Raw genomic sequence first — 112877 nt, forward strand, 5'->3', positions numbered from 1 at the left:
GCCCACACGGCCCTCGTCGCCGTGGGGGGGCTTGTCGCCACCCGCTGCGGCGCACGCGCCCGGGCGGCCCCCGCGGCGGCCCCCCCCCCCCGGGCCCAGTGTGTCCCGCCCAGGCCGCCCATCTACAACCCCCCACAAACCTCCACCCCCCCCCCCGGCCGGGCGCCCCGCATCTTCAGCGGGCCGCCACTGCTCCGTACGGGTCCCTGCGCGCCACCAGGGGTTTGGAACCGCCTCCGCCCCGCTCGGGAAGCGAGAACGCCCGCTCAGACGCGGTCGACGAGGTCCGCGATCGAGTCGACGATCTTCGACGGCCGGTACGGGTAGCGCTCGATCTCCTCCGGGGTGGTCAGCCCGGTCAGTACGAGGAAGGTCTGCATCCCCGCCTCCAGACCGGCCAGCACGTCGGTGTCCATGCGGTCGCCGATCATCGCGCTGGACTCCGAGTGCGCGCCGATGGCGTTCAGACCGGTCCGCATCATCAGCGGGTTGGGCTTGCCCGCGAAGTACGGCTGCTTGCCGGTGGCCTTGGTGATCAGCGCGGCGACCGCTCCGGTGGCCGGCAGCGGGCCCTCGGTGGAGGGGCCGGTCTCGTCCGGGTTGGTCGCGATGAACCGGGCGCCGCCCTTGATCAGCCGGACCGCCTTGGTCATGGCCTCGAAGGAGTACGTACGGGTCTCCCCGAGGACCACGTAGTCGGGTTCGTGGTCGGTCAGGACGTACCCGATGTCGTGCAGCGCGGTGGTCAGACCCGCCTCGCCGATGACGTACGCCGTGCCGCCGGGCCGCTGGTCGTCCAGGAACTTCGCGGTGGCGAGGGCGGAGGTCCAGATGTTCTCGACCGGCACGTCCAGGCCCATGCGGTTGAGCCGGGCGTGCAGGTCGCGCGCGGTGTAGATGGAGTTGTTCGTCAGGACCAGGAACGGCTTCCCCGACTCCCGCAGCTTCTTGATGAAGGCGTCGGCGCCGGGGATGGGCACACCTTCGTGGATGAGGACACCGTCCATGTCGGTGAGCCACGAATCGATCGGCTTGCGCTCTGACATGTGCTGGGTCTCCTGCCGTCCTGGCGTACGTACGCACTCGATCCGGGGGCGCCGGAACGACACTGTGCCGACGCCCTCAGCCTAGTCAGGACCTCGCGGTGCCGGTCCGGTCAGACCGGTTTCACCGACACTCCGTCGATCACCCAGTACCAGTTGTTGCCGCCCGTGTAGCGGAAGCGCACGCGCGCGGTCGTGGCACCGGCAGGGACCTGGAGGGTCAGCTTCTCCACACGGGAGGACGTGTCGGCGGTGTACGTCTTCACGCCGACGGGCGCGGCACCGTCGTAGGAGACGAGCACCTCGCCCTTCTGCGGGGACTCCTGGCGGTAGTAGGTGGTGTAGGTGAGGGTGGCGGCGGCGCCGCCGGTGACCGGGTACGCGGGGCTGACGAGCGTGGAGTCGAAGGTGCCCGAGAACGCCTTGTCCTGCCACTCGTCGCCGTCGGCGACCGCGAACACGTTGCGCGCGCGGACGTTGCTCTCACGGTTCTGGTCGGCCTGCGCCTTCGTCCAGAACTCGTCCGTGGTGAAGGACCAGCCGCGCCACTCGGTGACCCCGCCCGTGCCCATCGCGGAGTTGTCGACCGACCAGCCGCTCGGCGGAGTGTGCGTGAAGCCGATCACCGAGGCACCGATGCCGGTCTCGTCGACGCGGGTGGCGAGCTGCGGGCGCAGTGTGTCGAAGTCGTCCGGGACGGGCTGCTGCACGGGCCGCCCGTCGAGACCCCAGGCCGGGTCGATCGCGACGCCCAGGTGGGCGAGGGCGGAGGCGGCGACGTCGGGCATCTTGACGTCGTGACGCACCGAACCGGCGGACAGGGCCGAGCCGGTCGCGATCATGAAGGTCTGCCGCTCGGGTGTGCTGGAGCCGCCGTGGCCGCCCGCGTCGGTGTGCCCGTGGTCGGCGGTGATCATGATCAGCCAGTCCTCGGAGGCGTACGTGGCGCGGGCCCTGACCGCGGCGACCATCTGACCGACCTGGGTGTCGACGCCGTGGATGGCGTCCAGGTACTGCCGGCTCGCGGCGCCGTAACTGTGGCCCGCGTGGTCGACGTTGTCGAGCTGCACGAACACCGCGTCCGGGTCGGCGTCGCGCAACCGGGCCACCGCTCGCGAGGTGGTGCCGGTGTCGTACTCGGCGCTCGGGGTGGACACACGGGTGTCCACCGTGGAGGAGAAGACCGTGTCGGTCAGGGGTGCCCAGGAGGAGACCGCGTACGTCGACAGCGACGGCCGGGCGGTCTCGATCCGGGTGAGGAAGTCCGGGTACTGCGCGAACTTCTGGCCGGTGAAGGTGTTGTCCTTGACGTTGTGCTTGTCGGGCCAGACACCGGTGATGATCGTGGACCAGCCGGGGCCGGAGAGGGTGGGCGCGAACGGGTTGGCGTAGATGCTGCTGGGCGCGGTGACTCCCGCGGCCATCAGGGCGTCGAGGTTGGGGGCGTCGGCGTCCTTGACGCGGTCGAGCAGGGTGCCGTCGAGGCCGATGACGAGGACCTTGGGGGTCTTGGCGGCGGCTCGGGCGACGGAGGCGAGGGGGCCGGCGGCCAGGGCCAGACCGGCCGCGGAGGCGAGCAGGGAGCGACGGGACATGCGTGACGACACGTGATCCTCCGGAAGGGGGACGAGGGTGTGGAGCACGGACGGACAGCGAGGGTGGCGCGGTGGGGCACGGCGATGCCCCCGGCGGTTCCAGGGGCATCGCGGGTGGCCGGGTCCGGCCGGGGTGGTTCAGCTACCGGTGGCGGACTTCCAGTCCTCGACGTACGTGGTCAGGTTCTTGTCGATGTCGGACCAGTCCGGCTGGAAGACCTCGACGCCGTCCATGAGCTCGGTGAGCGCGATGGCGTTCGCGTCGGTGGCCTTGACGTCCTTGCGGGCGGAGAAGCCGCCGCCGATCTCGCTGACCTGCTGCTGCGCGGCGGCGGACAGCATGAAGTCGAGGAGCTTCCTGCCGTTCGCGGAGTGCGGCGCCTTGGTGACGAGGCCCGCGGCGTAGGGGAGCGCGAAGGTGGTCGGCTTCCCGGCGGCGTCGGCGGCCTCGCCGGTGGCCTGCGGGAACCAGATGCCCAGGTTCGGCATGTCCTTGGACTGCGCGTAGTTCATCTGGACGTCTCCGTTGGCGACCAGCAGTTCGCCCTTGTCGACCTTGGGGGCGAGTTTGCCGGTGGACGCGGACGGGCCGACGTTGTTGGCCTGGAGCTTCTTCAGGTAGGCGAGCGCCGCGTCCTTGCCGCCGAAGTCGTGGATCGCCTTGATGAGCACGGCGGTTCCGTCTCCGGCGACGCCCGGGGTGGAGTACTGGAGCTTGTTCTTGTACGTCCCCTCGAGCAGCTCGTTCCAGGTGGTGGGCGCCTGCTTCAGCTCCTTCTTGTTGTAGACGAAGCCGAAGTAGTTGTTGACGACGGAGGTCCAGGTCGCGTCGGCGGCCTTGTCGGCCCCGTCGACCTGGTCGGAGCCCTTGGGGGAGTACTTCTGGAGCAGCCCCTTGCCGTCGGCCTGCTGGATGAACGGCGGGAGCGTGACGAGGACGTCCGCCTGCGGGTTGGTCTTCTCGCGGACGGCCCGCTGGACCATCTCGCCCGAGCCTCCCTCGACGTATTCGACCTTGATCCCGGTCTGCTTCTCGAAGTCCTTGAAGACCCGGTCGTACCAGCCGTCCCCGTTCTCCCCCTTGAGGCCGTCCGCGCTGTACACGGTGACGACCTTGGCGTCGGAGGCCGCGGAGTCCCCGCCGCAGGCGGTGAGGGAGCCGGCGAGGGCGAGGGCGCCGATGACGGCGGCGATCGGAGTGAGGTGCCGGGAGGGCGCGTGTGCGGGCATGGCGAGATGAACTCCTTGCGTTGTCAGGGCTTTTGGGGGTGGGGCGGGCGGACGGATCAGCGGTAGGTGGCCCTGGTGCGGATCCGGGAGACGGCGGACAGGACGAGCACGGTCGCCGTCATGAGGACCACGGCGAGCGCGGACCCGGTGAAGAGGGCGCCGCGGTCGGTGGCCGCGTAGATCTGGACGGGAAGCGGGGTCCAGTCGGGCGGGTAGAGCATCATGGTGGCGCTCAACTCGCCCATGGACAGGGCGAAGCAGAGGCCCGCGGCGGCGGTCAGCGAGGGCAGCAGCAGCGGCAGCCGCACCCGCCACAGCACGGTCGAGGGCCGGGCGCCGAGCGAGGCGGCGGCCTGTTCGTAGGCCGGGTCGAGACGGACGACGGCCGCCGACACCGACTGGTGGGCGAACGCCGTGACGAGAACGGCGTGCGCGAGGAAGACGATCCACCGGGTGCCGTTGAGCAGCATCGGCGGCTGGGAGAAGGCGACCAGGACCGCGAGCCCGACGACGACGGAGGGCACCGCGACCGGCAGCATGAACAGGGTGTCGAGGACACGCCTGCCGCGCCGTCCCAGGGCGTGCCCGGCGAGCGCGGCCCAGGTGCCGACGAGCAGCGCCAGCAGGCTCGCGGTGACCGCGGTGACCAGGCTGGTGGTGAGGGCGTGGAGGGACTCGCCCCGGGTGGCGGCCGCGTAGTGCCCGGTGGTGAGGCCGGAGGGGAGCACGCCGGACCAGTTGGTGGCGAAGGACGCGGCGAGCACGACGAGCAGCGGCAGGGCGAACAGGGGCAGGAAGAGGAGGAGGAAGACGGCCCAGACGGCCCACTTGCCCTTGCGGCTATGCACCAGCACGGCGGCTCACCACCCGGTAGAGACCGTAGAGACCCACGGAGATCAGGACGTTGACGACGGCGACGACGCAGGCTCCGGGATAGTCCGACTCCAGGATCGCCTTGCTGTAGACGAGCATCGGCAGGGTCGTGACCCCCTTCGCCCCGGTGAACAGGACGATCCCGAACTCGTTCAGGCAGAGCACGAGGACGAGGCTGCCGCCGGCCGCGAGCGCGGGCAGCGCCTCGGGCAGGATCACCTGCCGCACGATCCGCGCGGGCCGCGCACCGAGTGAGGAGGCCACTTCGAGCTGCCGGGTGTCGATCCCCGAGAAGGCGGCGAGCAGGGGCCGCATCACGAACGGGGTGAAGTAGGTGACCTCGGCGAGCAGAACTCCCCACGGTGTGGTCAGGAACCGGAAGGGGCCCTCGGCGGCCCCGGTGGCGCCGGTCCAGAGCCCGTTGGCGATGCCGACCGTCCCGTACACGAACAGCAGGGCGAGCGTGATCAGGAAGGACGGGAAGGACAGGAACACGTCGATGAACCGGGCGACCGCCTTGGCTCCGGGGAACGGCACGAAGGCGATGACCAGGGCGAGCGCGAACCCGAGGACCAGACAGCCGGCCGTGGACCCCACCGCCAGCCATACGGTGGTCCCGAGCGCCTCCCGGAACGCCGTGGAGGCGAACACGTCGCCGTAGGCCTGCGCCGAGGTCCCCCCGGTCTCGGGCCGGAACGACTGCCGGACGACGAGGGCGAGCGGGTAGAGGAAGACGAGGCCGAGGACGGCGACGGGCGGCAGGGCCCACAGCGCGGCGGTGGGCCGGCGCCGGGGGCCTCCTCCCCCCTCCACCCGCCGTGGTCCGTCGTTCCGCTCGGCGGCGGGGGTGCCCCCTGTCCGGGCGGAGCCGGGCGCTCCGGGGAGGTCGGGCACGGCCGGCGACGCCGGGCCGTCCGTGATCACGGGCTCACCGGGCCTACCCATCGGTCACCCCCGCGGCGAGCAGGACGGCGTCCTCCGGTGCGAAGTGCAGCTCGACGAGGTCGCCCGGCGCGGGGGCCGTGCGCAGCTCCCGCAGATCGGCCATCACCCGGTGGCCGCCCACGTCGACGTGGAGGCGATGGGTCGCACCGCGCCACTGCACGTCGGCCAGACGCCCGTTGAGGACGTTGGGGCCGGCGCCGAGTCCGACGAGGTGCGGCCGTACGCACAACGTGGCACCCGCGCCTTCGACGGCATCCCCGGTCGGCACCTTCAACTCGGTCCCGGCGAAGGTGACTCCGTCCACCGTCACCCGTACCGGCAGCAGGTTCGCCTCGCCCACGAAGGCCGCGGTGAACTCGGTGCGCGGCGCCCGGTACAGCTCCCGCGGTGTGCCGACGTCCCGCAGCCGCGCCTTGTCCATGACGGCGATCCGGTCGGCCAGCGTCAGCGCCTCGACCTGGTCGTGGGTGACGTAGAGGATCGACATGTCCGGCAGTTCCCGGTGCAGCCGCGCGAGTTCGACGAGCATCCCGGAGCGCAGCCGGGCGTCGAGCGCGGACAGCGGCTCGTCGAGGAGCAGGACCCCGGGCCGGATGGCGAGCGCCCGCGCTATGGCGACGCGCTGCTGCTGCCCGCCGGACAGCTCGCGCGGATGGCGCCGGGCGTACGCGGACATCCCGGTCATCTCCAGCGTCTCGGCCACCCGATCGCGGATCTCGCCCTTGGAGATCCCGCGCGCCTTGAGGCCGAAGGCGACGTTGTCCTCGACCCGCATGTGCGGGAAGAGCGCGTACTGCTGGACAACCATGCCGATCCCCCGCCGATGCGGCGGCAGTTCGGTCACGTCGCGGTCGCCGATGAACACACGCCCGGCGGCGGGCCGCACGAAGCCGGCGACGGCCCGCAGCGCGGTGGTCTTCCCCGAGCCCGACGGTCCGAGCAGGGCCATCACCTCGCCGGGTTCGACGGCCAGGTCGAGGGAGTCGAGCACTGTGGTGCCGTCGTAGGCGACGGAGACCCGGTCGAAGCGGATGCCGCCGCTCATCGCCCGGCTCCGACGGCCGCGTCGGCGAGGAGCGCCGGGAGTTCGGCGACCGAGCCGAGCACGTGTCCGGCCCCGGCGCCGCGCAGCGCCTCCTCCCGGTGCGCCCCGGTGAGCACACCGGCCACGACACCCGCCCCGGCGCGTACCCCGCTGAGCATGTCGTACGAGGTGTCGCCGGCGACGGCGATCTGCCGGACCCCCTCCGCGGCCCCCGTGCGCAGGAAGGCCTCCAGCACCATGTCGGGGTACGGGCGTCCGCGGCCTCCGGCGTCCGCCGGGCACAGCGTGAGCGGCACCAGGTCGGTCCAGCCGAGAGCGCCGAGGATCGCGTCCTGGGTGACACGGGCGAACCCGGTGGTCAGGACGACGGTCCGGCCGCCGCCCTGGAGTTCCTCGATCGCCTCGCGGGCCCCGGCGACCGGCGCGATGTGCCCCTCGTCGACGAGTTCCCCGTACGCCTTCTCGAAGGCGGCGTTGGCGCGCCGGGCGAGGGACTCCTCACCGAACAGGTGCCGGAACACGGAGATCTTGGACTCGCCCATGGTGGCCCGTACGTGGTCGAGCTTCGCCGCGTGGTCGGCGGAGCCGGGCTCGACGCCCAGTTCCGCGGCGGCCGCGGCGAAGGCCCGTTCCACGAGGCCGCCGTCGGCGACGGTGGTGCCGGCCATGTCGAGCACCACAAGTCGTATGTCGTTCAACTCGGTCACCATCCCAGCTCGTCGGCGGTGGTCTCCGCGATCGCGGGTGAGCAGGTCATGCCGCGCCCACCGGGCCCGGTGACCAGCCACACCCCGTCCCGCACCTGCTGGCGGTGCACGACCCGGCTCGGGTCGGTGCACTGCGCGTACACCCCGGCCCAGCGGCGCCGGATCCTCGGCAGCGGGCGGCCGAGGAAGGATTCGACGACCTCGGCGAGGTGGTCGTAGGGGTCTTCGAGGGTGTCGAAGGCGAAGGGGTGCTCGTACTCGTGGGTGTCGCCGATGGTGAGCCCGCCGTCGGCGCGCTGCACCATGAGCAACTGCATCCGGTGTTCGGCGGCGGTCGGCGCCTGCGGCTGAAGGGCGTTGAGCTCGTCCAGCGCCGCGCTCCGGTACGCGGGGTAGTAGCGGAAGCTGTCCGCGTCGGCGACCGAGGTGGTCAGCGGCTCGCCCAGCGGGTCGGTCTGCATCATCTGCAGCCGGACGCGCCGCACGGGCAGGTCGGGGCCCGCCAGTTCGCGTACGAGGCCGCCGAGCCAGGCTCCCGTGCACAGCACCACGGCGTCGCCGGTGTGGATGTCCCCGTGGTCGTCGCGCACCGCGTTCTCGCCGATCACCTCGCGGACCTCCCGGCCCGGCCTGAAGGTGTAGTTCGGTGACTTCAGCAGTGCTTCCCGCAGGGCCAGTTGGGCGGTGCGCGGCTCGACGGCCGCGTCCCGCTCGCAGTACAGGGCCGCTTCGAAGGTGCCGCGCAGCGCGGGGTTGACGGCTCGCGCCTCGTCCGCGGTGAGCAGTTCGTAGCCCCGGGCCGCGGCGTCGTCCCGGGCCAGGGCGGCCTCGGCGACGGCGAGTTCGCCCGGGTTGCGCACGGGGGTCAGCGACCCGCACGCCCGGAAGCCGAGGCCGGGGACGCTCGCCCCGATCTCCTCCCACAACCGCCGTGCCCTGAGGGCGGTTTCCAGCTCCTCTCCTCCGGCGCGTCCACTGACCCAGATCTGTCCGAAGTTGCGCAGCGAGGCCCCGCGGGCCTCCGCCTCACGCTCGATCTGGACGACCTCGTGGCCGCGCTCCACCGCATGCCAGGCGTGCAGGGTTCCCACCACGCCGGCTCCGACGACTATCACTCTCACGACGGCAACGCTCCTCGGGACGGGGGAATCGGGAGGGTCCGTCCGGCAACCGAATGATGAACTGCCCATCACGTTTGGGCTAGACCCGTTATCTCCACGTTATAAAAAGAGGCGGGCCGGAGCCCGCCTCACCGACGAGGTTCAGCCACCGAGACGCGCGGTGAAGGAGAACCGGTCGCCCCGGTACAGCGTCCGCACTCGCTCCAGCGGCAGCCCCCGGGTGTCCCGCGAGATCCGGTGGATCAGCAGCATCGGCAGCGCGGGAGGGGTCCCGATCAGCAGCGCCTCGCGCGGAGTGGCCAGTACGGTCTCGATCCGCTCGTCGGCGTCGCCGAACGCGACTCCGAGCCGGTCGTGGAGGTACGCGTAGAACGAGGAGTCGGGGTCGAAGTCGCGGTCGAGGTCCGGGACCCGGCCGACCGCGACGTAGGTGCTCTCCAGCCCGACCCGTTCGTCGTCCGCGAGCAGCACCCGCTCCATGTGCCAGACCGGCTCACCGCGTCTCAGCCCGGCCTCGGCGGCGAGGGGCTCCGGACAGGGGAAGCGGTCGAGGGAGACCAGCGTGCGACCGGGGGTGCGTCCCTGCCGTCGTACGCCCTCGGTGTAGCTCGCCAGCGACAGCGGCTGCTCCAGCTTGGGACCCGCGACCACCGTGCCACGGCCCTGCCGGCGCAGCTTCCCTTCGAGCAGCAGCTCACGGAGCGCCTGGCGCACCGTCTCGCGGGCGACCTCGTACTTCTCGGAGAGGTCGCGCTCGGTGGGCAGGAGCCCTCCCTCGCCCAGCTCCTCGACGAGCCGGGCGATGTGCGCCTTGACCGCGTAGTACTTGGGGATGCGGCCGTGCTCCGGAATACCGGAGCGGACGGGGGCGCCGGGGTCCTGGTCGTTCGGATAGTCCACGGAAACGATCGTCGCAGACGGCGCGTCGGGCACCGCCGCCAGGTGCGGCGCCCCCGGACGCCGGCGCCGGACACCACCGCCGGGCGGGTCGGCTTCCGGCGTCGGCGCCGGGATCGCTCCGGATGTCAGCGCCGGCGCGGGCGCATCCAGCGGGCCAGGGCGAACAGTCCGGTGCCGAGGGCGACGAGGGCGAGGGCCAGCGCGGCCAGCGCCGGCCGGTTCGGTCTGCCCGGTCCCGTGCTGGCCAGCACGTCGGCGGACGGTGCGGTCGTAGCGGTCCCGGCGGTGGTCCCGCTGTCCGTGCCCGTACGAGCCGCGGCTCCGGGGTCCTCGCTCGCGCCGGGACTCACGCCGGCGTCGGTCCCGGTGTCCCCGGTACCGCCCAGGTCCTCCCCCGTGCCGGTCTCCTTGCCCGCCTCGGGGTCCCGGTCCCCGACGGCGCCCTCGATCCGGAAGCGGTAGGCGTTCGACTCCCCCACCCAGTCGCCGTCGTCGTCGTGCTTCTGCACCACGGCCGCGTTCGCGACGACGGCGTTCGGGGCGCTCGCGCCGGAGGCCAGGGAGAGCCGCACCTTCACCGTCAGGGTGCGGCCGGGGGCGACGGTGAACCCGGGGAAGCCGTCGTCGAACGGTCCGACGTTCTCCTCCTGGTCGCTCCGTTCGAACCGCACCGCGTGGGCCCGCTCGCCCTCGTAGAACTCCAGCCGCGCCTGATCCGGCCGCAGGGTCCGCTTCTCGTCCACGAGGACGACGACCGGGTGGATCGCGCCGCAGGGGTGCGCCGTGGTGTTGGTGAGGTCGATGTACCAGGTCCCGGAGCCGCCGCCCGCCTGGTAGGCGTCGGGGCCGCCGTGGATCCGGGTCTTGATCGGGAAGTCGTGGGTGTCGGAGGAGACACAGTCCGGGCGGGCCTCCAGGGCCTGCGCGGGGGCGGACGTGAGCGTCACGAACAGCGCGAGAGCGGTCGGGGCGAGGGCGGTCGGAGCGAGCGGATGAGAGGTACGCAGTCGCATGAGGAGCCTTTGGCCGATCGGGAGGGGGCGTGGATCGGGAGGGTCGAATGCGTCGGTCGGTCACCGGCAATGGCCCCGTGACCCTGCCACGCCGCACCCCTTCCATCGGACCGCCGAACGGGGAGTCACCCCCGTTCGGCCCCACAAGTCCCACCGTCCGGCGGCACCGCGCGGCGAGGGGTCCCGGGTACGGGGCCGGCGAAGGATCCCGGGTACGGGCCTGAGGAAGGTCCCGGGTACGGGCCGGACGAAGGATCCCGGGTACGGGCCGGACGAAGGATCCCGGGTCCGGGCCCGGCAAAGGATCCCGGGTACGGGCCCTGCCTCCCCGGGACCGGCCCGTCCGCCACTCCAGGGACGACCTGTCCGCCCCCTCGGGGACGACCCGCGTAACCGCGAACCGAGGCCCGGGCCCATGAGCCGAGGCCTGGGCCCATGAACCGGGGCCTGGGCCCGCGAACACCGCGGGGCATCGACGCGCCCGCCACTTCGCGGACGACCCGCGTGACCGCGAACCGAGGCCTGGGCCCATGAACCGAGGCCCGGGCCCGCGAACACCGCGGGGCACCGACCCGCTCAGCCGCCTCCCTCCGCCCGGCACGAAGCCGCCCGGCGCAAAGCAGCCCGGCGCAAAGCCGCACGACCGAAGCCGCCCGGCGCGAAGCACGCACGACAGGAACGACGCCCCGCTCGGCCCACGCGGGCGCGGCGCCCCGCCGGACGCGACCCGCTCAGCCCTCCCCGCGCCCGAACAGCGGAGCCAGGAGCAGTTGGGCCGCGCCCTCGGCCACCCCTCGTGCCCCGCCCGGAGCCACCCGGACCGGCACCGCCGCGCCGCCCCCCTCACGCCGGGCCCGTTCCTCCAGCACGGCCCCGACACCCCGGAGGAAGACCTCCTCGTGGGCCGCCACCGTGCGACCGCCCAGCAGTACGAGGTCGATGTCGAGCAGCCCCACCAGGTTCGCCGCTCCGGCGCCCAGCACCCGGGCCGCCTCGGCCACGGTCCCCCGCCCCACCGCGTCCAGGCACAGCACCTCGATGCACCCGCGGTTCCCGCACTCGCACAGCGGCCCGTCGAGCTGGATGACCTGGTGCCCGAACTCCCCGGCCCCGGTACGGGCGCCCCGGTGCACGGCCCCGCCGATCACGAGCCCGGCACCCAGACCCGTACCGAGATGCAGATATGCGAAGGACCCGCCGCCCGCGAGGCCGGAGCCGGACCGGGCCCCGGTGCCCACCGCGACCCCGAGCGCCGCCGCGTTGGTGTCCTTGTCCACGACCACCGGCAGCCCGAGCCGCCCGGCCAGCGCGTCCCGCAGGGCGAACCCGTCCCACTCGGGGAATCCCGTCACCCGGTGCAGCACCCCGAGGGTGTGGTCGAGCGGCCCCGGCAGGGCGACCCCCACACCCAGCGGCGACACCCCGCCGAGCAGGGCCGAGACCTCCCCGGCCGCGCCCTCGACCACCGCTGCGGCCCCGGCCCCCAGGTCCAGCGGGGCGCGCCGTTCGGCCACCACCGCCCCGGTGAGGTCGCAGAGCACCGCGGTCAGCTCGTCGCGGTCGAGATGCAGCCCGACCGCGTGCCCGGCCTCGGGCACGAGCCGCAGCACCGTACGGGGCTTGCCGCCCGTGGACGCGAGGCGCCCCGCCTCCGTCGCGAGGCCGTCGGCCCGCAGCCGCGCGGTGATCTTGCTGACCGCCTGCGGGGTCAGCCCGGTCCGTTCGGCGAGCTCAAGACGGCTGATGCCGGAGGCTCCCGCCGTGCGCAGCAGGTCGAGCACCAGCGCGGCGTTGTGACTGCGCAAGGCAGGCAGGTTGACCCCGACGGCCCCGGCGCCCGCGCCGACACCGCCGCCACCTCCGCCGCCCCGGCTCCCGGGGACACCCGGGTTCGCGAAGACACCGGAGGTCCCGCCCCCGCCCTGGTCCGCGAAGACACCGGGAGCCGCACTCCCACCCTGGTCCGCGAAAACTCCGGAAGTCCGGGGTACACCTGGATTCCCGGGGCTCCCCTGCTTCCCCGCCCCACCCGCATCGGTCCTGTTCACATCACCCATTGTCCCCCGCGCTTGCACTTTGGCAACAGCGTTGCGAAAGTAGAAGGCATGACAGGCATGACTGGTACTGGTACGCCCCTTCGCGTGGGTCTCGTCGGCTACGGCCTCGCGGGTTCCGTCTTCCACGCCCCGCTGATCGCCACGACCGAGGGGCTCACCCTCGACACCGTCGTCACCTCGAACCCGGAGCGCCAGGCACAGGCCCGCGCCGAGTTCGGCGACGATCTCCGCTTCGCCGCCACCCCCGAAGACCTGCTGGCACGCGCCGACGAGCTCGACCTGGTCGTCATCGCGTCCCCGAACAAAACCCACGTCCCGATCGCGACCGCCGCCCTGAAGGCCGGCCTCCCCGTGGTCGTGGACAAGCCCATCGCCGGCACGGCGGCGGAGGCCCGCGAGCTGGCCGCCCTGGCCGACGAGCGCGGACTGCTGCTCTCCGTCTTCCAGAACCGCCGCTGGGACAACGACTTCCTGACCCTGCGCAAGCTGTTCGCCGACGGCGAGCTGGGTGACATCTGGCGCTTCGAGTCGCGCTTCGAGCGCTGGCGCCCGCAGCCGAAGGGCGGCTGGCGCGAGTCCGGCGACCCCGCGGAGATCGGGGGTCTGCTCTACGACCTCGGCAGCCACCTCGTCGACCAGGCGCTCGTCCTCTTCGGCCCCGCCGCCTCGGTGTACGCGGAGTCGGACGTCCGCCGTCCGGGCGCGCTGACCGACGACGACACGTTCATCGCGATCACGCACGAGAACGGGGTCCGCTCCCACCTCTACGTCACCGCGACGACCGCCCAGCTCGGCCCGCGCTTCCGGGTCCTCGGCTCGCAGGCGGGGTACGTCAAGTACGGCCTCGACCCGCAGGAGGCCGACCTGCGCGAGGGCAAGCGCCCCGGCGCCGGTGCCGCGTGGGGCGTCGAGCCGGAGGCCCTGTGGGGCCGCGTCGGCTCCGGCGAGTCCCCGCTGACCGGTGGCGGCCGTCCCGAGCCGACGGTCCCGGGCACGTACCCGGCGTACTACGCGGCCGTCGCCGCCGCCATCCGTGACGGCGCCCCGAACCCGGTCACCGCCCACGAGGCCGCCGCCGCGCTCGACGTCCTGGAGGCGGCCCGCCGCTCCGCCCGCGAGTCCGTGGTGGTGTCCCTGTGAACGCGCCCGTCGCACCGGAGATCGCCGAGCTCGAGGAGCAGGAGCGCCGGCTGACGCTCCCGCGTTTCACCCACGACGACGCCTGGGCCCTCGGCACCCTGCTCGTCGAACTCGCCCGCGAGCGCCAGGCGCCGGTCGCCATCGACATCCGCCGTGGCGGCCAGCAGCTCTTCCACGCGGCGCTGCCGGGTTCGACCCCGGACAACGACGCCTGGATCGACCGCAAGCGGCGCGTCGTCGAGCGGTACGGGTGCTCCTCGCTGCTGGTCGGCTCGCGCTTCCGCGCCAAGGGCACGACCTTCGAGGACTCCTCGCGCCTGGACCCCGACACGTACGCGGCCCACGGCGGCGCGTTCCCGATCGCGGTGACGGACGCGGGCGTCATCGGCACCGTGGTCGTCTCGGGCCTCCCCCAGGTCGAGGACCACAGGATGGTCGTAGAGGCCCTGGAGAAGTTCCTGACGGCCTGACTCACGGTTCCCCGCGCCCGGAAGGGGCGCGGGGAAACTCCGTGAGGCGCGCGGGTCAGGGGCGCGGGGAAGCCCCGTGAGGGGCGCGGGTCAGGGGCGCGGGGAAGCCCCGTGAGGGGCGCGGGGAACGGCGCGAGCAACCACGACGCACGCGCGGAGAACAGCGCACAGCAGACCCCCGTCAGGGGCGCGGGGAACGGCGCGACCAACCACGAAGCCCCCGCAGCCGACAACGCACAGCAAGCACCGCCCCGTCAGGGGCGCGGGGAACGGCGCGAGCAACCACGACGCACGCGCACGCGAAACGGCACCCGGGCCGAAGCGAACCCACCCGGTGAACCCAGCGGAGCGCTCACGCGTCGGCGAGCACCTGCCGCTGCCGCCCCAGCCCGTCGATCTCCAGCTCCACGACGTCCCCCGCCCGCAGGTACGGCTTCGGCTCGGGCCGGCCGAGCGCCACCCCGGCGGGCGTACCGGTGTTGATCACGTCCCCCGGGTACAGGGTCATGAACTGGCTCACGTACCGGACGACCTCCGCGACCGGAAAGATCTGCTCGGCCGTCGTACCGTCCTGCTTGAGCTCCCCGTTCACCCAGAGCCGCAGCGACAGCGCCTGCGGGTCCGCGATCTCGTCCGCCGTCACCAGCCACGGCCCCAGCGGGTTGAACGTCTCGCAGTTCTTGCCCTTGTCCCAGGTGCCGCCGCGCTCGATCTGGAACGCCCGCTCGGAGACGTCGTGCGCCACCGCGTACCCGGCGACATGCGCGAGCGCCTGCTCCCCGGACTCCAGGTAGCGGGCGGTACGGCCGATGACGACGGCCAGTTCGACCTCCCAGTCCGTCTTCACCGACCCGCGCGGCACGAGCACCGTGTCGTTCGGGCCGACCACGGTGTCCGCCGCCTTGAAGAAGATCACCGGCTCGGCGGGCGGCTCGGCCCCGGTCTCCTTGGCGTGGTCGTGGTAGTTCAGCCCGATGCACACGACCTTGCCGATCCGGGCCAGCGGCGGTCCCACGCGCAGTCCGTCCGCGTCCAGCGCGGGCAGCTCACCGGCCGCCGCCGCGGACCGGATCCGGCCGAGCGCCGCGTCGTCGGCGAGCAGCGCCCCGTCGATGTCGGCGACGAGGCCCGACAGGTCCCGCAGGGTCCCCTCGGCGTCGAGCAGCGCGGGCCGCTCCGATCCGGACGTACCGACTCGCAGCAGCTTCATGGTCACCATCTCCCTCGGTCGCGGGCCGTCCGGCCGACGGGTGCGGCCGTCGGAGGGACCGTGCGATCCTCCAAGCTCGCCGTCCAGTCCGCAAGACCCCGTTCACGGACCGGACCCGATCCCGGCTCCGGACCCGACCCGGCACCGGCCTCAGACCCGGCAGCGTCAGGCGAGCGCCGCGGCCGCGGGCGCCGCCCCCGGCATGTCCCGGTAGAGCACCGCGCGCTCCACGGCGCTCCAGGTCGCGCTGGTCACGACGTACAGGGCGGCGGCCAGCGGCACCACGGCCACCGTGAACAGCGTGAAGAAGGACATGAACGGCATGATCTTGCCGACCGAGGCGGCCGCCTGCTCGCTCTCGCTGCGGCCCTCGCTCTGACCGTCGCCCGCCGGATTCGATGCGGCCGTCATCCGCTTCGTACGCACGTAGTTGAACGCGGCCACGGCCGTGACGACGGCGAAGAGGCCCAGGTAGACGAGACCGGCCGGGCCGAAGAGCCCGCCGTCGCCGAGCGCGTCCGCCCACCGGTCCCCGAGCGGCGCGGCGAACAGTTTGTGCCCGAGCAGGGTGTTGGCCTCGCCGCCGATCGTCGAGCTGGAGAACAGGTGGTAGAGGAGGAAGAAGGCCGGCATCTGGAACAGGCTGGGCAGACATCCGGAGAGCGGCGACACCTTCTCCTCGGCGTGCAGTTCCATCAGCGCCTTCTGGAACTTCTCGCGGTCCTTCCCGTGCTCCTTCTTCAGCTCGGCGATCCGCGGCTGGAGCGCCGCCCGCGCCCGCTGTCCGCGCGCCGAGGCCCGCGACAGGGGATGCACGAGCAGGCGTACGAGCGCGGTGAACAGGACGATCGCGGCGGCGGCGGACGAAGCGTGGAACAGCGGCTGGAGCAGATCGGCGAGGTGCTCGACCAGGTGTGCGAAAACGGACATGAACGTGGACATGCGTGAGCCCTCCGGGGGTCTCGTCGTGCCGGGAGTACGGATTGCGGCATGACGACCAGCGCGGGGTCACCCGTGACGGAGTGCCACTCGGGGTGGATCACCGGGAGTGGAGAGCCACCCCCGGCAAACGGTCACCCGGGGCGGAGAAAGGGGTGCCCTACGCGGTCGCCTGGAGGGCGTGTCCGGGGGCCCGGGGGCGCGGCCGTCCGCTGGCGTCGGGATCGCGCTGCGGCAGGAAGGCCGTGCGGCGGTCGCGGTCGCGGATGGCCGTACGGACCCGGGTGGGCGTCACGACGGGCGCGCAGCGCGCCACGATGAGGGAGCACGCGGCGAAGGCGGACCCTGCGGCGGCCGTCGCGGCGATCGCGACGGTGGCGGTGAGGGAGCCCGTGTCGAGCAGCGCGACCTCGAGGAGCAGGAGCAGCAGTACGGCGGCGGGACGGGCGTCGGCCCAGGTCCGGATCATCGACCGCTCCTCCTCTCGTACGCGGTGCGCGTGTCTCTCCGTTCGTTATACAGGATGGTTCCGGACCAACCGCCCCGGATCGACTGCGGAATCGGTCACTGGATCCGGCTCGGGGGCGGTACGCACGGGCGCGCGGGGCGGCGCGTACGGGACCAGTTGATCGGTGCGTACGGGACCAACGGATCGGTGCGTACGAGGCGACCGGGGCGGTGCGTACGCACAGGTCAGGCGAGCGGGTCGGCGCATACGTACGGGTCAGGCGTCCGGTGCGGCCGGTCCCCCGGACATGGCAGCCGCCGGGTTCCGCGGGTCCGTGTCGAGCGGCTCCAGCAGCCGCCTCGGCGCGACCAGGGCGCGGCTGACCGGATCCGCCGGGTCCCGGTCGAGTCCGGGCCCCGGTGTCATCTCGACGTCCGGGACGGGCACGACCATCGCGCAGCGGGGGCATTCGCCGTACGGGCCGAGCTCCGTGCCGCAGGCGGCGTGCCGGAAGTACCGCAGCCGGCTCTCGCCGAAGTGCTCGCGGCCCCACAGGCCGAGCGAGCGCAGGGTGGGCCACAGGGCGACACCGCGATCGGTCAGGACGTACTCGTCACGCGGCGGCGACTCCTGATAGCGGCGCTTCTCCAGGATCCCTTCGGCGGTGAGCGCCTGGAGGCGGGCCGCGAGCACGGCCCGCGGGATGCCGAGGTGCACGAGGAAGTCGTTGTAGCGCCGTACGCCGTAGAGCGCGTCGCGGACGACGAGAAGCGTCCAGCGCTCGCCGACGACCTCCAGCGCGCGGGCGATCGAGCACTGCTGCGTCGCGTAGTCCTTGCCCAGAGCCATGCCCCCACTGTAGCCACTTTTCGACATGTTGGTTCATTGAACGAACCTAGGTGTTACGGTCTACGCATGCACAAGGTTCAATGACCGAACCTAATGACCGAACCTGATGGCCGGACCCAGGGGACGCGGACGGGTCGACCAGAACCGCCACCCGTCCACCCGTCCACACGTCCATCCGTCCACCCGATGAACCGACCTACCCGACCCAGGGAAGTGAAGGCAGGCCATGACCCGGCTCGACCGGCCCGACACCAGCACGCAGCCCGCGCACGCCACCGGCGTCGTCTCCCCGGCCTCCCCGGCCACCGCGGCCTCCCCGGCGTCGCCGAACTCCGCGGCCTCCGCGACCCCCTCGGCCTCCCCGGCGGGCAGCGGTCCGCGGGCCACCCCGACCCTCGCCCTCACCAGTGCCGCCACCGCCGTGGCCCTGATGACGTACACGGCCCCGATGGTCACGCTCCCCGACACCGCGGCCGCTCTGCACACCTCCGTCTCCGCCCAGGCCTGGCTGCTCAACGGCACCCCGCTGGGCCTGGCCGCGCTGCTCCTGGTCGCGGGCAGCCTCGCCGACGACTACGGCCGCCGCCGGATCTTCCTGGCCGGCACCGTCGCCCTCGGTCTCACCACGGCCCTGGGCGCGCTCGCGAACTCCACCTGGCTGTTCACCCTGGCCCGCATCGCGCAGGGAGCGGCGAGCGCGGCGATCCTCGCGAGCAGCCTGGGGCTGATCGTGCACGCCTTCCCGACCCCGCGCGGACGGCTGCACGCGACGGGGGTGTGGGGCGCGTTCGTCAGCGGCGGCATCGCGGCGGGCCCGCTCCTCGCCGGCGCGATAGCGGGCTGGGACTGGCGGATGGCGTACGCCGTCCTGGGCGCCGCCGCGCTGCTCGTCGCCCTCCTGGGGACCCGCGCCCTGACCGAGTCCCGCGCGCCGCGCGGCGGCCGGCCCGACCTCGCCGGAGCACTGACCTTCGGCCTCGCGCTGGTGTCGCTGGTGGCGGCGCTGACGCTCGGCCGCGACGGCTGGCTGCGCGCGCCGGTCGGCCTGCTGCTGGCCGCGTTCCTCGTCCTGATGGCCGTGTTCGTCGCCGTCGAACGCCGCAGCGGCACGCCCATGATCGACCTGGGCCTGCTCCGGCACCGCCGCTTCCTCGCCTCGTCCGCCGGCGGCCTCTTCACGGGCCTCGCGGTGATCGGCCTGTTCAGCTTCCTGCCGGCACTGCTCCAGCGGACGCTCGGGATGTCCGCCATGGACACGGCGTGGCTGTTCCTGCTGTGGTCCGGGCTCTCCTTCACGGTCGCCCTCCAGGCCCGCCGTCTCGCCGGCCGGGTCTCGCACCGCCATCAGCTCGCCCTCGGTTTCGCGCTGCACGCCGTCGGCGTCCTGACGATGCTCGGCGCGATCGGCTCCGGTTCCTGGACCCACCTGCTGCCGGGCTTCGTGCTCTCCGGGGTGGGCAGCGGCCTGCTGAACGCCGCGCTGCCCCTGCTGGCCGTCGAGTCCGTGCCCGCGACCCGCGCGGCGATGGGCTCGGGCGCCCAGCAGACCTTCCGTTACATCGGCTCGTGCGCCGGGGTCGCCCTCACGATCGCCCTGGTCACCTCCACCGGCGGACCGGCGCACGGCGCGGACGTCGCGATCGCCGTGTCGGCGGGACTGGCCGCCGTGGCCGCGGCGAGCGTCCTGGTCCTGCGGGACCGCACGTGACCCCCGGTCGTCAGCCCCCGATCGTCAGCGGGGCCGCATGGAGGTGAGCTTTCCCCACACCGCCATGCGGTACCGGGAGGTGTACTCGGGGGTGCACGTGGTGAGCGTGATGTAGTACCCGGGCCGCGTGTACCCGTACGACGGCCGGACGGTGCTGCGCGGCACGGGGCGGATCACCCCGACGTCCCGGGCGGAGGTCTGTGACAGCGTCCGGTCGACGGTGTACGTGTACACGGCGGTCTTCGTCTCCACGGTGATCGTGTCGCCGCGCCGGAGCCTCGGGAGGTACCGGAACGGCTCCCCGTGGGTGTTCCGGTGCCCGGCGAGCGCGAAGTTCCCCGGCCGGCCCGGCTGCTGGGTGCCCTTGTAGTGACCGACGTACCCCTTGTTCAGGACATTCGCCTTGCTGACGCCCTCGGCGACCGGCACCCGCAGGGAGAGCCGTGGAATGCCGAGGACGGCGTAGGCCTGCGACCAACGGGGCTGCTGCCGCCCGCCGTCGGCCGCCGCCCCCGACAGGGAGTCGCGTCCCGCCGACCGTCCCGCGGACTCGCCGCCCCCACTTCCCCCGGCCCCTCCGGCCTTCCCGGCCCCCGTCGCGTCCGCGTCGGACCCCGAGACCCCCGAGGTCCCCGAGGCCTCCGGGTCCGGGGTCCCCCACTCCCGCTCCAGCGCCTGCACCTTGCGCTCGGCGCTGTGCCGCGCCTGCCGGTTGGTCCACCACAGTTGGTGCGCCACCAGGAGGAGCAGCACCACTCCGACGGTGACGAGCACCTCGGCCCCGCTCCACACCGCTCGCCGGAACGCGGCCCGCCGCCGTCGCGTGCCGTGGTGCACGACCCCCGGAGCCCGCATCCGTCCGCCCCCTTCGCCGGGCGCACGATAGGCGTCACCCCGCCAACTCTCCAGCCCCGCGCGGCTCCTGTCCGGTCCGGTGCTTCCTCCACCGGTTTTAGAAAGGGCTGTCGCAACCCTCGACAACCTCAGCCGCCACACCCGATGCTTCCTGATGGCATCAGCGGGACGGCATCAGTGGGACGGGCAAGCGCCGGCGGGACCAACCGGCGACCGAGTTCGAAGTCGAGTCGACAGCCATGGCCGACTCCGTCCGCGAAGGACGTGAGTCGCGCTGAGACGGACGGAGAAGCCAGCCATGATCCGACGCAGAACACTCCTGGGCGCCGCGGGCGGTGCGGTCCTCGGCGGGGCCCTGGCGACCGGCACGGCCCGCGCCGACGCGACGATCGCCGTGAACCCGGCGACGACGTACGGGAAGTGGGAGGGGTGGGGCACCTCACTGGCCTGGTGGGCGGGCGTCTTCGGCGCCCGCGACGACTTCGCCGACCTCTTCTTCACCACCAGGTCGACGACGTACAACGGCGTTTCCCGCCCGGGCCTGGGCCTGACCATCGCCCGCTACAACCTGGGCGCGTGCTCCTGGAACAGCGTGGGCGGCGAGACGATGACGGCCTCCGCGAACATCCCCTCCTTCAAACAGATCGAGGGCTACTGGCAGGACTGGAACAACGAGGACCCGACGTCCTCGGCCTGGAAGTGGACGGCGGACGCCACCCAGCGCGCCGCCCTGACCAAGGCGACGGCACGCGGCGCGACGAGTGAGCTGTTCGCCAACTCCCCGATGTGGTGGATGTGTCTGAACCACAACCCCTCGGGCGCGTCCGGGGGCGGCAACAACCTCCAGTCCTGGAACTACCGCCAGCACGCCTCCCACCTCGCGGCGGTCGCGCTCTACGCGAAGACGAACTGGGGGGTGAACTTCGCCACCGTGGAGGCGTTCAACGAGCCCTCCTCCGCCTGGTGGACGTCCACCGGCACCCAGGAGGGCTGCCACATGGACGCGACCGTCCAGTCGGCCGTACTCCCCTACCTGCGCAGCGAGTTGGACAAGCGGGGCTTGACGGGCACGAGGATCTCCGCGTCGGACGAGACGAGCTACGACCTGGCCCGTACGACATGGGGTTCCTTCAACTCGACGACCAAGGCCCTGGTCGACCGGGTCAACGTGCACGGCTACCAGGGGTCGGGCGGCCGCCGTGACCTCCTCTACACGGACGCCGTGACGACCTCCCGCAAGGTCCTGTGGAACTCCGAGTACGGCGACGGGGACGGCACCGGCCTGACCCTGGCGAGCAACCTCCTCCTCGACTTCCGCTGGCTGCACCCGACCGCCTGGGTCTACTGGCAGGTGATGGACCCCACGGAGGGCTGGGGCATGATCAAGTACGACGCGAGCACCCTGACGGCCGGCGCCGTCGAGACGAAGCTGTACGTGATGGCCCAGTTCAGCCGCCACATCCGGCCCAGCATGACGATCGTGGACACGGGCGTGGACTACGCGGTGGCGGCGTACGACGCGACGGCGAAGCGCCTGGTGATCGTCGCGGCGAACAAGGCCACGTCCGCCCAGACCCTGACCTTCGACCTCTCCCGCTTCACCACGGTCTCCGGCGGCACGGGCGGCCTGGTCCCCCGCTGGACCACCCTGACCTCCGGCACCGGCGACCTCTACACCGCCCACGCGGACACCTACCTGACCGGCAAGTCCGTGGCGCTCCCGTTCCCGGCGGGGGCGGTGCAGACGCTGCAGGTGGACGGGGTGACGGCGTGATCCGGGGCTGACCGGACCCGGCACCGGGGACCACGACCCGCCCACGGACGAACCGACGGCCGGGCTGGGTGCCCGTACGACGCACGACGCACGACGCGTCGAACCAGCGAAGCGCTGAAGCAGTGAAGCGGCGTGGAATATGCCGTCGGGGACTCCCGTGTCTCTGGCCTGCAGGTCTCTCTCCTTGACGGCCCGGCGGCAGTACGGTGTCCCCCATGCGCCCCGACACGCCTGCCGAGAACGTCGACCACACCGCCGAAGCGGCTCGCCTGGAGCGGACCGCCGGCCTGTACCCGGAGGACGCCGAGCACCTGCTCCTGCAGGCCGCGGCCCACCTCGAACTGGCCGGCGACCGCCCCGGCGCCACCACCCTCTACGACCGCCTCCTCTCCTCGGACACCCCCCTGGAGAAGCCGTATCTGGTCCGCGCCCTCAAGGCCTCGAACCTGTGGGAGTACGACCACGAGGCCGAGGCCCGCGCGATCATCGACGGAGTCCGGGCGGCGGCCCCCCGCGACCCGGCCCCCTGGGTGATCGTCGCGGAGGCCCTGGAGTCGCACGACGAACTGGAAGCGGCACAGGACACCTTCACCGAGGGAACGACCCTGCTCCTGACGGACGTTCCGGAACCCCCGTACTCCACGCTCCCCCTCCTGTTCGGCCGTCACCGGGTGCGCCGCATGCTGGGCGCGGCGCACGACGAGTGGGACGCGCTGGCCGACACCCTGCACTCGTCCCCGATCTCCCTGGACGAGCTCCACGACCCCAAGCGGGTCTGGTCCCTCGGCTCGGACAACCCGGCGGAACTCCAGGCCGAGATCAGCCGCCTCCAGGCCGAACTGGGCGCCTACCGCGAGGCGCTGTCGCGCCCGTTCCCGGTGGCGGTCCTGCACTGGTCGGCCCCCGAACTCACGGAACTGACCACCGCGTACCCGGACCTCACCACCGAGTACCCGTCGCACGACGAGCACCTCGCGACGATAGAGGCGTCCCTGCGCGAACTGGCCCTCTCCGGCACCCCGAACCTGGGCATCGTCACCGCCACGGTCCCGTCCTACGAGGCCTTCGCCGCCTCGGAAGCCGCCTCCCCCTCGGACACGACCCTGCTCCCCCAGTACGCGACGACCCTGGCGGCCCGCGGCCTGGCGGTGGCATGGCCCCCGCAGCGGGGGTCGGAGTGCTGGTGCGGGTCGGGGGTTGCTTATGGGGAGTGTCACGGGGTCATTTGATGACCCAGGGCATCGCCACGCTCTGCCAACTCCCCTGAAGGTGCATCCCGGCTCCCCGTAGTCGGGGTGCACCTTTGGGTTTCTTAGCCCTATGACTCGATCGTGTCAGTGGCCCCTGTTAGAACTGTGCATGGCGCAATGAACGATCGGGGGCAGCGTGGTTCAGTCAGGGGATCTGTCACAGCCTGTTGCGGGTGTGTACGAAGAGCTCATCACCGAAGGTGTGCAGGCACAGATCGACCAGTTGAACGCGGCCGGATGGAAGCCGATTCATGCGGAGGTCAGTGCCGAGTCGACGCCTCATGTCCTGGCGCGCCATATCGGCGAAGCCGTGGGGCGACGGTTGAGCCTGCTCCCTCACGACAAGCAGGTAGCCGCAGCCAACCAGATCATGAAGTCTCTGGTCAGCAGCATGCCGGACCCGGATGACGACGAGGCTTCGCCCACCATCATCGAGGGGCCTCGCCAGCTCCTGGCCCTGGCAGAGCAGCAGGCTCCCGGCGCCTACGCCATCAGACCTCTGACTCCCCTGTCGGAGACAGCGTTGATCACCAACGCGCCAGACGATCCAAGTCTGGGAGCGGAACTGCGAGCCGAACTCGCCACCGCCGACCGCATCGACCTGCTCTGCGCGTTCGTAAAGTGGTACGGAATAAGAGTTCTCGAGGACTCGCTCCGTGCGGCCAAGGAACGTGGCGTCCCCATCAGGGTCATCACCACCACCTACATCGGCGCCACCGATCGGCATGCTTTGGACCGCCTCGTTCGCGAGTTCGGCGCCGAGGTGAAGGTCAACTACGAGATCAGATCGACGCGCTTGCACGCCAAAGCCTGGCTGTTCCGGCGCAACACGGGCTTCGACACCGCATACGTAGGCAGTTCGAACCTCTCCAAAGCTGCGCTTCTCGACGGCCTCGAGTGGAACGTACGGCTGTCGTCAGTCGCTACACCAAGAGTGCTCGACAAGTTCGAGGCGACCTTTGACGCGTACTGGGCCGATACCGCCTTCGAAGCCTACGACCCTGATCGCGACGGTGAGCGACTGGCTGAGGCACTGGCCAGGGCGGGCGGCACTGGCCCCGCTGGAGATATCAAGATCAGCCTTTCGGGCCTCGCGGTGCATCCGCTCCCCCACCAAAAAGACATGCTGGAGCGCCTTCGCGTCGAGCGGGAAATCCGCGGCCGCAACCGAAATCTTCTCGTCGCCGCGACGGGTACGGGCAAAACCGTCATGGCGGCACTTGACTATCGAAGCATGCGCGACAAACGCGGCGGCGACCTTCCCCGCCTGCTCTTTGTCGCTCACCGCAAAGAGATCCTGAACCAGTCCCTGCGCACCTACCGTGAGGTCCTGGACAACGCCTCATTCGGCGAGCTTCTTCACAGCGGCAAGGAACCACGCGAGTGGACACACGTATTCGCCAGCGTCCAATCACTCAACGTCCAGCGCCTGGAGCAACTCGACCCTGGGCACTTCGATGTCATCGTCATCGATGAGTTCCATCACGCCACGGCCGAGACGTACAAGCGAGTCATCGAGCATTTCAAGCCGGCCGAGCTGCTAGGTCTCACTGCGACCCCCGAGAGAATGGATGGCCGCAGTGTGCAGAACGTCTTCTTCGACGGGCGCATCGCTGCGGAGCTACGCCTCTGGGAGGCCCTGGAGAACGACCTCCTCAGCCCCTTCCACTACTTCGGGCTTCCAGACGGCACGGATCTGACCCGCCTCAACTGGCGTTCGGGAACGTACGACCGGGATCAACTCGGTCATCTGTACACCGGTGACGAGGCTCGGGCCCGCATCGTCATCAAGCAGGTCCAGAACAAGATCTCAGTCCCTGCCTCCATGCGGGCCCTCGGATTCTGCGTTTCCAAAGCGCATGCACACTTCATGGCGGACTGCTTCCGCCGTGCGGGATTCCAAGCCGCGGCACTCGATAGCGACTCACGCCCCGAGGTACGCGCGCAGACGCTTGACGATCTCAAAGCGGGTCATATCCAGGTGATCTTCTCTGTCGATCTATTCAACGAGGGCCTGGACATCCCAGATGTGGACACACTGCTTCTGCTGCGCCCTACCAACAGTGCGACCGTCTTCCTGCAGCAGCTCGGGCGTGGTCTTCGCCGCACACCGAGCAAGCCTGTGTTGACGGTGCTCGATTTCATCGGTCAGCATCGAGCGGAGTTCCGCTTCGAGGAACAGTTCCGGGCCCTGACCAACCTGTCCCGCAACCGGCTTGTCGACAGCATCGAGCAGGACTTCCCACAGTTGCCATCCGGGTGCCAGATCATCTTGGAAGGCAAGTCCAAGGACCTCATCCTGGACAACATCCGTACACAACTCAAGGCCACCATCACCACGTTGGCTCGAGAGGCCCGGGACTACAGCACTCCGCGACTTGCGGACTACCTGCGGGAGAGCCGCCGGGACATCCAGGAGCTCTACAAGAGTGACAACTCCTGGACCAAGGTGCTGCGCAAAGCTGGGTTCCTCCCCGAGGAGGCACCGCCGGGCGAGGCAGAACTCCTCAAGCGCGCCCATGCATTCCTGCACGTCGACGACCCGAACCGCATCCAGGCGTACCTACGACTGCTGACAGATGATGCCCCCGACTACGGCTCCCTGCCTGAGGCGGAGGCATCGTACGCCCGCATGCTCTTTTTCAACCTCTGGGACAACGGTGGTGGGTTCTCGAGCTATCGCCAAGGCCTTGAGTCGCTTCGATCGCAGCCGATGGTGCGTGACGAACTGCAGCAGGTTCTCTCCTACGCCCTCGAGCAGGCGGACCACTTCCCACTCCCCTTGGAGGGTCCACTCGCTCACGTCCCCTTGAAGATCCACAGCTCGTACAACCGTTCCGAGATCCTCTCGGCTCTGGGGGTGGCGCGTCTGGGAGGCCAGATGCCCAGGGATTTCGGGCAGGGGGTTCGGTGGGTAGAGGAACTGAAGACCGATGCGCTCCTCATCACTCTGGAAAAGAGCGAGCGCGACTTCTCTCCCACAGTCCGCTACAAGGACTACGCACTCAGCTCCACCCGCTTCCACTGGGAGTCCCAGAGCACCACCCCGGCAAACTCCGCGACTGGCTTGCGCTACCAGCAGCACGACCAGCTCGGGAGCCATGTCCTGCTGTTCCTGCGCCGCTATAAGCGCAACAGCATCGGCAAGGCCGAGCCGTGGATGCTTCTGGGACCAGCCACCTACTTCGACCACTCCGGCAGCAAGCCCATGGCGATCACTTGGGATCTGCACCACGAGCTCCCTGCCGATGTGAGCTCCTACGCCTCGATCACGAGTTGACCCGGCGCCGATCTCAATCGCCGACTTCCCCGTGAGCCACGCCGACAAGGGGTCAGCCCGCCGCCGACCTCAAGTCGGCCGCGACGGGGTACCCCATCATGGTGGCCGCAGCCGCAATCGACTCCGGTGAGGCCGACGGGTTGAGGCCGGTGATCTGAGGTAGGCCGAGGGGGCGCAGGGCGTAGATGTGGCGGAGTGCCTCGATGTCCACCGACACCTCGTAGTAGTCCTCGGCGAACGTCTGGAACGCCTCTGGGGTCGGGGTGAGGAGGAGGTCGAAGAGCCGGGTCGCGTCGTCGGGGTCCGGGTGTCCCTCGGGGAAGGTGATCCGGCCCGTCTGCCAGGACGGGGCGTTCGTCTCGCGCCACAGGCACACCGTCACCACCGGACACCCGTTCTCGTCCGTGAAGGCCGGCTCCTCGACGTAGCAGCGGAAGGGCTCGGGCACCGAGTCCAGTACGCCCGGCCAAGGCCGTGGCATGTCCTCCCGGTGGTACGGGCTCAACGGGGACTCGTGGTCGAAGCCTCGGATGTACGCCCCGGCGGGGGCGAAGACGATGTCGTACTCGTCGCCCGAGCCGTTGCGCATGGAGGCCGTCTGCTCCGTCTCCGACCAGTGGGCGTTGTACGAGTGGATGCACTCGCCGTCGGGGTCAAGGATCGCCTCGGCCATGGCCAGCGACCGGCAGAGGTCCTTCAGGGTGTCGATGTCGGGGAGGGCACCGGCGACGTCTCGGGCTGTCATACCGCCCATCCAAGCGGGTGCCACCGACAGTCGGCCCACGTGTCGGGGCCCGGGCACGCCCCGCTTCCGGCGGGCGTTAGCCTCGGGGGACGAACAAGGAGGCAGCAATGGCGAAGGTTCCGGCCGCGGTGGTGGCCGCCGGGGGGCTTGTCGGTGGGTACGGCGTCGCCCGGTGGACGAGGAAGCGGCAGCTCGGCGGGGTCGTGCTCGCCGTCGCCGGCGTCGCCGCCGCCCGGCAGTGGAAGCAGGACGCCGGCGGGGCCGCCGCCGGGGCGCTGACCGCCGGGTACGTGGCCGCGTTCGCCGGGTCGCACCCGCTGGCCAAGAAGGTCGGCGCCTGGCCCGCCGTCTTCGGTGTCGCCGGTGCCATGGCCCTCGCCTCCTGGGCCGTGGCCGACCGACGCGCCTGAGCGGGACCGGGCCCGAACCTCAGGACGCCCGCTCCTCCGCCCCCCGGAACGCCCGCCTGTACGCGTACGGGCTCGTCCCCACCACCCGCTTGAAGCGCTCCCGGAACGCCGTCGGAGAGCCGAAGCCCGCCTGGGCGGCGATGCGTTCGACCGGGTACGTGGTCGTCTCCAGGAGGTACTGGGCGCGGCGCACCCTGGCCCGGTGCAGCCACTGGAGCGGTGTCGTGCCCGTCTGTTCGCGGAAGCGGCGGTTGAGGGTACGGGTGCTCGTCCCGGCCTGAACCGCGATGTCCTCCAGGGTCAGCTCGCGGCCGGCGTTCTCCTCCAGCCAGTCGAGCAGCGGCTCCATGGTCGTGCCCGCGGGGGCCGGAGGCTGGGTGTGGACGATGAACTGGGCCTGGCCTCCCTCCCGTTCGAGAGGCATCACCGACAGCCGGGCGGCATGCGCGGCGACCGCCGAACCGTGGTCCTTGCGGATCATGTGCAGGCACATGTCCAGCGCCGCCGACGCCCCCGCCGAGGTCAGGAACTGGCCGTTGTCGACGTAGAGCACGTTCGGGTCGACCGTCACCGCCGGGTGCCTGGCCGCCAGTTCCGCGGACGCGACCCAGTGCGTCGTCGCGCGCAGTCCGTCCAGCAGGCCCGTGGCGGCGAACACGAACGCTCCGACGCAGATCGAGGCGATCCGGGTGCCGTTCGCCGCCGCCGCGCGCAGCGCCTCCGCGACGCCCGGCGGGAGCGGGGCGGACGGGTCGGCCACGCCCGGCAGGATGATCGTGTCCGCTTCGGCCAGCGCCTCCAGGCCGTACGGGGCACGCAGCGTGAACGCGCCCGCGCTCACCTCCGCGCCCGCGGTCACCGAGCACACCCGGGTCCGGTACGCCGGGCGGCCGTCGGGCAGCCGGGCCCAGCCGAACGTGTCGATCGGGGCCGCGAGATCGAACGGGATGACGTGGTCCAGCGCCAGTACGGCCACGATGTGCATGACCAGAGCCTATGCCTGCGCCGGGTTCTCGCCACACCGACGCCGTCCGACAGGCCCCAGCCATCACAGGAGCATTCCGCTCCGGCCTCGTCACGCGGGTGTTCACGCCGGTCGCAGCCCGTGCATGCACGGGGTTCACCGCCCTGGCCAGAATCCGTTGACCCCTGGCAAAAGTGCCACTTCTCCATGATCCGTGCGGCCTCTACCGTCACCCCGTGACCAAGTTCCTCCTCGCCGTCCACGTCATCGCCGCGATCGTCGCCATCGGGCCCGTCACGGTCGCCGCGAGCATGTTCCCGCCTGCCGCGCGCAAGGTTCTCGAAGGGTCCGACGACTCGAGCGCCCTCGCCACCACCCGGCTGCTGCACCGCATCTGCCAGGTGTACGCCGTGGTGGGTGTCGTCGTTCCCGTCTTCGGGTTCGCCACCGCGAGCGACATGGGCGTCCTCGGCGACACCTGGCTGATCGTCTCGATCGTGCTGACCGCGCTGGCTGCCGTGCTCCTCGCCGCGCTGGTCCTGCCCCGGCAGAGCGCGATCCTGGAGGGAGCCGACCAGGGCGGGACCATCGACCGCGCGGCGACCGTGCGGCTCGCCATGTTCACCGGGATCTTCAACCTGCTGTGGGCCACCGTCACCGTCCTGATGATCATCCGTCCGGGGTCCACGACGGGCGCCTAGACGATCGGGCAGCCGGCCCGGCAGCCAGTCGGGCAGTCGGGCAGTCGGGCAGTCGATCGACCGGCACCCGTTCCGGCCGTCGGCCCCGGGCCCTAGGATCCCGCCATGGACGCAAACCAGCAGCAATCCGCGCCGGGCACCTACCTGACGTTCGTGGAGCGGCAGTTGACCGCCGACGGATGTGCCACGCGGTGGGAGGAATGGGCCGGGGTGCCCGTACTCGTGGGGCGGCGGGCCGAGTTCCGGATGCGCTGGATGGGGACGAAGCTGCACCTGTTCACGGTGGCCGCGGTCGTTCCGGAGATAACCGTGCAGGCCATCTCCGGCTTCACCGACCAGGTGATGAAGTACGCCAAGGACACCAAGGGCGGTCTGCCCGTCGGCTTCCAGAACGGCATCGGCGCCTTCCCGCTGCTCGTCAGCGACCGGGTCGATCCGGCGGCCGTGCAGTGGGCCGAGGCGCAGCAGCGGGTCAAGTTCGCCTGCATGACACGGCCCGTCGTGGTCGACAGTTCGCGCCAGTACGTGGGGATGTACCGCGGCAAGCCGGTCCTCGGGCGCGTCTACGCCTCGTACTTCAACGAGAAGAGCTCGCAGTACTTCTACGGGCAGTAGGCGGGCCGCGGCGCGCTGCGGGCGCCCCCGGTCACCGGGGCGGTCAGCGGGCGGACCCGGGTCACCGGGCGCCCGCCCGTCTCACCGGCACCACTGGCCGGCCAGCACCCACTCCTCCTCCAGGGCGTCCGCCAGGTCCGTCCTGAACTGGCGTGCCACCGCGCTCACGACCAGCACGGAGGCGGCCCCGAGCAGCGTGACGGCCGCCCAGGTCAGCGGCCACACCCCGGCCAGGCCGTCCGGGGGTCCGGGGTGGGTCCGCAGCGACACGTGCAGCAGGATCGCCGGGGGTGCCGCGACCAGCAGCAACGGCCAGGCGAGCGCGTCCCGGAGCCCGAAGTGGACGGCCAGGAGCAGCAGCACCGCGGCGAGGGCGAGGACGGCCGTGCCGGTCACCGGGGTGGTCTCCACGGTCGAACCCGGCGTCTCCGGGCGGCTGCGCAGGTCCCAGGGCAGACAGATCAGGTACGCCGCGCAGGAGAGGGCGGCGCCGAGCACACGCGTCAGCCAGCGTTCCGGCCAAGGGCGCGTTCGCAAGGGGCGGAGCAGTTTCTCGGTCATGCGTACGAGGGTCACGTGCCCGGCGGGGCCGCGACAGAGTACGCGTACTCAGAACCGTGGACGAGCTACGCCGCGTCGCGGAACCGGGAGCCGGAAGGGATCGCCCGCGCGGGCCGACGCCCCGTCCGGCTCCCGGTCCCCGGTCCGGCTCCCGCTCCCGGTCCCTGCGCGACGGGAGCCGCTGATCAGGGCCCTGTGCGGTGAACGCCGCTGATCAGCTCGCCCGCGCGCTGGACGTCGGCGAGGCGTCGGCCGTGGAGGGTGCCGTAGACAACGGCGCGGCGATGTCCTCCAGGGAGCGCCGCTCGGCCTTGACCGCGAGGAACACCGCGACCAGGCCCGCGGCGCACATCAGGGAGGCGCCGATCTGGAACGCGATCACCGTGTCGGCGACGACGCCGGACTTGGTGAGGTCGGCGAAGACCAGCGGGCCGCTGATGCCGCCGGCCGCGGTGCCGATGGCGTAGAAGAAGGCGATGGCCATCGCGCGGGTCTCCATGGGGAAGACCTCGGAGACGGTCAGATACGCACTGGAGGCGCCCGCCGAGGCGAAGAAGAGCACCACGCACCAGCAGGCCGTCATCGTCACGGCGTTCAGCGCGCCCTGGTCGAAGAGCCAGGCCGTGACAAAGAGCAGCAGGCCGGAGAGCAGGTAGGTCGAGGAGATCATCACGCGGCGGCCGAGGGTGTCAAAGAGCTTGCCGAGCAGCAGCGGGCCGAGGAGGTTGCCGGCCGCTATGACGGCGAAGTAGTAGCCGGTGCTGCCCGTGGGCACGTCGAAGAACGTGGTCAGGATGGAGCCGAAGCCGAAGGTGATCGCGTTGTAGAGGAAGGCCTGGCCGACGAAGAGGGCGAGGCCGAGCACGGCCCGTTTCGGGTACCTGCCGAAGACCGTCTTCGCGATGACGCCGAAGCCGACGCTCTTGCGCTGCTCGATGGTGATCTCGCCCTGCGGCGCCGGCAGCGGTTCACCCCGTTCCTCCTCGATCTCCTCCTCGACCGAGGCGACCAGTTCCTCCGCCTGTTCACCGCGGCCGTGGATGAACTGCCAGCGCGGGCTCTCCGGCACATGCCGCCTGACCAGCAGGATCACCAGACCGAGGACCACGCCGAGTCCGAAGGTCAGCCGCCAGCCGAGGTCCTTGGGGAAGATGTCCGTGTTCAGCATGACGATCGACAGCAGCGCGCCGCCGATCGCGCCGAGCCAGTAGGTGCCGTTGATGATCAGGTCGACCCGGCCGCGGAACCTGGCGGGGATGAGTTCGTCGATCGCCGAGTTGATGGCCGCGTACTCGCCGCCGATGCCGAAGCCGGTGAGGAAGCGGAAGGTGAAGAACCACCAGGCGTCGAAGGAGAAGGCGGTGAGCGCGGTCGCCGCGAGATAGACGGCGAGCGTGATCATGAAGAGCTTCTTGCGGCCGTACCGGTCGGTCAGCCAGCCGAAGAACAGGGCGCCCGCACAGGCACCGGCCACGTAGAGCGCCGCCGCGATACCGGTGACCTGCGCCGAGGTGATGGACAGGCCGCTCCCCTCCTCGGAGAGCCGGCCCGCGATGTTGCCGACGGTCGTGACCTCCAGGCCGTCCAGGATCCAGACGGTTCCCAGGCCGATCACGATCATCCAGTGCCAGCGGGACCACGGCAGCCGGTCCAGACGGGACGGCACGTTCGTGGTGACCGTGCCGTCGGCGGCGGGGGGTGCCGGTGAGGCGGGGACTGGCATGGGGTTCCCTCTCCGTCGGGTGAACCCCCGCCGGGTTCCCGCCCTTTGGGCGGTTAAGCCCCCAGCCCCCGTGACACCACGTAGATCAGCAGTCCGGCCAGCGAGCCGACCACCGTGCCGTTGATCCGGATGAACTGCAGGTCACGGCCGATGTTTGCCTCGATCTTCCTGGTCGTGTGCTCGGCGTCCCAGCCGGCGACCGTGTCCGTGATGAGCGAGGTGATCTCCTTGCGGTACGTCGTGACGACGTACACGGCCGCCCCCTCGACCCAGCCGTCCACCTTGGCCTGGAGCTTGGGCTCCGTCGCCATCCGGGCGCCGAGCGACAGCAGGGAGGCCCGCACGCGCAGCCGCAGCTCACTGCGCTCGTCCTCCGCCGCGGACACGATCATCGACCGCACGGCCGTCCAGGCGGACGCGATGAGGTCCTGGACCTCGCCGCGGCCCAGCACCTCGCCCTTGAGCCGCTCCACCCGCGCGCGGGTGTCCGTGTCGGACTGCAGATCGGACGCGAAGTCGGTGAGGAACCGGTCGAGGGCTCCGCGGGCCGGGTGGGTCGGGGAGTCGCGCATCTCGGTGACGAAGCGCAGCAGTTCCTTGTAGACCCGTTCGCCGACCTTCTTGTCGACGAAACGGGGGGTCCAGCCCGGCGCGCCGCCCTGGACGGCGTCCATCACCTGCGTGTCGTGGAACACCAGCCAGTCGTGCGCGCGGACCACCACCAGGTCGACGACCCGCTTGTGGCCGCCGTCCAGGACGATCTTCTCCAGCATCTTCCCTATGCCGGGCGCGATCTCCTGGGCGTCGGCGCGGCGGGTGATCGCCTCCCCGACGACGGCCTGGACATCGGAGTCGCGCAGCACGGTCAGGGCGCCCCTGAGCGCGGCGGCCAGTTCGGCCGTGACCCTGTCCGCGTGCTCGGGATCGGCGAGCCAGGCGCCGAGTCGGCTGCCGATGCCCACCGCGCGCAGCCGCTGGCGGACGACCTCCTCGGAGAGGAAGTTCTCGCCGACGAACTCGCCCAGCGAGACGCCGAGCTGGTCCTTCTTGGTGGGGATGATCGCGGTGTGCGGGATGGGCAGGCCGAGCGGGTGCCGGAAGAGGGCCGTGACCGCGAACCAGTCGGCCAGCGCGCCGACCATGCCCGCCTCGGCCGCCGCCGCGACGTAGCCGGCCCAGGCGCCCGCGCCTTCGTTCGAGGCCCACTTCGCCAGTACGTAGACGAGGGCGACGAAGAGCAGCAGGCCGGTGGCGGTCGCCTTCATGCGGCGCACCCCGCGGCGTTTCTCCTCGTCGGCGGGGCTGAAGGTGTTCATCGCCCGCCCCGGCACGCTGGCCGTCCGCCCGCCCGCGCCCCCGGCGGCCCCTGCGGCCTTCCCGGCACCGGCACCGGCACCGGCGCCTTCACCAGCGTCCGGGGATGGCCCGACCCCGGCGGTCTCACCGGCGTCAGATGCCTGCCCGACTCCCCCAGCCGCGCCCGCGTCCCCGGCCTCAACGGCCTCGGCCGTACCGGCGGCACCCGCGGAACCGGCCTCCGCCGCCCCGGTCTCCCCGGCCTCGGCACCGTTCGCGGTCCCGTCGGCGTTCGCGGCCCCGCCGGGTCGGGCATGCTGCTCCATGCCGTCCCCTTCACCCGAATTCGTGCGTCCCATTCACTCCACCCGTTCGCAGGCCACGTCACGCCTCGTACACATTGTCCCTTTCTCGCTCTCTTCTCACCGACTCCTGGAACGCTTCAGGAGTTCCCGGCGTCTGTTCGGATGGGGAATCGACCAGGGGGTCCCGCAGGGGGCGCGTCGTCACTCCCCTTACCCATGACGCATCATGGAGTGATCACATCCGGAGCCTCGGGCTCCCTCGTCCGAGGAGACACGCACCGCATGACCAAGCGTCACGGTTATGCCCTGCTCGCCGCGATCCTTTCCGTGGTCGTGGTCCTTTCCGCCGCCATATACATCGGCGTCGGCGCTGACGACGGCACCAGCGCCAAGGCCGCCGTGGCCGGCGGCCACACGTCGCACGACGCCGCTCCCGCCTCCACCGGCACCTGGGTCGGCGCCTGGTCCGCATCCCCGGCCGGAGCCGAGCCCGGCACGGAGCCCGACGGACTGGCGGGCCGCTCCGTGCGCAACGTCGTGCACACGGCCGCCGGGGGTACGAGTGCCCGCATCACGCTGTCCAATCTCTACGGGCAGCAGCCGTTGCTGATCGCGCACGCGACGATCGCCGTCGCCGCGACCGCGAACAGTGCCGCCGCCACCGCCGACACCATGCGCCGCCTCACGTTCGGCGGTGCCACGGGCGTCGAGATCCCGGCCGGCCGGCAGGTGACGAGCGACGCCGTACGCGTGCTCGTCCCGCACGGCGCGGACGTCCTCGTCACGACGTACTCGCCGACCCCGTCCGGCCCGGTCACCTACCACCCGCACGCCCAGCAGATCTCGTACGTGGCCGACGGCGACCGCACGGAGGACGTGAGCGCCGCCCCGTACGCCGAACAGAGCCCGTACTGGCGCTACCTGACCGCGCTCGACGTGCTCAGCGACGACGCCACCGGCACCGTCGTCGTCCTCGGCGACTCCCTGACCGACGGCATCACCTCCACCGTGGGGGCCAACCGCCGCTGGACGGACGTCCTTTCGGAGCGGCTGCACGCCGCGGCCGGGTCCGGCGACACGCCCCGCTACAGCGTCGTCAACCAGGGCATCAGCGGGAACCAGGTCCTCGCTGCGGGGTTCGGCCGGCCGGCCGACAACCCCAGCGGGCTGAGCCGGTTCGGCCGCGACGTGCTCGACCGTACGAACGTCAAGGCCGTCGTCATCGACCTCGGCGTCAACGACATCCTGCGCAACCCGAACCAGGTCGATCCGGCCACCGTGACCGACGGCCTGCGGACCCTGGTGCGCCAGGCCCACGCCCGCGGACTGCGGGTCGTCGGCGCCACCCTGATGCCCTTCCAGGGGCACCGCGGATACACCGACGCCCGCGAGGCCGTACGCCAGGCCGTGAACGCGGAGATCCGGGCCGGGAAGGTGTACGACGCCGTCGTCGACTTCGACGCCGCGCTGCGCGACCCGTACAACCCGCGCCGGCTGCGGGCCGACTACGACTCGGGCGACCACCTGCACCCCAGCGACAAGGGGTTCCGGCGGATGGCCGAGGTGTTCGACCTGAAGGAACTGAAGGGCCCGGTGCCCGCGGAGCTGTGATCCGCCTCGGGCGGCCGACCTCCGATCGGCCGCCGAAGGCGCCGTCCGGGCACCGGCCGAGGCCGGCCCCCCGGTCGGCGCCCGGACCTCAGTAGTCCCCGTCGTGCCGCCGCCGGCGGTCCTCGCGGCGCTCCCGGTGGCGGTCCCTGCGCTCCTCGTGGCGCAGACGGCGCTCCTCGTGACGCTCACGGCGTTCCTCGTGGCGCTCGCGTATCAGGTCGCGGGCCTCGTCGAGCGCGTCGAACATGTCGTCCAGGCCACCGTCCCGGGAGCCCTGAAGCTCCTTGCGGGCCTCCCGGCGCTCCAGCTTCTCCTGCCGGCGCTCCTCCTTCAGGCGCTGGCGCTCGGCACGGGTGAGCTTGCGCTCCACGCCGACCCCGCCCCAGAACGCGAAGCCGGTGACGACCACCCGGGGCGCGCCCGGGTCGCCCGACCGGCCCTCCTCACGGTGGTCGAAGCCGCCCATGATGCCGATACCGCGGACCACGACCTCGACGCCCGGCGGCACGATGACGTTCAACCCGCCCATGACCGCGACACAGTTGACGACGACCTCACGGTCCGCGAAGTTCGCCTCGCGCAGGTCGATCTCGCCGCCGCCCATGAAGGCGAAGCAGTTGAATCGCCTCGGCACCGTCCAGCGGCCCTTGCGCTCGAACCCGGACAGCACCGCCACGGCCCACGAGGACGAGCCCTCGCCGCCGACGATCCGCGAACCCCAACTGCCGTCGTCCACGGGCTGCTTGACCATGGAGATCCGAGGGGCCGACCCCGCTGCCCCCGGCAGGTCACGGGTGATCGGCGCCAACTCCCCGTACGTACGGGCCGCGTACGTCGCCTCCAGCCGCTCCTCGAACTCCTCCATGTCGAGGCGGCCCTCCGCGAGGGCGTCCCTGAGCTGTTCGGCGACACGTTCACGATCGGCGTCGGAGGCACGCAGCTCCGGGAGTTCGTCGGTCATGGCAGCAGCCTACGAGTTCCCCCGCCCGCGGGCCATCCACCCCACCCGGGCGGCAGCCACCGCTAGGCCCCCGCCTTCCCGGCGTACATGCGGCTGATGACCGCCTCGATGTCCGGCTCGCGTACCGAAAGGTCCACCAGCGGATATTCCGCCGCGATCCGTGCCACCAGCGGGGCGGCCGACGTCGCGGCGGGGAACGCCAGCCACTGGCGCGGGCCCTCCACCTTCACCACCCGCGCCGACTCCAGCTCGATCGGCGGCAGTTCGCGCTCCAGGTCCACCACCAGGGTCCGCTCGCTCTCCCCCACCTCGTGCAGCCCGCTCAGCGCGCCGTCGTACATCAGCCGCCCGTGGTCGATGACCATCACGCGGCGGCACAACTGCTCGATGTCGGTGAGGTCGTGGGTGGTGAGCAGGACCGTCGTGCCGCGTTCGGCGTTCAGATCCCGCAGGAACTCCCGGACCCGCACCTTGCTCACGACGTCGAGCCCGATCGTCGGCTCGTCGAGGTAGAGCACCTCGGGGTCGTGCAGCAGGGCCGCCGCGATGTCGCCGCGCATCCGCTGCCCCAGCGACAACTGCCGCACCGGCACCTCCAACAGGGCCCCGAGTTCCAGGAGTTCGACACAGCGGTCGAGGTTCTCCCGGAACCGCGCGTCCGGCACCCGGTACATCCGGTGCATGAGCCGGTACGAGTCGATCAGCGGGAGGTCCCACCACAGCGTCGTACGCTGCCCGAACACGACCCCGATCCGGCGCGCCACCCGGGTGCGCTCGCGGGAGGGATCGAGACCGGCGACCCGCAGCCGGCCGCCGGACGGGGTGAGGATGCCGGTGAGCATCTTGATCGTGGTCGACTTCCCGGCGCCGTTCGGACCGATGTAGCCGACCATCTCACCGCGCTCCACGGTGAACGAGATCGAGTCGACCGCCCGCACCTGCCGCCGCTCGCCGCGCAGGAACCCCGTCCTCCTGCGCACGTCGAAGACCTTCTCGACCCCGTCGAGCTCGATGAACCCGGTCCGCGCACCCGATTCCCGGCCCGGATCCGCCGGCTCCCTGTCCGCCACGATGGCCACGCCCGTTCCCCTAACTTCCCGTACTCCGGTAGGCGCGCAGCCCCGCGCGCCAGGCGATCCCGGCCAGCGCGCAGCACAGCGCCGCCACGGCCGGTGGTGCGAACGCGACCCACGCCGGCAGGTCGAGCGGATAGGGCCGCCCCAGCACGTACAGCGCGGGCAGCCAGTTGACGAAGGCGAGCGGGAGGACGAACGTCACCCCGCGCAGCAGGTCCTTGGCGAACACGGTCGGCGGGTACTGCAGGAGTGTGTTGCCGCCGTAGGTGAAGGAGTTCTGCACCTCGGAGGCGTCCTGCGCGACGAACTGGAACGCGCCGCCCGCCACGAACACCGCCGAGAAGATCGCCGCGCCGCTGAGCAGCATCATCGGCATCATCAGCACCTTGACCGGCGTCCAGTGGATGTCGAGGACGAGGAGGGCGTACCCGAGGACGAGGAGCCCCTGGGTGATCCGCCCGAGGCGGCGCAGCGCGAAACGGTCCGCGGCGACCTGCGCGAGCACCGGCGCCGGACGCACCAGCAGGGTGTCCAGCGTGCCGTCGCGCACCCGGCGCCCCAGCCGGTCCATCGAGCCGAGCGCGAGGTCCGCGAACCCGAACGCGGTACCGGAGACCCCGTAGAGCAGGGCGACCTCGGGCAGGCTGTAGCCGCCGAGCCGGTCGACCCGCGAGAACATCAGCAGGATCGCCACGAAGTCGAGGGCGGTCGCCGCGAAGTTCCCGAACGCGGTCATCGCGAAGGAGGCCCGGTAGGCCATCGTCGAACGGATCCACATCGCGGTGATCAGCCGGTAGGCCCGCAGCCCGTCCCGCAGTCGCGCGTACGCGCCCTGCCGCTCGAACGGCCGGAACTCCACCGCCCGCACCGCCGCCGCGCCGGCCTGCCCGGCCGCACCCGGCTCGGACGCCACACCCGGCTCCCGTTCCCGCGCCGGGCCCGCCACGACCCCCGTCCCCCGCTCCACCGGATCAGCCACCCTGCACCACCACCCTCCGTGTCGCCACCGACTGCACCAGGCGCCCGGCCGCCAGCAGGACGACCGCCCAGGCACCCTGCACCGCGTACGTGCCCAGCGGATCCGCCGTGCCGAGCAGGACGTCCACGGGCGCCTGGATCAGCGACGACCAGGGCAGCGCCCGTACGACCTCGCCCAGCGCGCCCGGGAAGACGTTCAGCGGCAGCAGCATCCCCGAGCAGAAGATCCCCGCGATGGAGGTGAGCTGCGCCACCCCCGCCCCGTCCATCAGCCAGAACGCGGACAGCGCCACCAGGAAGCGGATCGCGAACCCGACGACCACCCCGAGCGCGACCGCGACCAGGAAGGCGAGCCAGGTCAGCGGATCCGAGGGCAGCGCCAGGTCGAAGACCAGCGCGCCGAACAGGAGGGGCACCACGCCGCGGCCCAGCAGATGGAACAGCGCCCGGCCCATGTCCTGGGCGAGCCACCACATCTGGAGGTCGGCCGGCCGGTACAGGTCGATCGCGATGTCACCCGTACGGATGCGCTCGATCAGTTCGTCCTCGAAGCCGCCGCCCATCATCGCGACCACCATCAGCAGCCCCTGGCTGAGCCAGACGTAGCTGAGCGCCTGCGCCTGGTCGTAGCCGCCGAGGTGCGGCTTGCTGTCCCACAGGGCGATGAACAGGTACGCCAGGATCAGCCCGAAGACGGTGTTGGTGAAGACCCCGGCGGCGGTCGCGACCCGATAGGTGGCGTACCGCCGGAACCCGCTGCCCGCGACAGCCGCGTACAACCGCGCCGTGCCCACAACCCGTCCCTTTCCCCAGCGTTGAGCCAAAGCGCAGGAGCCTAGTCCCGGCCCGGCGTGGGCCGCCAGGCATTTTCCGGCGCGACGCGTGCCGGGATCGGCGAACGGACACATGGTGCGAGAGGCTTCATACGGGGCGCACCAGGCGTACGAGGGCGTACGGCGACGTACGACGCGAAACAGGAGTCCGGCGAAGATGAGCGACGAGCCGCAGCAGCGCAGCCAGGGCTGGGCACCGAGGGAACCGGAAGCGGGCCCCCGCCCGAACCCGGCCCCCGCGGCGGGACCGCGGACGGGCCGACGGTCGGGACCGGGAACGGGAACGGGCGCGCAGGGAGCGGGACCGGCCGGACCCGGACCGGGCGCGGGCGGGCCAGGAGCGAGCAGGCCGGGTGCGCGGCCGGACCAGGGGCGGACCGCGCCGCAGACGCCGAGACAGCAGCCGAAGCGCAAGCAGCGGCCGAAGCGGACCGGCCTGCGCAGACTCGTCCCGACCTGGCGCATGGTGCTCGGCACCGTCCTCGGCACGGCCCTGCTCCTGGTCGGCCTCTTCGCGCTCGGCTACTTCCTCGTCCGGATCCCCTCCGCGAACGCCGCCGCGGTCAAGCAGAGCAACGTCTTCCTGTACGCCGACGGCAGCCAGCTCGCCCGCGACGGAGACGTCAACCGCGAGAACGTCGCACTCGAGCACATCTCCAAGGCCGCCCAGCACGCCACCCTCGCCGCCGAGGACCGCGACTTCTACAGCGAGTCCGCCATCGACCCGAAGGCGATGCTCCGCGCCGGCTGGAACACCGTCACCGGCAAGGGCCGCCAGTCCGGCTCGACCATCACCCAGCAGTACGTCAAGAACTACTACCTGGGCCAGGAACAGACCGTCACCCGGAAGGTGAAGGAGTTCTTCATCTCGGTCAAGCTCGACCGGGAGAAGAGCAAGGACGACATCCTGGAGGGCTACCTCAACACCAGCTACTACGGCCGCAACGCCTACGGCATCCAGGCCGCGGCCCAGGCCTACTACGGCGTGAACGCCCGGGACCTCACCGTCGGCCAGGGCGCCTACCTCGCCGCCCTGCTCAACGCGCCCAGCGAGTACGACGTGATCGCGCACCCCGAGAACAGGGCCGGGGCCCTCGCCCGCTGGAACTACGTCCTCGACGGCATGGTCAAGCAGAAGTGGCTGACCCGCGCCGCCCGCGACCGCGTCTCCTTCCCGGTCCCCCGGCAGGCCAGGGGCTCGGCGGGCCTGTCGGGCCAGCGCGGCTACCTCGTCCAGGCCGTGACCGCCTATCTGACCTCCAACGGCATCCTCGACGAGGACACCCTCACCCGCGGCGGCTACCGCATCACCACCACCCTCCAGAAGTCCAAGCAGAACGCGTTCGTGGAGGCCGTGAACGACCAGGTGACGGACCGGCTCGACAAGAAGAACCGCAAGGTGGACACCTACGTCCGCGCCGGCGGCGTCGCCATCGACCCCTCCAGCGGCAAGGTCCTCGCGATGTACGGCGGCATCGACTACACCAAGCAGTACGTCAACAACGCCACCCGCCGCGACTACCAGGTCGGCTCCACCTTCAAGCCGTTCGTCTTCGCCTCGGCCGTCCAGAACGGCGCACAGACCCAGGACGGCCGCGACATCACCCCGAACACCGTCTACGACGGCACCGACCAGCGCCCCGTACGGGGCTGGAACGGCACCGTGTACGCGCCGGAGAACGAGGACGGCGAGTCGTACGGGGACATCTCCGTGCGCACCGCCACCGACAGGTCGGTCAACTCGGTGTACGCACAGATGGCCGTCGACGTCGGCCCCACGAACGTGCGGAAGACCGCCGTCGCCCTCGGCCTGCCCGCCGACACCCCCGACCTGACCGCCTCCCCCTCCATCGCGCTCGGCCCCGCGACCGCCAGCGTCCTCGACATGGCGGAGGCCTACGCCACGCTCGCCAACCACGGCAGGCACGGCGCGTACACCCTCGTGGAGAAGATCACCAAGGACGGATCGCAGGACGTGAGGCTGCCGGCCCGGGACGACGACCGGTCGGCCGAACGCCAGGCCGTGAGCCGCGAGGCCGCCGACACGACCACCTCCATGCTCCAGAGCGTCGTCGACGGCGGCACCGGACAGGCCGCGCAGAACGCCGGCCGGCCCGCCGCGGGCAAGACCGGCACGGCCGAGGAGGACACCGCCGCGTGGTTCGCGGGCTACACCCCCGACCTCGCCACCGTCGTCGCCGTCATGGGCCAGGACCCCGACACCGGCGCCCACAAATCCCTCTACGGCGCCCTCGGACAGGCCCGCATCAACGGCGGCGGCTACCCCGCCCAGATCTGGGCCCAGTTCACCCGGAACGCCCTGGAGGGGGACGAGGCCGCGGACTTCGACCTCGAACTCCAGCCGGGCGCCGAGGAGATGTACGACCCCGGCGACGACACCGAGGACCCGGACGCCACCGGCGGACAGAACGACGGCGGCACGGACGGCGGCGGGGAGGTGGGCGGGGCGGGCGGCAGCGCACCGGCCACGACGAACGGCCGGACCCCGGGCCAGAGCCACACCCCCGGCCGGACCGACGGCCACACGCCGGGCCACACCCCGGGCCACACCGACGGCGGCACCGGCACCTCGGGCGGGACCACCGGCGGCACCCCCACGGACGGAGGCACCACCGGAACCACCGCGACGGCCGGCACCACGGCCGGCACCACGACGGGCGGAGGCCCGACGGACACCGGCACCACGGGCTCGACGGCCGGCCAGGGACCGCTGAGCGGGCTCACGCCCAGGAGGGAGAGGCGCTGAGCGGGGCGGACGTGTCGCCGAGGGGGCCGGCCGTGTCAGGAACGGCGGTCAGATCCCCAGGTCCTTGATGATCTTCGCCACATGCCCGGTCGCCTTCACGTTGTACAGCGCCCGCTCGACCTTGCCCTCCTCGTCCACGACGATCGTGGAGCGGATGACACCGACGACCGTCTTGCCGTACAGCTTCTTCTCGCCGAACGCCCCGTACGCCTCCAGGACCGACTTGTCGGGGTCCCCGACCAGGGTGACCTTCAGCGACTCCTTCTCACGGAACTTCGCCAGCTTCTCGGGCTTGTCCGGGGAGACACCGATCACGTCGTAACCGGCGCCCGCCAGCAGGTCCAGGTTGTCCGTGAAGTCGCAGGCCTGCTTCGTGCAGCCGGGGGTGAGCGCGGCCGGGTAGAAGTAGACGATGACCTTGCGGCCCTTGTGGTCGGCGAGGGAGACCTCGTTGCCGTCGGCGTCGGGCAGGGTGAAGGCGGGGGCGGTGTCGCCGGGCTGCAGTCGCTCGCTCATCGGAACCTCACATGGCCGGGGGAATGGATACGGAACGAGCGTAATGGGGGGTGCCGAGGGGTGCGGTCCGGTACGAACTGACAGACTGTCCGAATCAGGGAGTCACTACACGACCACGGAGGCAGCGCGGTGTCGGATACGTCGAGAACGCCGGATACCAGGACTCCGGCGCAGATCGAGGCGGACATCAAGCACCGCCGCACAACCCTCGCCGACACGCTCGACGAGATCGGCGTACGGGTGCACCCCAAGACCATCGTCGGAGACGCCAAGGCGAAGGTCGCCTCGAACATCGACCACACCCTCGGGCGCGCCTACGTCGGCGTCAACCGCGTCGTGGGCGATGTGAAGGGCCAGTTCGTCTCGGAGGACGGGGCGCCCCGGCTGGAGCGCATCGTGCCGGTGGCGCTGGTCGCGGTGGGGCTCGTCGGGCTGCTCGTCATGGGCACGCGGCGGCGCAAGGGCTGACCCGCCCGCGTACGAAACCGGCCGGGACAGGTAGGTTCAGGGCGTGAGCGCCAACCGTGAAACGCACAGCACCCATGACGACAAGCTGCCCATCCGGATGCTGCACGACCGCGTGCTGGTACGGCAGGACGCCGCCGAGGGCGAGCGGCGCTCCGGCGGCGGGATCCTGATCCCCGCGACGGCGGCCGTCGGCCGCCGTCTCGCCTGGGCCGACGTCGTCGCGGTCGGGCAGAACGTCCGGACGGTGGAGCCCGGCGACCGGGTCCTGTACGACCCCGAGGACCGGGCCGAGGTCGAGGTGCGCGGGATCGCGTACGTGCTGATGCGCGAGCGGGATCTGCACGCCGTGGCCGCGGACCGCTTCGAGGGGTCCGAGGACTCGACCGGCCTTTACTTGTAGGGCATACGCACCCCGGAGGGGCTGGTGACCATGGTCACCAGCCCCTTTCGCCATTCCTTGCTACGGTGGAGGGACCCCGACGAGACGCGCCGTACCGGGCTCAGCAAAGACGACGCAGCCCTGCCCGGCCGTCGTCTCCCGGAGGTACCCGTCATGGCCTGGATCCTGCTGATCATCGCCGGAATGCTCGAAGTCGGCTGGTCGATCGGGATGAAGTACACCGACGGCTTCACGCGCCCGGTCCCGAGCGTCCTGACGGGCGCGGGAATCATCGCGAGCATGCTGCTCCTGTCCTACGCCGCCCGGTCCCTCCCCATCGGCACCGCCTACGGCGTCTGGGTCGGCATCGGCGCGGCCGGCGCCGCGATCCTGGGAATGACCCTCCTGGGCGAACCCGCGACAGCGGCCCGCATCTTCTTCATCTGCCTGCTCCTGGCCTCAGTGGTAGGCCTGAAGGCCACATCGGGCCACTGACCCCGACCACCCCCTCACAGGGCGTAACCGTCCGATCAACGGTTCGTTGGTCCGTACGAGGTCGCGAACATGCGATCGAGACGGAGGGGGTCCATGAGCGTGCAGGACGCAACTGAATCGGTGGCACCGGCCGCCTCAAGCCAGGTCGTGCCGGACTCGGACCCGTACCGCAGGGAACGTCTCGTGCCGGCCGTCGCCCAGGCGCGCAACTGGACCGATCTGATGCGACGGCTCGGCCTCAGGCCGAGTGGCGGCCAACGCCGCGTGCTCCAGGAGAAGGTGGGGAGCCACGGACTCGACACACATCACTTCGTCAAGCGCAGTCCGTGGCGCAGGTACCCGGATGCCGCCATCGAGGAAGCTGCCGCCTCGTCGTCCTCGCTGCGCGAAGTGGCGCTGAAACTGGGCGCCGTCCCTGCCACGGGAACGCTCTCGCACATCCGCCGCCGCATCAGCGCGGCAGGAATCGACATCGACCACTTCCCGGGCATGGATCGGCCCGAAGTAGAGCTGCCGTTCACGCCGGAGGAACTGCGGACAGCCGCTGCCGCCTCTACGAGCGTGCGCGGCGTGGCACGTGCGCTGGGCGTTCCGGACGACAGCCGCTCGCGCGCGACGCTGAGCCGCATGCTGGCGGTTCATCGCGTCGACATCGGGCACTTCTCTCACCGGCGCCCACCGGTCCCCGAGGACGCGTTGCGTGATCTCGTGCAGAGCTCCACCAGCTATGCCGACGTGATGCGCGGTCTCGCCATGGACGTCAACGACACCAATCACCGGCGTGTCCGGCGCGCGGCCTCCCGTCTCGGTCTCGACACCAGCCACTTCAAGCGCCGGGCCTGGGGGCGACCGGAGCGCCCGACGCCCTCAACCGCGCAACGGGTGCTGGTCGTTCTGCCGGAGCAAGCCGGACGGACCAACCGGGAGCGGCTCCACCGTGCTCTGACCGAGGTCGGCGTGCCCTACGCGTGCGTGAGGTGCGGAAACACCGGAGCATGGTTGGGCCGGCCGATCACCTTGCAGATCGACCATGTCGATGGGAACTGGCGGAACAATCGCAGGGACAATCTGCGCTACCTGTGCCCCAACTGTCACGCGGTCACAAGCACCTGGTGCAGGGGAGGCAGAACACCGCGAGGGACTCCCGATACGATGGCAGGCGACTAGCGGCGGTGGCGCAACGGCTGACGCAGCAGACTTAGGATCTGTGGCCCGTGAAACGGCTTGAGGGTTCGAATCCCTTCCGCCGCACCCCGAACGGCCTGCGCATCGAAAGATACGCAGGCCGTTTTTTGTGGGCGCTCAGCCCAACAGCTCCCGCACCACCGGCACCAGTGCGCGGAACGCCTTGCCCCTGTGGCTGATCGCGTTCTTTTCTGCGGGGGTCAGTTCCGCGCAGGTTCGGGTGTCGCCCTCCGGCTGGAGGATCGGGTCGTAGCCGAAGCCGTTCGTGCCGGCGGGGGTGTGGCGGAGGGTGCCGAGCAACTGGCCCTCGACCACGCGTTCCGTACCGTCCGGGAGGGCCAGGGCCGCCGCGCAGGCGAAGTGGGCGCCGCGGTGCGGGGCGTCGATGTCGGAGAGCTGGGCGAGGAGCAGGTCCAGGTTGGCCTGGTCGTCGCCGTGGCGGCCGGCCCAGCGGGCGGAGAAGATGCCGGGGGCGCCGTTGAGGACGTCGACGCACAGGCCCGAGTCGTCGGCGACGGCCGGCAGTCCGGTCGCCTGGGCCAGTGCGTGCGCCTTCAGCAGGGCGTTCTCGGCGAAGGTGACGCCGGTTTCCTTGACGTCGGGGATGTCGGGGTAGGCGTCCGCGCCGACGAGGTCATGGGTGAGTCCTGCGTCGGCGAGGATCGCCTTCAACTCGGTGAGCTTTCCGGCATTACGGGTGGCGAGGATCAGGCGGGTCATGCCCGCCAGTATCGCCGAGTCCGCCCTTCGAGCCGGGCTCGGGCCGCCCTTGAGCCGGGCCAGGGTCGGCGCGTACGCCGGGTCCGCCCTCGAGCCTGGCTCGGGGCCGCGCGTACGCACCGTCTCCCGAGCCGGGCTCGGGTCGGCGCGTGTGCCGGGCCCGGCGGGGGCCTACGGCGTGCACACCTTCGTCAGTTCGCCCGCCGCGGCCGTGACGGGGCTGATGTCGGGGGTCGCGTCGCCGTTCTTGACGGCCGTGCGGACGTTCGCGACGGCCTTGTTCAGCTCGTCGACCGCCTTGTTGACGTCGGCGTTGTCGGTCTGGTCGCCGATCTTGTCGAGGTTGTTCTCGATGGCGTTGAGGGACGCGTCGGTCTGCGACGGGTCGTTCGCCGCGTTCTCGACCGCCTGTTGGAGGTCGGTGACGCTGTCGGCTATCGAGTCGGCGGTCTGCACACAGTCGAGCGCCTTGCTGACGGCGTCGCAGCCGACGGCCGCCGGCAGGACGACGAGTGCGGCGACGGCGGCGAGTGCGGCGGTACGGCGACGATTGCGGTGGCGCGCGGCCATGGAACGGTCCCTCCCCGTGGGCGTGGTGTGGTGCGGCCACACCGACCGCATCGCACCGGTCCGCTGCGCGGTCGGCCCGATCCGCCCGAGGGGGCCGGCGGGCGCACGGCAGGACCGTACGCCCGTACCCATAAGAACGCTAAGGGTTAACCCGCGGTTGCCTGTGAGGCCTCTTCGAGTACCGCGCGCTGGATGGCGGCGAGTTCGTCGCAGCCCGCGACGGCGAGGTCGAGGAGGGCGTTGAGTTCCTTGCGGTCGAAGGGCTCGGCCTCGGCGGTGCCCTGGACCTCGACGAAGCGGCCGTCCCCGGTGCACACGACGTTCATGTCGGTGTCGGCCCTGACGTCCTCCTCGTAGCAGAGGTCGAGGAGGGGGACGCCGCCGACGATGCCGACGGAGACGGCGGAGACGGTGCCGGTGAGGGGCTTGCGGCCGGGCTTGACGAGCTTCTTGCCCTGGGCCCAGGTGACGGCGTCGGCGAGGGCGACGTAGGCGCCGGTGATGGCGGCGGTGCGGGTGCCGCCGTCGGCCTGGAGGACGTCGCAGTCGAGGACGATGGTGTTCTCGCCGAGTGCCTTGTAGTCGATGACGGCGCGCAGGGAGCGGCCGATGAGGCGGCTGATCTCGTGGGTGCGGCCGCCGATCTTGCCGCGGACGGATTCGCGGTCGCCGCGGGTGTTGGTGGCGCGGGGGAGCATGGAGTATTCGGCGGTGACCCAGCCCTCGCCGCTGCCCTTGCGCCAGCGCGGGACGCCTTCGGTGACGGAGGCCGTGCAGAAGACCTTGGTGTCGCCGAAGGAGACGAGGACGGAGCCCTCGGCATGCTTGCTCCAGCCACGCTGGATGGTGATGGGGCGAAGCTGTTCGGGGGTGCGGCCGTCGATTCGAGACATGGTGTCGAGCCTATCCGCACGCGCGTGAGGGGCTGTCCGCCGGTGGCGGATTCAGCCCCTCACGGGTGAGCCGGTGCGGCTCCTGAAGCGGTGTGCGGCGCGCGCGTGGGGCCGGGTGGCTTCAGCGGGTCCCGGTGGTCACATCATGTCTTCGATCTCGGCGGCGATGGGGTCCGCGTCGGTGCCGATGACGACCTGGATGGCGGTGCCCATCTTGACGACGCCGTGGGCGCCCGCGGCCTTCAGGGCGGCCTCGTCGACGAGCGAGGCGTCGTTGACCTCGGTGCGCAGGCGGGTGATGCAGCCTTCGACCTCTTCGATGTTGTCGATGCCGCCCAGCCCGGCGACGATCTTCTCAGCCTTGGTGGCCATGTCCTTCTCCCTGATCCGAACCGCTTTGTCGCAGTAACCCACAGTTGGCCCAACTTCGCGAGCGGTCATGTCGTAGGTGCCGAAGGATGGCGATCACGACAGAGCGACCCGTCGCAACTGGTCTACACCAGTGGGCGGGCAGTCGCCAAACCGGCCCGCCCTAAGGACCGCCCATGAGTGCCGTAAGTGACGTTTCGCCAGCGCGCGTCCGTTGGCAGAAGGCCTTCCAGGGACTGCAGAAGATGGGCCGCAGCCTGCAGTTGCCGATCGCGGTGCTGCCGGCGGCCGGCATTCTCAACCGGCTCGGTCAGCCGGACGTGTTCGGCGCGGACGGGCTCGGCTGGGACAACCTGTCCAAGGTGATCGGCGCGGCGGGTGGCGCGCTGCTGGACGGCAACCTCGGGCTGCCGATGCTGTTCTGCGTCGGTGTGGCCATCGGCATGGCGAAGAAGGCGGACGGCTCGACGGCGCTGGCGGCGGTCGCGGGCTTTCTCGTCTACTACAACGTGCTGCGCGCGTTCCCGGAGACGTGTCCGGGCGGGAGCGTCAAGATCAAGCTGGGCTGCCAGCTGGAGGACAACTCGGTCGTCGAGTTCACGTACCAGAACCCCGGGGTGTTCGGCGGTATCGCCATCGGGCTGATGTCGGCGTACTTCTGGCAGCGTTACCACAGGACGAAGCTGGTGGACTGGCTCGGCTTCTTCAACGGGCGTCGTCTGGTGCCGATCATCATGGCGTTCGTGGCCATGCTGTTCGCCTCGCTGTGCCTGTGGGTGTGGCCGCCGATCGGTGACGCGCTGGAGAACTTCAGCGACTGGCTGGTGGGGCTGGGGGCGTGGGGCTCGGGCGTGTTCGGTCTGGCCAACCGGGCGCTGCTGGTGATCGGCCTGCACCAGTTCCTGAACGTGCCCATCTGGTTCCAGTTCGGCAGTTACACCAAGCCCGACGGTCAGGTCGTGCACGGGGACATCAACATGTTCCTGGCGGGCGACCCGAACGCGGGGCAGTTCCTCACGGGCTTCTTCCCGATCATGATGTTCGCGCTGCCGGCGGCCGCCCTGGCGATCACGCACACCGCGAAACCACATCGGCGCAAGGAGATCGGCGGCCTGATGCTCTCGGTGGCGCTGACCTCGTTCGTCACCGGCATCACCGAGCCGATCGAGTACTCGTTCCTGTTCATCGCACCCCTGCTGTACGCGGTGCACGCGGTGCTGACGGGTGTGTCGATGGCGGTGAGCTGGGGGCTCGGCGTGCACGACGGCTTCAGCTTCTCCGCGGGTCTGATCGACTACATCATCAACTGGAACCTGGCGACGAAACCGTGGCTGATCATTCCGATCGGGCTGTGTTTCGCCGCGGTCTATTACGCGATCTTCCGGTTCGCGATCACTAAGTTCGATCTGAAGACTCCGGGGCGGGAGCCGGAGGAGGACGTCGAGGACACCACGAAGGCGTAGCCCTCCGCGCCTCCCGCTCGCGACGAAGGCCCCCTGACCTGCCGGTCCGGGGGTCTTCGGCATGAGCGGAACCGGTTGCTCCTGTTATGGCCGAGGCCACAAAATTCGCACCTTCCTTATCCGGCCTTCACCGTGCTAGAAACAGGTCTACACCACTGGTGGTGTAGACCACATGGTCGCTGCCGACCCCTGTCGTACCTTCCCGTCCCCCGGCAGCGCCCAGCGCATGGAGGAACTATGAGCACCGCCACCGTCTCGGCGGCACCCGCGAAGAAGCGGGGATCCGGCCTGTTCCAGGGCCTGCAGAAGGTCGGCCGCAGCCTGCAGCTGCCGATCGCCGTGCTTCCGGCGGCGGGCATCCTGCTGCGTCTGGGAGTACCGGACATCGCGCAGAAGCTGCACCTGCCCGACAAGGTCACCGAGGTGTTCGCCACCGCCGGTCACGCGATCTTCGACAACCTGCCGATGCTCTTCTGCATCGGTGTCGCGATCGGCTTCGCCAAGAAGGCGGACGGCTCCACCGCCCTCGCCGCCCTGGTCGGCTTCCTGGTCTACAGCAAGGTGCTCGAGGCCTTCCCGGTCACCGAGGCGAAGATCCAGAAGGGCGCGGACATAGCCGCGACCTACAACAACCCCGGTGTCCTCGGCGGCATCATCATGGGTCTGCTGTCCGCCGTGCTGTGGCAGCGCTACCACCGCAAGAAGCTGGTGGACTGGCTCGGCTTCTTCAACGGCCGCCGTCTGGTGCCGATCATCATGGCGTTCGTCGGCACGCTCATGGGCGTCTTCTTCGGCCTGGTGTGGGAGCCCATCGGCACCGGCATCTCCAACTTCGGTGAGTGGATCACCGGTCTCGGCACCGTCGGCGCGGGTCTCTTCGGTCTCATCAACCGCGCGCTCATCCCGGTCGGCATGCACCAGTTCGTGAACGCCGTCTCCTGGTTCCAGATCGGCGACTTCAAGGACGCCACGGGCGCCGTGGTCCACGGTGACCTCAACCGGTTCTTCGCCGGTGACCCGTCCGCCGGAATGTTCATGTCGGGCTTCTTCCCCATCATGATGTTCGGCCTCCCGGCCGCCGCGATCGCCATCGCGCACTCCGCCCGCCCCGAGCGCCGCAAGGCCGTGATGGGCATGATGATCTCGCTGGCGCTGACCTCGTTCGTGACGGGCGTGACCGAGCCGATCGAGTTCTCGTTCATGTTCATCGCCCCGCTGCTCTACGCGATCCACGCGGTGCTCACCGCCCTGTCCCTGGCGGTCACCTGGGCGCTCGGTGTCCACGCGGGCTTCACGTTCTCCGCGGGCTTCATCGACTACGCGCTCAACTGGAACCTGGCCACCAAGCCTTGGCTGATCATCCCGATCGGCCTGGTGTTCGCGGCGATCTACTACGTGGTCTTCCGCTTCGCCATCACCAAGTTCAACCTCCCCACCCCGGGCCGTGAGCCCGACGAGGAGATCGAGGACCTCACGAAGGCGTGAGCCCTCCCCCTACGCCGAAGGCCCCCGGAACCGTCTGGTTCCGGGGGCCTTCGCGTACGCCGGGGCGTCAGATCTCGTACGTCGCCCCCGGTACCGCCAGGTCCACCGGGCCCCGGTACGCCGAGCGGGCGTCCGTCAGGTTGGTGGCGGCGTCCGTCCACGGGGGGATGTGGGTGAGGACCAGGCGGCGGGCGCCCGCGCGGGCGGCGGTCTCGCCGGCCTCGAGGCCGTTGAGGTGCAGGCCGGGGATGTTCTCCTTGCCGTGGGTGAACGCGGCCTCGCACAGGAACAGGTCCGTGTCGCGGGCGAGTTCGTCCAGGGCCTCGGTCACCCCGGTGTCACCGGAGTACGTCAACGAACGTCCACCGTGTTCCACCCGGATGCCGTACGCCTCCACGGGGTGCGCCACCCGTTCGGTGTGCACGGTGAAGGGGCCGATCTCGAACGTGGACGGCTTGACCGTGTGGAAGTCGAAGACCTCGCTCATCGACGAGGCGGTGGGGGTGTCGGCGTAGGCCGTGGTGAGCCGGTGCTCGGTGCCTTCGGGGCCGTAGACCGGGAGCGGGGCGCAGCGGCCGCCGTCGTGCCGGTAGTAGCGCGCGACGAAGTAGGCGCACATGTCGATGCAGTGGTCGGCGTGCAGATGGCTCAGGAAGATCGCGTCGAGGTCGTAGAGACCGCAGTGGCGCTGCAGCTCGCCCAGGGCACCGTTGCCCATGTCGAGAAGCAGCCGGAAGCCGTCGGCCTCTACGAGGTAGCTCGAACAGGCCGATTCCGCGGACGGGAACGACCCCGAGCAGCCGACGACGGTGAGCTTCATAAAGCAGAAACCTCCGCTGGCGGGTGACTACTGGAAGGGGGAGGACGGGGGTCGTGCGGTCCGTCGAGCGTAAGGCGCAAAAGGGTTGGTCGCTCCTCCGCCAGGGGCTGTTGTGGGCGAACTCACCTGTGGTGTCACCGGTTCGGATGGACGTGGGTGGGTGGTGTTTGGATCGGTTCGGACACTCCTCCGCGGGTGCCCGGGGTGCGGGCAGGGCGGGCGGGGGCGGCGGTGCGCCGGTACCTTCTGTGCTGTGGACACGTCCTGGTGGCTCGCGTTGGCGGCGGTGGTTCTGCTCGCGCTGGTCGCGACGCTGGTGGACGGCTGGGGGCGCCGCGGGCGCCGGCCGGCCGGTCGGACGCGTCCGCCGGGCCGGGGGCCCCGCCGGGGCGGCACGCTGCGCGGCGGGCCGTTGCCGCGCGCGGCGGAGATCTGGTGGGCGAACGTTCCCTACGAGGACGGGCCGGGGGCCAAGGACCGGCCGTGTCTGGTGCTGGTGGTGCGCGGCAAGCGGGTGACCGTCGCGAAGATCACCAGCAAGTACCACGACGAGCGGCCCGGGGTGATCCCGCTGCCCCCCGGGGCCGTCGGGGACTCGCAGGGGCGGCCGAGTTTCCTGGAGACGGACGAGTTGCGGGAGGTGCCGGTGGGCGACTTCCGGCGCCGGGTGGGTGTGGTGGATCCGGTCCTGTGGGACCAGGTCCGCTATCTGGCGGGGTGAGCCGCTTTCCGCATCCGGCGCGGTGAGGCTGCTCCCCCGCAGGCCAGCAGGCGCGGATACGCGGAAGGGCGCGGGAACCGTCGTCCGGTCCGCGCGCCCCTCGGTGATGCCGGTGTGTCGCTACGCCCAGAGCTGGCCCTGGAGTGTCTCGATGGCCTCTTCCGTCGTCGCCGCCGTGTAGACGCCCGTCGACAGGTACTTCCAGCCGCCGTCCGCGACGACGAACGCGATGTCGGCCGGCTCTCCGGCCTTGACGGCCTTGTTGCCGACACCGATCGCGGCGTGCAGCGCGGCTCCCGTGGAGACGCCGGCGAAGATGCCCTCCTGCTGGAGGAGTTCCCGGGTACGGGTGACTGCGTCGGCCGAGCCCACGGAGAAGCGGGTGGTGAGGACGGAGGCGTCGTACAGCTCGGGTACGAAGCCCTCGTCCAGGTTCCTGAGGCCGTAGACCAGGTCGTCGTAGCGCGGCTCCGCGGCGACGATCTTGACGTCCGGCTTGTGTTCGCGCAGGAAGCGGCCGACGCCCATGAGGGTGCCGGTGGTGCCGAGGCCCGCCACGAAGTGGGTGATGGAGGGGAGGTCGGCGAGGATCTCCGGGCCCGTCGTGGCGTAGTGGGCGCCGGCGTTGTCCGGGTTGCCGTACTGGTAGAGCATCACCCAGTCCGGGTGCTGCGCGGAGAGTTCCTTGGCGACGCGCACGGCGGTGTTGGAGCCGCCGGCGGCCGGGCTGGGGATGATCTCGGCGCCCCACATGCCGAGCAGGTCACGGCGTTCCTGCGAGGTGTTCTCGGGCATCACGCAGACCATGCGGTAGCCCTTGAGTTTGGCCGCCATGGCCAGGGAGATGCCGGTGTTGCCGCTGGTGGGCTCCAGGATCGTGCAGCCCGGAGTCAGCCGGCCGTCCTTCTCCGCCTGCTCGATCATGTGGAGGGCCGGCCGGTCCTTGACGGATCCGGTCGGGTTGCGGTCCTCGAGCTTCGCCCAGATCCGGACGTCCGCGGACGGCGACAGCCGCGGCAGGCGCACCAGAGGGGTGTTGCCCACCGCGGCGAGCGGGGAGTCGTAGCGCATCGGGACCCGTGTCCGATCAGACCATGCCGCCGGCGACGGCCGGCAGGATGGTGACGTTGTCGCCGTCGGTGAGCTTGGTGTTGATGCCGTCGAGGAAGCGGACGTCCTCGTCGTTGAGGTAGACGTTGACGAAGCGGCGCAGCTCGCCGCCGTCCACGATCCGGGCCCGGATGCCCGCGTGACGGGTGTCGAGGTCGGTGAACAGCTCGGCAAGGGTCGCCCCGCCGCCCTCGACGGCCTTCTCGCCGTTCGTGTAGGTGCGGAGGATGGTGGGGATGCGGACCTCGATGGCCATGGTTGCGGGCTCCTGTCGGAAGGAAGTCAGGTCGGACGACGCGCGGCAGCGCGGGCGGGGCATGGGGTACGCGGGTCGCGGAGCCGCGGCCCTTCGGCCGTGCGGCGGCGGCAGGTCAGTGCGTACAGATGGCGCTCTGCAGCCTGCAGAGGTCGACGTGCAGGCGCGCCACGAGCAGCATGCCCGGCGTCTTGTCGCTCACGTCGTTCAGAACCATGGGCTCATCGTATCGATTCCCGGTACGGGCCCCGGAGTGTGATCTCGTATTCCGGACGCTTTTTGGTCGATGGGTGAGATCAGTAGCTCTCCACGACCTTGACCTCCTCCTCCGTGACCTCGCCGTCCACGATCCGGTAGGAGCGGAACTGGAAGGGGCCGGCGTTCTCGGTGTCCGCCGTGGAGACCAGGACGTAGTGGGCTCCGGGCTCGTTGGCGTAGGCGAGGTCGGTGCGGGAGGGGTAGGCCTCGGTCGCGGTGTGCGAGTGGTAGATGACGACGGGTTCCTCGTCGCGGTCGTCCATCTCGCGGTAGAGCTTGAGCAGATCGCCGGAGTCGAACTCGTAGAACGTGGGCGAGCGGGCCGCGTTGAGCATGGGGATGAAGCGCTCGGGGCGGCCGGTGCCGGCGGGGCCCGCGACGACGCCGCACGCCTCGTCGGGGTGGTCCTGGCGCGCGTGGGCGACGATCTGGTCGAACAGGGCCTCGGTGATGGTCAGCATGCTGGTCAGGATAGACAGAAGGGCCGTCCCGTACCGAGGCGTGGTACGGGACGGCCCGTATGCCGGACGTCCTGAGCGGTGGCCGGTGGGCCGGGCGTCCGTGGGGCGGTCAGCCGATCTTCTCGAGCTGCGGCTCGCGGCGCTCGGTGACCTGGGGGTTGCGTGCCTTGAGGATCGCCCAGCCGACGGCCAGGGCGGCGGCCCAGACGGCCATCACGTACAGGCAGATGCGGGAGTCGGCGTCGTACGCGATCAGGCCGGTGACGAAGAGGAGGAACGCGACGGCGACGTAGCTGCACTTGGCGCCGCCCGGGGCGGGGAAGGACGAGGCCGGGAGGCGGCCCGCCTCGACCGCGCGGCGGTAGAGGATGTGGCTGACCAGGATCATCAGCCAGGTCCAGATGCCGGCTCCGGTGGCCACCGAGGTGACGTACCCGAAGGCCTTCGCGGGGACGACGTAGTTGAGGACCACGCCGATGCCCATGAAGAGCACGGAGACGGTGATGCCGAGCGCGGGCGTCTTGGTCGAGGACAGCTTGGCGAAGACCTTCGGGGCCTCGCCGTTGTCGGCCAGGTTCCGCAGCATGCGGCCCGTGGAGTACATGCCCGAGTTGCAGGAGGACAGGGCGGCGGTGAGGACCACGAAGTTGACGATGCCGGCGCCGGCCGGGATGCCGATCACGGCGAACGCCTTCACGAAGGGGCTCACCCCTGGCACGAACTCGGTCCACTTCACGACGCAGAGGATGACGGTGAGGGCGCCGACGTAGAAGAGGGCGATGCGCCAGGGGAGGGTGTTGATGGCCTTCGGGAGGGTCTTCTCGGGGTTCTCGGACTCGCCCGCGGTGACGCCGACGAGCTCGACGGCGAGGTAGGCGAACATGACGCCCTGGAGGGTCATCAGGGAGGAGCCGATGCCGTTGGGGAAGAAGCCGTCGAACTGCCACAGGTTGCCGACGGAGGCGGTGTCACCGGCGGAGCTGAAGCCGAAGGTGAGGACGCCGAGGCCGATCACGATCATGCCGATCAGGGCGGTGACCTTGACCATCGAGGCCCAGAACTCGATCTCGCCGAAGACCTTCACGGAGATCAGGTTGGCCACGAAGAGGATGATCAGGAAGACCAGCGCCGACACCCATTGGTGGATCGACGGGAACCAGTAGTTGATGTAGATGGCGGCGGCGGTGAGCTCGGCCATGCCGGTGACCACCCACATCAGCCAGTACGTCCAGGCCGTGAAGTAGCCGAAGAAGGGGCCGAGGAACTCGCGGGAGTACTCCGCGAAGGAGCCCGAGACCGGGCGGTAGAGCAGGAGCTCGCCGAGCGCCCGCATGATGAAGAAGATGATCACGCCCGCGAGGGCGTACATCACGATGAGGCTGGGGCCGGCCTTGGCGATGTTCGCCCCGGCGTTCAGGAAGAGGCCGACGCCGATGGCGCCGCCGATCGCGATCATCTGGACCTGACGGCTGCCGAGCCCGCGCTCGTACCCCTCTTCGGGGGCGTCGCCGCCCACGGCCTCACTGCCGTCGTACTGCTTGCCGACCTGCGATGAGGTCATGTCTGGTGCGCCTTTCTCCATACCGGAACGAGCCAGTCCCTTGGCTTCGAATCGGCTTCCGATCCCCCCGGACAGGTGGAGCTTGTGCCTGGCCGGCGATCCGCCGGCTCGGTGGCGCACCCGGCGGGACATGGGTGGTGTCCTGCCGGGCGGTCGTGAAGATTTATCACGGGGGCGGCGTTGATCGGTTGAGGCCGATGTTGCGCAGACCACAGGAAGAACCGGACAAATCGTCGAACCGCGCCCCAAAGGACGCGGTTACGGTGACGTGATCGTTATCCGGATTTGAGCGTCCCCTGAGCGAACACTCACGGGAGCGTGCCGGGTGACAGGCCGGGACGGATCAGGGCATAAGGGTGGCGACCAGGGTCTCCTGGAGCCCGCCCAGCCAGAGGTACGCCATCACCATCGGCTTGCGCGGGTCCTCGTCGGGGAGGCGGTAGAGGAGGTCGGTGTCCTCCTCGTCGACGACGTCGAGCCGCGAACCGATGGCGAGGCGCAGGTCGTTCAGGGCGCGCAGCCACTGCTCGGACTGGGCGGCGGTCAGCTCCAGGACCGCTCCGCCGTCGCCGCCGGGCGTCAGCGCGTCCAGCGAGCGGATCACCGCGAGGGCGTTCTCGCGCTTGCCCGCGCGCAGGTCGTTCTCGGTGAAGCGGCGGAACTCGGCGGAGTGGGCGCGCTGCTCCTCGGCCTGCTCGGGGGTTCCGGCCTCGACGCCGGGTCCGCTGTAGGCGTCGGGGAACAGGCGCAGGAGCACCGGGTCGCTCGGCGGCTCGCTGGGGCCCTCGGCGAACAGCTCGGCGAGCGGGTCGGCGGAGTCGTCCTCCGCGGGGCCGGGACCGATGAGCTCCAGGAGCTGGACGGCGAGGGAGCGGATGATGGAGATCTCGACCTCGTCGAGCGCGACGGCCGCGCCGCCGCCGGGGAGCGGTTCGAAGTGTCCGGGCATGGAGTGAGTTCGCTACTTCCGGTCCTGCGGGCGGTCGGTTGACAGGGGGCCGGCTACTTCCGGTCCTGCTGAAGGGTGGCCCACAGACCGTAGCCGTGCATGGCCTGCACGTCGCGTTCCATCTCCTCGCGCGTGCCGCTGGAGACGACGGCCCGGCCCTTGTGGTGGACGTCCATCATCAGCTTGGTGGCCTTGTCCTTGGAGTAGCCGAAGTACGTCTGGAAGACATACGTCACGTAGCTCATGAGGTTGACCGGGTCGTTGTGGACGATCGTGACCCAGGGGACGTCCGGCTCGGGTACGGCGAAGACCTCCTCCGCCGACTCGGTCTTCTCGATCTCTAGAGGTGCGGGAGCCGTCACATCGCCCATGCTCCCACCAGAGGGGGTCACCCGCATAAACGGGCCCCTGAACAGGGGTTCCAGGGCCCGGGAATCGCCGGCCGAGCGAGAAATCGTCAAACTGACGAAATGGGGGTACGATCCCTGCCATGAACACAGCGGACCTTGGGCTGCCGGTGGATGTTCCCTCTACGGCGCTCTTCACTGACCAGTACGAGCTGACGATGCTGCAGGCGGCGCTCGCGGCCGGGACCGCCGAGCGGCGCTCGGTCTTCGAGGTCTTCACCCGCCGGCTGCCGGAAGGCCGGCGCTACGGAGTCCTCGCGGGCACCGGACGCGTCCTGGACGCCGTCGAGAACTTCCGGTTCGACCCGGACGTCATCGGCTTCCTGCGCGAGCGCGGGATCGTGGACGAGCCGACCCTGGAGTGGCTCGCCTCCTACCGCTTCGGCGGGGACATCTGGGGCTACCCGGAGGGTGAGGTGTACTTCCCGGGCTCGCCCGTCCTGCGGGTCGAGGGCAGCTTCGCGGAGTGCGTGCTCCTGGAGACGGTGATCCTCTCGATCCTCAACCACGACTCCGCCATCGCGGCGGCCGCCTCCCGCATGTCCTCCGCGGCCGGAACCCGCCCGCTGATCGAGATGGGCGCCCGGCGCACCCACGAGCTGGCCGCGGTGGCCGCCTCGCGCGCCGCGTACGTCGGCGGGTTCACCAGCACCTCCGACCTGGCCGCCGGTTTCCGCTACGGCATCCCGACCGTGGGCACGTCCGCGCACGCCTTCACCCTGCTGCACGACCACGAGCGCGACGCCTTCCGGGCCCAGGTGGACTCGCTGGGCCGCGGCACCACACTGCTCGTGGACACCTACGACGTCGCCGAGGCCGTCCGCACGGCCGTCGAGGTCGCCGGGACCGGACTCGGCGCGGTGCGCATCGACTCCGGTGACCTGCTGCTCGTCGCCCACCGGGTGCGCCGCCAGCTCGACGAGCTGGGCGCGACGGACACGAAGATCGTCGTGACCTCCGACCTCGACGAGTACGCCATCGCCTCGCTCGCGGCGGCACCCGTGGACGCGTACGGCGTCGGCACCCAGCTCGTGACGGGATCCGGCCATCCGACGTGCTCGATGGTCTACAAGCTCGTCGCCCGCGCCGAGTCGGCCGACCCGGAGGCGCCGCTGGAGCCGGTGGCCAAGAAGTCCACGGGCGGCAAGACGTCCATCGGCGGCCGCAAGTGGGCCGCGCGGCGCGTGGACGGGCAGGGGGTCGCCGAAGCCGAGGTGATCGGCGTCGGGCCGGTGCCCGCCGAGCTGGCCGACCGGCAGCTCCTGGTCCAGTTGGTCAAGGGCGGACAGATCCTGTCCCGCGAGCCGCTCGACGTCGTACGCGACCGGCACGCGGCGGCCCGCGCCAGGCTGCCGCTGTCGGCGACCCAGCTCTCCCGCGGCGAGCCGGTGATCCCCACCGAATACGTCTGAGACGCCGGTGACGGGTGGTGCGGCCGTTACCGGGGTGACACCGCGCATGAACCCTCGGTGAGCGGGAATGCAACGGCAGTGTGCCCGCGCGGGCCGCAGAAGCCGAACGCCCCCTTCCCGCACCACCCCGGAACTCTCTAGGCTCGGAAGTTCAACGGCCGGGCCCGCACCCTTGTCTGCCGCCCCCATAGCCGAAGGACACAGCCCATGCGCCGCGCCTTGATCGTCGTAGACGTGCAGAACGACTTCTGCGAGGGAGGCAGCCTCGCCGTGGCCGGGGGCGCCGACGTGGCCGCCGCCGTCACGGAGCTGATCGGGCAGGCCCCCGCCGGCTACCGGCACGTGGTCGCCACCCGCGACCTGCACATCGCTCCCGGGGGCCACTTCGCCGACAACCCCGACTACGTGCACTCCTGGCCCGCGCACTGCGTGGCCGGCACCGAGGGGGTGGGCTTCCACCCCAACTTCGCCCCGGCCGTCGCCTCCGGCGCGATCGACGCGGTCTTCGACAAGGGCGCCTACGCGGCGGCGTACAGCGGCTTCGAGGGCGCCGACGAGAACGGGCTGCCGCTGGGCGACTGGCTGCGCGCCCGCGGGATCGGCGAGGTGGACGTGGTCGGCATCGCGACCGACCACTGCGTGAAGGCCACCGCGCTGGACGCGGCGCGGCAGGGCTTCCGTACGACCGTCCTGCTGGACCTGACGGCCGGCGTGGCGGAGGAGACGACGCAGCGGGCGCTGGAGGAGATGGGCGCCGCCGGGATCGAGCTCACGGGCAAGCCGGTGGTCTAGGTCGCGGACGCGACCCAGGGCGCGTCCGTGCAGGTCAGGGCTGGGGTGCCGGGCGTCTGAGCAGGGTTCTGACCGGGTGCCACAGCTCTTGGGTGAGCTCCGTGCAGCCGGTCTCGGGGGCCGTGCGCCATATGAGCCCGTCGGGGTGGTGCAGGACCGCGGTGATCTCGTCGGGGGTCGGCGGGGCCGCGTTGCCCCGGAGGTAGACGGCACGCAGCCCCAGGTTGCGGAGCCTGGTCAGGGCACGGGCGCGGTTCGGCGCGACGACCAGGAAGCGCACGCAGCCGCCCGCCGGACCTGCCGGGCTGGGCAGGTTCAGCGCCACGACGACGCTGCCGTTCGGCAGTCTGCAGAAGCCTCCTGCGGCCATGCGGTCACACCCCCGTGCGAGTCGATGTCGATGTCGGTGTCAATAAGCCAGGCACAGGAGGCACCTAAACACGATCGGCGGCAACCCGCCAGGGGTTGCCGCCGATACGCTTCTGACCTGCAGAAATGCTGTTACTTCACCGCGGGGCCGACCTTGAGGGAGATCGTCGAGCCATCCTTGGCCTGCTTGACGATCTCGATCTTGGTGTTGGTGTCAGTGACCTTGACACCGCCGGTCGGGTTCCGGTTGTCGTAGTAGTCGCTGGTGTGGTCGTTGAAGACCGACACCCCCTTCGACGACGGAATCTTCGTGGCGACGTCCGCGCTGTGCAGCGTGATCCCGCCCGTGCGGTACAGGCTGAACGGCGAGTCGTAGGCCTGGATGCGGTTGCGCATCAGCGTGCCGTTGTCCCACCACAGCGCCTTCGGGTGCGAGTCGACCGGAAGCGCGAGGCCGACACCCGGGTGCTGGCTGGTGTTGTTGTCCGCCTGCGAGGTGTCCCACTTCCAGATCAACAGGCCGGTCTGGTACGGGTAGTGCTCCACCCAGTCCGGACGGGTCGTCGAGAAGCCGAAGTTGTACGGGCCGACCTTGAGGGTCTTGTCGTACGACACGTACTGACGGTTCTCCGCGAGGTAGTACTGCGCGTAGTTCTTGGTGAACGAGGCGCCGATGCGGGAGAAGCCGGCGGCGGTCCAAGCGGCGTCCGCCGTCTCGGCGTTGTCCGAGAAGAGCGCGGTGCCGTCGGCGGTGACGCTGATCTCGTCGGCCGCGAAGCCCTTGAGGGCCACGCCGCCGTCGCTCTGGTAGCGGAAGCGGAGGTCGATCTTCTTGCCCGCGTAGGCGTCGAGCGGGTAGACGAGCTTCTTGTACGCGTCGACCGTGCCGGTGAGGGCGGGCTTGTCGCTGCCGTCGCGCGGGATGGCGGCGCCGTCCACCGTGCCGTCCAGGGCGGTCCAGTTGGCGCCGCCGTCGGTCGAGGCCTCGGTGTAGAGGTAGTCGTAGTTCGCCTCGATGTCGTACCAGCCGTCGAGGGTCAGCTTCGCCGACGACTTGCCCGTGAGATCCACGGACCGGGTCAGCGTGTTCTTCAGGTTGTCACCGCTGCCGCTCCACCACTGGGACGAGCCCTGGGCGGGGTTGACGACCGTGGTCGTGACCGCCTTCTCCGGCAGCGAGACGACGAGCGCCTGCTTGTCGAAGGTGTTGTACTCGGCGACGCCCAGCTTGTGCGTGGACTGCTTGCCGGCCTTGGCGGTGTCGTAGTTCAGCCAGCCGAGCTGCAGCTTGTCCCAGGCGTTGAAGTCGCCGGGGAGGTCACCGATGGACTGCTTGCCGGTGCCGAGCCAGGAACCCGAGGACATCAGGGTCCAGAAACCGGTGGAGTTGTCGCCGCCGGCGGTGTCGTAGTGGTCCGGCAGACCGAGGTCGTGGCCGTACTCGTGGGCGAAAACGCCGAGTCCGCCGTTCTCCGGCTGGATGGTGTAGTCGCCGACCCAGATGCCGGTGTCACCGATCTGGGCGCCGCCGAGCTTGTTGTCCGCGGGACCCGTGGCACCCGCGTCGGTGCCGAAGGCGTACCAGCGGTGGGCCCAGATCGCGTCCTTGCCCTGGACGCCGCCACCGGCGGACTCGTCCTCACCGGCGTGCACGATCTGGAAGTGGTCGATGTAACCGTCGGGCTCGTTGAAGTTGCCGTCGCCGTCGTAGTCGTAGCGGTCCCACTGGTCGAACTGCGCCAGGTCCGCCTTGATGGCCGCGTCGGTCTTGCCGGCCGCCTTCTGCTGCGCGACCCAGGCGGTGACGCCGTCGCTGACGACGTTCCACACGCTCGGGCAGTTCGTGCTGCCGCAGGCGTTGTTGCCGTAACGGGCCTCGTTGTAGGGCACCTTGACCCAGTCGGCGACTTCGCCGTCCACCGAGTAGCGGCCCGAGGACTGCGTCTCGTAGAACTTCTTCATCGACTCGACGTTCTTGCCGGTGCCGAAGTAGAGGTTCTGGAAGTGCTTCTGGTTGTAGTCCGCCTGCCAGGCCGTGCTGTTGTCCTTCGCACGGTCCGGCGCGGCGATCTGGTTGTGCCCGGGTCCGGCGGTGCCGCCGAACTTGGGGTCCGTCTTGTCGCCGAACTCCACCAGGATCGTGAAGATCTTGTCGGTCTTCTCCCGGCCGAGCTCGACGTACTTGCTGTCGCCCTTCTTGCTCTTGAGCTGGACGACCTGCGAGCCGTTGCGCTTCTGCACCTTGGCGTCGCCGGATATCACCTGGTTCAGCGCCTCCTGGCGCTGGGCGTCCTGGGTCTTGCTCAGCGGGCCGTCGAGGTCGTGGTCGACCGTGTTCTTGACCGGCTGGGGGTCGTGGCGGTCCACGACCGGTGACGCGGCGGCCGAGTCGGCCTGCGCCACGGCGTACGTAGAGAACGTGGCGGTGGCCGCCGCGAGGGCCACTCCCACCGCGGCCGCTCTGAACGTCCATGGTCTGTTGGTCACTTGATGTCCTCCCCCGCGCACGTTCGCGCGGAGGGGGTTCCGGGTCATGGAGGTCCGCGCGCGCTACGCGATTCAAGTGACGACATTTGACCGGAGTTACCAAAGAAAAAACAGATCTTGACTTGAACCTGGCAAGTGCATTATGCGGAGCCCCCGTTCGGTATCCGGACGGCCTCGAACGCCCCCAACGGGCGCGCTTTCCGGCCCACTTGGAGGACGCGATGAATCCGTGCGCCCCCTGTGCACCGGCACCGTGGGTAAGGTCACGCTTACCGGACGTTCCCCTCGGGCATGCAGGCGAATAGAGTCGATTGGCGGCCGTCGGAAGCCGGCGGACAGCCACGTCGACACCGTTGTCCCACCCCCGACATCTATCCGCACCCTCCCCCATCGCGAGAGGCACCGGGGGGAGAACCCCCATCCGAGGACACGATTGCCATGCCTCGTCCGACCGCCGCACAGCTCGCCTACGGTTCCTGCACCGTGATCTTCTCGACCCTCGCCATGCTGCTGCTGTCACAGACGAGTTCGAGCCTGGGGATCGTGCTGATCACCCTCTCGGCGCTCGCTCTCGGACTGCTGGTGGCCATGACGGTCCCGCTGCCGAAGCCGGCGCCCGCCGCCTCGGCCGTCGTCCACGAGCGAGTACCGGCGCAGCGCGAGACGGCGTCCGTGTCCGCCTCCGCGTCCTCCGCGCCCGAGCCCGTGCGCGAACCCGCGGGGCCCTGAGACCGCGTACGCGCCGGCACCCCGGACGCCGCGAGCTCACACCGGAACGGCGGGCCCGTCGACCACGGGCCCGCCGTTCCGGTGTGTACTCCCGCCGCGCCGCGCGTCGCCCGGCTCCTCGCCGGCCCTTCGCCCGGCCGCCCGGTGCCGCGATGTCGCCGAGGGGCCTCAGCCCGTGTCGACCACCACCGTCTTGGCCGCCTTGTCGTGCAGGCCCTGCTTGTAGGGCTTGTCGAAGAAGCTCCAGCCGCCCGCGATCGCCGTCCAGATGCAGGCGCAGCAGAACGCGAACGGGATCCACAGCACCAGGGCGCGGACCAGGGAGGTCTGCACGGAGGGCGTGGAGCCGTTGTCGAGGTTGGCGACCCGGTGGTTGAACAGCCGCTTGCCGAGGGTCTGGCCCGTCCTGCTGATCATCACGGTGTCGTACGACACGTAGAGCACCGCGGCCACCAGGGACTGCCCGAGCGACTTGCTGTACTCGATCTTGTTCGAGTCCACGTCGTACTCGGTGACCCCGAACGCCCAGGACAGCAGCCACACCACGACGCCCACCAGGATCATGTCCAGGATCCTGGCCAGCACCCGCTTCCCGCTGTCCGCGAGCGGCGGCATGCCGGCCAGCGGGTCGCCGCCGTAGGGGCCGCCGCCTCCGTAGGGGTCGGCGCCGCCCGGGTGCGGACCCCCTCCGGGGTACGGGCCGCCGCCTCCCGGGTACGGGCCGCCGCCCTCGCCGTAGGGACCACCGCCGCCGTACGGGGGCGGCTCGCTGCCGTACGGCGGGGTCCGGTCGCCGGGAGGCGGCGGGTCGTACGGGGAGCCCGTGCCCTCACCGGGCGGGGGCTGCTTCTTGAACGGGTCCTCGTCCGGTGGCCGGCCGGAGTCCGGGGGCGGCGGTTCGCTGCTCATGGCCCGAGTCGACCGCGAACCCCCCGGCTCCGCATCCGGCGAAGGGCCGTCCGGGGGACGGGTTTACCGGGCCGGACCCGCCACGAACGTGTGCGCCGCCTTGTCGTGCCAGCACTGGCTCCAGGGCTTGTCGAACAGACCCCACACGACGCCCACGAGACCGACGACCAGCAGGGACGGCACGCTGAGGACGAGCCAGCGGCCAAGTGCCCTGCCGAAGGTGGGCGGTTCGTGACCCTCTATGTCGCGCACCTCGATGCCGCACAGCTTCTTGCCGAGGGTGCGGCCCCATTTCGCGGTGGGCAGGACCTCGTAGAGGACACCGAAGACGAGCAGGACGGCGAGGACGGCGCCGAGGCAGGAGGCGGTCGTGGCGTCGAGGAGCCAGACGGTGACCTTCTCGCCGGACAGCTTGGCCGCGTCGATCTTCTCGTCGATGTGGTCGGCCGCTCTGGTGCCCAGCGGGACGGCTGCCGCCGCGGTGACACCGGCGATGACGAGGGTGTCCAGCAGCCGTGCGGCCAGCCGTCGGCCGAGACCGGCCGGGCGGGCCGCCGCCTGGCGCCGGGCGGCCGCCTGGAACACGTCGTCGACCGGGGGCTTCCACGGCGCGACCCGCTGCCCCTCGTCGGCCGGGTCGCCCGCGAGCTGATGCACCTGCTGGGCCCAGGAGGGCTGTCCTCCGCCGGCCCCGGAGGCCATGGGGGTGGCCCCGACCGGCTGTTGCGGCACGCCGGGACCTGAGGCGACCTGCCCGGCGCCGGGGGCGACGGCACCCGGGGTGCCCGGGCCGAAGCCGCCTCCGGGCGCCGCGGACGTGCCGGACGCGGCCGTCGTGCCCGCCGCGGGGGCGAGCGCGGCGGGTGTGCCCGCCCCGGCCGACCCGGCGGGGGCGGTTGCTGCGCCGGACGCGGCGGCCCCCGCGGCCGGCCCGGAGCCGGCGGCCGCCGGGAACTGCCCTGCCCCGGCGGGGGCACTGGAGGTGCCGGACCCGGCGGGAGCGGCGAACGGCCCCGCACCGGCAGGGGCGCCGGACGGGGCGGACCCGGCCGATGCGGCGGCCGCATGGGCCTGCCCCGAGCCCGCGGGCGCCGCGAAGGACCCTGCCCCGGCGGGGGCGCTGGAGGGAGCCGACCCGACAGGCGGGCCGAACCCCGCAGGCGCGGCCGACCCGGCTGACCCGGCAGGCGCGGTGGCCGGCCCGGAGCCGGCGGCCGCCGGGAACTGCCCTGCTCCGGCAGGGGTGCTGGAGGCGCCCGACGCGGCCGCCGGGCCGGAACCGGTGGGCACACCCGGCGCACTCGGCGGTGGCGTGCCCCCGTCCTGCCGCTCCGTACGCGGGGAGGGCGCACGGTAGGCCGTGTCGCCCGCGGCGGGCACGGGGTCCGCGACGGCTCCGCCCGAACTCGCCGAGCCCGTACGGCTCGTACCGCCCGCGCCCGGCTCGCCCTCCGGCCCCGTGGACGGCACCGGACCGGTGGGACGGCGGAAGACCACCGGGCTCGGGGACGCCGGAGTCCGCGTGGCGGCGCCGGAGTCGGCGGGCGGAATCGTCGTCGTGCCGTCCGTACGGGCCGACGCCCCGTCGGGCCCGCTCACCGCGTCGGTGAACCCCGCGGAGCGCGGGTCGCGCGCGCCGGACGGCTTCGGCGCGCCCCAGGACACCCGGCGGTCCTGGCCGCCGCCGAAGCCGGACTGCTGCGAGCGGTCGGCACCCCACGAGGCGGCCGGCTCGGGCCGACTGCCGTGCTGGGACTCGGCGGAGGCGGCGCGACGGCCCTCGCCGGTGCCGACGCCGTGGGGCTGTTCGGGGACGGCACCGTGGGGCTCGGCAGGGACGGAGCCGTGCGGCTCGGCGGGGACGGAGCCGTGCGGCTCGGCGGGAGCCGGGGAGGGCGGCTCCGGGTCCTCGTCGAAGAAGTGCGGGCCCGTCTCCTCCACCGCGGGAGCGCCCGACTGCCCGCGCGCGGCGGAGAATTCGGGCGACGACGCCGGAGCGGGCACCTGCGCGGGACGCGCGGCCGCCGGCGGGGAAAGCGCCTCGCCGCCCGACGGCGCCGGGCGGCTCGTGCCCGGCACCCAGGCGGCGCCGTTCCAGTACCGGACGTATCCAGGGATGGAGGGGTCCGGGTAATACCCTTCGCGGGGCCTGTCGTCACCGGGGGCCGGGGTTGGGGCGCTCATGTCCGTCGTCCCGTATCTGCTCGGGGGTCGTGTGGGACGTCCACATCTACCAGACCGGCGCACGCGTCACGGCCGGTCCCGCCGTACCCACTCCTTTAGGGCGAGGTTCCGCCCCATCCCGCGGCCGGGCCCCCGAGGCTGTGGACGGTGTGCCCGGACAGGGGCCGAAGCCGGCCCGAAAGTTTTCTCCGAACCCGCGTAATGGTCGCGGCGCCAGGCGCTCTCCACTCGTACGGGCCCGTCCGCAGGAGCCCGTACGACGAAAGGGAGGGCATCGACATGCACACCGTGGTGGAACGCGAGCTCGAGCTTCATCTCGTCCTGTCGCCGGAACACAGCATCCCGGTGCCGGCGCGCCTGAGTTACCGCGCCGACGACCCGTACGCCGTGCGCATCACCTTCCACATCGGCTCCGATCATCCCGTCAACTGGACATTCGCCCGTGAACTGCTGGTCGAGGGGGTGTTCCGGCCGTGCGGTCACGGCGACGTGCGGGTGTGGCCCACCAAGGTCGGCGGCCGGAGCGTCGTCCTGATGGCGCTGAGCTCGCCGGACGGCGACGCGCTGCTCGAAGCGCCCGCCGCGCAGATCACCGCCTGGCTGGAGCGCACGCTCAGGGCGGTTCCCCCGGGCACGGAGGCCGGGCAGCTCGGCCTGGACGCCGGTCTGGCCGAGCTGCTCGCGCCCTCCCCCAGGCTCTCGGCCTCGCTCGACCCGACGGGAGGGCCGTCCCCGGACGATCTGTGGCTGCGCGACCCCTGGCCGTCGGACGAGTCGGGTGAGGAAGACCCGTCCTGACGGCCCGGCGGACGAAACCCGGTCCACCGGGGCGACGGACGACGGTGCGCGGCGGTGACGGGCCGGCGGACGGCCGGTCCCGGATGTCAGAACAGCTTGCCCGGGTTGAGCAGGCCCAGCGGGTCGAACGCCGTCTTGATCGCGCGCTGCATCTCCACGCCCACCGGACCGATCTCGCGGGCCAGCCACTCCTTCTTCAGCACACCCACGCCGTGCTCGCCGGTGATCGTGCCGCCGAGCTCCAGCCCGAGGGCCATGATCTCGTCGAAGGACTCGCGGGCGCGCCGGGACTCGTCGGGATCGGTCGCGTCGAAGCAGACGGTGGGGTGCGTGTTGCCGTCGCCCGCGTGGGCGCAGACGCCGATGGTCAGGGCGTACTTCTCGGCGACGCGTTCGATGCCGTCGAGCATGTCGCCGAGCCGGGAGCGCGGCACGCACACGTCGTCGATCATCGTGGTGCCCTTGACCGCTTCGAGCGCGGTGAGCGACAACCGCCGCGCCTGGAGCAGGAGTTCGGACTCGGCAGCGTCCTCGGCGGGCACCACCTGGGTCGCTCCGGCGGCCTCGCAGAGGGCGCCCACCAGGGCAAGGTCGGCCGCCGGGTCGTGGGTGTCGAAGGCGGCGAGCAGCAGCGCCTCGGTGGTCTCCGGGAGGCCCATGTGCGCGAGGTCGTTGACGGCCTTGACGGTCGTACGGTCCATCAGTTCGAGCAGGGACGGGACGTGGCCGCCCTCCATGATCCTGCAGACGGCGTCGCAGGCGGCCCGCGCCGACCCGAACTCGGCGGCCAGGACGAGCTGTCGGGGCGGCTGCGGCTTCAACGCGAGGACGGCCCGTACGACGATGCCGAGCGAGCCCTCGGAGCCCACGAACAGGCGGGTGAGGTCGTACCCGGCGACGCCCTTGGCGGTCCTGCGGCCGGTGGACATCAGCCGTCCGTCGGCGAGGACGACGTCCAGGCCGAGGACGTACTCGGCCGTCACCCCGTACTTCACGCAGCACAGGCCGCCGGATGCTGTGCCGATGTTGCCGCCGATGGTGCAGGTCTCCCAGCTCGACGGGTCCGGCGGGTAGTACAGGCCGTGTTCGCCGACGGCGCGGGAGAGGGTGGCGTTGACGACACCGGGTTCGACGACGGCGATGCGGTCGACCGGGCTGATCTCCAGGATGCGGTCCATCTTCACCAGGGAGAGCACCACGCAGCCGTCGGTGGCGTTGGCCGCTCCGGACAGGCCGGTGCGGGCGCCCTGCGGGACGACGGGGACGCGCAGTTCGGTCGCGACGCGCATGACGTGCTGGACCTGCTCGACCGTGCGCGGCAGGACGACCACGGCGGGCGTGCCCGCCTCGCAGAAGCTCGCCATGTCGTTGGCGTAGGAGGCCGTGACGTCCGGGTCGGTGAGCACGGCCTCGGCCGGCAGACCGCTCAGCAGACGGTCGAGGAGGCCGCCGGTCGCCGTCGTGTCCTCATCGCGCGGGGCTTCGATACGGCTCATGATCACAGGGTCGCACCCGGGGCCATCGGTGTGAACCCCATTCGCGGGAGGCTTCGCATGCCGGGGTGCGGTCTTCGTATTGACGCACAGTGAACCGCATGGAGATCGAAGAGCGACAGCCGGTGCCCGCCGGGTCCGGGCGCGCGGTGCCCGCCGGACCGCGGTCCGGGGAGCCCGTCGGCGAGCGGTCCCCGGAGGCCTCCGCCGCGTCCTCCCCCGGGCCCTGCGGTCCGCGCCGGTCCCCGTTCACCCGGCGCGCGCTGCTCGCGGGGGTGGCCGGCTGTGCCGTGCTCGGCGGGGTGCTGGTGCTGCTGCCCTCCCTGGACGGGCGCGAGGCGCCGCGGCCCGCCCCGGGTCCGGTGGCGCGGGCGGTGAGCGCGGTGGGTGCCGGGGTGCCCGCGGCGCTGCCCGATCTCACCGCGCTCATCCACGACCGTGAGGCCCGGGTGCGGGCCCGTCCGCGCGACGACGTGTCGTGGGCGGTGCTGGGCGCCGCGTACACGGAGCGGGCGCGGCGGACGGCGGCGGCCGTCTCCTACCCGAAGGCCGAGAAGGCGCTGCGCACGTCGCTGCACCTGCGGCCCGAGGACAACGTGGCGGCGCTGGAGGGACTCGCGTCCCTCGCGGACGCGCGGGGCGACTTCCGGGCCGCGCGCCAGTGGGGCGAGTCGGCGGCGGAGCTGGCGCCGAGGCGGTGGACCACGTATCCGGCGCTCATCGACGCGTACTCCGGGCTCGGGGACCACAAGGCCGTGGACGGGGCCCTCGACAAGCTGCTCGCGCTGCGGTCCGGGCCGGCGGCCCAGGCCGTCGCCGCGCGGGTGTACCGGGACCGCGGCCGGCGCGAGGACGCGGCGGCAGCGATCTCGGACGCGGCGGCGGGTGCGGCCACCGGGCCCGAGCAGGCGGCCTTCCTCACGCAGGCCGGGGACCTCGCCTGGGAACGCGGGGACCGCCAGGAGTCCCTGGACCACTACCGGGCCGCGGTGCGCACCGACGCCCACGCCTACGAGGCGCTGGCCGGGCAGGGGCGTGCGCTGGCGGCGCTGGGGCGCACGTCGGAGGCGCTGCGCGCGTACCGGGCGGCGCTCGCGGGGCGGCCCGTGCCGCGGTACGCGCTGGAGCTGGGCGAGCTGTACGACCAGCTCGGGCGCGGCGCGGAGGCGCGCACGCAGTACGACCTGCTGCGGGACCTGGCGCGGCGGGACGGCGCCGCGGGCGTGGACGACCAACCGGTCCTCGGGCTCTTCGAGGCGGACCACGGCGACCCGCAGGCCGCGGTGCGGGAACTGCGCGCCGAGTGGCGGCGGCAGCCGGCCATCGCGGTGGCGGACGCGCTGGGCTGGGCGCTGCACCGCGCCGGGAGCGACGAGGAGGCGCTCGGCTTCGCCGTGCGGGCCATGGACACGGAGCACGGGGGCGGGGTGCGCAGCGCGCTGTACGCGTACCACCGCGGGCAGATCGAGCGTGATCTGGGGCTGTCCGGTCCGGCCCGCCGGCACCTCACCGAGGCGTTGCGGATCAATCCGTACTTCTCGCCGCTGCTGGCACCGGCGGCCCGGGAGGCTCTGACGGCGCTGGGCGAGCCGCCGGCCGGGGGCCCGCCGGAGGAGTCGGGAGAGACGGCGGACGAGGAGCAGCCCGCCCCGCAGGCCGCCCCGGGAGCGCCCGCCGCACGCTGACACCGGACCGGAACCCGGAACCCCACCCGGGCGCCGCTGCCCGGCCGTCCCGGCACCGCCGCCCAGGCACCGCCGCCCAGGCACCGCCGCCCAGGCCGTCCTGCGTCCGGCGGACGCAGGACGGCCGGATGCCCGGACACCGGGCGGCCGGACACCGGCAGCCGGACACCCGTGGCAGCCGGGCGAAAGGCAGGAAAAAAAACCTGCCCGGCGGGCGCCGATTCGGGCGTTCGCCGGGCGGGCGGGGTCCGGGCGGCCCTCAGGAAGGGCCGGTTCCACGGATCAGAGGTTGCCGCGCTTCTCCTGCTCGCGCTCGATCGCCTCGAACAGGGCCTTGAAGTTGCCCTTGCCGAAGCCCATCGAGCCGTGCCGCTCGATCATCTCGAAGAAGACGGTCGGACGGTCCTGGACCGGCTTGGTGAAGATCTGGAGCAGGTAGCCGTCCTCGTCGCGGTCGACGAGGATCTTCAGCTCGCGCAGGGTGTCGACGGGGACGCGGGTGTCGCCGGCCCACTCGCCGAGCGTGTCGTAGTACGAGTCCGGGGTGTCGAGGAACTGGACACCGGCCGCGCGCATGGCCCGCACGGTCGCGACGATGTCGTTCGTGTTCAGCGCGATGTGCTGGACACCGGCACCGCCGTAGAACTCCAGGTACTCGTCGATCTGGGACTTCTTCTTGGCGATGGCGGGCTCGTTGATCGGGAACTTGACCTTGAGCGTGCCGTCGGCGACGACCTTCGACATCAGGGCGCTGTACTCGGTCGCGATGTCGTCGCCCACGAACTCCTTCATGTTCGTGAAGCCCATGACCTTGTTGTAGAAGGCGACCCATTCGTTCATCCGGCCGAGCTCGACGTTGCCGACGCAGTGGTCGATGGCCTGGAAGGTGCGCTTGGCGGGCGGCTCGACGATCGGCGCGGCGGCCACGTACCCGGGCAGGTAGGGGCCGTCGTAGCCGCGGCGCTCGACGAGCGTGTGGCGGGTCTTGCCGTACGTGGCGATGGCGGCGAGGACGACCGTGCCGTTCTCGTCCTTCATCTCGTACGGCTCGGCGATCGAGCGGGCGCCGTGCTCGACGGCGTACGCGTGGGCGGCGCGCGCGTCCGGGACCTCGATGGCGAGGTCGACGACGCCGTCGCCGTGTTCCGCCACGTGTTCGGCCAGGAAGTGGCCCCAGGTGGTGGCGGGCTTGATCACCGAGGTGAACACGAAGCGCGCCGAGCCGTTCTCGAGGACGTACGACGCCGTCTCGCGGCTGCCGTTCTCCGGTCCGGAGTACGCGACGAGCCGCATGCCGAAGGCCGTGGAGTAGTAGTGGGCGGCCTGCTTGGCGTTGCCGACGGCGAAGACGACCGCGTCCATTCCCTTGACCGGGAAGGGATCGGCCTGCCGGGCGGTGTCGGGAGTGTCGTGTGTGGTCTGCGTCATGGCCGCAGGCTCTCTCCGTTCCGCAAGGTGCGCAATAGTTCGCCTGTCGGCTGAGCAATATGTTCAGTGAAGGGTCCGTACCGTCGGGCTTTCTGTACATCATGACCATCTCGGAGGCACCCATGGCGATCGATCATCTGGACGGGCGGCTGCTCGTGCTGCTGGCCGAGGAGCCGCGCATCGGCGTCCTGGAGATGTCCCGGCGGCTGGGGGTCGCGCGGGGGACGGTGCAGGCCCGGCTGGACCGTCTTCAGTCGAACGGAGTCATCCGGGGTTTCGGTCCTCAGGTCGACCCGGCCGCGCTCGGCTATCCGGTCACGGCGTTCGCCACGCTCCAGATCCGGCAGGGACAAGGCGCGGACGTACGGGCCCACTTGACGACCGTGCCCGAGGTGCTGGAGCTGCACACGACGACCGGCAGCGGGGACATGCTGTGCCGGCTGGTGGCCCGCTCCAACGCCGATCTCCAACGTGTGATCGACCGGGTTGTCGGTTTTGATGGCATCGTCCGGGCCTCCACGGCGATCGTCATGGAGAACCCGGTCCCACTGCGGATCATCCCGCTCGTGGAGCAGGCGGCGACCGAGCGCTGAACCGAGGAGCGAGGTGATCCGGGGTGACCTTCTGGCAGTACCTGAGCAGCCGCCACGAACAGCTCCTCACCGACGCCTACCAACACGCCAGCGCGGTCTTCCAGTGCATGGTCGTGGCGACCGTCATCGGCGTGCTGATCGGTGTCGTCACCTATCGCAGCGACTGGGCGGGCAACCTCGCCACCACGACGACCTCCGCGATCCTCACGATCCCCTCGCTGGCGATGATCGGTCTGCTGATCCCGATCGTGGGCCTGGGCGTCCCGCCGACGGTGATCGCCCTGACGCTGTACGGGCTGCTGCCGATCGTGCGCAACTCGATCGTCGGTCTGCGCGGCGTCGATCCCTCCCTGGTGGACGCGGCCCGGGGTATCGGCATGTCGCGGACGACCCGCCTGATGCGGGTCGAACTGCCGCTGGCCTGGCCGCCGATCCTGACCGGCATCCGGATCTCCACCCAGATGCTGATGGGCATCGCGGCCATCGCCGCTTACGCCTCCGGGCCCGGCCTCGGCAACGAGATCTTCCGCGGCATCAGCTCGCTGGGCAGCAAGAACGCGCTCAACCAGGTACTCGCGGGCACGGTCGGGATCATCATCCTGGCGCTGCTCTTCGACGCGGCCTACGTCCTGCTGGGCCGGCTGACCATTCCGAGGGGGATCCGTGCCTGAGACAGCGGAGACCGCCGAAGGCCCCGCGGACGCCGAGGGTCCCACCGGTGCGACGGGCGGCGCGCGCGACGGGAGCGGCGCGGACGGGGACGGCGGGGGCACGTCGTCCACCACGGGTGCCACGATCGAGCTGGAGAACCTCACCAAGCGCTACCCGGGCAGCAGGGACGCGGCCGTCGACAGCGTCAACATGGAGATCAAGGCGGGTGAGCTCGTCGTCTTCGTCGGCCCGTCCGGCTGCGGCAAGTCGACCACCCTGAAGATGATCAACCGGCTGATCGAGCCGAGCGGCGGCCGCATCCGGATCGGCGGCGAGGACGTCACCGACATGGACCCGGTGAAGCTGCGCCGCAAGGTCGGGTACGCGATCCAGTCGTCCGGGCTCTTCCCGCACATGACGGTCGCCCAGAACATCGCGCTCGTACCGAGGATGGTGGGCTGGCCGAAGGCGCGGATCAAGGCGCGGGTCGAGGAGATGCTGGACCTGGTGGGGCTGGACCCCGGCGAGTTCCAGGGCCGCTATCCGCGCCAGCTCTCCGGCGGCCAGCAGCAGCGCGTCGGTGTGGCGCGGGCCCTGGCGGCCGACCCGCCCGTCCTGCTCATGGACGAGCCGTTCGGGGCGGTGGACCCCATCACCCGCGACCACCTCCAGGACGAGCTGATCCGGCTCCAGTACGAGCTGCACAAGACGATCGTGTTCGTGACGCACGACTTCGACGAGGCCATCAAGCTGGGCGACCGGATCGCGGTGCTGCGCGAGCACTCGCACATCGCGCAGTTCGACACCCCCGAGGCGATCCTCACCAACCCGGCCGACGACTTCGTGTCGGGGTTCGTGGGCGCGGGCGCCGCGTTGAAGCGGCTCAATCTCAGCCGCGTACGGGATGTCGAGATCAGCGGCTGTCCGACGGTCACCGTGGACGATCCGCTCCAGGAGATCTTCGGCAAGCTGCGCTCCAGCGGTACGAACGAGATCCTGCTGCTCGACAAGCGGGGCCGCCCCTACAAGTGGCTGCGGCGCGGCGATCTGATGCGGGCCAAGGGCTCGCTCGCGCGGGCGGGCACGCTGATCCACGACACGGTGACCAGGGACGCCACCCTGCGCGACGCCCTGGAGGCGGTGCTCACGGACAACTCCGGCCGGGTCCCGGTGACCGGGCGGCGCGGCGAGTACACCGGGGTGGTCGACATGGAGACCCTGATGAACTCCGTGCACGAACTCCTGGAGGCCGACCGGCTGGAGGCCATGGAGCACCAGCACGAGCTGGAGGAGGCGCGCGCCCATCAGACCCAGTTCGAGCAGGAGGGTGTCGACGGCGGGGAGGCGAAGGCGTGAGCACACCGCCCACCGATCGGCGTCCCGAGGGCGAACACGAGGTCAAGGGCGTGGCCTTCCGCGACGACAGCGAGGGCGAGGGCACGGAGCGGGAGGTGCCGCCCCCGGCTCCCACGGCCCCGAGGCGGCGGATCAGCTGGCAGAAGCTGACCTTCCTGCCCGCCGTGCTGATCGCCCTGCTGCTGGGCACCTGGATCTGGTTCCAGCAGGCGGACCTCGACGCGATCTCCCGGAACGCGCTGTCGAACGGCCAGGTGTCCAAAGCCCTCTGGCAGCACATCCAGTTGACGGTGATCTCCACGTTCTTCGTGCTGATCATCGCGATCCCGCTGGGGATCCTGCTGACGCGCAAGGCGTTCCGCAAGCTGACCCCGGTCGCGATGACGGTCGCCAACATGGGGCAGGCGACCCCGGCGATCGGTCTGCTGGCCCTCCTCGTGATCTGGCTCGGCACCGGCGAGAAGTCCGCCCTGATCGGCATCACGATCTACGCGATCCTGCCCGTCCTGTCCAACACGATCACCGGTCTGAAGGGCAACGACCCGACCCTGCTGGAGGCGGCGCGCGGCATCGGCATGTCTCCGCCGGGGGTGCTCACCCGGGTCGAACTGCCGCTGGCCGTACCGCTGATCCTCGCCGGCGTCCGTACGGCGCTCGTCCTGAACGTGGGCACGGCGACGCTGGCCACGTTCGGCGGAGGCGGCGGTCTCGGTGTCCTGATCACCACGGGCATCACCACCCAGCGCATGCCGGTCCTGGTCCTGGGCGCCATCCTCACCGTCGCCCTCGCCCTCCTCGTCGACTGGCTGGCGTCGCTGGCGGAACTGCTGCTGCGGCCGCGCGGTCTCGAGGTGGGGGCATGAGGAGAGCGCGCGCCCACGCGGCCCTGGCCACCGTCCTCGTCCTGGCGTCCGCGTGCGGGCTGACCAGCGGCTCCCCCATGACCGACAACGTCCAGCCGGGGACCATCGGACGGGGCGAGCCGCTGAAGGGCGCGACCCTCACGGTGGCGTCGAAGGAGTTCACGGAGCAGTTGATCCTCGGCGCGATCATGGGCATCGCGTTCCAGGCGGCGGGCGCGAAGGTGATCGACCGCACGGGCATCCAGGGCTCGATCGGCGCGCGCGAGGCCATCAAGAACGGTGACGCGGACGCCATGTACGAGTACACGGGCACCGCGTGGATCACGTATCTCGGCAACAGCGAGCCGATCCCGGACCCGCAGAAGCAGTGGCAGGCCGTGCACGACGCCGACCCGAAGAACGGGGTCACCTGGCTGCCGCCGTCCGCCCTCAACAACACCTACGCGCTCGCCATGAATCAGGCCAACTTCAAGAAGTACGGCACGACCACGCTGTCCGACGTGGCGGCGCTGTCGAAATCCGACCCGAGCGCTGTCACGCTGTGCGTGGAGAGCGAGTTCGCCAACCGGGCCGACGGACTGCCGGGCATGGAGAAGGCGTACGGGATGCACATTCCCGCGAAGAACATCACCCAGATGGACACCGGGATCATCTACACCCAGGTGGAGAAGGGGAGTTGTACGTACGGGGAGGTGTTCACCACCGACGGGCGCATCAAGTCGATGAACCTGGTGGTGATGAAGGACGACAAGAAGTTCTTCCCCAACTACAACGCCGCTCCCGTGATCAACACCAAGGCCCTGAAGAAGTATCCGCAGATCGCCGAGGTCATCGAGCCGGTGACGAAGAGGCTGAACAACACGGTGGCCCAGGACCTGAACGCGAAGGTGGACGTCCAGGGCCAGGACCCGCACGAGGTGGCGCTGGACTGGATGACGTCGGAGGGGTTCGTGAAGCAGGACTGAACAGGCTTACGGGTCCGACGACTTCGGGGATTCGGTCGGCGGGCGGGACCCGGCGGCAAAGTTACAAAGAACCCGTTGCAAGGACTTCTTTGCAACGCTATCTTTGTACACATGACGGAGCAGCCACCGCTTCCCCCGGAAGCACCCCTCCCCCCGCAGCCACCCCTGCCGCCCGAACCCCCGCAGCACCGCCGCCTCGACGCCCGCTCCCTGCGCGGGATCGCCCACCCTCTGCGCATGGAACTGCTGAGCAGCCTGCGCCAGAAGGGGCCGGCCACCGCGTCGATGCTCGCCGAGCGGCTGGGCGAGTCCAGCGGGGCCACCAGCTACCACCTGCGGCAGCTCGCCGCGCACGGCTTCGTCGAGGACGCCCCCGAGCGGGGCAAGGGGCGCGAGCGGTGGTGGCAGGCGGTCCACCAGGGCCTGGACTTCGGCGAGGACCTGCTCAGCGACCCGGACCCGGCGGTGCGCGGAGCGGCCGACATGTTCCTGCACGAGGTCGCGAGCACGCACGCCCGTGAGCTGTCGACCTGGCTCGGCACCCGCGAGGACTGGGGGGACGAGTGGACCCCCGCCACGGACATGAGCGACTTCACGATGCGGCTGACCCCGGCGCAGTCCAAGGAGCTCATCAAGAAGATGCACGACCTGCTCGACAGCTACTGCGCCCTCGAACGACCCGAGGACGACCCCGAGGCGGAGCAGGTGCGCTTCCACACGCACGTCTTCCCTCAGGCCTCCGGCTGATCCACCCGGTCGGACCCCGCGCACGACTCGATCACACCGACAGAGAGGACACTGCCATGCATCCCGAGACCCACCTCCAGTTGCAGCACGTGCGCGCCGCCGACCTGCGTGCCGAGGCGGACGCGTACCGGCTCACGACCGAGGCGAAGAACCCCGGCCGGCTGCGCGCCCGCGTCGGCTGGACGCTCGTGGAGGTCGGCCTGCGGCTGGCCTCCGCGCCGAAGGCGACCGTCGCCGTCGCCTGCTGACGGACCGCGCGCCCGGCCGGGACCGCGCGCCGGTCACCGTCGGGAGGCCGTCACGCCGGGCGGCGGTCACCGGCGAGAGGCGGTCACCGTCGAGAGGCTGTTCCTAGCAGCTCGGGACCGAGCCCTTGTTCTTCTCCAGGGCCACCAGGGAGTTCACCGCTCCGTCGAGGTCGGTCACCGGGATCAGCCGGAGCCCCTTCGGCAGCTCCGCCTTCGCGTCCGAGCACTCCGCCTTCGGAACCAGGAACACGGTCGCGCCGTCGCGGCGGGCCGCCTGGGTCTTGAGACTGACACCGCCGACCGCGCCGACCTTCCCGTCGGCGTCGATCGTCCCCGTACCCGCGACGACCCGGCCGCCCGTGAGGTCGCCGCCGCTGCCGTCGCCGTCCAGCTTGTCGATGATCCCGAGCGAGAAGAGCAGACCCGCGCTCGGTCCGCCGACATCGGCGAGCTTGAGCGTGACCTTCACATCGCCCTTCTCGTGCAGGTAGCCCAGGGCCGCCTCGGTGGCGCTGTCCTGGGACTCCTTCATCTCGTTCGCGTTGTGCTGCTCGATCTCCTTGACGCTGCCGCCGCTCGGGTAGACCGAGTCGCGGGGCATCACGGCCTTGTCCGTGGCGAACCAGGCGCTGAGCACGTCGCCCAGGGAGACACTCGCGTCCGGGCCGGTGGCCTCGATCGTGGTCATCCGGAGCTGGCCGCTGGTCCTGCGGGTGGGCGCCCCGCTGATGGTGATCACCGGTTCGCCCTTGTTCTCGCCGAGGACGTTCGCCGTCAGACCGGGCTGCGCCAGGGAGAACGGCAGCGGCGCGAACACCGCCGTGGCGAGCAGGGCCACGACGGGAAGGGCGCAGACGGCGACGGCCTGGGGGCGCGTGAGGCGAGAGAGCACGGGGTCAATCTAACGTCACCACCCGGCACGCCGACCGCACAGGTCCCACGGTCCCGATCCCCCCGTACGGTCCCGATCCCCCGTACCCGCCCGCCGGTCCGCGCACGGGCCACGGTCCGACAGTCTCCGCACGCGCCACGTCCCGATGGTCTCCGCACGAGCCGCGGTCCCCTCCGGATCGTCCGCACCGGCCACGGTCCCTGCGGATCCGCCGGCCCGGTCAGCGCAGGGCGTCGGCCACCTCTCGGGCCGCGTCGACCACGCGCGGGCCGACCCGCTCCGGCACGGCGTCGGCCAGCATGACCACGCCCACACTGCCCTCGACCCCCGTCACCCCGATCAGCGGCGCCGCGGCCCCGCACGCGCCGGCCTCCAGCTCGCCGTGGGTGAGCGTGTAACCGGGCTCGCCCACCGGCGCCTGCCGGGCGGAGAGGATCGCGCGACCCGCGGCCCCCCGGTCCAGCGCGTGCCGGAAACCGGCACGGTAGGCGACGTGGTAGTCCGTCCAGGTCGGCTCGACGACCGCGACGGCGAGCGCCTCCGTCCCGTCGACCAGGGTCAGATGCGCCGTCGCGCCTATGTCCTCGGCCAGCGCCCGCAGCGCGGGCAGCGCGGCCTCCCGGACCAGCGGATGCACCTGGCGGCCCAGCCGCAGCACACCGAGTCCGACCCGGGCACGACCGCCCAGATCACGGCGTACGAGTGCGTGCTGCTCCAGAGTGGCCAGCAACCGGTACACCACGGTCCGGTTGACGCCCAGTTTGTTCGAGAGCTCGGTGACGGTCAGCCCGTGATCCGTGTCGGCGAGCAGCTTGAGGACCCGCAGTCCCCGGTCGAGCGTCTGGGAGGTCTCCGCGGTCACGACGCCCACTCCTTAGTGGTGAGGTCGACGGCCCTCGTACGGCGGATGCGGCACCGAGTCCCGTCGGCGACGCGCTTCAGAGGCCGCCGGTCGGCCGGCGTCCCGGGCTGTTCCCGGGCCGCTGTCGCTTCACGGCTGCGCTCCGCGGCGGCGCTGCCACGGGGCGTGTGCGTAGCCGGACAGTAGCGAGCCGGTCCGCTGAGCGGAAGCCTCCGTCCAGAATCCGGGCATCCTCCGGTGCGAAGTGATTCCGTTTGTCCCGGAACGCGGGGCGCGCGCCACGCGGCGTGCACCGCTCGCGTACGCAGCGCACAGGCCGCCGTGCACGCCTCGCCCGACGGCACACGCCCCCTCGGTACCACCGCGGCAGCAGGTGTCACGGGTTCCGGTTACCGCCGTGTCCGGAGGTAACCGGTTCCCCATGTCCCCCCGGTCAGGGACGCCCCGGGCGTCACGCCGGTTCCCGGGGGACGTCACCGCATGCGGGTGGCCCACTCCTGGACCTTGGCGATGCGCTGCCGGAGCTGTCCGGCCGTGGCCTCCGCGCTCGGCGGACCGCCGCAGACGCGGCGCAGCTCGGTGTGGATCACGCCGTGCGGCTTGCCGCTCTGGTGGACGTACGCGCCGACCATGGTGTTGAGCTGCTTGCGCAGTTCCAGCATCTCCTTGTGGGAGACGACGGGGCGCCGCTCGGCGGGGATCTCCAGGAGGTCGGCCTCGGAGTCCGGCTTCTTGCGGCTGTGGGCGATCTGCCGGGCCTGCCGCTTCTGGAGCAGCAGTTGGACCTGGTCGGGTTCGAGGAGCCCGGGGATGCCGAGGTAGTCCTGCTCCTCCGCGCTGCCCGGGTGGGCCTGCATGCCGAACTCGGCGCCGTCGTAGAGGACCCGGTCGAAGACGGCCTCGGACTCCAGCGCCTCGAAGGAGAACTGCTCCTGCTCGCCGGTGTCCTCGTCCTGCTCCTTGTTCGCCTCCTCCATCTCCTTCTCGGACTCGGCGTACGGGTCCTCCTCGCCCTCCTTCTTCGGCTTGTCGAGGGCGTGGTCGCGCTCGACCTCCATCTCGTTGGCGAAGGTGAGGAGGTCGGGGACCGTCGGCAGGAACACGGACGCCGTCTCGCCGCGCCTGCGGGACCGTACGAAACGGCCGACGGCCTGGGCGAAGAAGAGGGGGGTCGAGATGGTGGTGGCGTACACGCCGACGGCCAGGCGGGGCACGTCGACGCCCTCGGACACCATGCGGACCGCGACCATCCACCGGTCGTCGCTCGCCGAGAAGTCGTCGATCCGCTTCGAGGCGCCGGTGTCGTCGGAGAGGACGAGGGTCGCCTTGGTGCCGGTGATCTCGCGGATCAGCTTGGCGTAGGCGCGCGCGGACTCCTGGTCCGAGGCGATGACGAGCGCCCCGGCGTCCGGGATGCCCTTGCGCACCTCGGTGAGGCGCTGGTCGGCGGCGCGCAGCACGCTCGGCATCCACTCGCCGCGCGGGTCGAGCGCGGTGCGCCAGGCCTGGCTGATGGCGTCCTTGGTCATCGGCTCGCCGAGCCGCGCGGCGATCTCGTCGCCCGCCTTGGTGCGCCAGCGCATGTTGCCGCTGTAGGAGAGGAAGATGACGGGCCGCACGACGTGGTCGGCCAGCGCGTTGCCGTAGCCGTAGGTGTAGTCGGCCGAGGACCGCCGGATCCCGTCGTTGCCCTCCTCGTACGTGACGAAGGGGATGGGGTTGGTGTCGGAGCGGAAGGGCGTACCCGTGAGGGCGAGCCGGCGGGTGGCGGGCTCGAACGCCTCCAGGCAGGCCTCGCCCCAGGACTTGCTGTCACCGGCGTGGTGGATCTCGTCGAGGATGACGAGGGTCTTGCGCTGCTCGGAGCGGTTGCGGTGGAGCATCGGCCGCACCCCGACACCGGCGTACGTGACGGCGACGCCCTGGTACTCCTTGCTGAGGGGTCCGGCGCTGTACTCGGGATCGAGCTTGATCCCTATCCGCGCGGCCGCCTCGGCCCACTGCTTCTTCAGGTGCTCGGTCGGCGCGACGACGGTCACCTGCTGCACCACGTGGTGGTGCAGCAGCCAGGACGCGAGCGTCAGCGCGAACGTCGTCTTGCCTGCACCGGGGGTGGCCACGGCGAGGAAGTCGCGCGGCTGCTCCTGGATGTACCGCTCCATCGCCCCCTGCTGCCAGGCACGCAGCTTGTTGGCTGTGCCCCAGGGGGCTCGTCCGGGGAAGGCGGGCGAGAGGTGGTGGGTGTGCGAGGAGGCGCTGGCGGCGGTGGTAGTCACGGTCTCCGGTCTGGGTGTCGATTGGGAGCGTCCGGGTCCGGGCGCGGCACGTCGGATGAGGCGTGACGGGAGGCGCGCGGACGGCTCGGCTACGTATGACAACCGGGCCACCCTACCGGCGCCCGCCGCGCGACGAGGTGCGGACGAGGCCGGGGCGGCGATGGATGGGACTGACGTCACAGATCACCCGCCCGCACCACCGGCACCCCGGGCGGCCCTCCGCACCCGTCGCCGCGCGGGCCGTCTCCGCCAGTCCCCTCGGCCCGCCTTCGCCGTCCGGTCAGCCCGCTTTCGCCGGTTCCCGCAGGCGTGTGGTCACCCAGGCGCCCAGCAGCGCCACCCCGGCCATGGGCAGGAACACTGCGGCGAAGGCCGCCGGGTGGGAGGTGTGGGCGCCGGAGGTCGCGGCCGTGGCCGTGCCGGCGACCGCGCCGCCGCCCAGGGCCGCGAAGGCGGCTCCCCCGAGGGCGAGCAGCAGCACGTTGGACAGGGCGTCGGAGATCTGCAGGGCGGCCGAGTGGGCGCCGGCCTCCTCGGGGGCCGAGAGGTGGAGCAGCAGCACGCTGGTCGAGGCGATCACCAGGCCCATCCCGAAGCAGCCGAACGCCCAGGCGACGGCGACGGTCCACACCGGCACGGCGGGGATCAGCACGGCGGGCGCGGCGGCGACGGCCGCGGCGACCAGCAGCATGCCGAGGAACATCAGACGTTCCCGGTACGGCTCCACGCGGGGCCTCGCCTGTACCCAGGAGCCCAGCGCCCAGGTCCCGCCGCCGGCCGCGAGCGAGAGTCCGGCGAGCGTCGGCGACAGCCCCCGCTGGGTGACCAGCATCAGCGGCACGAAGGACTCGGCGGCGATGAAGGCGCCCGCGGACACTCCGCGCAGCAGCACCACGGACGGCAGTCCGCGGGCCGCCCGCCAGGTGCCGCGGGGCAGCAGGCCGCGCACGGCGGGGACGATCAGTGCGGCACCGGCCGCGGCGGGGAGCAGGGAGAGCGGGCGCAGATCCTGGGCGGCGTACTGGAACAGCCCGGCGCCCAGCGCGATCCCGAACGCGAGCCGGATGCGCCGCCGGTCCAGCGGCGCGCGGTCGGCGGTTCCGGCGGGCCCGGAGGCGCGCCGCCGTATCTGCGGCAGCGCGAGCGCGAGCGGGACGCCGACCAGCGCCGGAATCCCGATGAACACCCAGCGCCAGCCGAGGTGCTCGGTGACCGCGCCCGCGGCGAGCGGTCCGACCACGGAGGGCACCACCCAGGCCGCCGCGAACGCCGCCATGATCGCGGGCCGCAGCCGTTGCGGGTAGGCCCGCCCGACGACGACGTACAGGGCGACGATGACGAGCCCGCCGCCGAGTCCCTGGACGGCCCGTCCGAGGATGAACATCCACATCCCGCCGGCGGTCCCGGAGAGCAGCAGTCCCGCGGCGAAGGCGCCGATGCCCGAGGCCAGCGAGGCCAGCGGCCCGTCGCGGTCGGACCACTGGCCGGCGAGCACCATGCCGAACAGGCTCGTGGTGAAGTAGGCGGAGAACGCGAACGCGTACAGGGCGACCCCGTCGAGTTCCCGCGCGGCCACGGGCATCGCCGTCCCCACGGCCGTCGCCTCGAACGCGATCACCAGGACCACGGAGACGATCCCGATGGTGAGCGCCCGGTGGGCCCGGCCGAGCACTCCGCGGTCGTCCTCGCCCTCGCCCCCGGACGGAATCGTCGCGGACCCGCTCACTTCCACTGCTGTCATGCCGGTCAGCGTAAGGTGCGCAGCTTTGGGTGACTCCTGTCGGTGGTCGGTGATCAGGCAGGTCTTTGGACCTAGGACCACTCCCCCGGGCCGTGACGCGACCCCGTTCCCGGCGGGCCGCCCGCCGTTCGTGAACGGCGTGTGGCAGTCGCGTTGCAGGCGCCCCGGAACCCTTGAGCGCCCTCGGGCACCCCGCCTACGGTCTTCCTATCAGGTTCGGAACGAGTGAGCCGTGCCGCACCTGAGAACGACCGTGTGCCCGAGTGGTTCAGGGGCTCGACTGCAACTCGAGTTACGTGGGTTCGAATCCCGCCACGGTCTCCGCGCGGAGGTCGGCCGTCCCGTTCAGGGGCGGCCGTTCTGCTTTGGACAGCCACACTCCTTCGAGGCGGCCGTTCTCCTTCGAGGCGGCACGGTCCCTCCGGGCGGTCGGGACCGCCCGGGCCGCCGAGGCCACCGCGGTCGCTGCGGCGGCCGGAGCCGTCAGGCGTACAGCATGCCGGCCGAGCGGTCCTCGAACATCTCCGGCCAGCGGCGGCGGCCGTCGTCGCCGGGGAGGGCCGGGGTCCGGTCGCAGGCGCCGGGATCGACGGTGGCGAGGGTCTCGGTCAGGGTGGCGGCGAGCTGTTCGTAGGAGTCGCTCAGGTGGTGGACCGCGTCCACCGTCTTCTCGCGGTGGAGGAGCCACAGGGTGAACGCCAGCGTGGAGATGTCCGCGTTGAGCGGGCGCAGGGTGAGGTCCGGCTCGCTCCAGGCGAGCACCGCGCCCGTGGTGCCGTCCAGCACCAGGCTCGTGTCCTCCAGGAGGTGGCCCAGGCGTATGAGGCTCCCGGCCGCGACCGGGAGCAGGGCGGCGGAGAAGGCGTCCGGGCCCTCGTCCGCGTAGTACTCGCTGAGGGCGGCCAGGGGCATCTCGGTGTCGAGCTGGAACAGGAAGCCGTCCTCGGGCAGGCCCGACTCCCGCAGGAAGCGGCGGGTCGGCTCGTGCGTCAGGGCGGGCGGGAAGTCGACGTCCTCGAAGCGCATGATCCCGCCCGCGCCGAACTCCTCGTCCAGCAGCCGCTTCGGCAGGCCGAGGACGAGTCCGTCGCCGGGTCCGGCGATCCGGGCGAGCGGGCGGATCAGGGCGGCCATCCGCCAGTACGGCGGGACGTCCTCACCGGTGGCGTCCGCGAAGACGGCGCTCAGCCGGTCCGACACCTGCGCGACCGCCTTCGGGCCGAACGGGCCGGAACGGCCCCGCGACAGGGTCAGTTCCTCGGTGGCCGCCGCGAAGCGCAGCAGGGCGTCCAGGGAGGGCGCCAGGGGCGCGAGGTCCAGGTGGGCGGGGTTCGGCCGGACGTACGCCGAGGACACCGCGCCCGTCGTCCCGTCGAGCAGGATCGACTCCAGGTCCCGGTCGAGGCTGCGCAGCGCTCCGACGACGAGCTGGTCACGCAGTTCCTCCGCGAGCTTGTCGGCGTCGCCCGCGAGGTCCGCGACCGTGCGCAGGCCGTGCTCGCGAAGGGCGCCGAACGCGAGCAGCGCGTCGTCCCGCGGCAGTCCGGGGCCGGTGAGCCGGTCCCGGGTGGCCGCGTGCGTGACGAACGGATCCAGCTCGTCCTCGGACAATGTGATCGTGCCGCCGACCTCGATGTCAGTCGTACTCATGGCTCCCCCGCGCATGTGAACGCTCCGTGCTTCCCCCGAGGGGAACGGCCGTTCGTGCCACGGCAGTTCCCCACGAGCCAGAACGATACGCCGCCCCACTGACAACGCCAGGGACGCGCCGGGACGGACCGAAGCCGGTCGGGAAAACGTCGACGGGACGCCACGACGGACGGCTTGAGAAGCCGTGGCCGCAGGACGAAACCCGTGGGCGCAGGATGAATCCCTGGTCGCAGGATGAAGCCCTGGTCGCAGGATGAAGCCCTGGTCGCAGGATGAAGCCGTGGGCACGGGGTGAAGCCGTGGCCGCGGGATGAAGCCCTGGGCGTCAGGTGAAGTAGACGCCGCCGAGGACGACGGCCAGGGCCGCCAGTACGAACAGCAGCACCCAGAGCAGCAGTTTGCCCACGCCGGGCGCGGGTTCGTAGCGCGGCCCGGCGTCGGCGCCGGGGAGCGGCGGGGCGGAGCCGTCCGGCGAGGGTTCGCCGGACGCGTGCTCCCGCTCGGTCACGAGGCCGTCACCACGGCCGCCTGCGGGCGGATCGGCAGCCGGTTGACCGGCCGCCCGGTGGCCGCGCGGACGGCGGAGGCGATGGCCGCGGGCGAGGTCACGACCGGCACCGCGCTGGCCGCCTTGGCGCCGAAGGGGGCGACGACGTCGCGCTCCTCCACGAGCTTGACGATGCGGATGTCGGGCGCGTCCAGGGCGGTCGGCAGGGCGTAGCCGGTGAGGTCGGGGTGGCGGACCAGACCGCGGTTGGTCCGGAGGTTCTCGGTCAGCGCCGCGCCCACGCCCTGGGTGACGCCGGCTTCGATGCGGGCCTTGAGCTGCGCCGGGTTGAGGATCCGGCCGACGTCCTGGGCGAGCGCCAGCTCCACGACCCGTACCGAGCCGAGCTCGATGTCGACGTCGACCACCGCGCGGACGGCGCAGAACGCGAGGCCCACGAAGGCGTCGCCCTGGCCGTTCTCGTCCAGCGGTTCGGTCGGGTGCGGGCGGCACTGCGCGGTCGCCCACAGCTCCTTGCCGTCCATCGCCTCGGTGACCGTGGTCGACAGCACCCCGTCGTACGAGGTGATCTTGCCGTCGGTGATCTGGAGCAGCTCGGTGGACATGCCGAACTTGTGCGCCAGGGGCTGCAGCAACTGCGTGCGGACCATCTTGGCCGCGCGCTCCACCGCTCCGCCGGACACCCAGGTGTGCCGGCCGCGGGAGCTCGGACCGGCCGGCGGCTGGTCGGTGTCGACGGGAGCCACGTGCACCTCGTCGATGCCCAGGGTCTCCTGGACGATCTGGCGGGCCAGCGTGGTGAAGCCCTGGCCGGTCTCCACGGCCGCGCAGAGCACGGTGGCCACGCCGTCGTGGACCTTGACGGTGGCGGTCGAGACCTCGTCGGCGCCCTCGGCGCCGAGCATGTGCACCATGCCCAGTCCGTAGCCGACACCGCGGCGTACGGCACCGGGTTCGCCCGCGCCCTCGGGGCCGCCGGGCAGCAGCCACTCGTCCTCGGGCGTGTCCTTGGGCAGGGCGGGCAGCGGGTAGTCGCGCACGGCCTGGAGGAGCTCGGCGACGGGCGCCGGGCAGGTCACCGTCTGGCCGGTGGGCAGGATGTCGCCGGTGGCCAGGACGTTGCGCAGGCGCAGTTCGGCGGGGTCGACGCCGAGCTTCTTCGCCAGCTTGTCCATCTGGGCCTCGTAGGCGGCGCACACCTGGAGGGCGCCCTCGCCGCGGACGTGGCCCGAGGGCGGGTTGTTGGTGCGGACGGCCCAGCCCTCGATGAAGGCGTTCGGGACGACGTACGGGCCGCAGGCGAAGGAGACGGCGGCGGCCAGCGACTCGCCGGAGGTGTCGGCGTAGGCGCCCGCGTCGAGCAGGATCTGCGCCTCGACCTTGACGAGGTTGCCCTCGGCGTCGGCGTGGTGGCGGTAGCGCAGCAGCGTCGGGTGGCGGTGGGCGTGGCCGAGGAAGGACTCCTCGCGCGTGGCGGTGAGTTTCACCGGGCAGCCGGTCGCCAGGGCGAGGAGGCCGAGGGCGAGCTGGAAGCCCTGGTCCTCGCGGTCGGCGGTGGCCCCGGGGACACCGGTGACGACGACCTTCACGCGCGCGGGTTCGAGGCCGTAGCAGGCGGCGGCCGCGTCGCGGTCGCTGTGCGGGTCGGTGGAGGCGATGTAGAGCTCGACGCCGCCGTCGGGGCGGGGCACGGCGAGTCCGGCCTCGGCGCCGATGGGGGCGGGGTCCTGGCGGCCGATGCGGTACAGGCCCTCGACGACGACCTCGCCGACCGCGTCCGGGTCGCCGTGGCTCAGCGGGATGTGCCGGATCAGGTTGCCGTCGGGGTGCAGCGGTTCGGCCTCGAAGGCGTGCTCCGGGTCGGTGACCGGTTCGAGCACCTCGTACTCGACGATGACGGCGGCGGCGGCCATCCGGGCGGTGTCCGGGTGGTCGGCGGCGACGGCCGCGATGGGCTCGCCGTGGTGGCGTACGACGTCGGAGGCGAACACCGGGCGGTCGGCTCTGCCGCGGCCGTGGATCGGGGTGCCGGGCACGTCCTCGTGCGTGATGACCGCGCGCACGCCGGGCATCTCGCGCGCGTGGCTGGTGTCGATGGACAGGATGCGGGCGTGCGGGTGCGGCGAGCGGAGCACGGCGGCCCACAGCAGGCCCTCGGCCCACAGGTCGGCGGCGTAGGGGAACGTGCCCTCGGTCTTGGCGCGGTCGTCCGCGGCGGGCAGCGAGACGCCGAGCCCGTGCGGCACGGGCTCGGGGCCCGTCTCGGGCACCGCCGGTGTCGCGGTCGCGGCTTGGTTGGTCACGCCTGGCCTCCGTCCTGGCCGTACGGCTGGTCGTGCTGTGCCGGTACTCCGTAGGCGGCGCCGTCCTCGTAGGCGGAGGGGTGGATGCCGCCGGCGCCGGGGCCGGCCTGGTGCGGGATGCGGGCCTCGTCCGCCTCGGGGGCGGCCTCGGCCTCGGCCGCGGCGGCGGAGTGCGCCTCGCGTTCGGCGACGACCTCGCGCACGGCGTCCAGGACACCGCGGTAGCCGGAGCAGCGGCACAGGTTGCCGCACAGGGCCTGGCGGGTCTCCAGTTCGCTCGGCGCGGGGTTGCCCTCCAGCAGGTCGTGCAGGGTCATCGCCATGCCGGGGACGCAGAAGCCGCACTGCACGGCACCGCACCTGGCCAGCGCCCGCTGGACGTCGGAGGGCTGTCCGTCGGCGGCCAGGCCCTCGACGGTGCGCACCTCGCTGCCGGCGGCCGTGACGCCGGGCACCAGGCAGGAGGCGACGAGCCGGCCGTCCACCTGGACGTTGCAGGCACCGCACTCGCCCTGCGAGCAGCCGTCCTTGGCGCCCGCGAGGCCCAGCCGCTCGCGCAGCACGTAGAGCAGCGACTCGCCGACCCAGGCGTCGGTGACCGGCCGGTCGGCGCCGTTGACGCGCAGGACGTAGGAGGCCAGGGGGTGATCGTCGTGTCCGGTCGGGGCCGGGAGGTCCGCGTCCAGGGTCTCGTCGGCCGTCACGGCGGCCTCGTGCGCCGGATCCGGCTCGGCCGCCTCGGGCGTCCCTGCGGTCACCGGACGGGGGTCGGCGGCGGGCTCGGCGGCCTCGTGAGCCGCCTGTGCGGCCTCCTGGGCGGCTCGCGCGGGCGATTCGACTCCGGGATGCCCCGCGGGTCCGGCGGGGGCCTCAGCGGCCGTTTCGTGGGCCTCGGCGGTCCAGGGCTGTCCGATCTCGCCGGCCCAGGGCGCGGCCGCGCCGCCGGGGAGCGTGGCGGGCGGGGTGCCGCCCCACTGCTCGACGAGTGCCGAGGTGGTGAACTCGCCCGATTCGTCCGGGAGGTCGCCTCCGGCCACCGGGATCGACCACTGCCCGGTCACGTCGTGCCCGGGTCCCTGCGCCTGGCCGGAGCCGTCGTCGAACTGCCACTGTCCGGTGGAACCGGGGTGGTACGTGAAGCGGTCGTCGTGGGCGCCGGCCTGCCGCGCGGTGTCGGGATCCGGCCACTGCCCGTCGCCGCCCCGACCGGCCCAGGTGCCGCCGGCGGCCGGGTCGGCGGACTCGGCGGGGGCGGGCGTCACGTCGATCTGCGGGGGCACGTAGCCGTGTCCGGGCGCGGCGAGGGGCTCCCGGCTCGCGAGCAGTGCCTCTATGCCGCCCTCGGGGAGCTTGACGAAGGCGGTGGCTCCGTCGTCGTAGTCGCCCTGGGGCAGCGGGTCCCAGCGGCTCCCGCCGCGCGAAGCGCCCTCTTCGTGCTGGTCGTCGGTCACGACAGTGCCCTTCCAAGTGCTCGTCGGGCCAGCGCGGCGACGGTGCGCCGCAGGTGCAGTACGGCGGGCGGAAGCGGTGTGAGGGTTCCGTCCTCGGCGGGGACGGGATCCGGGATGCAGGCCGCGGCCACGTACTCGCCGAACGCGCTCAGCGCCTCGGGGACGATCGCGCGGTTGTTGTCCCAGTCGATGAGCTGGGCGACCCAGGCCTCGGCGTCCAGCGGCCGCAGCGGCATCGGCGCTATGGCGCCGACGGCGCAGCGCACGCCGCGCCTGGCCGGGTCGAGGACGACGGCGACGGAGGCGATGGCGCGCCCGGGTCCGGTGCGGCCGGTGGCCTTCAGGAAGACCTGCGGCGCGTGCAGCAGCGGCACGCGGACGTAGCCGATGAGTTCTCCGCCGCGGAGCATGTCCACGCCGGCGAGCAGATGCGACACGGGGATCTCGCGCCGGGTGCCGCCCGGCCCCGCGATGATCAGCGTGGCTTCCAGTGCGGCCAGTACGGGCAGCGCGTCCCCGGTGGGGGCGGCCGTGGCGATGTTGCCGCCGAGGGTGCCGGCGTTGCGGATCTGCGGCGGTCCGGCCGCCCGCGCCGCGGCCGCGAGCGCCGGGATGAGGGCGGCGAAGTCGGGGCGGCCCATGCGGGCGTGCGTGAGGCCCGCGCCGAGCAGCGCGTGGCCGTCCTGGTACTGCCAGCCGCGGATCTCGGTGATCCGGCCGAGGCCGACGAGCGCGGCCGGCCTGAGCTGTCCGGAGTTGACCGCGGCCATGAGGTCCGTGCCGCCTGCCACCGGAACGGCCGTGGGCATGGCGGACAGCGCCGCCACCGCCTCGTCCAGCGAGACGGGCAGCGTCACGGCCTGCGCCGTCTGCGGTGCGTGCGTGGTCAAACCGGTTGCCCCTTCCCGCTGCCCCACCTGGTCCCACCTGTGCTGCCGTACGGTACGTGCTGACAGGGCGGACGTGGCAACTCTGGCACATCTTCCCGGGCCCTCGACGCGGGGGTCCGCTAGGAGGCATTCGCCCGTCTCACCAGGGAGATGGCCTGTTTTCGCACGGCATCACCGGTGGAAGCCGATTATCACTCTTCGGTGACCCTTGGGGGCCATTTTTCCTTGTGGTGCAACGGCTCCGGGACACGGGCACCGGAGCCGGGCGACCGTGAGCGGTCTCACACGTTCGGGGGCGCCCCCTCGATCGGGCGTCCGAGCACGCCCGGCCGCCGCTGCCAGGGCCGCGGACCCGAGGGCGCGCGGTAGGCCACGCCGAGGGCGTCGAGCCGCCCGTAGTGGGCGTTCATCCGCCGCTCGAAGCCGGCGAAGTCCCGATCCCCGGGGGCCGGCAGACGGCTCCAGGCGACCTCGGCGAAGGCGGCGAGCCGCGGGAACGCCTGGTAGTCCACGCGCGCGTGGTCCTCCATCACCTCGGTCCACACGTTGGCCTGCGTGCCCAGCACGTGCCGCGCCTCGGCCTCGGTGAGCTGCGGCGGAACCGGCTCGAAGCGGTAGACGTCCTCCAGAGTGCGCACATAGGCGATCGGCACCGGTTCGTCCTCGCCCGCGGCCTGACGGTAGTCCAGATACACATGCTGCTCGGGGCACATGACGACGTCGTGGCCCGCGCGCGCGGCCGTGACCCCGCCCTGGTAGCCGCGCCACGACGAGACCGCGGCGCCCGGCGCCAGACCGCCCTCCAGGATCTCGTCCCAGCCGATGAGCCGACGTCCGCGCGCGGACAGCCAGTTGTCGAAGTGCCGGATGAACCAGGCCTGCAACGCGTCCTCGTCGGCGAGCCCGAGTTCCCGGATGCGCGCCTGCGCCGTGGCCGACTCCCTCCACTGGTCCTTGGCGCACTCGTCGCCCCCGACGTGGAAGAAGCCGGAGAACTCCGGGAAGCGGTCCGGGTCCGCCGGGAACAGGTCGAGGAGTTCCTCGAACACCCCCTCGTAGAAGCGCAGGGTGTTGTCGGTGGGGGCGAGTACGTTTTTGGAGACGCCCCAGTTGTCCCAGACGGTCAGGGAGGTCGTGTCGACGACGTCGGTGTTGCCCAGTTCCGGATACGCGGCGATGGCGGCCTGCGAGTGGCCGGGGATGTCGATTTCGGGGACGACGGCGATATGCCGCTCGGCCGCGTACGCGACGATCTCCCGGATGTCGTCCTGGGTGTAGAAGCCTCCGTGCGGCTTGTCGTCCCACAGCGGCGAGGCCCGGTGGCCGAATTTGGTGCGCGCCCGCCAGGAGCCGATCTCCGTCAGCTTCGGATAGCGATTGATCTGAACACGCCATCCCTGATCGTCGGTGAGATGGAAGTGGAAGACGTTGAGTTTGTGCGCGGCCAGCAGATCGAGGTAGCGCAGGACGCCTTCCTTCGGCATGAAGTGCCGTGAGACGTCGAGCATCAGACCGCGCCAGCGGAATCGGGGCGCGTCCTCGATGACTCCGTGCCGGATTTCGCACGCCGTCCGCGGACGGACGGGGGCGCGGCGGAATGCGTCGGGGCCGAGCAGTTGACGCAGTGTCTGGGCGCCCCAGAAGACGCCGGCCGCGTCGCCGCCGCGGATCTCGACACCGTCGTCGCCGACGGCGAGCCGGTAGGCCTCCGGCCCCAGGGTGTCGTCGAGGAGCAGGCGTACGGCGCGCGGAGCGTCCCGCGGCCCAGGTCGCAGGGGCAGGCCGAGCGCGGCGCCGAGGGACGCGCCGAGCCAGCGCGCGGTGGTGTCCGTGCCCGGCGCGGCCCACAGGACGGTGTCCGCGTCCAGCGTGAACCGTCCTTCCGCCGCGCCTTCGACGACGAGGGGAGCGGGAATCAGGCCCGTGTCCTTCATGTCCATCCGTCCTTCAGTCCTTTACCGCCGCCGGGGCCGGAGACGGGTCACTGGGTTCGCGTACGAAGAGGAGCCGTATGAGGAAGATCGGCGTGGGGAGGACCGGCACGTGAATGGCCGCCGGGAAGGCGGGCGCCATACCGTCCGGTCGGACTCCCGGACCCGTCCGGCGAGTTCGGGAAATCGCCCCGGAGGCCGTGGACCGGGGTGTGGCCGGGCGGGAAAGTGATCCGCCCGGGGAAATCGCGCGCGGCCCGCCCGGCCGGTTTCCCGAGGCCTTCCGCGCATCCGCGACGGGGCCGGTGAAACCGCGCGGCATCGGGACCGTGCGGGGCCGCCCGACTTCGGTGGGCCGGAGTCGGGCGGCAAGGGGAAGAGGGGTCCGCCGGCGCCGTGCGGGGCATCGTCCGGACCGCCCGGAAGACGACTGGTGAGCCGCTCCGGAATCGGAACCGGAATGGTCGCGGTGGCGGTGCCGGGGGAAATCCGCCGTGCGCGCCGACGACGGCGGCGCGGTCCGCCCGGAGAAGACGCCCGGGGAACTGACGGACGAATTCCCGCCGCCCCAGGAGCCCGGGGAAAGCCCTCCCCGAAGGACACCGCCCGGACGCGAGACACGGGCCCACCGGGGGGCGCCGGTCCGCCGGAGAGCGCCGGTCCGCCGGAGGGCACAGTCCGGCCCCGAGCCACCGGCCCGCCGGAGGGCACCAGCCCGCGGGAGAGCGCCCGTCTGCCGGAGAGCACCGTCCGGCCGCGAACCACTGGCCCACCGGAGGGCACCGGCCGGCCGTGAGCCACCAGCCTGCCGAAGGGTGCCTGCCTGCCGAAGGGCACCGGCCGGCCGCGAGCCACCGGCCCGCCGGAGAGTGCCCTGCCGATGGAGGGCGCCTGTCTGCCGGAGGGCGCGGGTCCGCCGGAGGGCGGCGCCGCTCGGTTGCGGGGAACGGTCGGCCGCAAGGGGTCCGGTGTCGGCCGGAGGTGGGGTGGTCACCGTCCGCGCCACGGCGATCCGGGAGCACTGGGCTTCAACGGGCGTCCTCCAGCCAGAGCGTGTTGCGGCATGCGCAATGACGGTTTCGCATCGCACAACACTCCGGAGGCTAAGGAGTACCGGGACCCGCCGACAAGAGGTCTACACCACTCTGTGATCGCGGACCGCTGTGAAAAACAGCCCGCCCCCGCAGGAGACGACCGCTCCGGGAGCGCCCCGCGCACGACACGGCCGCGCCGCCCCTCGCCGGGGGCGTCGCGGCCGTGGTCGGTCTGCGCGGCGTACCGCGCCGGGGCCGGAGCCCGGCGCTACTTCTTGTCGCCGCCCTTGCCCTGGTCGCCGCCACCGGCGCCCATGGACTCGAAGATCTCCTTGCACATGGGACACACGGGGTACTTCTTCGGGTCGCGGCCCGGCACCCACACCTTGCCGCACAGCGCCACCACGGGCGTGCCGTCCAGCGCGCTCGCCATGATCTTGTCCTTCTGGACGTAATGGGCGAAGCGCTCGTGGTCCCCGTCGCCGTGCGACACCTGCGGCGTCGGCTCTACGAGGGTCCCCGTCCCCGTGCCTCGCTGGGGCTGGGTCTCAGGCTCAAGAGTGCTCATGAAGCCAAGGGTACTGGGGCTCGCAGCCATCAGTTGAGGGAAGGGCCGCGCACGAACGGCGGAAGGCACCGGGGCCGGTGCGCCGGTCAGTTGAGGGAGGCGTCGTCGGGGTACGTCGCGACCATCGCCAGCTCACTGCGCTGGCGGCGCAGGACCTCGCGCCACAGGCGTTCGGGCGCCGGGGAGGAGACGTCGCCGGGTTCGGACTCGACGACGTACCAGGCGCCGTCGACCAGTTCGTTCTCCAGTTGGCCCGGTCCCCAGCCCGCGTATCCGGCGAAGATGCGCAGGGAGCCGAGGGCGGACGCCAGCAGTTCGGGCGGGGCCTCCAGGTCCACGAGACCGATCGCGCCGTGCACCCGCCGCCAGCCGAGGGGCGCACGCTCCCCCGCCATGCCGCCCGGGATGACCGCCACCCCCAGCGCGGAGTCCAGCGAGACGGGGCCGCCCTGGAAGACGACCCCCGGTTCCCCGGCCAGTCCGGCCCAGTTCTCCAGGATGTCCCCGACACCGACCGGCGTCGGACGGTTGAGGACGACACCGAGGGAGCCCTCCTCGTCGTGGTCGAGGAGCAGCACCACCGCGCGGTCGAAGTTCGGGTCCGCCAGGGCGGGCGTGGCCACGAGCAGCCGCCCTGTGAGCGAGGACACCTCGGTCATGCCAGACATGATCCCGCACATTCCCTTCATGTGGGGAGCCAATGCGCGTACGGGAGTGAATGCAGCTCAGGGCGCAACGAAGCGTCGCCCGCGCACGGCGGCGCCGGTGACCCCCCGTGCCCGGCCCGGGACGGCTCGTGTTGTGGCCAAGCTATGACAGAGCTGAGTCCTCCTCGGGCTTACTGCGCCGGGGCGGGCGCCCATTACCCTTGCTGTTCGGCTCCCGTACGACCGGCCTGCCGACGACCCACACCTGCCCAACTCATCGGAACGCGAGATACATGACCGTCAACGACGATGTCCTGCTTGTCCATGGCGGAACCCCGCTTGAGGGCGAGATCCGTGTCCGCGGTGCGAAGAACCTCGTACCGAAGGCCATGGTCGCCGCCCTGCTGGGCAGCGGGCCGAGCCGGCTGCGCAATGTCCCCGACATCCGCGACGTCCGTGTCGTACGCGGGCTGCTGCAGTTGCACGGTGTGACCGTCCGTCCGGGTGAGGAGCCCGGTGAGCTGATCCTCGATCCCTCGCACGTCGAGAGCGCGAACGTCGCCGACATCGATGCCCATGCGGGCTCGTCGCGCATCCCGATCCTCTTCTGCGGCCCGCTGCTGCACCGGCTGGGCCACGCGTTCATCCCGGGCCTCGGCGGCTGCGACATCGGCGGCCGGCCGATCGACTTCCACTTCGAGGTGCTGCGGCAGTTCGGCGCGAAGATCGAGAAGCGGGAGGACGGCCAGTACCTGGAGGCCCCGCAGCGGCTGCGCGGCACCAAGATCCAGCTTCCGTACCCGTCCGTGGGCGCCACCGAGCAGGTCCTGCTGACCGCGGTCCTCGCGGAGGGTGTCACGGAGCTCTCGAACGCGGCCGTGGAGCCGGAGATCGAGGACCTGATCTGCGTCCTGCAGAAGATGGGCGCCATCATCGCGATGGACACCGACCGGACGATCCGCATCACCGGTGTGGACTCGCTCGGCGGTTACACCCACGCGGCCCTCCCGGACCGCCTGGAGGCCGCCTCGTGGGCTTCCGCGGCGCTGGCGACCGAGGGCAACATCTACGTCCGCGGCGCCCAGCAGCGGTCGATGATGACGTTCCTGAACACCTACCGCAAGGTGGGCGGCGCCTTCGAGATCGACGACGAGGGCATCCGCTTCTGGCACCCGGGCTCGCAGCTCAAGTCCATCGCGCTGGAGACGGACGTCCACCCCGGTTTCCAGACCGACTGGCAGCAGCCGCTGGTCGTGGCCCTGACGCAGGCCACCGGCCTGTCGATCATCCACGAGACGGTGTACGAGTCCCGGCTGGGCTTCACGTCCGCGCTGAACCAGATGGGCGCGCACATCCAGCTCTACCGCGAGTGCCTCGGCGGCTCGGTCTGCCGCTTCGGCCAGCGCAACTTCCTGCACTCCGCCGTCGTTTCGGGCCCGACGAAGCTGCAGGGCGCCGACCTGGTCATCCCCGACCTGCGCGGCGGCTTCTCGTACCTGATCGCGGCGCTGGCGGCCCAGGGCACGTCCCGCGTCCACGGCATCGACCTGATCAACCGCGGCTACGAGAACTTCATGGACAAGCTCATCGCCCTCGGCGCGAAGGTCGAACTGCCCGGCAAGGCGCTCGGCTAGCACTTCGGCGAGAACGCCCGCGTACGCCACGTACGCGGGCGTTCCCGGTCACGTACGCCACATACCTTCGCGGGCTCGCCCGCGTACGCCGATGGGGCGGCCCCCTGAAAGGGCCGCCCCATTGGCGTTGCTGGGCTTCGTACGTCTCCCGCGTCCCGCGTCCGAGGGGAACGTACGGGCGCCGGGACTAGTTGCCCTTGGCGGCTTCCTTGAGCTTGCTGCCCGCGGAGACCTTCACGCTGAAGCCGGCCGGGATCTGGATCGGGTCGCCGGTCTGCGGGTTGCGCGCGGTGCGAGCGGCACGGTGGGTGCGCTCGAAGGTCAGGAAGCCGGGGATGGTCACCTTCTCGTCGCCCTTGGCGACGATCTCGCCGACGGTCTCGGCGAAAGCGGCCAGAACGGCGTCGGCGTCCTTGCGGGTCACCTCGGCACGGTCGGCCAGCGCGGCCACCAGCTCACTGCGGTTCATGTTGTTACTCCCGTGTTCTTCTTGCTGTTGAGGCGTGCCAGGCGGCGGAGCCGCATATCGGGCACAGTGAAGCCGATGCTGCCAGGGTCCTCGGTCGGCTCCCGGACCCGGGTCCGTGGCCAGACCGTCGCGCCCGAAGACGCATCCTGCCCCCACCTGCGGCGGGAAAGCCAATCCGGCACCCCTGGGAGTCACACGAACACCCTTGGGGGTCACACGAAGAGGCCCCTGCGAGGCCTGAGCCTGGCCGCCACCCTAGAGGCGGCCACTGGCCCCGCGTTCCGCGACGCGCCGGGTTCCGGGCGGTCGTGGCGCCCGTCACAGACGGGACATCGGCCGGTACGGCACGGGCTCGCGGCCCGGCTCGACCCGTGCTACGCGCTCGTGTTGGCCGCGTCCGTCGCCCCCGCCGCCTTCGCCGCGTCACGCACGGCCCCGGCGACCGCGCCCGCGACCTTGTCGTTGAAGACGCTGGGGATGATGTAGTTCGGGTTGAGCTCGTCCTCGGTCACCACGTTCGCGAGCGCGGCCGCGGCGGCGAGCATCATGTCCGTGTTGACGGTACGCGACTGGGCGTCCAGGAGGCCACGGAAGACACCCGGGAACACCAGGACGTTGTTGATCTGGTTGGGGAAGTCGGAGCGGCCGGTGGCCACAACTGCCGCGGTCTGGCGGGCGATTGCCGGGTCGACCTCGGGGTCGGGGTTCGCAAGCGCGAACACGATGGCGTTGTCCGCCATCGAGGCCACGTCGTCCCCGTCGATCACGTTCGGGGCGGAGACACCGATGAAGACGTCGGCGTCGCGCACGGCCTCCTTCAACGTGCCCGTGAGGCCTTCGAGGTTGGTGTTGTCGGCGATCCAGCGCAGCGGGGAGTCCGGGGCGGCGTCGACGAGGTCGCCGCGGCCGGCGTGGACGACGCCGTGGATGTCGGCGACGACGGCGTTCTTCACCCCGGCGGCGATGAGCAGCTTGAGGATGGCCGTACCGGCCGCTCCCGCGCCGGACATGACGACCCGGATGTCGCCGATCGCCTTGCCCGCGACACGAAGCGCGTTGGTCAGGGCGGCGAGGACGACGATGGCCGTGCCGTGCTGGTCGTCGTGGAAGACGGGGATGTCGAGGGCCTCGCGCAGCCGGGCCTCGATCTCGAAGCAGCGCGGCGCGGAGATGTCCTCCAGGTTGATGCCCGCGAAGCCGGGGGCGATCGCCTTGACGATCTCGACGATCGCGTCGGTGTCCTGGGTGTCCAGGCACAGCGGCCAGGCGTCGATGCCGGCGAAGCGCTTGAAGAGGGCCGCCTTGCCCTCCATGACGGGCAGCGCGGCCTTCGGGCCGATGTTGCCGAGGCCCAGCACCGCGGAGCCGTCCGTCACGACCGCAACGGAATTGCGCTTGATGGTGAGGCGGCGGGCGTCCTCGGGGTTCTCGGCGATCGCCATGCACACCCGGGCCACACCCGGGGTGTAGATCATGGAGAGGTCGTCACGGTTGCGGATCGGGTGCTTGGACTGCATCTCGATCTTGCCGCCGAGGTGCATGAGGAACGTACGGTCGGAGACCTTGCCGAGCGTCACGCCCTCGATCCGCCGGAGCTGCTCGACGATCTCGTCGGCGTGCGAGGTGGAGCTCGCCGCGATGGTGACGTCGATCCGGAGCTTCTCGTGGCCGGACGCGGTCACGTCGAGGCCGGTCACCGAGCCTCCGCTGGACTCCACGGCCGTCGTGAGCTGGGATACCGCGGTTCCGCTCGCGGGCACCTCCAGCCGGACCGTCATCGAGTAGGAGACGCTGGGCGCCGTTGCCATGGCCGACTTCCTCTGCTTTCACCGAGTCACTGCTTTGTGCCGTCCGATCGTCGCACCTACCACCGAGTACGCGGTAGTCGCCCCGGATTGCGAACGTTTTGTTCGCCGGGGGTTCGCTCTTCGGAAAGCGGATTCCACTGTACGAGAGAGGGGCGACCGCCGCGCGCAAGGGTCGGGGGACCGGCCGGGGGACGAAAGAGGCCCACGTCACGGATGACGTGGGCCTCTCCAGGTCCTTCGGTGAAGGACGACGTTCAATGACACCGACCCGCCATGCTCGCCTCGCGGCAAGTGGTCGCTCGTAGCGACGAAGGTTGGGCCCGGGGGCTTGGATCGGGCCGGTGTCACGTCAAAGGTAACAAAGGATTCCCGTGGAGCAATTCCCGTCCCGGGAGTTCTTTTCGGCGCGGGGGCCGTCAGTCCCGCAGGAGGTCGGGCACCCCGTCCGCGTCGGGCTCGTCGCGGTCGCTGGAGACCACGGTGAGCTGCTGCGTGGCCCGGGTCAGGGCGACGTACAGGACCCGCAGTCCGGCGGGCGACTCGTCGGCGATCTCCGCGGGCGAGACGACCACGGTCGCGTCGTACTCCAGGCCCTTGGCCTCCAGGCTTCCCAGGGCCACCACGCGGTCCCCGAGCCCGGTGAGCCAGCGGGCGGCCTCCTCGCGCCGGTTCATGGCGACGACGACGCCCACGGTGCCGTCGACCCGGTCGAGAAGATGGGCGGCCTCGGCCCGCACGGTCTGCGCGAGCGAGTCCCGTACGACCGCGAAGCGGGGCTCGACGCCCGTGGACCGTACGGCGGACGGGGACTCGGAGCCCGGCATGGCGAGCGCGAGGACCTTGGCGGCCAGCTCGGCGATCTCCGCTGGGTTGCGGTAGTTGACGGTGAGGGTGAAGCGGCGCCGGGGGCGGGTGCCGAGCGCCTCGTCCCGGGCCTCGGCCGCCTCGTCGGGATCGGACCACGAGGACTGGGCCGGGTCGCCCACGACCGTCCAGGTGGCGTGCCGGCCGCGCCGGCCGACCATCCGCCACTGCATGGGCGTGAGGTCCTGCGCCTCGTCGACGATCACGTGCGCGTACTCGGTCCGCTCCTGCGCCAGCCGCTCGGCGCGCTCGCGCTGGGTCTCCTCGCGCACCGGCATGAGCTCCTCCAGACCGGTGAGCTGGTCCAGCGGGTCCAGATCGCGGCGCTTCCTGGGCCGTGCGGGTGTCCCGACGATGGCCTCCAGCTCGTCGAGCATCGCCACGTCGTGCACGGAGAACCCGTCCCGCTTGAGCGAGCGGGCCACCCGGCGGACCTCCCCCGGGTTGAGGATCCGGCGCGCCCAGCGCCCGAGGCGCCGCTCGTCGGCCATCGCGGCCAGCACCCCGCGCGGGGTCAGCTCCGGCCACCAGGCGTCCAGGAACGCCAGGAAACTGTCCTCGGAGGTGACGTCCTCGTCGAACGAGGACCGCAGCTCGGCGGCCAGCTCCGGGTCCGAGTGCCGGGTCCCGGCGCCCGACTTCGCCCACAGCGCGTCCAGCAGGAGTCTGCGGGCGCGCGGGCGCAGCAGGTTGACCGGCGCGGTCCCGCCGAGCGCGTTGTGCTTGATCCGGTCCAGTTCGGCGGACTCCAGCTCCAGACGGCGCCCGAAGGCGACGACCCGCAGCCGGGTGGGGGTGCCGGCGGGGGCCTGTTCCGGCTCGCCGAAGGTGAGCTGGCCGTTGTCGGCGCCGCGTGCCGGGCCGGCCGGGTTCTCCAGCGCGCCGCGCGCCGCCTTCCGCAGCACCTTCAGCATCCGGTACGAGCCCTTGGCGCGGGCCACCGCCGGGGAGTCGTACAGCGTCGCGGCCACGCCGTCGACGAGCGAGCCGATCGCGCGGATCGCGACCTGACCCTCCTCGCCGAGCGAGGGCAGCACGCCCTCGGTGTAGGCGACGAGCAGCGGGGTCGGCGAGACGATCAGGATGCCGCCCGCGTACCGCCGGCGGTCCTGGTAGAGCAGGTAGGCGGCCCGGTGCAGGGCGACGGCCGTCTTGCCGGTGCCGGGGCCGCCCTCGACGTAGGTCACGGACGCGGCGGGCGCGCGGATCACCATGTCCTGCTCGGCCTGGATGGACGCCACGATGTCGCGCATGGTGTGGCTGCGGGCCTGCCCGAGCGCGGCCATGAGCGCGCCGTCGCCGATGACGGGCAGCTCACGGCCGTCGAGGGAGGCCTTGACCTGCGGGCGCATGAGGTCGTCCTCGACCCCGAGGACCCGGCGGCCCTTGGAGCGGATGACCCGGCGGCGCACGACCCGGCCGGGGTCGACCGGGGTGGAGCGGTAGAACGGGGCGGCGGCCGGTGCCCGCCAGTCGATCACCAGCGGCGCGTACTCGGCGTCCAGGACGCCGATACGGCCGATGTGGAGCGTCTCCGCGATGTCGGCGGTGTTGTCCTCGCGGACCGCGCCCTCGGCGGGCTCCACCGCGGTGTACGCGCCGTCGGGACCCTTCACGCCGTCCTTGCCGCGGAGCAGGTCGATCCGGCCGAAGAGGAAGTCCTCGAACTCGTTGTTGAGACGGTTGAGGTGGATTCCCGCGCGGAACACCTGGGCGTCCCGCTCCGCGAGCGCCCCCGGTGTGCCGACGTGACCGCGCTGGGCGGCGTCGTGCATGAGGAACTCGGCCTCGTGGATCTTCTCCTCGAGGCGCCGGTAGACCCGGTCCAGATGTTCCTGTTCGACGGCGATCTCACGGTCCCGTACGGAGTCGTCCTTGACGGATTCCTCCGGTACGGATGTGCGGACCGAGCCGAGCGCGGTTTCCTGCTGAGCCTGAGCGGCCACCGGGCGCCCCCTTCTGACGTGCTGGGCAGCCGTCAACCGTACGCGAAGGGAGGCCCGCCGGGCTACGTCCGCGCCCGGAGTCCGCTCACGCCTTCACCTCCACGAGGCGCTTCCCCCCGAACGTCATGACCTCGAAGTGGTCGATCTGGTTCGGTTCGAAGGCCGCGCCGCCGTGGACGTAGAGGGGCTCCTTGGCCTGCTCCGTCTTGGCGTTGGGCGTGCCGTAGCCCCACTCCGGGACCGACCAGGAGGTGACCGTCTCGCGCTCGCCGTTCTTGCCGACGGCGATCAGGGAGCACTTCTCGGGGCCCGTGACGTTCTTGAGCTGGAGGACCGCGTGGGTGCCCCAGTCCTTCGGCTCGATCGCGACGACGGCGCTGACCTTGGTCTTCGGGTCCGTGGCCGACGACTTGTCGGTCATGACCTGGAAGGCGGCCTTGGCCGGGCTGGTGGCGTGCGCCTGCGGCATGTTCGTGCCGGTGTCGTTGCCGCCGTTGACCGCCATGACGGTCAGCGGTCCGCCGATGATCAGCGCGGCCGCGGCGGCGACCAGGTACATGCCCCGGCGGCGCTTCTGGGCCCGGCGTGCCGCGACCTCGTCCACGAGCCGTTCCGCGAGCCGTGGGCTCGGGCGGGCCGAGAGGGACTCCGCGATGGCCGGGCTGCCCTGCGAGGCGGGCAGGTCGGCGAGGGCCGCGAGCATCGGTTCCATCCCGGCGAGCTCGTCGAGCTGCTGGGCGCACCACTCGCAGGAGGCGAGATGCTCCTCGAAGGCCGTGGCCTCGATGTCGTCGAGGATGCCGAGCGCGTAGGCGCCGACAGTCTCGTGAATGTTGTCCCCGGACCCTTGCTGTCCTCGTGGACCTTGCATGGCTCCCGGACCACCTGTTCCGTAACCCCCGTACGTGTTCATGCCGTCACCCCCCGCTCCTCAAGAGCCAGCTTCATCGACCGAAGGGCGTAGAAAACCCGTGAGCGCACAGTGCCGCTGGGAATGCCGAGCGTTTCGGCCGCCTCATTGACGGTACGCCCTTTGAAGTATGTTTCGACCAATACTTCCCTGTGAGCAGGGGTCAGGTCGTCCAGCGCGTCCGACAGTGTCATCAGCCACAACGCCTTGTCGATCTCGTCCTCCGCGGGGATGACCTCCAGCGGCGACGGGTCGACCTCCTGAGGCCGGGCCTGCCGGCTGCGGTGGCCGTCGATGACGATGCGCCGGGCGACCGTCACCAGCCAGGGGCGTACCGAACCGGTCGCTCGATTGAGCTGGCCGGCGTTCTTCCAGGCACGGATGAGTGTTTCCTGCACGACGTCCTCGGCGCGCTGCCGGTCTCCGGCCACCAGGCGCAGCACGTAGGCCAGCAGGGGCCCCGCGTGTTCCCGGTACAGCGCACGCATCAGCTCCTCGTCGGGTTCGGTCGACGAGGACTGCTGAGACATGCGATGTCGGGCCCTTGGCTTGTGTTCATCAGCCACGGCTGAATCCTTGCGCACGCCTACCTCCGGTGTCCGGGGGTTCCCCCAGTCGGTCGCTCATCACCGGGTACGTGTGCTGGTACGCGGGTGTTCAAAGTGTTCAGGATTTTTTCTGGGGAAGATGTGTAGACAGCGAAAAGAATGCATATCGATCACCTCACGTCACTGGAACATCACGGACGGGTGTGATCAGGCGCGTGCCAGAGCCGCCCGCCGCCGGTGCCGGGCCACCCTCTCCCGATTGCCGCACACCTCGCTGGAGCACCACCGGCGGCGCCGGCCGCGCGAGGTGTCGAGGTAGACGATCGGGCAGTTGTCACCCTCGCACTGCCGCAGACTCGCTCTCGCGAGCGGGTCGGTGAGCAGATCGAGGGCGTCCCGGGCCACCACAGACAGTAGTTCACCGCAGTACGGCGGGGTGCGGAGCCCCCTGCGCAGTGAACCGTCGTCGGCGCGCACGGCCCAGGGAGCGGGCGGAGCCGCGAGGGCGACGGCGTTGACGCGGGCGAGGGCGCCGTCCGCGGGCCGCCCGTCCAGCTCGCCGCGTACCAACTGGGCGACATGTCCGCGCAGTTCCCGGAAGCCGAGCAGCCACGAGGTGTCCACGTCGGCCAGCACGGTACTCACCGGGACCAGCCCGGAGGCGAGGACCCAGGCGCTCAACCGGGCGGCCGAGTCGAGGCGTTCCTCGGGATGGGTGGTCGCCGTCAGGTCCAGGCAGATCCGCCCGGAGTCGAACCGCAGCTCGTACGAGGCCGTGGCCATGCCCGATGCCATGTGCCTGTCACCGCCTTGGGGTCACCTGCCGCTGTACCCCCTACAGTGCATGCCCCGGCGCCCCGCCGGAAGACTCGGCACCGGTCCCGTACCGGATGCCCGCCGGATGCTTACCGGGCGCGGGGCGGCGGCCCGCCGGGCGCGTGACGGAGGGCGCCGTGGACGCCCGCTTATGCGGCCGCGATCCTCGGCCATGTCCCCCGCCGCGGCCCGCCGGTTGACTGAGGGACATGACGGACGACAGCTTGGAGCGGCGTGACGCCGCCGCGGGTGTACTGGGAGCGGCCACGGTCGCGACGGGCCTGATCGCGGGGGCCTTCTACGTCTTCGCCTGCGCGGTGATGCCGGCGCTGGCGCGCAGCGACGACCGCGTCTTCATCGAGGTGATGCGGAACATCAACGAGGTGATCCAGAACCCGGTCTTCTTCCTGGGCTTCCTGGGCGCGCTCGCCCTGACGGCGGTCGCCGCCTGGCAGTCGCGCGGCACCCCGGACCGGTGGTGGGTGCTGGCCGGGTTCGCCGCGTACGCGCTCGCGTTCCTGGTCACCGTGACCGTCAACGTGCCGCTCAACAACGGCCTCGCGGACGCGGGCGACCCCGCGCGGATCGCCGATCCGGCCGCGGTGCGCGACCGTTTCGAGGACACCTGGGTGGCCTGGAACGTCGTACGGGCCCTGCTGTCGACGCTCGCGCTGGCCTGCCTCGCCGGTGCCCTGCTGCGGCACCGACGGCCTCAGGCGTCGGCGTACTTGGCGTCCGCGGCCGGGTCGAGCGCGAGGCGGTAGCCGCGCTTGACGACCGTCTGGATCAGCTTGGGCGCGCCGAGTGCCGTACGCAGCCGGGCCATCGCGGTCTCCACGGCGTGCTCGTCCCGGCCGGATCCCGGCAGCGCGCGCAGCAGTTCGGCCCGCGCCACCACCCAGCCGGGCCGCCGCGCGAGGGACCGCAGCAGGGACATCCCGGCGGGCGGGACGGGCCGCAGCGCCCCGTCGACCAGCACCGCGTGTCCCCGGATCTCCACGTGGTGCCCGGCGATCGGCAACGTCCGCGCGCGGCCGGGCAGTTCCTGGCAGAGCAGTTGCACGAGGGGCCCGAGCCGGAAGCGTTCGGGCTGGACGGTGTCGATGCCGAGGGCCTGCAACGGCAGCGCGGTGACCGGGCCGACGCAGGCGGGCAGGACGTCGTGGTGGAGCGCGGCGAGGAACTCCGCGCGCACACCGCGCTCCTCGGCCCGGGACAGCAGGGAGGCCGCGGCGGGGGCACTGGTGAAGGTGAGCGCGTCAAGGCCGCGGGTGAGGGCGGCGTCGAGCAGCCGGTCGACCGGCGCGATGTCCTCGGGCGGCATCCACCGGTACACCGGCACGAGGACGACCTCGGCCCCGGCGGCGCGCAGCGACTCGACGAACCCGGGCAGCGGTTCCCCGTGCAGTTGTACGGCGATACGGCGGCCGTCCACGCCCTCTTCGAGCAGCCGGTCGAGCACCTCGGCCATCGACTCGGAGGACGGCGACCACTCCTCCGTCAGCCCCTGGGCCCGGACCGCGCCCTTGACCTTGGGCCCGCGGGCGAGCAGTTCCACGCTCCGCAGCCGGGCGAGCAGTTCCTCGCCCAGGCCCCAGCCGTCGGCGGCCTCGACCCAGCCGCGGAATCCGATCGCGGTGGTGGCCACCACCACGTCGGGGGCGTCGTCGATCAACTCCTTGGTCGCGGTGAGCAGTTCGCTGTCGTCGGCGAGAGGCACGATCCGCAGGGCCGGCGCGTGCACGACGCTGGCCCCGCGCCGCTGGAGCAGCGCGCCCAGTTCGTCGGCGCGGCGCGCTGCGGTCACCCCCACGGTGAACCCGGAGAGAGGCCCGTGATCGGGTCGCTGCTGTTCGTCGTCCATGGGTTCTCGTCTCGCGCTCGTCGAGTCGTCGTACGGGGCTGTGCTGTCTGTCGTACGTCGCGGCTGGTCCGAGCCTGTCAACGGACCGTGACAGGCTCGGATCAAGGTGATGTCGGGCGTGTTACGTCACACCTCGGCATAGCTGAGCTGGGGCTTCGCCGCTGCGGTGGCGCTCGCCTCCGCAGCGGCGGCCGGGCGCCGAAGGTATACGGCCCAGGTGACCGCGAAGGCGGCGGCGTAGAAGACGAGGAAGGTGACGAAGGCGCCGGTGCCGGAGCCGGAGCTGAGGAAGGACTGGCGGAAGGCGAGGTTGATGCCGACACCGCCGAGCGCGCCCACGGCGCCGATCAGCCCCATCGCGGCGCCGGAGAGACGCCGTCCGTGGCGGGCGGCCTCCTCCCCTTCGAGCCCCGCTTCCAGGGCCTTTCGCTGGAAGATGCCGGGGATCATCTTGTACGTCGACCCGTTGCCGAGCCCGCTGAGCACGAAGAGCACCACGAAGACCGAGACGAACAGCGCCAGCGACTTCTCACTGCTGGCGAACACCAGGACCCCGGTGGCGGCGGCCATGGCGACGAAGTTCCACAGGGTGATCCTGGCGCCGCCGTAGCGGTCGGCGAGCCATCCCCCGACGGGGCGGATCAGCGAGCCGAGCAGCGGGCCGATGAAGGTGAGGTAGGCGGCCTGGAGTGGGGTCCGCCCGAACTCGACCTGGAGCACCTGCCCGAAGGCGAAGGCGTAGCCGATGAACGATCCGAAGGTCCCGATGTAGAGGAACGCCATGATCCAGGTGTGCGCGTCCTTCGCGGCGTCCAGGGCCGCGCCGGTGTCGTTCTTCACGGTCGTGAGGTTGTCCATGAAGAGGCCCGCGAGGACGGCGGCCACGACGACGAGCGGGATGTAGATCCCGAGGAGCACCCTGGGCCCGCCGGCCGCCCCGATGACGGCGAGCGCCACGAGCTGGATGACGGGGACGCCGATGTTGCCGCCGCCCGCGTTGAGGCCGAGTGCCCATCCTTTCTTCCGCAGCGGGAAGAAGGCGTTGATGTTGGTCATGCTGGAGGCGAAGTTGCCGCCGCCGACCCCGGCCAGCAGTCCGATCACGAGGAACGTGCCGAACGAGGTGCCCGGCTCCATCACGACGAACGCGGCGACGGTCGGCACGAGCAGCAGACTCGCGGACACGATGGTCCAGTTCCGGCCGCCGAAGAGCGCGACCGCGAAGGTGTAGGGCACCCGCACCACCGCGCCGACGAGCGTCACCATCGAGGTGAGCAGGAACTTGTCGGCCGGGGTGAGCCCGTACTCCGGTCCCATGAACAGGACCAGCACCGACCACATCGTCCAGACGGAGAACCCGATGTGCTCGGACAGCACGGAGAAGACCAGGTTGCGCCGGGCGGTCTTCTCCCCCTTGTCGGCCCAGAAGACCTCGTCCTCCGGATCCCATTCCTCGATCCAGCGACCGCCCCGCGCAGGGGCCGTACTCGTGGCTGGGGCAGTCATCTCACGCCTCCATTGGTTCTCCGGGCTTACTGGCCTGCTGTTTCCCGAAGGTAGGGAGGGCGCGTTTCCGCGCTGTGGCTGTGAGTGACCTGAAGGGAACGTTGCTCTCACCCGGTCCCGGACCACGCCGTGAGGACGGGTCCGGGATCGGGTCCGGTCCGGGTCCGGGATCGGGACCGGGACCGGGTCCCGGTCCGGCGGCTCGGGCCCGGGTGGCGGCTCGGTCGGAGTGCCGCGTTGTGGTCAGAGTGCTGCGTTGCGGGTCAGAGTGCCGCGTTGTGGTACGAGGTGATGGCCCAGGTCCCGGCGGCGGGATCGCGGACGAGCACCCAGGTCGCCCGCCGCTGCCGGTCGGCGGGTACCTCGCTCTCCCCGGCCAGGAGGATCCCGGCCTCACTGACGACGACGGCGGTGCCGGGCCGCGGGAACCGGATCCGGCGGGGCTCGTCGAGCGGCCGGGAGCCCTTCAGCGGCCCCTCGAACGCGGCCGCGATGTAGGCGCGAATCTCCTCCCGCCCGTCGTTGAAGACGCCCGGCATCACGACGGTCGCGTCCTCGGTGTAGAGCGCGGCGAAGGCGTCGGCGTCGTAGTCGGCCCAGGCGGAGTAGAGACGGTCGAGAACGCCGCGGACGTCCTGACCGTCGTCGGTGGTGATGCCGGTAACGATGTCGGTGCTGGCGCTGGCGCTGGTGCTGGTGCTGGTGCCGTTCATGATGCTTCCTTCCCTCGAACGGGTTCGACGCCGGTATGTACTTCGGCGCCGTCCGGAAGTCATCGGTGCCGGGACGATGAGTTCGGGCGGGCCCGGAGGTAGATACCGGTGAGCGACGGGACGCGGCCGAGGAGCGGATGATGGGGAAACGGGACGACGAGGGCCTGTCCGGGGACGAGGAGCGCGACGACGTCGAGGCCCACGGCCACGGCGGGCGCGACGAAGGCCTCGGCCGGCACGGGGACTTCGGGGCGCGCGACAGCATCGGCGCGCTCGGGGACTACAACGCTCGCGGGGACTTCGAGGCGCGGACGGCGCCCTATCGCCGCGAACTGCTGACGCACTGCTACCGGATGGTCGGATCGGTGCACGAGGCCGAGGACCTGGTGCAGGAGACGATGCTCAGGGCCTGGCTCGCGTTCGACCGCTACGACGCCGACCGCGCGTCCCTGCGCACCTGGCTGTACCGCATCGCCACCAACAGATGCCTGACCGCGCTGCGCGGCCGCACCCGCAGACCGCTGCCGTCGGGCCTGGTCGGCGCGCTGGACGATCCGGGCGCGCCGATGACGCTGGGCGCGGGGGTGCCGTGGCTCGAACCGTTCCCTGACCGGGGCGCCGGGGTCGGCTCCGCCGCCGGGACCGGTGATCCGGCGGGAGTGGTGGTCGCCCGGGGCAGTCTGCGGCTCGCGCTGATCGCCGCGATGCAGTTGCTGCCTCCGCGCCAGCGGGCCGTCCTCATCCTGCGTGACGTACTGGCGTGGCCGGCGACCGAGGTGGCCGAGGCCCTCGGCACGTCGACGGCGTCCGTGAACAGCGCGCTCCAGCGGGCCCGGGCACGACTCGGGGAGGCCGGCCTGACCGAGGACGAGGTGACGGAACCGCCGGACCACGAGCAGCGCGCGGTGATCGACCGCTACCAGCGCGCTTTCGAGGACGCCGACCTCGACGCCCTGCGCACCCTGCTCACCCAGGACGTCGTGCTGGAGATGCCCCCGGTCCTCAACTGGTACGTCGGCCCCGATGCCTACGTCGCTTTCATCGCCCGTGTCTTCGCGATGCGCGGCAAGGACTGGCGCCTGCGCCCCACCTCGGCCAACGGCCAGCCCGCCCTCGCGGCCTACGTCCGCACCCCCGACGACCCCACCCACCGCCTGCACACCCTCCAGGTCTTCACGACGACCCGCACTGCGGTGAGCCACACGGTGGTCTTCCAACTCCCGACGGTCTTCACGGCGTTCGGGTTGGCGGAGGTGTGGGAGGGATAGAGGCGCCCGGGGGGGGGTAGCTCCTGCGGCACTAAGGCCGCTAGGGTGCCTGCGGCTGCGGTGATACGGGGCCGGGCTGGGCGGCGTACGGGTTGCCGGGCGCGCCCGGGGCGGGGGCGGGAGGCTGCTGGGTGTAGGGGCCGGAGGCGTACGGCGCCTGGGGGTTCCGACCGGCGTAGGGGGCCTGGGAACCCTGCGGAGGCACGCCGGTATAGGGGACCTCACCCGTGTACGGAACCTGTCCGGCGTACGAGGCCTGCGGAGCCTGCCCGACGTAAGGGGGCTGGGGCGTCTGCGGGATCTGACCGGCGTAAGGGGGCTGAGGCGTGTGCGGGATCTGACCCGCGTACGGGGTGTAGGGGCCGTACGGGCCGATCGGCTGACCGCCGTACCCCGCCGTCGGCGGCAGATACCGCACCCGTCCGCCCTCCTCCGTCACGGGCGCGAACCCGGCCGCCGCCAGCAACGCCGCGAACTTGGCGTTCCGCCTGCGCGTGACGACGAGACCGACCGCGAGGACGACCATCAGCACGGCCCACACGATGCCGGCCCCCGCGAAGGCGACGGAACCCCCGCCCGTCCGCACCGCGAGGACGCCACACCCGACGGTGAGACCGAGCCCCGCGTACAGCATCCGCCTCTCGGCGTTCTTGCCGGTGAGGTCGAAATTGATGCGGGCCTTGAGGAGTTCCAGGGCGTCAGGGACGACGGGCGGCAACGAGACCCCGTCGGCGGCCTGCGGATACTGGGCCCAGTTCTGCGCGGCGCGCGCCTGAGCCTGCGGGCCCGGGTCCGGCACGATGAGCATCGTGAGAGCGTTGTTGCGGCCGCTTCCCTGGCGCACGTCCGCGTACTCGTAACCGAACTGCTGGGCTACGAAGGCGAGTCGGGCCAGCTTCTTCACGGAGGCCATGGGGCTCGTGAGCTGGACCGCCTGTCCCTGAGCCATCAACCGGAACATCTTCCGAATCTGCCGCCTACCCACGAGACCCCCAACTCCCCACCCGAACCACCCGTTCACACCAGCAACGGCCCCACACTGTCACGCACCGCCATCTCCGCAGAACGGCCGGACGTCTCCGTTTGCCGATACTTGACCCGACCCCGACACCCCAAACTCACCAGCATCGGCACCGACGCCGACGGACGGGGCTCAGCGGTTGATGTACTGGATCTGCTGGGCAGCCCCGTGTCACCTCACGGCCGGCACTTGACGCTGCCCCGCTCCGAGAGCATGTCCTGCGTCACCCAGACTCCGTCCGAATTCCGCTTCAGCGTCGTGTTGTAGAAGATGTAGCTGTTCTTCGTGACCGGAGTCTTGTCGACCTTTCCGGTCTTGACGTACTTGTTGTACGCCTTGCCCTGGTCCTCGCAGTACGTGAGCGCCGCGGCTCCGTCGCCCTGAAGGGTCACGGACGCGCTGTAGAAGCGATAGGTACCGGTGGTGCGAGCCTTGTGGTCCACGAATCGCTGCACGTACTTCTGCGTCGCGGCCGCGAGTTCCTCCGCCGAGTAGAAGCGATAGGCGGGGTCGAGTACGTCCTGGTTGGCGATCGCTTGGTCAGTCGCCTTGATGAAGTGTTCACCGTCGGCCAGGACGGCGTCCTTGTCCTTGTCGCCCGTCCTGCGCCACTCGAAGGTGTAGTGCAGGTCGGCAGGCAGCTCGATCCTCGGCCGGTCCGACTGCGCCGTCGCGCTCGCGCCGGGAGTGGCCGACGCCTCGTCGCCGATGTCCGCCCCGGCGCCCCTGTCGTCGGCCTTCGGCTTGCCACCGTCCCCGCCGCACGCGGTCAAAACCAGCACGGCGGACGCTCCGACGGCAACGGTCGCAAGCAGACGGGAACGGCGGTTCACGGTGAACTCCTGTGGAGCGTGGGGTGCGGAATGGCACCGGCACGCCGGCCGTGGCCTGCGTGCCGACGCAAACGCGAACGGTGGCGAACGGGCGATAGCAGCCCGTGGAGTGGACGTACGCGGAATCGCGGCTCAGCGGTTGATGGACTGAATCTCTTGGACGACGACGTCCTGGTCGGCCCCGAAGGTGCCGTCCGGAAGGTTCCGGGCGTCCGGCACACCGGTGCCCGTCCAGTGGATCTTCCAGGTGATGGTGGCCCTCAGCTTGTACGAGCCGTCACCCGAGGAGCGGAGATACTTCACCCCGCACGGAGGCGTCTCCCCGGCCTTGCCCTTCGCGTACGCCTCACCGATACGGTCCCCCGTGATCTCACAGACACCCGAGGCCGGATACGTCTGCGCGTCCGCCGTACCAGGCTCGATCTTCAAGGCGACCGGCTCGGCCGTCGTCGTCGCGCTCACGTTCAGCAGCGGCACCGACGCCGTCACCGACACCGGCTTGAACTTCGCCGTGTCCAACCACGCCCACGTCGGCAGGTTCACCTTGGTCGTCCCCGCCGGAGCCAGATCCACCTTCGTGGACGGGACCCGTATCTCCGCATAGGCGAGCTGGGCCAGCATTTCCGGCGTGATCGCCTCCGGAACATCCGCCGGCGGAGCGTCACCCGTGTCCACCCAGAAGATGCCCTTCGTGCACTTCAACGCACCGGGGTCGCCTTCACGACCCGGCGTGACATACGAATCCCACCAATACCCCTTGCCGGTCTTGGCCTTGTTGAAGTCCTTGGCCTCACCGCCGTTGACGTACTTGTCACGCTGCTCCTGGTCCCACTGAGAACCCGTGGACTCGGCGTTCCAGATGGGCTCCAAGTACTTCTGCAACTCATCCGGCGTGTACTTCGGAGCGTAATAGCAGGCAGGCGGAGTCCAGTCCCCAGACGAAGACGTCACCGGCCCGGAAGAGTCCCCCGACCCGTTCTTGGACCGATCGAACACAACAGCACCGGCTGTGGCGGTGAGGTTTCCTTTGCCGTCCGAGTCACCCGACGCATTGGAGCCTGATCCGTTACTGCTGCCACCGTGGCCATATTCCGCGAAGGCTTGGGTCGACCCGATGATCACAGCAGCACACGCTATGACTGCAACTGCTGCCGACTTCCGATGGTTCAGGACTGGCATGCGATGCTCCCCCGCTGCGATGTCAGCTTCTCCGTGACCCAGACACCCTGCTTGTTGACCCGAAGAAGGGCGCTGTAGAGGACGTAGTTGTCCTTCGACTTCGGAGTCACCTCCGTCTTGCCCGTCTTCAAGCTCTTGTTGTACGCCTTGTTCTGGTCTTCGCAGTAGACAAGGCCTGCCGTCCCATCAGAGTTGATCGCCACCTTCGAGTCGTAGTAGCGCTTCGCCCCTGTGATGCGGTCCTTGTAGTCCACGAACTCCTGAATGAACTTCTGACTCCCGGCTGCCGCCGTGCCATCGGAGTAAAAGCGGTAAGCCTTGTGGAGCGGGTTCTGCAGGGCGATCGCCATGTCCACGGCCTTGATGAACTGCTCGCTGTCGCCCAGCACCGCGTCCTTGTCCTTGTCGCCCGTCTTGGGCCACTCGAACGTGTAGGTGAGATCCGACGGCAGCTCGATCTTGGGTCGGCCAGTCGATGGCGTCGCGCTCGCGCTGGGCGTGGCCGACTTCTTGTCACTGGTGTCGGCCCCGGCGATCTTGTCGTTGGCCTTCGGCTTGTCACCATCCCCGCCACACGAGGTCAAGAGCAGCGCGGCTGACGCTCCGACAGCAACTGTGGCAAGCAGGCGGGAACGGCGGTTCACGGCAGACTCCTGAGCGGCGTGGGGTGCGGAAGGGCACCAACACGCTAGCGGTGGCCCGTGCGACGACACCAGCGCGAACCGTGCCAACCGAGTAACAGTGATTGACCAAAGATGCTCATACTGTGTCCAACTGGCCCACGAGGGGCTCAGGTTGTGTCCCATCCATCAGGGAATCGCTTCACCGAGTTGCTGTCCGCAAAGCAACTCGACCCCGGTCGCGGCATCTCGGGGCCGGCCTACTGCCAAGCGGGGCTGCCGTTCCGCGACGACAGCAACGTGAACGCGTCCCTGGCTACGGCTGGCACTGAGCCGCCCCTCTGGTGGAAATGATCTGGGAGGTCTGCCACACACCTTCTGAGCTCTTGTCCAAGCGGGTGTTGTAAAGGACGTAGCTGTTCTTGGTGGCCGGAGTCTTGTCGACCTTGTTGGTCTTCTTGTCCTTGGCGTAGCCCTTGCTCTCGTCCGCGCAGAACGTGAGCGAGGCCGAGGTCTTGCCGTCGAGCGTCACGGTCCGGTCGTAGTACCGCGCCTCACCCGTGAGGGTGGAGCCCGCCTCCTTGAACTGATTGACCCAGGTCAACGCGGCTTCGAGAGCCTTGCCGGTGTTGTAGTACCCGATCGCCTCACCCTTGGGGTCCGTCCCGGTGATCGCCGCGTCCACGGCACGCATGCGCTCCGCGCTGTCGGCAAGGACAGCGTCCTTGATGTCGTTACCGGTCTTCGCCCCTTCGAAGGTCAGAGTCAGATCCGACGGCAGCTCGATCTTCGGTCGGCCCGGCGTCTGCGTCGCGCTCGCACTCGCACTGGGTGAGGCCGACCTCTTGTCCCCGGTGTCCGCCCCCGCGACCTTGTCGTTGGCCTTCGGCTTGTCACCACCACCGCCACACGCGGTCAAAAGCAGCGCGGCTGACGCTCCGACAGCGGCGTTGGCAAGCAGGCGGTAACGGCGGTTCACGGAGGACTCCTGAGAGGCATGGGATGCAGAAGGAAACCGACACGCTAACCGGGGCCCGTGCGACGACACCAACCCGAACGGTGCCAGGCGGGTACGAGCCGTCACCCGACGGGCGGAGATGGACCAGTTCACACCTGACACCGGTCCGCGCCTCGAGTGGAGTTGATTTTCACGAGTTCCCACACCCCCCGCTCGTTCTTCTCCACCTGGACCCCATAGGCGACATAGCTGTTCTTGGTGGTCTTCGTCTTCTTGACCTCACCGGTCTCGATGACCTTGCTGTAACCCTTGCTTTCGTCCGCGCAGTAGGTGAGCGAGGCAGTGTCCCTGGACCTGACGGTCACCTGCCGGTC

104 protein-coding genes, 2 tRNA genes and 1 riboswitch (1 of these 107 running past the window's edge) are annotated in these 112877 nt (G+C 71.2%); of the genes, 35 read left to right on the forward strand and 71 right to left on the reverse strand.

The features are described from left to right. Nucleotides 1-266: 266 nt before the first annotated feature. The 11 genes from ACFRIC_RS26000 to ACFRIC_RS26050 all read right to left on the reverse strand — a co-directional run bounded on the left by ACFRIC_RS26000 (nucleotide 267) and on the right by ACFRIC_RS26050 (nucleotide 12286). Nucleotides 267-1046, reverse strand: a complete 780-nt coding sequence (locus ACFRIC_RS26000) for an HAD-IIA family hydrolase (RefSeq protein ID WP_355771953.1) — start codon at nucleotides 1044-1046, stop codon at nucleotides 267-269. 110 nt (nucleotides 1047-1156) lie between these two features. Then, nucleotides 1157-2638, reverse strand: a complete 1482-nt coding sequence (locus tag ACFRIC_RS26005) for an alkaline phosphatase family protein (protein WP_382790015.1) — start codon at nucleotides 2636-2638, stop codon at nucleotides 1157-1159. Between the two features lie 138 nt (nucleotides 2639-2776). Further along, nucleotides 2777-3868 (reverse strand): 2-aminoethylphosphonate ABC transporter substrate-binding protein, encoded by a 1092-nt coding sequence (locus ACFRIC_RS26010; RefSeq protein WP_382790018.1) that lies wholly within the window; start codon nucleotides 3866-3868, stop codon nucleotides 2777-2779. A gap of 56 nt (nucleotides 3869-3924) precedes the next feature. After that, nucleotides 3925-4722: an ABC transporter permease gene (locus ACFRIC_RS26015; RefSeq protein ID WP_382790020.1), complete on the reverse strand. Its 798-nt coding sequence runs from the start codon at nucleotides 4720-4722 to the stop codon at nucleotides 3925-3927. After that, nucleotides 4709-5686 carry a 2-aminoethylphosphonate ABC transporter permease subunit gene (locus tag ACFRIC_RS26020; RefSeq protein WP_382790023.1) on the reverse strand — a complete coding sequence of 326 codons (978 nt, stop codon included), beginning with the start codon at nucleotides 5684-5686 and terminating at the stop codon, nucleotides 4709-4711. Before ACFRIC_RS26020 ends, ACFRIC_RS26015 begins: the two co-directional genes overlap by 14 nt. Further along, the gene (locus tag ACFRIC_RS26025) at nucleotides 5679-6731 is read right to left on the reverse strand and encodes an ABC transporter ATP-binding protein (RefSeq protein WP_382790026.1); all 1053 of its coding nucleotides are present in this window, start codon (nucleotides 6729-6731) and stop codon (nucleotides 5679-5681) included. Before ACFRIC_RS26025 ends, ACFRIC_RS26020 begins: the two co-directional genes overlap by 8 nt. After that, nucleotides 6728-7441, reverse strand: a complete 714-nt coding sequence (locus ACFRIC_RS26030) for an HAD family hydrolase (RefSeq protein WP_382790029.1) — start codon at nucleotides 7439-7441, stop codon at nucleotides 6728-6730. The genes ACFRIC_RS26025 and ACFRIC_RS26030 overlap by 4 nt, the downstream gene beginning before the upstream one ends. Further along, on the reverse strand, nucleotides 7435-8559 hold the full coding sequence (locus tag ACFRIC_RS26035) for a TIGR03364 family FAD-dependent oxidoreductase (protein ID WP_382790032.1): 1125 nt from the start codon (nucleotides 8557-8559) through the stop codon (nucleotides 7435-7437). The genes ACFRIC_RS26030 and ACFRIC_RS26035 overlap by 7 nt, the downstream gene beginning before the upstream one ends. Nucleotides 8560-8700: 141 nt before the next feature. Next, the gene (locus tag ACFRIC_RS26040) at nucleotides 8701-9459 is read right to left on the reverse strand and encodes a GntR family transcriptional regulator (RefSeq protein WP_382790034.1); all 759 of its coding nucleotides are present in this window, start codon (nucleotides 9457-9459) and stop codon (nucleotides 8701-8703) included. Nucleotides 9460-9584: 125 nt separating this feature from the next. Next, nucleotides 9585-10472, reverse strand: a complete 888-nt coding sequence (locus ACFRIC_RS26045) for a hypothetical protein (RefSeq protein WP_382790037.1) — start codon at nucleotides 10470-10472, stop codon at nucleotides 9585-9587. A gap of 731 nt (nucleotides 10473-11203) precedes the next feature. Then, on the reverse strand, nucleotides 11204-12286 hold the full coding sequence (locus tag ACFRIC_RS26050; RefSeq protein ID WP_382790460.1) for an ROK family protein: 1083 nt from the start codon (nucleotides 12284-12286) through the stop codon (nucleotides 11204-11206). 291 nt (nucleotides 12287-12577) lie between these two features. Here ACFRIC_RS26050 and ACFRIC_RS26055 point away from each other — a divergent pair, with 291 nt between their 5' ends. Then, on the forward strand, nucleotides 12578-13669 hold the full coding sequence (locus ACFRIC_RS26055) for a Gfo/Idh/MocA family oxidoreductase (protein ID WP_382790040.1): 1092 nt from the start codon (nucleotides 12578-12580) through the stop codon (nucleotides 13667-13669). After that, entirely contained in the window at nucleotides 13666-14139 is a 474-nt protein-coding gene (locus ACFRIC_RS26060; RefSeq protein WP_382790043.1) for a heme-degrading domain-containing protein, read from the forward strand. The genes ACFRIC_RS26055 and ACFRIC_RS26060 overlap by 4 nt, the downstream gene beginning before the upstream one ends. Nucleotides 14140-14491: 352 nt before the next feature. On the opposite strand, the gene ACFRIC_RS26065 is transcribed toward ACFRIC_RS26060, so the two are convergent. From ACFRIC_RS26065 to ACFRIC_RS26080, 4 genes are all read right to left on the reverse strand, one after another. Further along, on the reverse strand, nucleotides 14492-15349 hold the full coding sequence (locus ACFRIC_RS26065; RefSeq protein ID WP_382790046.1) for a fumarylacetoacetate hydrolase family protein: 858 nt from the start codon (nucleotides 15347-15349) through the stop codon (nucleotides 14492-14494). Nucleotides 15350-15514: 165 nt separating this feature from the next. Further along, entirely contained in the window at nucleotides 15515-16279 is a 765-nt protein-coding gene (locus tag ACFRIC_RS26070; RefSeq protein WP_382790049.1) for a YidC/Oxa1 family membrane protein insertase, read from the reverse strand. 169 nt (nucleotides 16280-16448) lie between these two features. Beyond that, complete coding sequence (locus tag ACFRIC_RS26075) at nucleotides 16449-16757, reverse strand: DUF6412 domain-containing protein (protein WP_382790052.1); 309 nt, start codon at nucleotides 16755-16757, stop codon at nucleotides 16449-16451. A gap of 255 nt (nucleotides 16758-17012) precedes the next feature. After that, the gene (locus tag ACFRIC_RS26080; protein WP_382790055.1) at nucleotides 17013-17585 is read right to left on the reverse strand and encodes a winged helix-turn-helix transcriptional regulator; all 573 of its coding nucleotides are present in this window, start codon (nucleotides 17583-17585) and stop codon (nucleotides 17013-17015) included. A 226-nt stretch (nucleotides 17586-17811) separates the two neighbouring features. On the opposite strand from ACFRIC_RS26080, the gene ACFRIC_RS26085 reads away from it, so the two are divergent. Then, complete coding sequence (locus ACFRIC_RS26085) at nucleotides 17812-19293, forward strand: MFS transporter (RefSeq protein ID WP_382790058.1); 1482 nt, start codon at nucleotides 17812-17814, stop codon at nucleotides 19291-19293. Between the two features lie 24 nt (nucleotides 19294-19317). Here the strand turns inward: ACFRIC_RS26085 and ACFRIC_RS26090 are convergent, their stop codons facing one another. Beyond that, nucleotides 19318-20148 (reverse strand): class E sortase, encoded by an 831-nt coding sequence (locus ACFRIC_RS26090; protein WP_382790061.1) that lies wholly within the window; start codon nucleotides 20146-20148, stop codon nucleotides 19318-19320. A 298-nt stretch (nucleotides 20149-20446) separates the two neighbouring features. Between ACFRIC_RS26090 and ACFRIC_RS26095 the strand changes: the two genes are divergently transcribed. The 3 genes from ACFRIC_RS26095 to ACFRIC_RS26105 all read left to right on the forward strand — a co-directional run bounded on the left by ACFRIC_RS26095 (nucleotide 20447) and on the right by ACFRIC_RS26105 (nucleotide 26452). Beyond that, nucleotides 20447-21922, forward strand: a complete 1476-nt coding sequence (locus ACFRIC_RS26095; protein ID WP_382790064.1) for a beta-1,6-galactanase — start codon at nucleotides 20447-20449, stop codon at nucleotides 21920-21922. A 215-nt stretch (nucleotides 21923-22137) separates the two neighbouring features. Further along, nucleotides 22138-23151 carry an SEC-C domain-containing protein gene (locus ACFRIC_RS26100; protein ID WP_382790066.1) on the forward strand — a complete coding sequence of 338 codons (1014 nt, stop codon included), beginning with the start codon at nucleotides 22138-22140 and terminating at the stop codon, nucleotides 23149-23151. 157 nt (nucleotides 23152-23308) lie between these two features. Further along, nucleotides 23309-26452: a DUF3427 domain-containing protein gene (locus tag ACFRIC_RS26105; protein ID WP_382790069.1), complete on the forward strand. Its 3144-nt coding sequence runs from the start codon at nucleotides 23309-23311 to the stop codon at nucleotides 26450-26452. Between the two features lie 52 nt (nucleotides 26453-26504). Here the strand turns inward: ACFRIC_RS26105 and ACFRIC_RS26110 are convergent, their stop codons facing one another. Then, complete coding sequence (locus ACFRIC_RS26110) at nucleotides 26505-27197, reverse strand: hypothetical protein (protein WP_382790072.1); 693 nt, start codon at nucleotides 27195-27197, stop codon at nucleotides 26505-26507. 107 nt (nucleotides 27198-27304) lie between these two features. Between ACFRIC_RS26110 and ACFRIC_RS26115 the strand changes: the two genes are divergently transcribed. Then, nucleotides 27305-27607: a hypothetical protein gene (locus ACFRIC_RS26115; RefSeq protein ID WP_382790075.1), complete on the forward strand. Its 303-nt coding sequence runs from the start codon at nucleotides 27305-27307 to the stop codon at nucleotides 27605-27607. Between the two features lie 19 nt (nucleotides 27608-27626). On the opposite strand, the gene ACFRIC_RS26120 is transcribed toward ACFRIC_RS26115, so the two are convergent. Then, the gene (locus ACFRIC_RS26120) at nucleotides 27627-28592 is read right to left on the reverse strand and encodes a GlxA family transcriptional regulator (protein WP_382790077.1); all 966 of its coding nucleotides are present in this window, start codon (nucleotides 28590-28592) and stop codon (nucleotides 27627-27629) included. A 215-nt stretch (nucleotides 28593-28807) separates the two neighbouring features. Here ACFRIC_RS26120 and ACFRIC_RS26125 point away from each other — a divergent pair, with 215 nt between their 5' ends. Next, a complete protein-coding gene (locus ACFRIC_RS26125) occupies nucleotides 28808-29272 on the forward strand; it encodes a DUF2269 family protein (RefSeq protein WP_382790080.1) in 465 nt (154 codons plus the stop codon). Nucleotides 29273-29377: 105 nt separating this feature from the next. Then, complete coding sequence (locus tag ACFRIC_RS26130) at nucleotides 29378-29887, forward strand: levansucrase (RefSeq protein ID WP_382790083.1); 510 nt, start codon at nucleotides 29378-29380, stop codon at nucleotides 29885-29887. 81 nt (nucleotides 29888-29968) lie between these two features. On the opposite strand, the gene ACFRIC_RS26135 is transcribed toward ACFRIC_RS26130, so the two are convergent. The 3 genes from ACFRIC_RS26135 to ACFRIC_RS26145 all read right to left on the reverse strand — a co-directional run bounded on the left by ACFRIC_RS26135 (nucleotide 29969) and on the right by ACFRIC_RS26145 (nucleotide 33793). Beyond that, on the reverse strand, nucleotides 29969-30448 hold the full coding sequence (locus tag ACFRIC_RS26135) for a hypothetical protein (protein ID WP_382790086.1): 480 nt from the start codon (nucleotides 30446-30448) through the stop codon (nucleotides 29969-29971). Between the two features lie 214 nt (nucleotides 30449-30662). After that, a complete protein-coding gene (locus ACFRIC_RS26140) occupies nucleotides 30663-32171 on the reverse strand; it encodes an MFS transporter (protein ID WP_382790088.1) in 1509 nt (502 codons plus the stop codon). 53 nt (nucleotides 32172-32224) lie between these two features. Beyond that, nucleotides 32225-33793 (reverse strand): DUF445 domain-containing protein, encoded by a 1569-nt coding sequence (locus tag ACFRIC_RS26145; protein WP_382790090.1) that lies wholly within the window; start codon nucleotides 33791-33793, stop codon nucleotides 32225-32227. 261 nt (nucleotides 33794-34054) lie between these two features. Between ACFRIC_RS26145 and ACFRIC_RS26150 the strand changes: the two genes are divergently transcribed. After that, entirely contained in the window at nucleotides 34055-35383 is a 1329-nt protein-coding gene (locus ACFRIC_RS26150) for an SGNH/GDSL hydrolase family protein (protein ID WP_382790093.1), read from the forward strand. 88 nt (nucleotides 35384-35471) lie between these two features. Here ACFRIC_RS26150 and ACFRIC_RS26155 read toward each other — a convergent pair whose 3' ends face one another. The 4 genes from ACFRIC_RS26155 to ACFRIC_RS26170 form a co-directional block, all read right to left on the reverse strand. Then, nucleotides 35472-36344 carry a DUF1707 domain-containing protein gene (locus ACFRIC_RS26155; RefSeq protein ID WP_382790095.1) on the reverse strand — a complete coding sequence of 291 codons (873 nt, stop codon included), beginning with the start codon at nucleotides 36342-36344 and terminating at the stop codon, nucleotides 35472-35474. A 62-nt stretch (nucleotides 36345-36406) separates the two neighbouring features. Further along, a complete protein-coding gene (locus ACFRIC_RS26160) occupies nucleotides 36407-37414 on the reverse strand; it encodes an ATP-binding cassette domain-containing protein (RefSeq protein WP_382790463.1) in 1008 nt (335 codons plus the stop codon). A 19-nt stretch (nucleotides 37415-37433) separates the two neighbouring features. Next, a complete protein-coding gene (locus ACFRIC_RS26165) occupies nucleotides 37434-38288 on the reverse strand; it encodes an ABC transporter permease (protein WP_382790467.1) in 855 nt (284 codons plus the stop codon). 103 nt (nucleotides 38289-38391) lie between these two features. Further along, nucleotides 38392-39192 carry an ABC transporter permease gene (locus tag ACFRIC_RS26170; protein WP_382790098.1) on the reverse strand — a complete coding sequence of 267 codons (801 nt, stop codon included), beginning with the start codon at nucleotides 39190-39192 and terminating at the stop codon, nucleotides 38392-38394. A gap of 196 nt (nucleotides 39193-39388) precedes the next feature. Here ACFRIC_RS26170 and ACFRIC_RS26175 point away from each other — a divergent pair, with 196 nt between their 5' ends. Next, a complete protein-coding gene (locus ACFRIC_RS26175; RefSeq protein WP_382790101.1) occupies nucleotides 39389-41998 on the forward strand; it encodes a transglycosylase domain-containing protein in 2610 nt (869 codons plus the stop codon). A gap of 48 nt (nucleotides 41999-42046) precedes the next feature. Here the strand turns inward: ACFRIC_RS26175 and bcp are convergent, their stop codons facing one another. After that, entirely contained in the window at nucleotides 42047-42514 is a 468-nt protein-coding gene (gene bcp, locus ACFRIC_RS26180) for a thioredoxin-dependent thiol peroxidase (protein ID WP_382790104.1), read from the reverse strand. Nucleotides 42515-42643: 129 nt separating this feature from the next. On the opposite strand from bcp, the gene ACFRIC_RS26185 reads away from it, so the two are divergent. From ACFRIC_RS26185 to ACFRIC_RS26205, 5 genes are all read left to right on the forward strand, one after another. Beyond that, nucleotides 42644-42982 carry a DUF3618 domain-containing protein gene (locus ACFRIC_RS26185; protein WP_382790107.1) on the forward strand — a complete coding sequence of 113 codons (339 nt, stop codon included), beginning with the start codon at nucleotides 42644-42646 and terminating at the stop codon, nucleotides 42980-42982. A 97-nt stretch (nucleotides 42983-43079) separates the two neighbouring features. Continuing rightward, complete coding sequence (locus tag ACFRIC_RS26190; protein ID WP_103554526.1) at nucleotides 43080-43382, forward strand: co-chaperone GroES; 303 nt, start codon at nucleotides 43080-43082, stop codon at nucleotides 43380-43382. 49 nt (nucleotides 43383-43431) lie between these two features. After that, a riboswitch (guanidine-III (ykkC-III) riboswitch) is annotated at nucleotides 43432-43501 on the forward strand. 34 nt (nucleotides 43502-43535) lie between these two features. Further along, nucleotides 43536-43856: a DMT family transporter gene (locus tag ACFRIC_RS26195; protein WP_382790110.1), complete on the forward strand. Its 321-nt coding sequence runs from the start codon at nucleotides 43536-43538 to the stop codon at nucleotides 43854-43856. 93 nt (nucleotides 43857-43949) lie between these two features. Next, nucleotides 43950-45023: an HNH endonuclease signature motif containing protein gene (locus ACFRIC_RS26200; protein WP_382790112.1), complete on the forward strand. Its 1074-nt coding sequence runs from the start codon at nucleotides 43950-43952 to the stop codon at nucleotides 45021-45023. Then, a tRNA-Leu gene (locus tag ACFRIC_RS26205) sits at nucleotides 45023-45107 on the forward strand. The genes ACFRIC_RS26200 and ACFRIC_RS26205 overlap by 1 nt, the downstream gene beginning before the upstream one ends. A gap of 51 nt (nucleotides 45108-45158) precedes the next feature. On the opposite strand, the gene rdgB is transcribed toward ACFRIC_RS26205, so the two are convergent. From rdgB to ACFRIC_RS26225, 4 genes are all read right to left on the reverse strand, one after another. Next, the gene (gene rdgB, locus ACFRIC_RS26210) at nucleotides 45159-45761 is read right to left on the reverse strand and encodes an RdgB/HAM1 family non-canonical purine NTP pyrophosphatase (RefSeq protein WP_339129568.1); all 603 of its coding nucleotides are present in this window, start codon (nucleotides 45759-45761) and stop codon (nucleotides 45159-45161) included. Nucleotides 45762-45932: 171 nt separating this feature from the next. Beyond that, entirely contained in the window at nucleotides 45933-46331 is a 399-nt protein-coding gene (locus ACFRIC_RS26215) for a hypothetical protein (RefSeq protein ID WP_382790116.1), read from the reverse strand. A 146-nt stretch (nucleotides 46332-46477) separates the two neighbouring features. Then, nucleotides 46478-47224, reverse strand: coding sequence for a ribonuclease PH (gene rph, locus ACFRIC_RS26220; RefSeq protein ID WP_151470897.1), 747 nt, complete (start codon nucleotides 47222-47224; stop codon nucleotides 46478-46480). A 138-nt stretch (nucleotides 47225-47362) separates the two neighbouring features. Beyond that, complete coding sequence (locus ACFRIC_RS26225; RefSeq protein WP_382790119.1) at nucleotides 47363-47665, reverse strand: glucose PTS transporter subunit EIIB; 303 nt, start codon at nucleotides 47663-47665, stop codon at nucleotides 47363-47365. A 104-nt stretch (nucleotides 47666-47769) separates the two neighbouring features. On the opposite strand from ACFRIC_RS26225, the gene ACFRIC_RS26230 reads away from it, so the two are divergent. Together ACFRIC_RS26230 and ACFRIC_RS26235 are read left to right on the forward strand one after the other, a co-directional pair. After that, complete coding sequence (locus tag ACFRIC_RS26230) at nucleotides 47770-49056, forward strand: PTS transporter subunit EIIC (protein ID WP_382790122.1); 1287 nt, start codon at nucleotides 47770-47772, stop codon at nucleotides 49054-49056. 237 nt (nucleotides 49057-49293) lie between these two features. Continuing rightward, nucleotides 49294-50541, forward strand: coding sequence for a PTS transporter subunit EIIC (locus ACFRIC_RS26235; protein WP_382790125.1), 1248 nt, complete (start codon nucleotides 49294-49296; stop codon nucleotides 50539-50541). A gap of 67 nt (nucleotides 50542-50608) precedes the next feature. On the opposite strand, the gene ACFRIC_RS26240 is transcribed toward ACFRIC_RS26235, so the two are convergent. Then, entirely contained in the window at nucleotides 50609-51361 is a 753-nt protein-coding gene (locus ACFRIC_RS26240; RefSeq protein ID WP_382790128.1) for an MBL fold metallo-hydrolase, read from the reverse strand. A gap of 253 nt (nucleotides 51362-51614) precedes the next feature. On the opposite strand from ACFRIC_RS26240, the gene ACFRIC_RS26245 reads away from it, so the two are divergent. Further along, the gene (locus tag ACFRIC_RS26245; protein ID WP_382790130.1) at nucleotides 51615-52082 is read left to right on the forward strand and encodes a type II toxin-antitoxin system PemK/MazF family toxin; all 468 of its coding nucleotides are present in this window, start codon (nucleotides 51615-51617) and stop codon (nucleotides 52080-52082) included. A 120-nt stretch (nucleotides 52083-52202) separates the two neighbouring features. Here ACFRIC_RS26245 and ACFRIC_RS26250 read toward each other — a convergent pair whose 3' ends face one another. The 7 genes from ACFRIC_RS26250 to clpS all read right to left on the reverse strand — a co-directional run bounded on the left by ACFRIC_RS26250 (nucleotide 52203) and on the right by clpS (nucleotide 57048). Then, complete coding sequence (locus ACFRIC_RS26250) at nucleotides 52203-53153, reverse strand: cysteine synthase (protein ID WP_351861836.1); 951 nt, start codon at nucleotides 53151-53153, stop codon at nucleotides 52203-52205. Nucleotides 53154-53169: 16 nt separating this feature from the next. Further along, entirely contained in the window at nucleotides 53170-53448 is a 279-nt protein-coding gene (locus ACFRIC_RS26255; RefSeq protein WP_382790133.1) for a MoaD/ThiS family protein, read from the reverse strand. A gap of 115 nt (nucleotides 53449-53563) precedes the next feature. Further along, the gene (locus ACFRIC_RS26260) at nucleotides 53564-53665 is read right to left on the reverse strand and encodes a putative leader peptide (RefSeq protein WP_339129578.1); all 102 of its coding nucleotides are present in this window, start codon (nucleotides 53663-53665) and stop codon (nucleotides 53564-53566) included. Between the two features lie 79 nt (nucleotides 53666-53744). Beyond that, the gene (locus ACFRIC_RS26265; RefSeq protein WP_382790137.1) at nucleotides 53745-54167 is read right to left on the reverse strand and encodes a Mov34/MPN/PAD-1 family protein; all 423 of its coding nucleotides are present in this window, start codon (nucleotides 54165-54167) and stop codon (nucleotides 53745-53747) included. Nucleotides 54168-54276: 109 nt separating this feature from the next. Continuing rightward, a complete protein-coding gene (locus tag ACFRIC_RS26270) occupies nucleotides 54277-55728 on the reverse strand; it encodes an amino acid permease (RefSeq protein WP_382790140.1) in 1452 nt (483 codons plus the stop codon). Nucleotides 55729-56071: 343 nt separating this feature from the next. After that, nucleotides 56072-56677 (reverse strand): DUF2017 domain-containing protein, encoded by a 606-nt coding sequence (locus ACFRIC_RS26275; RefSeq protein ID WP_382790143.1) that lies wholly within the window; start codon nucleotides 56675-56677, stop codon nucleotides 56072-56074. Between the two features lie 53 nt (nucleotides 56678-56730). Further along, entirely contained in the window at nucleotides 56731-57048 is a 318-nt protein-coding gene (gene clpS / locus ACFRIC_RS26280; protein WP_037619207.1) for an ATP-dependent Clp protease adapter ClpS, read from the reverse strand. 119 nt (nucleotides 57049-57167) lie between these two features. Between clpS and ACFRIC_RS26285 the strand changes: the two genes are divergently transcribed. Further along, nucleotides 57168-58496, forward strand: a complete 1329-nt coding sequence (locus ACFRIC_RS26285) for a nicotinate phosphoribosyltransferase (RefSeq protein ID WP_382790146.1) — start codon at nucleotides 57168-57170, stop codon at nucleotides 58494-58496. 207 nt (nucleotides 58497-58703) lie between these two features. Continuing rightward, nucleotides 58704-59288 (forward strand): isochorismatase family protein, encoded by a 585-nt coding sequence (locus ACFRIC_RS26290; protein ID WP_382790149.1) that lies wholly within the window; start codon nucleotides 58704-58706, stop codon nucleotides 59286-59288. A 34-nt stretch (nucleotides 59289-59322) separates the two neighbouring features. Here the strand turns inward: ACFRIC_RS26290 and ACFRIC_RS26295 are convergent, their stop codons facing one another. Continuing rightward, a complete protein-coding gene (locus tag ACFRIC_RS26295) occupies nucleotides 59323-59658 on the reverse strand; it encodes a hypothetical protein (protein WP_382790152.1) in 336 nt (111 codons plus the stop codon). A 131-nt stretch (nucleotides 59659-59789) separates the two neighbouring features. Then, a complete protein-coding gene (locus ACFRIC_RS26300; protein WP_382790155.1) occupies nucleotides 59790-62144 on the reverse strand; it encodes an immune inhibitor A domain-containing protein in 2355 nt (784 codons plus the stop codon). Nucleotides 62145-62582: 438 nt separating this feature from the next. On the opposite strand from ACFRIC_RS26300, the gene ACFRIC_RS26305 reads away from it, so the two are divergent. Then, nucleotides 62583-62873 (forward strand): hypothetical protein, encoded by a 291-nt coding sequence (locus tag ACFRIC_RS26305; RefSeq protein ID WP_382790158.1) that lies wholly within the window; start codon nucleotides 62583-62585, stop codon nucleotides 62871-62873. 168 nt (nucleotides 62874-63041) lie between these two features. On the opposite strand, the gene ACFRIC_RS26310 is transcribed toward ACFRIC_RS26305, so the two are convergent. After that, the gene (locus tag ACFRIC_RS26310) at nucleotides 63042-63782 is read right to left on the reverse strand and encodes an RDD family protein (protein ID WP_382790161.1); all 741 of its coding nucleotides are present in this window, start codon (nucleotides 63780-63782) and stop codon (nucleotides 63042-63044) included. 63 nt (nucleotides 63783-63845) lie between these two features. Further along, a complete protein-coding gene (locus tag ACFRIC_RS26315) occupies nucleotides 63846-65966 on the reverse strand; it encodes an RDD family protein (protein ID WP_382790164.1) in 2121 nt (706 codons plus the stop codon). A gap of 279 nt (nucleotides 65967-66245) precedes the next feature. On the opposite strand from ACFRIC_RS26315, the gene ACFRIC_RS26320 reads away from it, so the two are divergent. Beyond that, nucleotides 66246-66764, forward strand: a complete 519-nt coding sequence (locus ACFRIC_RS26320; RefSeq protein ID WP_382790167.1) for an SsgA family sporulation/cell division regulator — start codon at nucleotides 66246-66248, stop codon at nucleotides 66762-66764. Nucleotides 66765-66850: 86 nt separating this feature from the next. On the opposite strand, the gene ACFRIC_RS26325 is transcribed toward ACFRIC_RS26320, so the two are convergent. Then, complete coding sequence (locus ACFRIC_RS26325) at nucleotides 66851-68266, reverse strand: FAD-binding oxidoreductase (protein WP_382790170.1); 1416 nt, start codon at nucleotides 68264-68266, stop codon at nucleotides 66851-66853. A gap of 92 nt (nucleotides 68267-68358) precedes the next feature. Here ACFRIC_RS26325 and ACFRIC_RS26330 point away from each other — a divergent pair, with 92 nt between their 5' ends. Then, nucleotides 68359-69942, forward strand: a complete 1584-nt coding sequence (locus ACFRIC_RS26330) for a tetratricopeptide repeat protein (RefSeq protein ID WP_382790173.1) — start codon at nucleotides 68359-68361, stop codon at nucleotides 69940-69942. A 282-nt stretch (nucleotides 69943-70224) separates the two neighbouring features. Here ACFRIC_RS26330 and hppD read toward each other — a convergent pair whose 3' ends face one another. Then, a complete protein-coding gene (hppD, locus tag ACFRIC_RS26335; protein ID WP_382790176.1) occupies nucleotides 70225-71370 on the reverse strand; it encodes a 4-hydroxyphenylpyruvate dioxygenase in 1146 nt (381 codons plus the stop codon). A 122-nt stretch (nucleotides 71371-71492) separates the two neighbouring features. On the opposite strand from hppD, the gene ACFRIC_RS26340 reads away from it, so the two are divergent. The 7 genes from ACFRIC_RS26340 to ACFRIC_RS26370 all read left to right on the forward strand — a co-directional run bounded on the left by ACFRIC_RS26340 (nucleotide 71493) and on the right by ACFRIC_RS26370 (nucleotide 76793). Beyond that, a complete protein-coding gene (locus tag ACFRIC_RS26340) occupies nucleotides 71493-71963 on the forward strand; it encodes an Lrp/AsnC family transcriptional regulator (protein ID WP_382790470.1) in 471 nt (156 codons plus the stop codon). Between the two features lie 23 nt (nucleotides 71964-71986). After that, complete coding sequence (locus ACFRIC_RS26345) at nucleotides 71987-72634, forward strand: ABC transporter permease (protein WP_382790179.1); 648 nt, start codon at nucleotides 71987-71989, stop codon at nucleotides 72632-72634. Continuing rightward, nucleotides 72627-73970 carry a betaine/proline/choline family ABC transporter ATP-binding protein gene (locus ACFRIC_RS26350; RefSeq protein WP_382790182.1) on the forward strand — a complete coding sequence of 448 codons (1344 nt, stop codon included), beginning with the start codon at nucleotides 72627-72629 and terminating at the stop codon, nucleotides 73968-73970. Before ACFRIC_RS26345 ends, ACFRIC_RS26350 begins: the two co-directional genes overlap by 8 nt. 50 nt (nucleotides 73971-74020) lie before the next feature. Then, entirely contained in the window at nucleotides 74021-74833 is an 813-nt protein-coding gene (locus tag ACFRIC_RS26355) for an ABC transporter permease (RefSeq protein ID WP_382790473.1), read from the forward strand. Next, nucleotides 74830-75798 carry a glycine betaine ABC transporter substrate-binding protein gene (locus tag ACFRIC_RS26360; RefSeq protein WP_382790185.1) on the forward strand — a complete coding sequence of 323 codons (969 nt, stop codon included), beginning with the start codon at nucleotides 74830-74832 and terminating at the stop codon, nucleotides 75796-75798. The genes ACFRIC_RS26355 and ACFRIC_RS26360 overlap by 4 nt, the downstream gene beginning before the upstream one ends. 111 nt (nucleotides 75799-75909) lie before the next feature. Next, nucleotides 75910-76545, forward strand: coding sequence for an ArsR/SmtB family transcription factor (locus ACFRIC_RS26365; protein ID WP_382790188.1), 636 nt, complete (start codon nucleotides 75910-75912; stop codon nucleotides 76543-76545). Nucleotides 76546-76601: 56 nt separating this feature from the next. Then, entirely contained in the window at nucleotides 76602-76793 is a 192-nt protein-coding gene (locus tag ACFRIC_RS26370; RefSeq protein ID WP_382790191.1) for a hypothetical protein, read from the forward strand. A 103-nt stretch (nucleotides 76794-76896) separates the two neighbouring features. Here the strand turns inward: ACFRIC_RS26370 and ACFRIC_RS26375 are convergent, their stop codons facing one another. From ACFRIC_RS26375 to ACFRIC_RS26390, 4 genes are all read right to left on the reverse strand, one after another. Then, nucleotides 76897-77685: a PDZ domain-containing protein gene (locus tag ACFRIC_RS26375; protein WP_382790194.1), complete on the reverse strand. Its 789-nt coding sequence runs from the start codon at nucleotides 77683-77685 to the stop codon at nucleotides 76897-76899. 220 nt (nucleotides 77686-77905) lie between these two features. Continuing rightward, a complete protein-coding gene (locus tag ACFRIC_RS26380; RefSeq protein WP_361681466.1) occupies nucleotides 77906-78547 on the reverse strand; it encodes a helix-turn-helix domain-containing protein in 642 nt (213 codons plus the stop codon). Between the two features lie 473 nt (nucleotides 78548-79020). Beyond that, the gene (locus ACFRIC_RS26385; RefSeq protein ID WP_382790199.1) at nucleotides 79021-80823 is read right to left on the reverse strand and encodes a DEAD/DEAH box helicase; all 1803 of its coding nucleotides are present in this window, start codon (nucleotides 80821-80823) and stop codon (nucleotides 79021-79023) included. 280 nt (nucleotides 80824-81103) lie between these two features. Next, on the reverse strand, nucleotides 81104-82564 hold the full coding sequence (locus ACFRIC_RS26390) for an MFS transporter (protein ID WP_382790201.1): 1461 nt from the start codon (nucleotides 82562-82564) through the stop codon (nucleotides 81104-81106). Between the two features lie 249 nt (nucleotides 82565-82813). On the opposite strand from ACFRIC_RS26390, the gene ACFRIC_RS26395 reads away from it, so the two are divergent. Continuing rightward, a tRNA-Cys gene (locus ACFRIC_RS26395) sits at nucleotides 82814-82885 on the forward strand. Nucleotides 82886-83047: 162 nt separating this feature from the next. On the opposite strand, the gene ACFRIC_RS26400 is transcribed toward ACFRIC_RS26395, so the two are convergent. The 8 genes from ACFRIC_RS26400 to ACFRIC_RS26435 form a co-directional block, all read right to left on the reverse strand. Then, nucleotides 83048-84214, reverse strand: coding sequence for an SUKH-4 family immunity protein (locus ACFRIC_RS26400; protein ID WP_382790204.1), 1167 nt, complete (start codon nucleotides 84212-84214; stop codon nucleotides 83048-83050). A gap of 325 nt (nucleotides 84215-84539) precedes the next feature. Then, on the reverse strand, nucleotides 84540-84722 hold the full coding sequence (locus ACFRIC_RS26405) for a hypothetical protein (protein WP_382790207.1): 183 nt from the start codon (nucleotides 84720-84722) through the stop codon (nucleotides 84540-84542). Continuing rightward, the gene (locus ACFRIC_RS26410; RefSeq protein ID WP_382790210.1) at nucleotides 84719-87025 is read right to left on the reverse strand and encodes a xanthine dehydrogenase family protein molybdopterin-binding subunit; all 2307 of its coding nucleotides are present in this window, start codon (nucleotides 87023-87025) and stop codon (nucleotides 84719-84721) included. The genes ACFRIC_RS26405 and ACFRIC_RS26410 overlap by 4 nt, the downstream gene beginning before the upstream one ends. Then, nucleotides 87022-88476: a (2Fe-2S)-binding protein gene (locus ACFRIC_RS26415; RefSeq protein WP_382790213.1), complete on the reverse strand. Its 1455-nt coding sequence runs from the start codon at nucleotides 88474-88476 to the stop codon at nucleotides 87022-87024. The genes ACFRIC_RS26410 and ACFRIC_RS26415 overlap by 4 nt, the downstream gene beginning before the upstream one ends. Further along, nucleotides 88473-89366 carry an FAD binding domain-containing protein gene (locus ACFRIC_RS26420; protein ID WP_382790216.1) on the reverse strand — a complete coding sequence of 298 codons (894 nt, stop codon included), beginning with the start codon at nucleotides 89364-89366 and terminating at the stop codon, nucleotides 88473-88475. The genes ACFRIC_RS26415 and ACFRIC_RS26420 overlap by 4 nt, the downstream gene beginning before the upstream one ends. A 281-nt stretch (nucleotides 89367-89647) precedes the next feature. Beyond that, nucleotides 89648-91300: a beta-N-acetylhexosaminidase gene (locus ACFRIC_RS26425; RefSeq protein WP_382790219.1), complete on the reverse strand. Its 1653-nt coding sequence runs from the start codon at nucleotides 91298-91300 to the stop codon at nucleotides 89648-89650. A gap of 1299 nt (nucleotides 91301-92599) precedes the next feature. Continuing rightward, nucleotides 92600-92899 carry a DUF3039 domain-containing protein gene (locus tag ACFRIC_RS26430; protein WP_351861896.1) on the reverse strand — a complete coding sequence of 100 codons (300 nt, stop codon included), beginning with the start codon at nucleotides 92897-92899 and terminating at the stop codon, nucleotides 92600-92602. An 86-nt stretch (nucleotides 92900-92985) separates the two neighbouring features. Next, complete coding sequence (locus tag ACFRIC_RS26435; protein ID WP_382790222.1) at nucleotides 92986-93558, reverse strand: YqgE/AlgH family protein; 573 nt, start codon at nucleotides 93556-93558, stop codon at nucleotides 92986-92988. A 281-nt stretch (nucleotides 93559-93839) separates the two neighbouring features. On the opposite strand from ACFRIC_RS26435, the gene murA reads away from it, so the two are divergent. After that, nucleotides 93840-95180: a UDP-N-acetylglucosamine 1-carboxyvinyltransferase gene (gene murA, locus ACFRIC_RS26440; RefSeq protein WP_339129611.1), complete on the forward strand. Its 1341-nt coding sequence runs from the start codon at nucleotides 93840-93842 to the stop codon at nucleotides 95178-95180. 187 nt (nucleotides 95181-95367) lie between these two features. On the opposite strand, the gene ACFRIC_RS26445 is transcribed toward murA, so the two are convergent. The 6 genes from ACFRIC_RS26445 to ACFRIC_RS26470 form a co-directional block, all read right to left on the reverse strand. Further along, the gene (locus ACFRIC_RS26445; RefSeq protein WP_037619258.1) at nucleotides 95368-95649 is read right to left on the reverse strand and encodes an HU family DNA-binding protein; all 282 of its coding nucleotides are present in this window, start codon (nucleotides 95647-95649) and stop codon (nucleotides 95368-95370) included. Between the two features lie 374 nt (nucleotides 95650-96023). After that, nucleotides 96024-97457, reverse strand: a complete 1434-nt coding sequence (locus tag ACFRIC_RS26450) for an NAD-dependent malic enzyme (protein ID WP_382790226.1) — start codon at nucleotides 97455-97457, stop codon at nucleotides 96024-96026. A gap of 416 nt (nucleotides 97458-97873) precedes the next feature. Next, nucleotides 97874-100267 carry a HelD family protein gene (locus ACFRIC_RS26455; protein ID WP_382790229.1) on the reverse strand — a complete coding sequence of 798 codons (2394 nt, stop codon included), beginning with the start codon at nucleotides 100265-100267 and terminating at the stop codon, nucleotides 97874-97876. Between the two features lie 85 nt (nucleotides 100268-100352). Then, nucleotides 100353-101138: an anti-sigma factor family protein gene (locus ACFRIC_RS26460; RefSeq protein WP_382790232.1), complete on the reverse strand. Its 786-nt coding sequence runs from the start codon at nucleotides 101136-101138 to the stop codon at nucleotides 100353-100355. Between the two features lie 38 nt (nucleotides 101139-101176). After that, entirely contained in the window at nucleotides 101177-101707 is a 531-nt protein-coding gene (locus tag ACFRIC_RS26465; RefSeq protein ID WP_037619265.1) for a sigma-70 family RNA polymerase sigma factor, read from the reverse strand. A 225-nt stretch (nucleotides 101708-101932) separates the two neighbouring features. Continuing rightward, complete coding sequence (locus ACFRIC_RS26470; RefSeq protein ID WP_382790235.1) at nucleotides 101933-102520, reverse strand: CGNR zinc finger domain-containing protein; 588 nt, start codon at nucleotides 102518-102520, stop codon at nucleotides 101933-101935. Between the two features lie 230 nt (nucleotides 102521-102750). Here ACFRIC_RS26470 and ACFRIC_RS26475 point away from each other — a divergent pair, with 230 nt between their 5' ends. Continuing rightward, entirely contained in the window at nucleotides 102751-103305 is a 555-nt protein-coding gene (locus tag ACFRIC_RS26475; protein WP_382790238.1) for a DUF1772 domain-containing protein, read from the forward strand. Here ACFRIC_RS26475 and ACFRIC_RS26480 read toward each other — a convergent pair. The 3 genes from ACFRIC_RS26480 to ACFRIC_RS26490 form a co-directional block, all read right to left on the reverse strand. After that, nucleotides 103254-104405, reverse strand: coding sequence for a uroporphyrinogen-III synthase (locus ACFRIC_RS26480; protein WP_382790242.1), 1152 nt, complete (start codon nucleotides 104403-104405; stop codon nucleotides 103254-103256). The genes ACFRIC_RS26475 and ACFRIC_RS26480 overlap by 52 nt on opposite strands. A 126-nt stretch (nucleotides 104406-104531) precedes the next feature. Then, nucleotides 104532-105911: a nitrate/nitrite transporter gene (locus ACFRIC_RS26485; RefSeq protein WP_382790246.1), complete on the reverse strand. Its 1380-nt coding sequence runs from the start codon at nucleotides 105909-105911 to the stop codon at nucleotides 104532-104534. A gap of 263 nt (nucleotides 105912-106174) precedes the next feature. Further along, complete coding sequence (locus ACFRIC_RS26490; RefSeq protein WP_382790249.1) at nucleotides 106175-106624, reverse strand: SgcJ/EcaC family oxidoreductase; 450 nt, start codon at nucleotides 106622-106624, stop codon at nucleotides 106175-106177. Nucleotides 106625-106764: 140 nt separating this feature from the next. Between ACFRIC_RS26490 and ACFRIC_RS26495 the strand changes: the two genes are divergently transcribed. Further along, the gene (locus ACFRIC_RS26495; RefSeq protein ID WP_382790252.1) at nucleotides 106765-107892 is read left to right on the forward strand and encodes a sigma-70 family RNA polymerase sigma factor; all 1128 of its coding nucleotides are present in this window, start codon (nucleotides 106765-106767) and stop codon (nucleotides 107890-107892) included. A gap of 40 nt (nucleotides 107893-107932) precedes the next feature. On the opposite strand, the gene ACFRIC_RS26500 is transcribed toward ACFRIC_RS26495, so the two are convergent. The 6 genes from ACFRIC_RS26500 to ACFRIC_RS26525 form a co-directional block, all read right to left on the reverse strand. Next, entirely contained in the window at nucleotides 107933-108841 is a 909-nt protein-coding gene (locus tag ACFRIC_RS26500; protein ID WP_382790254.1) for a hypothetical protein, read from the reverse strand. A gap of 248 nt (nucleotides 108842-109089) precedes the next feature. Beyond that, a complete protein-coding gene (locus ACFRIC_RS26505) occupies nucleotides 109090-109746 on the reverse strand; it encodes a hypothetical protein (RefSeq protein WP_382790256.1) in 657 nt (218 codons plus the stop codon). Between the two features lie 132 nt (nucleotides 109747-109878). Next, complete coding sequence (locus tag ACFRIC_RS26510; RefSeq protein ID WP_382790259.1) at nucleotides 109879-110925, reverse strand: hypothetical protein; 1047 nt, start codon at nucleotides 110923-110925, stop codon at nucleotides 109879-109881. Further along, on the reverse strand, nucleotides 110913-111569 hold the full coding sequence (locus tag ACFRIC_RS26515; RefSeq protein WP_382790262.1) for a hypothetical protein: 657 nt from the start codon (nucleotides 111567-111569) through the stop codon (nucleotides 110913-110915). Before ACFRIC_RS26515 ends, ACFRIC_RS26510 begins: the two co-directional genes overlap by 13 nt. Nucleotides 111570-111861: 292 nt before the next feature. Beyond that, nucleotides 111862-112524 carry a hypothetical protein gene (locus tag ACFRIC_RS26520; RefSeq protein WP_382790265.1) on the reverse strand — a complete coding sequence of 221 codons (663 nt, stop codon included), beginning with the start codon at nucleotides 112522-112524 and terminating at the stop codon, nucleotides 111862-111864. 128 nt (nucleotides 112525-112652) lie between these two features. Beyond that, a protein-coding gene (locus tag ACFRIC_RS26525) for a hypothetical protein (RefSeq protein ID WP_382790267.1) crosses the window boundary here: on the reverse strand, nucleotides 112653-112877 show its end. 423 nt of this gene lie beyond the right edge of the window; 225 of the gene's 648 nt are visible here — the last part of the coding sequence; its start codon lies beyond the right edge, outside the window; its stop codon occupies nucleotides 112653-112655.

This window comes from Streptomyces sp. NPDC056738 (assembly GCF_042790435.1).
Taxonomy (GTDB): Bacteria; Actinomycetota; Actinomycetes; order Streptomycetales; family Streptomycetaceae; genus Streptomyces.

Bases quoted from the DNA above. Each gene is read 5' to 3' on its own strand.
- ACFRIC_RS26000 (WP_355771953.1), bottom strand. From the start codon at position 1,046: ATGTCAGAGCGCAAGCCGATCGATTCGTGGCTCACCGACATGGACGGT.
- ACFRIC_RS26005 (WP_382790015.1), bottom strand. From the start codon at position 2,638: ATGTCCCGTCGCTCCCTGCTCGCCTCCGCGGCCGGTCTGGCCCTGGCC.
- ACFRIC_RS26010 (WP_382790018.1), bottom strand. From the start codon at position 3,868: ATGCCCGCACACGCGCCCTCCCGGCACCTCACTCCGATCGCCGCCGTC.
- ACFRIC_RS26020 (WP_382790023.1), bottom strand. From the start codon at position 5,686: ATGGGTAGGCCCGGTGAGCCCGTGATCACGGACGGCCCGGCGTCGCCG.
- ACFRIC_RS26025 (WP_382790026.1), bottom strand. From the start codon at position 6,731: ATGAGCGGCGGCATCCGCTTCGACCGGGTCTCCGTCGCCTACGACGGC.
- ACFRIC_RS26030 (WP_382790029.1), bottom strand. From the start codon at position 7,441: ATGGTGACCGAGTTGAACGACATACGACTTGTGGTGCTCGACATGGCC.
- ACFRIC_RS26045 (WP_382790037.1), bottom strand. From the start codon at position 10,472: ATGCGACTGCGTACCTCTCATCCGCTCGCTCCGACCGCCCTCGCCCCG.
- ACFRIC_RS26055 (WP_382790040.1), top strand. From the start codon at position 12,578: ATGACAGGCATGACTGGTACTGGTACGCCCCTTCGCGTGGGTCTCGTC.
- ACFRIC_RS26065 (WP_382790046.1), bottom strand. From the start codon at position 15,349: ATGAAGCTGCTGCGAGTCGGTACGTCCGGATCGGAGCGGCCCGCGCTG.
- ACFRIC_RS26070 (WP_382790049.1), bottom strand. From the start codon at position 16,279: ATGTCCGTTTTCGCACACCTGGTCGAGCACCTCGCCGATCTGCTCCAG.
- ACFRIC_RS26075 (WP_382790052.1), bottom strand. From the start codon at position 16,757: ATGATCCGGACCTGGGCCGACGCCCGTCCCGCCGCCGTACTGCTGCTC.
- ACFRIC_RS26080 (WP_382790055.1), bottom strand. From the start codon at position 17,585: ATGGCTCTGGGCAAGGACTACGCGACGCAGCAGTGCTCGATCGCCCGC.
- ACFRIC_RS26085 (WP_382790058.1), top strand. From the start codon at position 17,812: ATGACCCGGCTCGACCGGCCCGACACCAGCACGCAGCCCGCGCACGCC.
- ACFRIC_RS26090 (WP_382790061.1), bottom strand. From the start codon at position 20,148: ATGCGGGCTCCGGGGGTCGTGCACCACGGCACGCGACGGCGGCGGGCC.
- ACFRIC_RS26095 (WP_382790064.1), top strand. From the start codon at position 20,447: ATGATCCGACGCAGAACACTCCTGGGCGCCGCGGGCGGTGCGGTCCTC.
- ACFRIC_RS26100 (WP_382790066.1), top strand. From the start codon at position 22,138: ATGCGCCCCGACACGCCTGCCGAGAACGTCGACCACACCGCCGAAGCG.
- ACFRIC_RS26110 (WP_382790072.1), bottom strand. From the start codon at position 27,197: ATGACAGCCCGAGACGTCGCCGGTGCCCTCCCCGACATCGACACCCTG.
- ACFRIC_RS26115 (WP_382790075.1), top strand. From the start codon at position 27,305: ATGGCGAAGGTTCCGGCCGCGGTGGTGGCCGCCGGGGGGCTTGTCGGT.
- ACFRIC_RS26120 (WP_382790077.1), bottom strand. From the start codon at position 28,592: ATGCACATCGTGGCCGTACTGGCGCTGGACCACGTCATCCCGTTCGAT.
- ACFRIC_RS26130 (WP_382790083.1), top strand. From the start codon at position 29,378: ATGGACGCAAACCAGCAGCAATCCGCGCCGGGCACCTACCTGACGTTC.
- ACFRIC_RS26135 (WP_382790086.1), bottom strand. From the start codon at position 30,448: ATGACCGAGAAACTGCTCCGCCCCTTGCGAACGCGCCCTTGGCCGGAA.
- ACFRIC_RS26140 (WP_382790088.1), bottom strand. From the start codon at position 32,171: ATGCCAGTCCCCGCCTCACCGGCACCCCCCGCCGCCGACGGCACGGTC.
- ACFRIC_RS26145 (WP_382790090.1), bottom strand. From the start codon at position 33,793: ATGGAGCAGCATGCCCGACCCGGCGGGGCCGCGAACGCCGACGGGACC.
- ACFRIC_RS26150 (WP_382790093.1), top strand. From the start codon at position 34,055: ATGACCAAGCGTCACGGTTATGCCCTGCTCGCCGCGATCCTTTCCGTG.
- ACFRIC_RS26155 (WP_382790095.1), bottom strand. From the start codon at position 36,344: ATGACCGACGAACTCCCGGAGCTGCGTGCCTCCGACGCCGATCGTGAA.
- ACFRIC_RS26175 (WP_382790101.1), top strand. From the start codon at position 39,389: ATGAGCGACGAGCCGCAGCAGCGCAGCCAGGGCTGGGCACCGAGGGAA.
- bcp (WP_382790104.1), bottom strand. From the start codon at position 42,514: ATGAGCGAGCGACTGCAGCCCGGCGACACCGCCCCCGCCTTCACCCTG.
- ACFRIC_RS26190 (WP_103554526.1), top strand. From the start codon at position 43,080: ATGCTGCACGACCGCGTGCTGGTACGGCAGGACGCCGCCGAGGGCGAG.
- ACFRIC_RS26195 (WP_382790110.1), top strand. From the start codon at position 43,536: ATGGCCTGGATCCTGCTGATCATCGCCGGAATGCTCGAAGTCGGCTGG.
- ACFRIC_RS26200 (WP_382790112.1), top strand. From the start codon at position 43,950: ATGAGCGTGCAGGACGCAACTGAATCGGTGGCACCGGCCGCCTCAAGC.
- rdgB (WP_339129568.1), bottom strand. From the start codon at position 45,761: ATGACCCGCCTGATCCTCGCCACCCGTAATGCCGGAAAGCTCACCGAG.
- ACFRIC_RS26215 (WP_382790116.1), bottom strand. From the start codon at position 46,331: ATGGCCGCGCGCCACCGCAATCGTCGCCGTACCGCCGCACTCGCCGCC.
- rph (WP_151470897.1), bottom strand. From the start codon at position 47,224: ATGTCTCGAATCGACGGCCGCACCCCCGAACAGCTTCGCCCCATCACC.
- ACFRIC_RS26225 (WP_382790119.1), bottom strand. From the start codon at position 47,665: ATGACCGCTCGCGAAGTTGGGCCAACTGTGGGTTACTGCGACAAAGCG.
- ACFRIC_RS26230 (WP_382790122.1), top strand. From the start codon at position 47,770: ATGAGTGCCGTAAGTGACGTTTCGCCAGCGCGCGTCCGTTGGCAGAAG.
- ACFRIC_RS26235 (WP_382790125.1), top strand. From the start codon at position 49,294: ATGAGCACCGCCACCGTCTCGGCGGCACCCGCGAAGAAGCGGGGATCC.
- ACFRIC_RS26240 (WP_382790128.1), bottom strand. From the start codon at position 51,361: ATGAAGCTCACCGTCGTCGGCTGCTCGGGGTCGTTCCCGTCCGCGGAA.
- ACFRIC_RS26250 (WP_351861836.1), bottom strand. From the start codon at position 53,153: ATGCGCTACGACTCCCCGCTCGCCGCGGTGGGCAACACCCCTCTGGTG.
- ACFRIC_RS26255 (WP_382790133.1), bottom strand. From the start codon at position 53,448: ATGGCCATCGAGGTCCGCATCCCCACCATCCTCCGCACCTACACGAAC.
- ACFRIC_RS26260 (WP_339129578.1), bottom strand. From the start codon at position 53,665: ATGGTTCTGAACGACGTGAGCGACAAGACGCCGGGCATGCTGCTCGTG.
- ACFRIC_RS26265 (WP_382790137.1), bottom strand. From the start codon at position 54,167: ATGCTGACCATCACCGAGGCCCTGTTCGACCAGATCGTCGCCCACGCG.
- ACFRIC_RS26270 (WP_382790140.1), bottom strand. From the start codon at position 55,728: ATGACCTCATCGCAGGTCGGCAAGCAGTACGACGGCAGTGAGGCCGTG.
- ACFRIC_RS26275 (WP_382790143.1), bottom strand. From the start codon at position 56,677: ATGCCCGGACACTTCGAACCGCTCCCCGGCGGCGGCGCGGCCGTCGCG.
- clpS (WP_037619207.1), bottom strand. From the start codon at position 57,048: ATGGGCGATGTGACGGCTCCCGCACCTCTAGAGATCGAGAAGACCGAG.
- ACFRIC_RS26285 (WP_382790146.1), top strand. From the start codon at position 57,168: ATGAACACAGCGGACCTTGGGCTGCCGGTGGATGTTCCCTCTACGGCG.
- ACFRIC_RS26290 (WP_382790149.1), top strand. From the start codon at position 58,704: ATGCGCCGCGCCTTGATCGTCGTAGACGTGCAGAACGACTTCTGCGAG.
- ACFRIC_RS26295 (WP_382790152.1), bottom strand. From the start codon at position 59,658: ATGGCCGCAGGAGGCTTCTGCAGACTGCCGAACGGCAGCGTCGTCGTG.
- ACFRIC_RS26305 (WP_382790158.1), top strand. From the start codon at position 62,583: ATGCCTCGTCCGACCGCCGCACAGCTCGCCTACGGTTCCTGCACCGTG.
- ACFRIC_RS26310 (WP_382790161.1), bottom strand. From the start codon at position 63,782: ATGAGCAGCGAACCGCCGCCCCCGGACTCCGGCCGGCCACCGGACGAG.
- ACFRIC_RS26315 (WP_382790164.1), bottom strand. From the start codon at position 65,966: ATGAGCGCCCCAACCCCGGCCCCCGGTGACGACAGGCCCCGCGAAGGG.
- ACFRIC_RS26320 (WP_382790167.1), top strand. From the start codon at position 66,246: ATGCACACCGTGGTGGAACGCGAGCTCGAGCTTCATCTCGTCCTGTCG.
- ACFRIC_RS26330 (WP_382790173.1), top strand. From the start codon at position 68,359: ATGGAGATCGAAGAGCGACAGCCGGTGCCCGCCGGGTCCGGGCGCGCG.
- hppD (WP_382790176.1), bottom strand. From the start codon at position 71,370: ATGACGCAGACCACACACGACACTCCCGACACCGCCCGGCAGGCCGAT.
- ACFRIC_RS26340 (WP_382790470.1), top strand. From the start codon at position 71,493: ATGGCGATCGATCATCTGGACGGGCGGCTGCTCGTGCTGCTGGCCGAG.
- ACFRIC_RS26360 (WP_382790185.1), top strand. From the start codon at position 74,830: ATGAGGAGAGCGCGCGCCCACGCGGCCCTGGCCACCGTCCTCGTCCTG.
- ACFRIC_RS26365 (WP_382790188.1), top strand. From the start codon at position 75,910: ATGACGGAGCAGCCACCGCTTCCCCCGGAAGCACCCCTCCCCCCGCAG.
- ACFRIC_RS26370 (WP_382790191.1), top strand. From the start codon at position 76,602: ATGCATCCCGAGACCCACCTCCAGTTGCAGCACGTGCGCGCCGCCGAC.
- ACFRIC_RS26390 (WP_382790201.1), bottom strand. From the start codon at position 82,564: ATGACAGCAGTGGAAGTGAGCGGGTCCGCGACGATTCCGTCCGGGGGC.
- ACFRIC_RS26400 (WP_382790204.1), bottom strand. From the start codon at position 84,214: ATGAGTACGACTGACATCGAGGTCGGCGGCACGATCACATTGTCCGAG.
- ACFRIC_RS26425 (WP_382790219.1), bottom strand. From the start codon at position 91,300: ATGAAGGACACGGGCCTGATTCCCGCTCCCCTCGTCGTCGAAGGCGCG.
- ACFRIC_RS26430 (WP_351861896.1), bottom strand. From the start codon at position 92,899: ATGAGCACTCTTGAGCCTGAGACCCAGCCCCAGCGAGGCACGGGGACG.
- ACFRIC_RS26435 (WP_382790222.1), bottom strand. From the start codon at position 93,558: ATGACCGAGGTGTCCTCGCTCACAGGGCGGCTGCTCGTGGCCACGCCC.
- murA (WP_339129611.1), top strand. From the start codon at position 93,840: ATGACCGTCAACGACGATGTCCTGCTTGTCCATGGCGGAACCCCGCTT.
- ACFRIC_RS26445 (WP_037619258.1), bottom strand. From the start codon at position 95,649: ATGAACCGCAGTGAGCTGGTGGCCGCGCTGGCCGACCGTGCCGAGGTG.
- ACFRIC_RS26450 (WP_382790226.1), bottom strand. From the start codon at position 97,457: ATGGCAACGGCGCCCAGCGTCTCCTACTCGATGACGGTCCGGCTGGAG.
- ACFRIC_RS26460 (WP_382790232.1), bottom strand. From the start codon at position 101,138: ATGCAAGGTCCACGAGGACAGCAAGGGTCCGGGGACAACATTCACGAG.
- ACFRIC_RS26465 (WP_037619265.1), bottom strand. From the start codon at position 101,707: ATGTCTCAGCAGTCCTCGTCGACCGAACCCGACGAGGAGCTGATGCGT.
- ACFRIC_RS26470 (WP_382790235.1), bottom strand. From the start codon at position 102,520: ATGGCATCGGGCATGGCCACGGCCTCGTACGAGCTGCGGTTCGACTCC.
- ACFRIC_RS26475 (WP_382790238.1), top strand. From the start codon at position 102,751: ATGACGGACGACAGCTTGGAGCGGCGTGACGCCGCCGCGGGTGTACTG.
- ACFRIC_RS26480 (WP_382790242.1), bottom strand. From the start codon at position 104,405: ATGGACGACGAACAGCAGCGACCCGATCACGGGCCTCTCTCCGGGTTC.
- ACFRIC_RS26485 (WP_382790246.1), bottom strand. From the start codon at position 105,911: ATGACTGCCCCAGCCACGAGTACGGCCCCTGCGCGGGGCGGTCGCTGG.
- ACFRIC_RS26490 (WP_382790249.1), bottom strand. From the start codon at position 106,624: ATGAACGGCACCAGCACCAGCACCAGCGCCAGCGCCAGCACCGACATC.
- ACFRIC_RS26495 (WP_382790252.1), top strand. From the start codon at position 106,765: ATGGGGAAACGGGACGACGAGGGCCTGTCCGGGGACGAGGAGCGCGAC.
- ACFRIC_RS26500 (WP_382790254.1), bottom strand. From the start codon at position 108,841: ATGGCTCAGGGACAGGCGGTCCAGCTCACGAGCCCCATGGCCTCCGTG.
- ACFRIC_RS26510 (WP_382790259.1), bottom strand. From the start codon at position 110,925: ATGCCAGTCCTGAACCATCGGAAGTCGGCAGCAGTTGCAGTCATAGCG.